General features: G+C 73.0%; 92 protein-coding genes, 1 pseudogene and 1 riboswitch (1 of these 94 only partly in view). Of the genes and pseudogenes, 59 read left to right on the top strand and 34 right to left on the bottom strand.

What is annotated here, in order from left to right; genetic code table 11:
* Positions 1–128: 128 nt before the first annotated feature.
* Together groES and groL are read left to right on the top strand one after the other, a co-directional pair.
* Positions 129–437 (top strand): co-chaperone GroES, encoded by a 309-nt coding sequence (gene groES / locus CRV15_RS10000; RefSeq protein WP_003957110.1) that lies wholly within the window; start codon positions 129–131, stop codon positions 435–437.
* Between the two features lie 116 nt (positions 438–553).
* Positions 554–2,176: a chaperonin GroEL gene (gene groL, locus CRV15_RS09995; RefSeq protein ID WP_003957111.1), complete on the top strand. Its 1,623-nt coding sequence runs from the start codon at positions 554–556 to the stop codon at positions 2,174–2,176.
* 158 nt (positions 2,177–2,334) lie between these two features.
* Here groL and CRV15_RS09990 read toward each other — a convergent pair whose 3' ends face one another.
* The 3 genes from CRV15_RS09990 to CRV15_RS09980 form a co-directional block, all read right to left on the bottom strand.
* Positions 2,335–3,447: a hydroxyacid dehydrogenase gene (locus CRV15_RS09990; RefSeq protein ID WP_003961529.1), complete on the bottom strand. Its 1,113-nt coding sequence runs from the start codon at positions 3,445–3,447 to the stop codon at positions 2,335–2,337.
* Positions 3,448–3,516: 69 nt separating this feature from the next.
* Positions 3,517–4,293, bottom strand: coding sequence for an SDR family NAD(P)-dependent oxidoreductase (locus CRV15_RS09985; RefSeq protein ID WP_003957113.1), 777 nt, complete (start codon positions 4,291–4,293; stop codon positions 3,517–3,519).
* 34 nt (positions 4,294–4,327) lie between these two features.
* Positions 4,328–4,990, bottom strand: a complete 663-nt coding sequence (locus CRV15_RS09980) for an MOSC domain-containing protein (protein WP_003957114.1) — start codon at positions 4,988–4,990, stop codon at positions 4,328–4,330.
* Between the two features lie 80 nt (positions 4,991–5,070).
* Here CRV15_RS09980 and CRV15_RS09975 point away from each other — a divergent pair, with 80 nt between their 5' ends.
* The gene (locus CRV15_RS09975; RefSeq protein ID WP_003961530.1) at positions 5,071–5,967 is read left to right on the top strand and encodes a LysR family transcriptional regulator; all 897 of its coding nucleotides are present in this window, start codon (positions 5,071–5,073) and stop codon (positions 5,965–5,967) included.
* Positions 5,968–6,260: 293 nt separating this feature from the next.
* Here CRV15_RS09975 and CRV15_RS09970 read toward each other — a convergent pair.
* Positions 6,261–6,572: pseudogene (locus CRV15_RS09970) on the bottom strand (WhiB family transcriptional regulator); the annotation flags it as partial.
* A gap of 426 nt (positions 6,573–6,998) precedes the next feature.
* On the opposite strand from CRV15_RS09970, the gene CRV15_RS09965 reads away from it, so the two are divergent.
* From CRV15_RS09965 to CRV15_RS09950, 4 genes are all read left to right on the top strand, one after another.
* On the top strand, positions 6,999–7,610 hold the full coding sequence (locus CRV15_RS09965; protein ID WP_003948568.1) for a response regulator transcription factor: 612 nt from the start codon (positions 6,999–7,001) through the stop codon (positions 7,608–7,610).
* 325 nt (positions 7,611–7,935) lie between these two features.
* Positions 7,936–8,511 (top strand): sigma-70 family RNA polymerase sigma factor, encoded by a 576-nt coding sequence (locus CRV15_RS09960; RefSeq protein ID WP_003957117.1) that lies wholly within the window; start codon positions 7,936–7,938, stop codon positions 8,509–8,511.
* A 163-nt stretch (positions 8,512–8,674) separates the two neighbouring features.
* Positions 8,675–10,177, top strand: coding sequence for an IMP dehydrogenase (guaB, locus tag CRV15_RS09955; protein ID WP_003957118.1), 1,503 nt, complete (start codon positions 8,675–8,677; stop codon positions 10,175–10,177).
* Between the two features lie 238 nt (positions 10,178–10,415).
* Positions 10,416–11,540 (top strand): GuaB3 family IMP dehydrogenase-related protein, encoded by a 1,125-nt coding sequence (locus CRV15_RS09950; protein ID WP_003961532.1) that lies wholly within the window; start codon positions 10,416–10,418, stop codon positions 11,538–11,540.
* A 94-nt stretch (positions 11,541–11,634) separates the two neighbouring features.
* On the opposite strand, the gene CRV15_RS09945 is transcribed toward CRV15_RS09950, so the two are convergent.
* A complete protein-coding gene (locus CRV15_RS09945; protein WP_003957120.1) occupies positions 11,635–12,876 on the bottom strand; it encodes a nucleotide sugar dehydrogenase in 1,242 nt (413 codons plus the stop codon).
* A gap of 318 nt (positions 12,877–13,194) precedes the next feature.
* Between CRV15_RS09945 and CRV15_RS09940 the strand changes: the two genes are divergently transcribed.
* The 6 genes from CRV15_RS09940 to CRV15_RS09915 all read left to right on the top strand — a co-directional run bounded on the left by CRV15_RS09940 (position 13,195) and on the right by CRV15_RS09915 (position 26,299).
* Positions 13,195–14,901, top strand: a complete 1,707-nt coding sequence (locus tag CRV15_RS09940) for a glycerol-3-phosphate dehydrogenase/oxidase (protein WP_003957121.1) — start codon at positions 13,195–13,197, stop codon at positions 14,899–14,901.
* Between the two features lie 292 nt (positions 14,902–15,193).
* Positions 15,194–17,536: a serine/threonine-protein kinase gene (locus CRV15_RS09935; RefSeq protein WP_009997329.1), complete on the top strand. Its 2,343-nt coding sequence runs from the start codon at positions 15,194–15,196 to the stop codon at positions 17,534–17,536.
* Positions 17,537–17,723: 187 nt separating this feature from the next.
* Positions 17,724–20,678, top strand: coding sequence for a protein kinase (locus CRV15_RS09930; protein ID WP_003961535.1), 2,955 nt, complete (start codon positions 17,724–17,726; stop codon positions 20,676–20,678).
* Between the two features lie 120 nt (positions 20,679–20,798).
* Entirely contained in the window at positions 20,799–22,517 is a 1,719-nt protein-coding gene (locus CRV15_RS09925; protein ID WP_009997330.1) for a serine/threonine-protein kinase, read from the top strand.
* A 146-nt stretch (positions 22,518–22,663) separates the two neighbouring features.
* Positions 22,664–24,280 carry a succinic semialdehyde dehydrogenase gene (locus CRV15_RS09920; RefSeq protein WP_003957126.1) on the top strand — a complete coding sequence of 539 codons (1,617 nt, stop codon included), beginning with the start codon at positions 22,664–22,666 and terminating at the stop codon, positions 24,278–24,280.
* Positions 24,281–24,394: 114 nt separating this feature from the next.
* On the top strand, positions 24,395–26,299 hold the full coding sequence (locus CRV15_RS09915) for a GMC family oxidoreductase (RefSeq protein WP_003961537.1): 1,905 nt from the start codon (positions 24,395–24,397) through the stop codon (positions 26,297–26,299).
* Positions 26,300–26,552: 253 nt separating this feature from the next.
* On the opposite strand, the gene CRV15_RS09910 is transcribed toward CRV15_RS09915, so the two are convergent.
* A complete protein-coding gene (locus tag CRV15_RS09910) occupies positions 26,553–27,782 on the bottom strand; it encodes an LAETG motif-containing sortase-dependent surface protein (RefSeq protein WP_009997332.1) in 1,230 nt (409 codons plus the stop codon).
* Between the two features lie 757 nt (positions 27,783–28,539).
* Positions 28,540–28,929: a chorismate mutase gene (locus tag CRV15_RS09905; RefSeq protein ID WP_009997333.1), complete on the bottom strand. Its 390-nt coding sequence runs from the start codon at positions 28,927–28,929 to the stop codon at positions 28,540–28,542.
* Positions 28,930–29,233: 304 nt separating this feature from the next.
* Between CRV15_RS09905 and guaA the strand changes: the two genes are divergently transcribed.
* Positions 29,234–30,820 (top strand): glutamine-hydrolyzing GMP synthase, encoded by a 1,587-nt coding sequence (gene guaA, locus CRV15_RS09900; protein WP_003957130.1) that lies wholly within the window; start codon positions 29,234–29,236, stop codon positions 30,818–30,820.
* A gap of 495 nt (positions 30,821–31,315) precedes the next feature.
* Positions 31,316–31,828, top strand: coding sequence for a DoxX family protein (locus CRV15_RS09895; RefSeq protein ID WP_003957131.1), 513 nt, complete (start codon positions 31,316–31,318; stop codon positions 31,826–31,828).
* Here CRV15_RS09895 and CRV15_RS09890 read toward each other — a convergent pair.
* Positions 31,735–32,070, bottom strand: coding sequence for a hypothetical protein (locus CRV15_RS09890; protein WP_003957132.1), 336 nt, complete (start codon positions 32,068–32,070; stop codon positions 31,735–31,737). The genes CRV15_RS09895 and CRV15_RS09890 overlap by 94 nt on opposite strands.
* A complete protein-coding gene (locus CRV15_RS09885; protein ID WP_003957133.1) occupies positions 32,060–33,373 on the bottom strand; it encodes a PspC domain-containing protein in 1,314 nt (437 codons plus the stop codon). Before CRV15_RS09885 ends, CRV15_RS09890 begins: the two co-directional genes overlap by 11 nt.
* Positions 33,374–33,519: 146 nt before the next feature.
* On the opposite strand from CRV15_RS09885, the gene CRV15_RS09880 reads away from it, so the two are divergent.
* From CRV15_RS09880 to pcrA, 5 genes are all read left to right on the top strand, one after another.
* Positions 33,520–34,812 carry a PspC domain-containing protein gene (locus CRV15_RS09880; protein WP_003957134.1) on the top strand — a complete coding sequence of 431 codons (1,293 nt, stop codon included), beginning with the start codon at positions 33,520–33,522 and terminating at the stop codon, positions 34,810–34,812.
* On the top strand, positions 34,809–35,510 hold the full coding sequence (locus CRV15_RS09875; protein WP_003957135.1) for a LuxR C-terminal-related transcriptional regulator: 702 nt from the start codon (positions 34,809–34,811) through the stop codon (positions 35,508–35,510). Before CRV15_RS09880 ends, CRV15_RS09875 begins: the two co-directional genes overlap by 4 nt.
* A gap of 324 nt (positions 35,511–35,834) precedes the next feature.
* The gene (locus CRV15_RS09870) at positions 35,835–36,083 is read left to right on the top strand and encodes a DUF397 domain-containing protein (protein WP_003957136.1); all 249 of its coding nucleotides are present in this window, start codon (positions 35,835–35,837) and stop codon (positions 36,081–36,083) included.
* Between the two features lie 108 nt (positions 36,084–36,191).
* Positions 36,192–36,545 carry a hypothetical protein gene (locus CRV15_RS09865; RefSeq protein ID WP_003957137.1) on the top strand — a complete coding sequence of 118 codons (354 nt, stop codon included), beginning with the start codon at positions 36,192–36,194 and terminating at the stop codon, positions 36,543–36,545.
* A gap of 148 nt (positions 36,546–36,693) precedes the next feature.
* Positions 36,694–39,171 carry a DNA helicase PcrA gene (gene pcrA, locus CRV15_RS09860; protein WP_003957138.1) on the top strand — a complete coding sequence of 826 codons (2,478 nt, stop codon included), beginning with the start codon at positions 36,694–36,696 and terminating at the stop codon, positions 39,169–39,171.
* 64 nt (positions 39,172–39,235) lie between these two features.
* Here pcrA and CRV15_RS09855 read toward each other — a convergent pair whose 3' ends face one another.
* Both CRV15_RS09855 and CRV15_RS09850 read right to left on the bottom strand, forming a co-directional pair.
* Entirely contained in the window at positions 39,236–40,789 is a 1,554-nt protein-coding gene (locus CRV15_RS09855; protein WP_009997342.1) for a M23 family metallopeptidase, read from the bottom strand.
* Positions 40,790–41,066: 277 nt separating this feature from the next.
* Entirely contained in the window at positions 41,067–41,951 is an 885-nt protein-coding gene (locus CRV15_RS09850) for an esterase/lipase family protein (protein ID WP_029183014.1), read from the bottom strand.
* A gap of 640 nt (positions 41,952–42,591) precedes the next feature.
* Here CRV15_RS09850 and icmB point away from each other — a divergent pair.
* Positions 42,592–43,005, top strand: coding sequence for a coenzyme B12-dependent isobutyryl CoA mutase small subunit (icmB, locus tag CRV15_RS09845; RefSeq protein WP_003957142.1), 414 nt, complete (start codon positions 42,592–42,594; stop codon positions 43,003–43,005).
* Between the two features lie 86 nt (positions 43,006–43,091).
* Here the strand turns inward: icmB and CRV15_RS09840 are convergent, their stop codons facing one another.
* Together CRV15_RS09840 and CRV15_RS09835 are read right to left on the bottom strand one after the other, a co-directional pair.
* Complete coding sequence (locus tag CRV15_RS09840; RefSeq protein ID WP_003961544.1) at positions 43,092–44,750, bottom strand: DUF5691 domain-containing protein; 1,659 nt, start codon at positions 44,748–44,750, stop codon at positions 43,092–43,094.
* Positions 44,751–44,900: 150 nt separating this feature from the next.
* A complete protein-coding gene (locus tag CRV15_RS09835) occupies positions 44,901–46,325 on the bottom strand; it encodes an SWIM zinc finger family protein (protein WP_003961545.1) in 1,425 nt (474 codons plus the stop codon).
* 127 nt (positions 46,326–46,452) lie between these two features.
* On the opposite strand from CRV15_RS09835, the gene CRV15_RS09830 reads away from it, so the two are divergent.
* From CRV15_RS09830 to sucD, 5 genes are all read left to right on the top strand, one after another.
* Positions 46,453–47,565 (top strand): ATP-binding protein, encoded by a 1,113-nt coding sequence (locus CRV15_RS09830; RefSeq protein ID WP_003961546.1) that lies wholly within the window; start codon positions 46,453–46,455, stop codon positions 47,563–47,565.
* Complete coding sequence (locus tag CRV15_RS09825; protein ID WP_003961547.1) at positions 47,562–50,009, top strand: DUF5682 family protein; 2,448 nt, start codon at positions 47,562–47,564, stop codon at positions 50,007–50,009. Before CRV15_RS09830 ends, CRV15_RS09825 begins: the two co-directional genes overlap by 4 nt.
* Before the next feature lie 1,047 nt (positions 50,010–51,056).
* Entirely contained in the window at positions 51,057–52,268 is a 1,212-nt protein-coding gene (locus CRV15_RS09820) for a VWA domain-containing protein (RefSeq protein WP_078564560.1), read from the top strand.
* Positions 52,269–52,586: 318 nt separating this feature from the next.
* Positions 52,587–53,762, top strand: coding sequence for an ADP-forming succinate--CoA ligase subunit beta (gene sucC, locus CRV15_RS09815; RefSeq protein ID WP_003961549.1), 1,176 nt, complete (start codon positions 52,587–52,589; stop codon positions 53,760–53,762).
* A 15-nt stretch (positions 53,763–53,777) separates the two neighbouring features.
* The gene (gene sucD, locus CRV15_RS09810; protein WP_003961550.1) at positions 53,778–54,662 is read left to right on the top strand and encodes a succinate--CoA ligase subunit alpha; all 885 of its coding nucleotides are present in this window, start codon (positions 53,778–53,780) and stop codon (positions 54,660–54,662) included.
* Positions 54,663–55,185: 523 nt separating this feature from the next.
* Here the strand turns inward: sucD and CRV15_RS09805 are convergent.
* Complete coding sequence (locus CRV15_RS09805; RefSeq protein ID WP_003961551.1) at positions 55,186–56,841, bottom strand: transcriptional regulator; 1,656 nt, start codon at positions 56,839–56,841, stop codon at positions 55,186–55,188.
* Between the two features lie 116 nt (positions 56,842–56,957).
* On the opposite strand from CRV15_RS09805, the gene CRV15_RS09800 reads away from it, so the two are divergent.
* Positions 56,958–58,985, top strand: coding sequence for a cell division protein PerM (locus tag CRV15_RS09800; protein WP_003961552.1), 2,028 nt, complete (start codon positions 56,958–56,960; stop codon positions 58,983–58,985).
* Positions 58,986–58,997: 12 nt separating this feature from the next.
* Here the strand turns inward: CRV15_RS09800 and CRV15_RS09795 are convergent, their stop codons facing one another.
* Positions 58,998–59,777 carry a hypothetical protein gene (locus CRV15_RS09795; protein ID WP_003961553.1) on the bottom strand — a complete coding sequence of 260 codons (780 nt, stop codon included), beginning with the start codon at positions 59,775–59,777 and terminating at the stop codon, positions 58,998–59,000.
* A 344-nt stretch (positions 59,778–60,121) separates the two neighbouring features.
* On the opposite strand from CRV15_RS09795, the gene purN reads away from it, so the two are divergent.
* Both purN and purH read left to right on the top strand, forming a co-directional pair.
* Positions 60,122–60,778 (top strand): phosphoribosylglycinamide formyltransferase, encoded by a 657-nt coding sequence (gene purN / locus CRV15_RS09790; RefSeq protein ID WP_003961554.1) that lies wholly within the window; start codon positions 60,122–60,124, stop codon positions 60,776–60,778.
* A complete protein-coding gene (purH, locus tag CRV15_RS09785) occupies positions 60,775–62,382 on the top strand; it encodes a bifunctional phosphoribosylaminoimidazolecarboxamide formyltransferase/IMP cyclohydrolase (protein ID WP_003961555.1) in 1,608 nt (535 codons plus the stop codon). Before purN ends, purH begins: the two co-directional genes overlap by 4 nt.
* A 452-nt stretch (positions 62,383–62,834) precedes the next feature.
* On the opposite strand, the gene CRV15_RS09780 is transcribed toward purH, so the two are convergent.
* Together CRV15_RS09780 and CRV15_RS09775 are read right to left on the bottom strand one after the other, a co-directional pair.
* Positions 62,835–64,244: a protein kinase domain-containing protein gene (locus tag CRV15_RS09780; RefSeq protein ID WP_003961556.1), complete on the bottom strand. Its 1,410-nt coding sequence runs from the start codon at positions 64,242–64,244 to the stop codon at positions 62,835–62,837.
* 496 nt (positions 64,245–64,740) lie between these two features.
* On the bottom strand, positions 64,741–65,370 hold the full coding sequence (locus CRV15_RS09775; protein WP_003961557.1) for a hypothetical protein: 630 nt from the start codon (positions 65,368–65,370) through the stop codon (positions 64,741–64,743).
* 312 nt (positions 65,371–65,682) lie between these two features.
* On the opposite strand from CRV15_RS09775, the gene CRV15_RS09770 reads away from it, so the two are divergent.
* The 4 genes from CRV15_RS09770 (at position 65,683) to CRV15_RS09755 (ending at position 70,094) form a co-directional block, all read left to right on the top strand.
* Positions 65,683–66,546: a bifunctional methylenetetrahydrofolate dehydrogenase/methenyltetrahydrofolate cyclohydrolase gene (locus CRV15_RS09770; RefSeq protein WP_003961558.1), complete on the top strand. Its 864-nt coding sequence runs from the start codon at positions 65,683–65,685 to the stop codon at positions 66,544–66,546.
* Positions 66,547–66,565: 19 nt separating this feature from the next.
* Positions 66,566–67,486, top strand: a complete 921-nt coding sequence (locus tag CRV15_RS09765) for a DUF3017 domain-containing protein (RefSeq protein ID WP_009997349.1) — start codon at positions 66,566–66,568, stop codon at positions 67,484–67,486.
* A gap of 302 nt (positions 67,487–67,788) precedes the next feature.
* Positions 67,789–68,850, top strand: coding sequence for a helix-turn-helix domain-containing protein (locus CRV15_RS09760; RefSeq protein ID WP_003961560.1), 1,062 nt, complete (start codon positions 67,789–67,791; stop codon positions 68,848–68,850).
* A 254-nt stretch (positions 68,851–69,104) separates the two neighbouring features.
* On the top strand, positions 69,105–70,094 hold the full coding sequence (locus CRV15_RS09755) for a malate dehydrogenase (protein ID WP_003958620.1): 990 nt from the start codon (positions 69,105–69,107) through the stop codon (positions 70,092–70,094).
* Positions 70,095–70,190: 96 nt separating this feature from the next.
* On the opposite strand, the gene CRV15_RS09750 is transcribed toward CRV15_RS09755, so the two are convergent.
* The 3 genes from CRV15_RS09750 to CRV15_RS37385 form a co-directional block, all read right to left on the bottom strand.
* Positions 70,191–70,928 carry an isocitrate lyase/PEP mutase family protein gene (locus tag CRV15_RS09750; RefSeq protein WP_003958619.1) on the bottom strand — a complete coding sequence of 246 codons (738 nt, stop codon included), beginning with the start codon at positions 70,926–70,928 and terminating at the stop codon, positions 70,191–70,193.
* A 22-nt stretch (positions 70,929–70,950) separates the two neighbouring features.
* Entirely contained in the window at positions 70,951–71,472 is a 522-nt protein-coding gene (locus tag CRV15_RS09745; protein ID WP_003958618.1) for a carboxymuconolactone decarboxylase family protein, read from the bottom strand.
* 81 nt (positions 71,473–71,553) lie between these two features.
* A complete protein-coding gene (locus CRV15_RS37385; protein WP_003961562.1) occupies positions 71,554–71,685 on the bottom strand; it encodes a hypothetical protein in 132 nt (43 codons plus the stop codon).
* Between the two features lie 331 nt (positions 71,686–72,016).
* Between CRV15_RS37385 and CRV15_RS09735 the strand changes: the two genes are divergently transcribed.
* Both CRV15_RS09735 and CRV15_RS09730 read left to right on the top strand, forming a co-directional pair.
* A complete protein-coding gene (locus CRV15_RS09735; protein WP_003958615.1) occupies positions 72,017–72,856 on the top strand; it encodes a helix-turn-helix domain-containing protein in 840 nt (279 codons plus the stop codon).
* The gene (locus CRV15_RS09730) at positions 72,856–73,053 is read left to right on the top strand and encodes a DUF397 domain-containing protein (RefSeq protein ID WP_003961564.1); all 198 of its coding nucleotides are present in this window, start codon (positions 72,856–72,858) and stop codon (positions 73,051–73,053) included. The genes CRV15_RS09735 and CRV15_RS09730 overlap by 1 nt, the downstream gene beginning before the upstream one ends.
* Positions 73,054–73,127: 74 nt before the next feature.
* Here CRV15_RS09730 and CRV15_RS09725 read toward each other — a convergent pair whose 3' ends face one another.
* Positions 73,128–73,553: a hypothetical protein gene (locus CRV15_RS09725; protein ID WP_003958613.1), complete on the bottom strand. Its 426-nt coding sequence runs from the start codon at positions 73,551–73,553 to the stop codon at positions 73,128–73,130.
* A 345-nt stretch (positions 73,554–73,898) separates the two neighbouring features.
* On the opposite strand from CRV15_RS09725, the gene CRV15_RS09715 reads away from it, so the two are divergent.
* From CRV15_RS09715 to CRV15_RS09695, 5 genes are all read left to right on the top strand, one after another.
* On the top strand, positions 73,899–74,711 hold the full coding sequence (locus tag CRV15_RS09715) for a helix-turn-helix domain-containing protein (RefSeq protein ID WP_003958611.1): 813 nt from the start codon (positions 73,899–73,901) through the stop codon (positions 74,709–74,711).
* Positions 74,708–74,896, top strand: coding sequence for a DUF397 domain-containing protein (locus tag CRV15_RS09710; RefSeq protein ID WP_003958610.1), 189 nt, complete (start codon positions 74,708–74,710; stop codon positions 74,894–74,896). Before CRV15_RS09715 ends, CRV15_RS09710 begins: the two co-directional genes overlap by 4 nt.
* Positions 74,897–75,109: 213 nt before the next feature.
* Positions 75,110–76,549, top strand: a complete 1,440-nt coding sequence (pdxR, locus tag CRV15_RS09705) for a MocR-like pyridoxine biosynthesis transcription factor PdxR (RefSeq protein WP_003958609.1) — start codon at positions 75,110–75,112, stop codon at positions 76,547–76,549.
* A 174-nt stretch (positions 76,550–76,723) separates the two neighbouring features.
* Positions 76,724–77,014 carry a hypothetical protein gene (locus CRV15_RS09700; RefSeq protein WP_003958607.1) on the top strand — a complete coding sequence of 97 codons (291 nt, stop codon included), beginning with the start codon at positions 76,724–76,726 and terminating at the stop codon, positions 77,012–77,014.
* A 49-nt stretch (positions 77,015–77,063) separates the two neighbouring features.
* Positions 77,064–78,245, top strand: coding sequence for a glutathionylspermidine synthase family protein (locus CRV15_RS09695; protein WP_003958605.1), 1,182 nt, complete (start codon positions 77,064–77,066; stop codon positions 78,243–78,245).
* 293 nt (positions 78,246–78,538) lie between these two features.
* Here the strand turns inward: CRV15_RS09695 and rocD are convergent, their stop codons facing one another.
* A complete protein-coding gene (gene rocD / locus CRV15_RS09690; protein ID WP_003958604.1) occupies positions 78,539–79,750 on the bottom strand; it encodes an ornithine--oxo-acid transaminase in 1,212 nt (403 codons plus the stop codon).
* Positions 79,751–79,945: 195 nt separating this feature from the next.
* A riboswitch (ZMP/ZTP riboswitch) is annotated at positions 79,946–80,038 on the top strand.
* A 36-nt stretch (positions 80,039–80,074) separates the two neighbouring features.
* Here rocD and CRV15_RS09685 point away from each other — a divergent pair.
* The 3 genes from CRV15_RS09685 to CRV15_RS09675 all read left to right on the top strand — a co-directional run bounded on the left by CRV15_RS09685 (position 80,075) and on the right by CRV15_RS09675 (position 83,412).
* Complete coding sequence (locus tag CRV15_RS09685; RefSeq protein WP_003958603.1) at positions 80,075–81,367, top strand: serine hydroxymethyltransferase; 1,293 nt, start codon at positions 80,075–80,077, stop codon at positions 81,365–81,367.
* Between the two features lie 181 nt (positions 81,368–81,548).
* Positions 81,549–82,592 (top strand): tryptophan--tRNA ligase, encoded by a 1,044-nt coding sequence (gene trpS / locus CRV15_RS09680; protein WP_003961567.1) that lies wholly within the window; start codon positions 81,549–81,551, stop codon positions 82,590–82,592.
* A 175-nt stretch (positions 82,593–82,767) separates the two neighbouring features.
* Positions 82,768–83,412 carry a 2'-5' RNA ligase family protein gene (locus CRV15_RS09675; RefSeq protein ID WP_003958601.1) on the top strand — a complete coding sequence of 215 codons (645 nt, stop codon included), beginning with the start codon at positions 82,768–82,770 and terminating at the stop codon, positions 83,410–83,412.
* A gap of 81 nt (positions 83,413–83,493) precedes the next feature.
* Here CRV15_RS09675 and dprE2 read toward each other — a convergent pair whose 3' ends face one another.
* Positions 83,494–84,249, bottom strand: a complete 756-nt coding sequence (gene dprE2, locus CRV15_RS09670; protein WP_003961569.1) for a decaprenylphospho-beta-D-erythro-pentofuranosid-2-ulose 2-reductase — start codon at positions 84,247–84,249, stop codon at positions 83,494–83,496.
* Between the two features lie 80 nt (positions 84,250–84,329).
* A complete protein-coding gene (gene dprE1, locus CRV15_RS09665) occupies positions 84,330–85,730 on the bottom strand; it encodes a decaprenylphosphoryl-beta-D-ribose oxidase (RefSeq protein WP_003961570.1) in 1,401 nt (466 codons plus the stop codon).
* Positions 85,731–86,015: 285 nt separating this feature from the next.
* Here dprE1 and CRV15_RS09660 point away from each other — a divergent pair, with 285 nt between their 5' ends.
* The 3 genes from CRV15_RS09660 (at position 86,016) to CRV15_RS09650 (ending at position 88,959) form a co-directional block, all read left to right on the top strand.
* Positions 86,016–86,780 (top strand): phosphatase PAP2 family protein, encoded by a 765-nt coding sequence (locus CRV15_RS09660; RefSeq protein ID WP_009997356.1) that lies wholly within the window; start codon positions 86,016–86,018, stop codon positions 86,778–86,780.
* Complete coding sequence (locus CRV15_RS09655) at positions 86,777–87,754, top strand: decaprenyl-phosphate phosphoribosyltransferase (RefSeq protein ID WP_003961572.1); 978 nt, start codon at positions 86,777–86,779, stop codon at positions 87,752–87,754. Before CRV15_RS09660 ends, CRV15_RS09655 begins: the two co-directional genes overlap by 4 nt.
* A gap of 218 nt (positions 87,755–87,972) precedes the next feature.
* Complete coding sequence (locus tag CRV15_RS09650; RefSeq protein WP_003961573.1) at positions 87,973–88,959, top strand: YihY/virulence factor BrkB family protein; 987 nt, start codon at positions 87,973–87,975, stop codon at positions 88,957–88,959.
* Here the strand turns inward: CRV15_RS09650 and CRV15_RS09645 are convergent.
* Positions 88,928–90,187, bottom strand: a complete 1,260-nt coding sequence (locus CRV15_RS09645) for a D-alanyl-D-alanine carboxypeptidase family protein (RefSeq protein WP_231406013.1) — start codon at positions 90,185–90,187, stop codon at positions 88,928–88,930. The two genes, CRV15_RS09650 and CRV15_RS09645, sit on opposite strands and share 32 nt — an antisense overlap.
* A 247-nt stretch (positions 90,188–90,434) precedes the next feature.
* Here CRV15_RS09645 and CRV15_RS09640 point away from each other — a divergent pair, with 247 nt between their 5' ends.
* Together CRV15_RS09640 and CRV15_RS09635 are read left to right on the top strand one after the other, a co-directional pair.
* Entirely contained in the window at positions 90,435–90,677 is a 243-nt protein-coding gene (locus CRV15_RS09640; RefSeq protein WP_009997358.1) for an SCO4848 family membrane protein, read from the top strand.
* Between the two features lie 11 nt (positions 90,678–90,688).
* Positions 90,689–92,194 carry a metallophosphoesterase gene (locus CRV15_RS09635; RefSeq protein WP_003961576.1) on the top strand — a complete coding sequence of 502 codons (1,506 nt, stop codon included), beginning with the start codon at positions 90,689–90,691 and terminating at the stop codon, positions 92,192–92,194.
* Between the two features lie 66 nt (positions 92,195–92,260).
* On the opposite strand, the gene CRV15_RS09630 is transcribed toward CRV15_RS09635, so the two are convergent.
* The 5 genes from CRV15_RS09630 to sdhC form a co-directional block, all read right to left on the bottom strand.
* On the bottom strand, positions 92,261–92,833 hold the full coding sequence (locus CRV15_RS09630; RefSeq protein ID WP_003958944.1) for a hypothetical protein: 573 nt from the start codon (positions 92,831–92,833) through the stop codon (positions 92,261–92,263).
* Positions 92,834–93,009: 176 nt separating this feature from the next.
* Positions 93,010–93,768: a succinate dehydrogenase iron-sulfur subunit gene (locus CRV15_RS09625; RefSeq protein ID WP_003958943.1), complete on the bottom strand. Its 759-nt coding sequence runs from the start codon at positions 93,766–93,768 to the stop codon at positions 93,010–93,012.
* Complete coding sequence (sdhA, locus tag CRV15_RS09620) at positions 93,768–95,522, bottom strand: succinate dehydrogenase flavoprotein subunit (protein ID WP_003958942.1); 1,755 nt, start codon at positions 95,520–95,522, stop codon at positions 93,768–93,770. The genes CRV15_RS09625 and sdhA overlap by 1 nt, the downstream gene beginning before the upstream one ends.
* A 25-nt stretch (positions 95,523–95,547) precedes the next feature.
* Positions 95,548–96,024, bottom strand: coding sequence for a succinate dehydrogenase hydrophobic membrane anchor subunit (locus CRV15_RS09615; RefSeq protein ID WP_003958941.1), 477 nt, complete (start codon positions 96,022–96,024; stop codon positions 95,548–95,550).
* An 8-nt stretch (positions 96,025–96,032) separates the two neighbouring features.
* Positions 96,033–96,413, bottom strand: a complete 381-nt coding sequence (gene sdhC, locus CRV15_RS09610; RefSeq protein WP_003958940.1) for a succinate dehydrogenase, cytochrome b556 subunit — start codon at positions 96,411–96,413, stop codon at positions 96,033–96,035.
* A 549-nt stretch (positions 96,414–96,962) separates the two neighbouring features.
* Between sdhC and CRV15_RS09600 the strand changes: the two genes are divergently transcribed.
* From CRV15_RS09600 to CRV15_RS09585, 4 genes are all read left to right on the top strand, one after another.
* A complete protein-coding gene (locus CRV15_RS09600) occupies positions 96,963–98,636 on the top strand; it encodes a beta-N-acetylhexosaminidase (protein WP_003961577.1) in 1,674 nt (557 codons plus the stop codon).
* 373 nt (positions 98,637–99,009) lie between these two features.
* On the top strand, positions 99,010–99,609 hold the full coding sequence (locus CRV15_RS09595) for a hypothetical protein (protein ID WP_009997364.1): 600 nt from the start codon (positions 99,010–99,012) through the stop codon (positions 99,607–99,609).
* Positions 99,610–100,117: 508 nt separating this feature from the next.
* A complete protein-coding gene (locus tag CRV15_RS09590) occupies positions 100,118–100,930 on the top strand; it encodes an RNA polymerase sigma factor (protein WP_009997365.1) in 813 nt (270 codons plus the stop codon).
* Entirely contained in the window at positions 100,930–102,468 is a 1,539-nt protein-coding gene (locus CRV15_RS09585) for a hypothetical protein (RefSeq protein ID WP_003961580.1), read from the top strand. The genes CRV15_RS09590 and CRV15_RS09585 overlap by 1 nt, the downstream gene beginning before the upstream one ends.
* Before the next feature lie 824 nt (positions 102,469–103,292).
* Here CRV15_RS09585 and CRV15_RS09580 read toward each other — a convergent pair.
* Positions 103,293–104,273, bottom strand: coding sequence for a L,D-transpeptidase family protein (locus CRV15_RS09580; protein WP_009997366.1), 981 nt, complete (start codon positions 104,271–104,273; stop codon positions 103,293–103,295).
* 195 nt (positions 104,274–104,468) lie between these two features.
* Here CRV15_RS09580 and CRV15_RS09575 point away from each other — a divergent pair, with 195 nt between their 5' ends.
* From CRV15_RS09575 to CRV15_RS09565, 3 genes are all read left to right on the top strand, one after another.
* Positions 104,469–106,049, top strand: a complete 1,581-nt coding sequence (locus CRV15_RS09575) for an acyl-CoA mutase large subunit family protein (protein WP_003961583.1) — start codon at positions 104,469–104,471, stop codon at positions 106,047–106,049.
* A gap of 89 nt (positions 106,050–106,138) precedes the next feature.
* Positions 106,139–106,798 carry a leucine efflux protein LeuE gene (gene leuE / locus CRV15_RS09570; protein WP_003958922.1) on the top strand — a complete coding sequence of 220 codons (660 nt, stop codon included), beginning with the start codon at positions 106,139–106,141 and terminating at the stop codon, positions 106,796–106,798.
* Between the two features lie 128 nt (positions 106,799–106,926).
* Positions 106,927–107,232 (top strand): DUF1876 domain-containing protein, encoded by a 306-nt coding sequence (locus tag CRV15_RS09565; protein WP_003958921.1) that lies wholly within the window; start codon positions 106,927–106,929, stop codon positions 107,230–107,232.
* A 741-nt stretch (positions 107,233–107,973) separates the two neighbouring features.
* Here the strand turns inward: CRV15_RS09565 and CRV15_RS09555 are convergent.
* Entirely contained in the window at positions 107,974–108,606 is a 633-nt protein-coding gene (locus CRV15_RS09555; protein WP_003958919.1) for a CBS domain-containing protein, read from the bottom strand.
* 351 nt (positions 108,607–108,957) lie between these two features.
* On the opposite strand from CRV15_RS09555, the gene CRV15_RS09550 reads away from it, so the two are divergent.
* Positions 108,958–109,623 (top strand): peptidoglycan-binding domain-containing protein, encoded by a 666-nt coding sequence (locus CRV15_RS09550; protein WP_003958918.1) that lies wholly within the window; start codon positions 108,958–108,960, stop codon positions 109,621–109,623.
* 72 nt (positions 109,624–109,695) lie between these two features.
* On the opposite strand, the gene CRV15_RS09545 is transcribed toward CRV15_RS09550, so the two are convergent.
* Positions 109,696–111,162, bottom strand: a complete 1,467-nt coding sequence (locus tag CRV15_RS09545) for a polysialyltransferase family glycosyltransferase (RefSeq protein WP_003961584.1) — start codon at positions 111,160–111,162, stop codon at positions 109,696–109,698.
* Positions 111,159–112,142 (bottom strand): glycosyltransferase family 2 protein, encoded by a 984-nt coding sequence (locus CRV15_RS09540; RefSeq protein WP_003958917.1) that lies wholly within the window; start codon positions 112,140–112,142, stop codon positions 111,159–111,161. The genes CRV15_RS09545 and CRV15_RS09540 overlap by 4 nt, the downstream gene beginning before the upstream one ends.
* 177 nt (positions 112,143–112,319) lie before the next feature.
* Between CRV15_RS09540 and CRV15_RS09535 the strand changes: the two genes are divergently transcribed.
* The 3 genes from CRV15_RS09535 to CRV15_RS09525 form a co-directional block, all read left to right on the top strand.
* Entirely contained in the window at positions 112,320–113,636 is a 1,317-nt protein-coding gene (locus tag CRV15_RS09535; protein WP_003961586.1) for a DUF6716 putative glycosyltransferase, read from the top strand.
* Between the two features lie 236 nt (positions 113,637–113,872).
* On the top strand, positions 113,873–115,213 hold the full coding sequence (locus CRV15_RS09530; protein WP_003961587.1) for an acylneuraminate cytidylyltransferase: 1,341 nt from the start codon (positions 113,873–113,875) through the stop codon (positions 115,211–115,213).
* Positions 115,214–115,289: 76 nt separating this feature from the next.
* Positions 115,290–115,343 carry the start of an N-acetylneuraminate synthase family protein gene (locus CRV15_RS09525; RefSeq protein ID WP_003961588.1) on the top strand. The gene runs 870 nt beyond the window's last position, so only the first 54 of its 924 coding nucleotides appear in the window; the start codon lies at positions 115,290–115,292; its stop codon lies off the right edge, out of view.

Genomic DNA, 115,343 nt, shown 5'->3' with positions numbered 1-115,343 from the left:
CTCTGGCACTCCCCACAGGAGAGTGCCAACACAGCGACGGGCAGGTCCGGCACCCGCGACGACGGATCGACCTGGTCGCCACCTCAGACAGTTAACCCCGTGAGATCTCCGAAGGGGGAGGTCGGATCGTGACGACCACCAGCTCCAAGGTTGCCATCAAGCCGCTCGAGGACCGCATCGTGGTCCAGCCGCTCGACGCCGAGCAGACCACGGCCTCCGGCCTGGTCATCCCGGACACCGCGAAGGAGAAGCCCCAGGAGGGCGTCGTCCTCGCCGTGGGCCCGGGCCGTTTCGAGAACGGCGAGCGCCTGCCGCTCGACGTCCAGGTCGGCGACGTCGTGCTCTACAGCAAGTACGGCGGCACCGAGGTGAAGTACAGCGGCGAGGAGTACCTCGTCCTCTCGGCCCGCGACGTGCTCGCGATCATCGAGAAGTAATTCACCCCAGTTTTTCGTACATCGCGCCCCTGGCCCCGCCGAATGACACCATCCGGGCGCCGGGGGCGCGATGTTTGTCTAGCGGTTCGTATCACGAAGAGGACTGAGACGCTCCCATGGCGAAGATCCTGAAGTTCGACGAGGACGCCCGTCGCGCCCTTGAGCGCGGCGTCAACAAGCTCGCCGACACCGTCAAGGTGACCATCGGCCCCAAGGGCCGCAATGTCGTCATCGACAAGAAGTTCGGTGCCCCCACCATCACCAACGACGGTGTGACGATCGCCCGCGAGGTGGAGATCGAGGACCCGTACGAGAACCTGGGCGCCCAGCTCGTGAAGGAGGTGGCGACCAAGACCAACGACATCGCGGGTGACGGCACCACCACCGCCACCGTGCTGGCCCAGGCGCTGGTCCGCGAGGGTCTGCGCAACGTCGCCGCGGGCGCCTCCCCGGCCTCCGTGAAGAAGGGCATCGACGCCGCGGTCAAGGCCGTCTCCGAGGAGCTTCTCGCGACCGCCCGTCCGATCGAGGACAAGTCCGACATCGCCGCCGTCGCCGCGCTCTCCGCGCAGGACACGCAGGTCGGCGAGCTGGTCGGCGAGGCCATGGACAAGGTCGGCAAGGACGGCGTCATCACCGTCGAGGAGTCCAACACCTTCGGTCTGGAGCTGGACTTCACCGAGGGCATGGCCTTCGACAAGGGCTACCTCTCCCCGTACATGGTCACCGACCAGGAGCGGATGGAGGCCGTCCTGGAGGACCCGTACATCCTCATCAACCAGGGCAAGATCTCCGCGATCCAGGACCTGCTGCCGCTGCTGGAGAAGGTCATCCAGGCGGGTGGCTCCAAGCCGCTGCTGATCATCGCCGAGGACGTCGAGGGCGAGGCCCTGTCCACCCTCGTCGTGAACAAGATCCGCGGCACGTTCAACGCCGTGGCCGTCAAGGCCCCCGGCTTCGGCGACCGCCGCAAGGCGATGCTCCAGGACATGGCCATCCTCACCGGTGCCACCGTCATCGCCGAGGAGGTCGGCCTCAAGCTCGACCAGGCCGGTCTGGACGTGCTGGGCACCGCCCGCCGCGTCACCATCACCAAGGACGACACCACCATCGTCGACGGTGGCGGCAGCTCCGAGGACGTCGCGGCCCGCGTCGCCCAGATCAAGGCCGAGATCGAGACCACCGACTCGGACTGGGACCGCGAGAAGCTCCAGGAGCGCCTGGCCAAGCTGGCCGGCGGTGTCTGCGTGATCCGTGTCGGCGCCGCCACCGAGGTGGAGCTGAAGGAGAAGAAGCACCGTCTGGAGGACGCCATCTCCGCGACCCGCGCCGCGGTCGAGGAGGGCATCGTCTCCGGTGGTGGCTCCGCGCTCGTCCACGCCGTGAAGGTGCTGGAGGGCAACCTCGGCAAGGAGGGCGACGAGGCCACCGGTGTCGCCGTCGTCCGCCGCGCCGCCGTCGAGCCGCTGCGCTGGATCGCCGAGAACGCCGGCCTGGAGGGCTACGTCATCGTCTCCAAGGTCGCCGAGCTGGAGAAGGGCCAGGGCTACAACGCCGCCTCCGGCGAGTACGGCGACCTGGTCAAGGCCGGTGTCATCGACCCGGTCAAGGTCACCCGTTCCGCCCTGGAGAACGCCGCCTCCATCGCCTCCCTGCTGCTCACGACCGAGACCCTGGTCGTCGAGAAGAAGGAAGAGGAGCCGGCGGACGCGGGCCACGGTCACGGCCACTCCCACTGAGGACCGGATGACCCACTGAGGACCGGACCGCCCAGGGGCCGCCGAGGCCCCGCCGGAGCGGATACCGGAGTCAGTGGCTCCGACCGGCCCGGTGCCCCCGTCGCGGGGGCACCGGGCCGGTCCCGTTTTTCCGGCCCCCGGCTCCGGGCGCGCCCGGCTCAGGCGCCGTACCGCAGCTCGTCGCGGCGCACCGGCGAGGCGAAGGGCAGCCCCCGCGCGAACCGCTCCAGCTCGTCCAGGGCCCGTTCCGCCAGCCGGTGCACCTCGCCCCCGAGAGAGCCCGCGACATGCGGGGTCAGCAGCACGTTCGGCAGGGTGTAGAGCAGGGAGTCCGGGGCCGGGGGCTCGGGGTCGGTCACATCGAGCACCGCGGACAGCCGCCCCGACACCAGCTCCGCCAGCAGCGCCCCCTCGTCGACGAGCGAGCCCCGGGCGGTATTGATCAACGTCGCCCCGTCCCGCATCAGCGCCAGCCGGGGACCGTCGATCAGATGGAAGGTCTCCGGCAGCTCCGGGGCGTGCACCGAGACGATGTCGCTGCTCCCGCACAGCTCGTCGAGACCGGTCCGGCGCACCCCCAGCGCCGCCGCCTCCGCGTCGCCGGTGCACGGGTCGTACAGCAGCACCCGCAGATCGAAGGGGCGCAGCAGTCCGATCACCCGCCGACCGACCCGGGAGGCGCCGACGATGCCCACCGTGCGGCGGTAGTTGCCCAGGTCGGCGGGGGCCTGCCGCCAGTCGGGGCGGGTGCGTGCCCGGGTGTAGCGCCGGGCCGACTCCAGGACGCGTTTGCCCGCGAGGAGGATGGCGGCGAGGGTGTACTCGGCCACCGGGAGGGCGTTCGCGGACGCGGCCGACGAGACGGCGATCCCGCGGTCCCAGCAGGCGGCGGTGACATGGTGGCGCACGGACCCGGCGGCGTGGACGACGGCCCGCAGCCGGGGGGCGGCGGCGAGCGCCGCGGAGCCGATCACCGGGGCTCCCCAGCAGGTCAGCAGGGCGTCAGCGGTGGACAGCGCGGCGGCGACGGCGGGGGTCGGCGCGGTCAGGTCATGGGCGGTCAGCCCCGGATCGGTCCGGACCAGGGCGGTCAGCCGGGCCCGCTGCTCCGCCGTGAACAGCCGCTCCGCGACTCCGGGGCCCATGGCGAGCAGCACCTCGGGCCGGTCGCCGTCGGGCCCGTGGGCGACCCGCTCCCCCCGCCCCGTGTGCCTCGTGTGCCCTGTGTGTGCCGCGTGCTCCACATGCCCGGCGTGCTCCGCGTGCTCCATGGAGGACGGCTGCCCGTGCGGCCGGTGCCGTACGCCTGTGGGCGGGCGCGGCGCGGCGTACCGCTTCCGCTACTGCTGCGGCCCGTACTTGCGTCCGGCCCGGGAGCTGATCCCGCCCAGCACTCCGCGCGGCGCCAGCTTCGCCAGTCCGGTCAGCGCCTTGTAGCGGGGGTCGGGGACGGAGACGGTCTTCCCCCGGGAGAGGTCGGTGAGCGCGGCGCCCACCAGCTTGTCGGCGTCCAGCCACAGCCATCCGGGGATGTTGTCGGTGCCCATCCCGGCGCGCTGGTGGAACTCCGTCCGGACGAAACCGGGGCAGAGCGCCATCAGCCGTACCCCGGAACCGGCCAGGTCCCTGGCGGCGCCCTGGGTGAAGGAGACGACCCATGCCTTGGAGGCGCCGTAGGTGCCCCGGGGGACGAAGGCGGCCACGGACGCCACATTGATCACGGCGCCCCGGTGGCGCTCCCGCATCGCCTCCGTGCCCGCGGCCGTGAGCCGCAGCACCGCCTCGCAGTGCACCTTCAGCATGGTCAGCTCATCGGCCATGGAGACTTCGAGGAAGCGGCCCTTGTTGCCGAAACCGGCGTTGTTGACCAGCAGGTCCACTCCGTCACGGCGGTCCCCGAGCCGCTTTTCGACCTGGTTGATCCCGTCCTCCGTGGAGAGGTCGGCGGTGAGCGCCTCCACTTCGACGCCGTGCCGGTCGTGCAGCTCGGTGGCCTGTGCCTGCAACCTCTTGGTGTCGCGTGCCACCAGCACCAGGTTGTGTCCGTCGGCGGCGAGCCGCCGTGCGAACGCGGCGCCGATGCCCGCGGTCGCTCCCGTGATCAATGCGGTCGTCATAGGGGAAACCGTAGTGCCCGTTGGCGATGGACGGTCAGGGGCGGCCGTACTTCGCGACATATTCACGCGCGATTCGCCGCAGATCCTCATGGAGCGCGTCGCCCGCCGCCAGGACCTCGGGGAGCAGTGTGCGCTCGGTGGTCGCGGCCCGGAAGCCCATGGCCGCCGTCACCGTGTGGTCCGGCCGGTGCACGATCTGCACCGGGTCGCCCGCCCGGACCTCGCCGGGCTCGATGACCCGCAGATACGCCCCGGACCTGGCCCGCTGGGTGAACCGCCGGACCCAGCCCGGCTCACCCATCCAGCCCTGGAACGTACGGCACGGCATGCGGCCGTCCGTGACCTCCAGGACCAGCCGGTCGCCGATCCGCCAGCGCTCGCCGATCAGGGCCTCGCTGACCTCCAGGCCCTCGGTGGTCAGATTCTCGCCGAAGATCCCGTTGTGCAGGGGGCGGCCCAGCTCGCGCTGCCACGCGTCGAGATCCTCCCGGGCGAACGCGTACACCGCCTGGTCCGAGCCGCCGTGGTGGCGCAGATCGCCGATCATGTCCCCGGCGAGACCGCTGCCGCCGACGCCGCTCGGTCCGGGGTCGGCCACCTGGACGGCGCCCTCGACGGGGCGTTTGTCGATGGCGGAGGGGCGGTCGCTGTACTCCACCGGCCGGGTGCTGCCCACATTCACGGTCAGAATTCTCATGACCCCACGCTAAACCCGACGATCTCAAATGCCCCAGCCATTAATTAATTCGACCCCCAAGCGTCACTTATACTCAAGGGGTGATCGAAGCCCGTCATCTCCGTGTGCTGCGTGCCGTGGCCACCACCGGTTCCTTCTCCGCCGCCGCCCGCGCCCTGGGCTGCACCCAGCCCGCCGTGAGCCAGCAGATGAAGGCCCTGGAGACCTCGGCGGGCACCCCGCTGCTGATCCGCACGGGCCGTGAGATGCGGCTGACCCAGGCCGGTGAGGTGCTGGTGCGCCACGCCTCCGGCATCCTCGCCGGGCTGACGGCGGCCGAGGAGGAGGTCGCGGCCATCGCCGGGCTGCGCGCGGGCCGGGTGCGGCTCGTCTCGTTCCCGAGCGGCAGCTCCACCCTGGTGCCCTCCGCGCTCGCCGCGCTGCGGGCCGCCCACCCGGGTACCCGGGTCTCCCTGGTGGAGGCGGAGCCGCCGCGCTCGGTGGAGATGCTGCGCGAGGGCGACTGCGATGTGGCGCTGGCCTTCCGTTACGCGGGCGCCGAGCGCGAGGCGGAGTGGGGGGACCTGGTGGTGCGGCCCCTGCTGTCCGACCGGCTCGTCGGGCTGGTCCCGGAGGGCCACCGGCTGGCCGGCGCGGACACCGTGACCATCGACGACCTCGCCGACGAGCCCTGGATCGCGGGCTGCCCGCGCTGCCGCCGACAGCTCGTGGAGGTGTGCGAGTCGGCCGGGTTCGCCCCCCGTATCGACTTCGCCACCGACGACTATCCGACGGTGATCGGGCTGGTGGGGGCGGGACTCGGGGTCGCGGTGCTGCCCGGTCTCGCGCTGGAGTCGGTACGTCCCAAGGGGGCGCGCGCCGTCGCGGTGGAGCCGCCCGTGGTGCGGGAGATCGTCGCCCTGACCCTGCCGGACCTCTCCCAGGTCCCGGCGGTCGCCGCCACCCTGGACCAGCTCGCCCTGGCCGCCTCCCGCTGAGCGCCGGTGCCCCGGCCCCGGGCGCGTGCCCGGGGGTGGGCAGGGCCCGGCGGGGGCCAGCGGGGCCCGGCGGGGTCAGCGGGGGTGGGTGGGGATGGGCAGGAACGTTTCTCCGGAGTCCGGCGCGGCGGTGAGGACGCTCAGCCCTGGGCGTGTCCCGCCGTTCCCGCGGTCCGCGCCGCGGCCCCGGCGGTACGGACCGGCTCCGCCGCGCCCGCGGCCCCGGCCCGGTCCGCCGCCGTCCCGCCGGACGCGCCGCCGGAGTGCCCGTTCGGCGCGCCGTCGGACGTCCTGTTCGGCGCTCCGTTCGTCGCCGGGACCAGCCGGTGCCTGGCGCGGCCCATCAGCTCCTCGCGCTCGTCCTCGGTCAGCCCGCCCCACACGCCGTACGGCTCCCGCACCGCCAGCGCGTGCGCCGCGCACTCCGCGCGTACCGGGCACCTCATGCACACCTCTTTCGCCGAGTTCTCCCGGGCGCTGCGCGCCGCGCCCCGCTCGCCCTCGGGGTGGAAGAAGAGCGAACTGTCCACACCGCGGCAGGCCGCGAGGAGCTGCCAGTCCCACAGATCGGCGTTGGGTCCGGGAAGGCGGGAGAAATCTGCCATGGCGCTTGCCCCTTGAAACCGTTGAAACCGTGCTGAGCGGATCGGTCAGGTCGCGCGCGGGCGGGGATACGGGCCGTACCCGGCACCCGCACACTGCCCCACGACCGTACATCTAATGTGTAAGTAGATGTAAATATGATTCATTGCGAATCTAGCCATAGACACCACCCAAAGTGAAGAAAAGCCGCTAAATGGGGCATGCCTGAGGTGTGAAGAACCGTTCCCCCCTGGTAGCGGGCCTCCTCGCGCGGAGTGCCGAAGAGTGCGGGCCGACCCGTAACTCTTTCGAGTGACCGTCGTTGGTAGTGCGGAGGCGGTTGAAGCGACAGCGCTCGGTCACATGTCCGGAGCGTTCAACCGCACAGGTGAAGACACGTACCCAGCCTGGAGGCACAACGTGACGCGCATCAGCTGCGGAGGACGGCCATGACATCCGTCCTCGTCTGTGACGACTCCCCGCTCGCCCGAGAAGCACTCCGCCGCGCGGTCGCGACCGTGCCCGGTGTCGAGCGTGTGACGACCGCGGCCAACGGCGAGGAAGTCCTCCGCCGCTGGGGCGCCGACCGCTCGGATCTGATCCTCATGGACGTGCGCATGCCCGGACTGGGCGGCGTCGAGACCGTGCGGCGGCTGCTCTCGGCCGACCCCGGCGCCCGGATCATCATGCTCACCGTCGCCGAGGACCTCGACGGGGTGGCGCTGGCCGTCGCCGCCGGGGCCCGGGGCTATCTGCACAAGGACGCCTCCCGCGCCGAGCTGCGCGCGACGGTCACCCAGGCGCTCGCCGACCCCACCTGGCGGCTCGCCCCCCGGCGGCTGCGCTCGGCCGAGATGGGAGCCGCGCCCACGCTCACCGCGCGGGAGATCCAGGTGCTCGAAGGAATGAGCCACGGCCGCTCCAACGCCGAGATCGGCCGGGAGCTCTTCCTCTCCGAGGACACGGTCAAGACCCACGCCCGGCGGCTCTTCAAGAAGCTGGGGGCCTCGGACCGGGCCCACGCCGTGGCGCTCGGATTCCGCTGGGGTCTGGTCCGCTAGACACCCCCCAGGGCGAAGCCCCCGGAGACCGGCCCCTCAGGGCGGAACCCCCGGCGGACGACCGGCCCGGGGGGTGCGGGCACAGCGCCCCCCGGACCCCGCCCGCCCGTACGGTGGGCGGGGAGCGGCGAGGAGCTGACGACCGTACGCGTCCGTTTCCGGCGTGATGCCGCATCCTTGAGATGTGGAGTTCCTCGGGGACGAGTCCGGCGAGCGGAAGGGGAGGGCGCAGGCCATGAGTTCCGGCGCACCTGCTCATAACGCTTCGGTGCACAACATGGGACACGGTGCCACGGATCAGCGGCCACCAAGGCACCATGGACCGATGCGTGACGACAACACCACGGTGATCGGTGCACTCGTTCACCGTGCCGTCGAGGGAGACGAGCAAGCCACGCACGACCTCCTCGCGCATGTCCACCCGCTCGCGCTGCGCTACTGCCGCACCCGGCTCAACCGGCTGCCCGGTGACGCGCGCCACTTCGTGGAGGATCTGGCCCAGGAGGTCTGTGTCGCCGTCCTGATGGCCCTGCCCCGCTACCGGGACACCGGCAGGCCCTTCGAGGCGTTCGTCTTCGCGATCGCCACGCACAAGGTCGCCGATCTCCAGCGGGCCGCCATGCGCCACCCCGGATCGACGGCCGTCCCCTCCGACGAGATGCCCGAGCGGCCCGACGACTCCCTCGGCCCGGAGGAGCGCGCCCTGCTCAGCGACGACGCCGAGTGGGCCCGCAAGCTGCTGGCCAATCTGCCGGAGAACCAGCGCGAGCTGCTGGTGCTGCGGGTCGCGGTCGGGCTGACGGCGGAGGAGACCGGACAGATGCTGGGCATGTCCCCGGGCGCGGTCCGGGTCGCCCAGCACCGCGCCCTGAGCAGGCTGCGCGCGCTCGCCGAGCAGTAGCCCCGTCCGGCCCCGGCGGCCGGCGGGGCGCCCCGCGCACCGACCCGGCGGTATGTGTATCAACCCACAAACCGGCCGGGCGATCTTGTTTGTGGAATGAGTCGGGGCCTCAGGCCGTTAGCATGGACATCCGCACCGATCAAGGCCATTTGGGGAAGGTGTCATGACCAACGTCGACGGAGTGCCCGAGAAATTCGCGACACTCGGGCTGACCTACGACGATGTGCTGCTGCTGCCGGGCGCCTCGGAGATGGCTCCCGACCAGATCGACACCTCCTCGTACCTGTCGAGGAACGTCAAGGTGAACATCCCGCTGCTCTCCGCGGCGATGGACAAGGTCACCGAGTCCCGCATGGCCATCGCCATGGCCCGGCAGGGCGGCGCGGGGGTGCTGCACCGCAATCTCTCCATCGCCGACCAGGCCAACCAGGTCGACCTGGTCAAGCGCTCCGAGTCCGGCATGGTCACGGACCCGATCACGGTGCACCCCGAGGCGACCCTTGGCGAGGCCGACGAGCTGTGCGCGAAGTTCCGCATCAGCGGCGTCCCGGTCACCGACCGCTCCGGCAGGCTGCTGGGCATCGTCACCAACCGTGACATGGCCTTCGAGTCCGACCGCAGCCGTCAGGTGCGCGAGGTCATGACCCCGATGCCGCTGGTCACCGGCAAGGTCGGGATCTCCGGTGTGGACGCCATGGAGCTGCTCCGCCGCCACAAGATCGAGAAGCTGCCGCTGGTCGACGAGGCCGGTGTGCTCAAGGGCCTGATCACGGTCAAGGACTTCGTCAAGGCCGAGCAGTACCCCAACGCCGCCAAGGACAAGAACGGCCGGCTGGTCGTCGGCGCGGCCGTGGGTGTCGCCGGTGACGCCTTCGAGCGGGCCCAGGCGCTGATCGAGGCCGGTGTCGACTTCATCGTCGTGGACACCGCCCACGGCCACTCCCGGCTGGTCGGCGACATGGTCGCCAAGATCAAGTCGAACTCCTCCGGCGTCGATGTCATCGGCGGCAACATCGCCACCCGCGACGGCGCCCAGGCGCTGATCGACTCCGGTGTCGACGGCATCAAGGTGGGCGTGGGCCCCGGCTCGATCTGCACCACCCGGGTGGTCGCCGGTATCGGAGTGCCGCAGGTCACCGCGATCTACGAGGCGTCCCTCGCGGCCAAGGCGGCCGGTGTCCCGGTCATCGGCGACGGCGGGCTCCAGTACTCCGGCGACATCGCCAAGGCCCTGGTCGCCGGTGCCGACACGGTGATGCTCGGCTCGCTGCTCGCGGGCTGCGAGGAGTCCCCGGGCGAGCTGCTGTTCATCAACGGCAAGCAGTTCAAGTCGTACCGGGGCATGGGCTCGCTGGGCGCCATGCAGTCCCGCGGCGACCAGCGCTCGTTCTCCAAGGACCGCTACTTCCAGGAGGGCGTCGCCTCCGACGAGAAGCTGGTGCCCGAGGGCATTGAGGGCCAGGTGCCCTACCGCGGTCCGCTGTCGGCCGTGGTGCACCAGCTCGTGGGCGGTCTGCGGCAGTCGATGTTCTACGTCGGCGGACGCACCGTGCCCGAGCTCCAGGACCGGGGCCGCTTCGTCCGGATCACCTCGGCGGGGCTCAAGGAGAGCCACCCGCACGACATCCAGATGACCGTCGAGGCGCCCAACTACAGCCGGAAGTGACGGCGGCCTACAGCAGGAAGTGACGGCGGCGGCACACCGCCACCGGCGGCAGCCGCCCCATCGCGCGCACGGGGGCGGCCCGGGATTCCACCGGGCCGCCCCCGCCGTGTGCCTGCCCCCGGCTCCGCCGGACCCGGCCCCCGCGGGCGGGCGGAGGTGCCGTATGGGTGGAAAGAGCCCCTGTCGTACGCGTCGGGGATACTGGTAGACGCCAACGTAGAGGGAAAGGCCACACAAGGTGACTGAGATCGAGATCGGGCGCGGCAAGCGCGGTCGCAGGGCGTACGCGTTCGATGACATCGCCGTCGTTCCCAGCAGGCGTACCCGGGACCCGAAGGAGGTCTCGATCGCCTGGCAGATCGACGCCTACCGCTTCGACCTTCCCTTCCTCGCTGCCCCGATGGACTCCGTGGTCTCCCCGCAGACCGCGATCCGCATCGGTGAGCTGGGCGGCCTCGGGGTGCTCAACCTGGAGGGCCTGTGGACGCGGTACGAGGACCCGCAGCCGCTGCTCGACGAGATCGCCGAGCTGCCCGTCGAGACCGCGACCCGCCGTCTCCAGGAGATCTACGCGGCTCCGATCAAGGAGGAGCTGATCGGGCAGCGGATCAAGGAGGTGCGCGACTCGGGTGTGATCACCGCCGCCGCGCTCTCCCCGCAGCGGACCGCGCAGTTCTCCAAGGCCGTGGTCGACGCCGGGGTGGACATCTTCGTCATCCGCGGCACCACCGTCTCCGCGGAGCACGTCTCCGGCGCCGCCGAGCCGCTGAACCTGAAGCAGTTCATCTACGAGCTGGACGTCCCGGTCATCGTCGGCGGCTGCGCCACCTACACGGCCGCGCTGCACCTGATGCGCACGGGCGCGGCGGGTGTCCTCGTCGGCTTCGGCGGCGGCGCCGCCCACACCACGCGCAATGTGCTCGGCATCCAGGTGCCGATGGCCACCGCGGTGGCGGACGTGGCCGCCGCCCGCCGGGACTACATGGACGAGTCCGGCGGCCGCTATGTCCACGTGATCGCCGACGGCGGAGTGGGCTGGTCCGGCGATCTGCCCAAGGCCGTCGCCTGCGGCGCCGACGCCGTGATGGTGGGCTCCCCGCTGGCCCGCGCCACCGACGCGCCCGGCCGGGGACGGCACTGGGGCATGGAGGCCGTCCACGAGGACGTGCCGCGCGGCAAGCTGGTCGACCTCGGCATCGTGGGCACCACCGAGGAGGTCCTGACGGGCCCCTCGCACACCCCGGACGGCTCGATGAACTTCTTCGGGGCGCTGCGCCGCGCGATGGCCACCACCGGCTACAGCGAGCTGAAGGAGTTCCAGCGGGTCGAGGTGACCGTCGCGGACTCGCAGCACCGCCGCTGAGCCTCCGCCGCCGTACCCGTCGAGGGGCCCGGTCACCGTCGTCCGACGGTGACCGGGCCCCTCGCGCCGTTCCCGGGGCCCTCGGGGCAGTGGCTCAGAGGCGGTGGGCGGCGCCCGAGGGGACCACGCCCCGGGTGTCCAGCAGCAGCTGGGCCTTCACGGCGAGTCCTTGCAGGTCATAGGTGCGGTGCGGCTGGAGCAGCACGGTGAGGTCGGCCTCGGCCGCCGTCTCGTAGACGAAGTCCGCGCGGGGTACGGGCTGCTCGTGCACCCGCCAGTGCGGGACGTGCGGGTCGTGGTAGCTGACCGCCGCGCCCAGCTCCATCAGCCGACGGGCGACGGTGGTGGCCGGGGAGCCCGCGAGATCCGGCAGATCGGGCTTGTAGGTGACGCCCAGGAGCAGCACCCGCGCGCCGCGCGCCGACTTTCCGTGTTCGTTCAGGAGGGTGGCGCAGCGCTGGATGACGTACTGCGGCATCCGGTCGTTGATCTCCTGGGCGAGGCCGACCATCCGCAGCGGGTGGCCGGGGGTGCGCCCGCTGTAGGGGAGGGTGCCCGGGTCCAGCGGGACGGTGTGGCCGCCGACGCCGGGCCCGGGGCGGAAGGACTGGAAGCCGTACGGCTTGGTCTCGGCGCAGCGGATCACGTCCCAGAGGTCGATCCCGAGGTCGTGGCAGAGCACCGCCATCTCGTTGACGAGGGCGATGTTCACATGGCGGAAGTTGGTCTCCAGGACCTTGACGGTCTCGGCCTCGCGCAGGCCCCGGGCGCGGACGACCTTCTCGGTGAGCCGTCCGTAGAACGCGGCTGCCGCCTCGGTGCAGGCCGGGGTGAGTCCGCCGATGACCTTGGGGGTGCGGGCGTAGTCGTGGCTGCGGCGGCCCGGGTCGACCCGGCCGGGCGAGTACGCGAGATGGAAGTCCCGTCCGGCCCTGAGCCCCGAGCCCTCCTCCAGGATGGGGCGCAGCACCGCCTCGGTCGTCCCGGGCTGGACGGCGGACTCCACCACGACGGTGGTGTACGGGCGCATCCGGGCGGCGAGCGCGCGGGTGGCCTCGGTGAGCGGGCCGAGGTCGAGCGCCCGGTCCGGGCCGAGCGGGGTGGGGGCGCAGAGGGCGGCGGTGCGGACGCGGCCGAGGGCCGCCGGGTCGGTGACCGTGCGGAAGCCCCCGGACACCATCCGGCGGATGTCGGCGGGGGTGCGCCCGGCGGCGGGTTCGCTGAGCTGCCGGGGGTCGGGGTCGTAGCCGATGGTCGAGATCCCGGCGGCCACGGCGGCCTGGGCGAGGGGCAGGCCGTGGTGTCCGAGTCCGATGACGACGAGGTCTGCGGGCATGGGTGGGGGTCGTCCTTCCCTGAGCCGCCTATAGCCGGAGGGGAGCTTTCACGCAAGCCCTGTGGGCGAAACGGGCGCAGCGCAATGTCACACTAGGCGTAAATATGACCGATATGCCGCATTATCGGAGCGTGGCGGGCCGAGTGTTGTCCACAGGCGGTGGCTGAAGTCGTTGACTGCGGACAGAATCGATGTTGTGAGCCCGATCGCGAGTTCCCTGTCGCGAAGTCTGTTCGGGCGGACCGGGTCCGTGCCGTGCCGGCCATGCCGTGCGGGGCACCGGGCAGGGGTACACGGGGGCGACGGGAGGCAAGTGCGGTGAAGACAGCGACACTGGGGCCGAAGGAGCGGGTGCGGGCGCTCACCACCATGGCCGAGCGCGAGCTGGACGTGCTGGTCGTCGGGGCCGGAGTGGTCGGCGCGGGCACCGCGCTGGACGCGGTGACCCGGGGCCTGGCCACCGGCCTCGTCGAGGCCAGGGACTGGGCCTCGGGCACCTCCAGCCGCTCCAGCAAGCTCATCCACGGCGGTCTGCGCTATCTGGAGATGCTGGACTTCGCCCTGGTGCGCGAGGCCCTGAAGGAGCGCGGCCTCCTGCTGGAGCGGCTCGCGCCGCACCTGGTCAAGCCGGTGCCGTTCCTCTATCCCCTCCAGCACCAGGGCTGGGAGCGGCTGTACGCGGGATCGGGTGTCGCGCTGTACGACGCCATGTCGGTCTCCTCGGGCCACGGCCGGGGGCTGCCCGTCCACCGGCACCTCTCCCGGCGGCAGGCGCTCAGGGTCGCGCCCTGCCTCAAACGGGAGGCCCTCGTCGGGGCGCTCCAGTACTACGACGCCCAGATGGACGACGCCCGCTATGTGGCCACCCTGGTCAGGACCGCCGCGAGCTATGGCGCCCAGGTCGCCAGCCGGGCCCGGGTCATCGGCTTCCTCCGCGAGGGCGAGCGGGTCGTCGGCGCCCGGGTGCAGGACGTCGAGACCGGTGGGGAGTACGAGATCCGCGCCAAGCAGATCGTGAACGCGACCGGGGTGTGGACCGACGACACCCAGGCGCTGATCGGTGAGCGCGGCCAGTTCCATGTCCGTGCCTCCAAGGGCATCCATCTGGTGGTGCCCAAGGACCGCATCCACTCCACCACCGGGCTGATCCTGCGCACCGAGAAGTCCGTGCTGTTCGTCATCCCCTGGGGGCGGCACTGGATCGTCGGCACCACGGACACCGACTGGGACCTGGACAAGGCGCACCCCGCCGCCTCCAGCGCCGACATCGACTATCTGTTGGAGCACGTCAACTCGGTCCTGGCCGTCCCCCTGACCCGGGACGACGTCCAGGGGGTCTACGCCGGGCTGCGCCCGCTGCTCGCCGGGGAGTCGGACGCCACGAGCAAGCTCTCCCGCGAGCACACCGTCGCCCACCCGGTGCCGGGCCTCGTGGTGGTCGCGGGCGGCAAGTACACCACCTACCGGGTGATGGCCAAGGACGCCGTCGACGAGGCCGTGCACGGCCTCGACCAGCGGGTCGCCCCCTGTGTCACCGAGAATGTGCCGCTCGCCGGGGCCGAGGGCTACGCCGCGCTGTGGAACGCCCGGGCGCGGATCGCCGAGCGCACCGGCATCCATGTGGCCCGTGTCGAACATCTGCTCAACCGGTTCGGCTCACTGATCGACGAGCTGATCGCGCTCATCAAGGCCGACGCCTCCCTCGGCGAGCCGCTGACCGGCGCCGACGACTATCTGCGGGCCGAGGTCGTCTACGCCGCTTCGCACGAGGGCGCCCGCCATCTCGACGATGTGCTCACCCGGCGCACCCGGATCTCGATCGAGACCTTCGACCGGGGCACCCGCTGCGCCCGGGAGTGCGCCGAGTTGATGGCCCCGGTGCTGGGGTGGGGGCCGGAGCAGATCGACAAGGAGGTCGCCCACTACGAGAAGCGGGTGGAGGCCGAGCGCGAGTCGCAGCGCCAGCCCGACGATCTGACGGCGGACGCGGCCCGGTTGGGGGCGCCCGACATCGTCCCGCTCTGACGCCCCCGCGTACCGGCCCCCGGCAGGGTCAGGGCCGCGTCCACGCCCGGTCCGGACCGGGCGGGCGCCGGGCCCGGCGGGCCGTGTTCCAGGGGTCGGTACGGTCCGGCCCGGGCCCGGTGCGCCTGGCATGGTGTACCCCTCAACCTTCCGGTGCGCACCGGTGGTCCGCGGACCCGGAAGAAACACCCGTCCCGGAGTGAGGGACAATGATGGCTCTGCCAAGGCGTGTTACCGCATCGCGCGGGAGCGGCAGGCGCGGGCGAAGATCCAGGGATCGCAGAGGGGACGCATGTCGGAGGCGGAGCAGTCGCGAAAGCCCCAGCAGGACAAGTCCACCGCTCCAGGGCCGGAGCGGACCGGCGAGACGTCCGGAGGGGCCCGGGGGGACTCGGGACCGGGGACGCCCGGCGGACGGACCGCGGCCGGCGGTGCTGACGCCGGTACAGACGCGGGCGTGCGGCCCGGGGTTGAGCCGGAGGACCCGGACAGCACGGCGGCGGCGCCCCACCCCGTCGGCCGCCCGGCCGCGGGAGCCCTGCTGCCCCGGCAGGCGGACGGCAGGGAGCCCGCGGGCGCACGGTCCGGGGAGCGGGGCGCCACCGGCGGACGCCAGGCGTCCGCCACCGGGTCCGGCGCGGCCACCGGGCGGAGCGCACCCGGGTCCGGGACCCCGGCGCGCGGCACCGGGGAGGCCCGGGGCGCCAGGGGCGGCGACACCGGCGGCGGCCAGGTCTCCGAAGGGCGGCTGCTCGCCGGGCGCTACCGCCTCGGCGCGGTCCTCGGGCGCGGCGGCATGGGCACCGTCTGGCGGGCCGAGGACGAGACCCTGGGACGGACCGTCGCCGTCAAGGAACTGCGCTTCCCCAACAGCATCGACGAGGAGGAGAAGCGCCGCCTCATCACCCGCACCCTCCGCGAGGCCAAGGCGATCGCCCGGATTCGCAACAACAACGCGGTGACGGTCTTCGACGTCGTCGACGAGGACGACCGCCCCTGGATCGTGATGGAGCTGGTCGAGGGCCGGTCCCTCGCCGAAGTCATCCGGGAGGACGGCACCCTGACGCCCCGCAGGGCCGCCGAGGTCGGACTCGCCATCCTCGACGTGCTGCGCGCGGCACACCGCCAGGGCATCCTGCACCGCGATGTGAAGCCCTCCAACGTGCTCATCGCCGACGAGGGCCGGGTGGTGCTCACCGACTTCGGCATCGCCCAGGTCGAGGGCGACCCGTCCATCACCTCCACCGGCATGCTCGTCGGCGCCCCCTCGTACATCTCGCCGGAGCGGGCCCGGGGCCACCGGCCCGGCCCCGCCGCCGACCTCTGGTCGCTCGGCGGGCTGCTGTACGCGAGCGTGGAGGGCTGCCCGCCCTACGACAAGGGGTCGGCGATCGCGACCCTGACCGCCGTGATGACCGAGCCCCTGGACCCGCCGGGGAACGCGGGCCCGCTGGAGGAGGTCATCTACGGCCTGCTCGCGAAGGACCCGGCCCTGCGTCTGGACGACGCGGGCGCCCGTGCCCTGCTCACCAAGGCGCTGTCCGCGCCGGACACGCCCGTGCGCCCCGAGCCGCCGGTGGACGCCACCCGGGCGATGGCGCTGCCGCCGATCCCGCCGCCGCCCGCCGCGCCCCTGACGCGACCGGTGCCGCCCCGGCGGCCGGCGCCGCCGCGCCCCGTCGGTCCCGTGGGAGCCGGTCCGGTGTCCCGCGCGCCGGGACAGCCCGCTCCGATGCCCCCGGTGCCGCCCGTGCAGCGGGCCGCCCCGGTGCGTGCCCCGCTCACCGATGTGGTGCCCCGGCGCACGATGGTGATCATCGCGGTCGTGGTGGCGCTCGCCGTCGCGGCCACCGTGCTCTATCTGACGATCGGCCCCGAGGACAAGGGCGCGGGCGACGGGGGCAAGAAGGAGACGGCCGACTCCGCCGGGGTCACCGCCTCGTCGGGTTCGGACGCCACCCCCGACGGCGGGCCGGGCAGCCCGGCCGCGTCCGGTGGCGAGGGCACGGGCGACACCCCCGGTGGGACCGGCGAAGGGCAGGGCGGCACAGGGACCGGGAAAGACACCGAGAACACCGAGAACACCGAGAAGGACGAGAAGGACGGAACGGACGGGAAGGAAGAGGAGGAGGCGGCGGAGAAGGACGCCGGGGATGAGGCCGGGAAGCCGGGCGGGGTCCCCGAGGGGTTCCAGCAGGTCTCGAACGACCGGTTCCGTTTCCAGCTCGCGATGCCCGAGGGCTTCCGTATGACCAAGGTCGCCGGGCAGGGCTCCGGCGGCGTCTACAGCGAGAACGGCGGCTTCCCCCGGGTCCAGGTCGACTTCACCGCCACCCCCGGCGACGATGCCGCCGCCGCGTGGAACGCCGCCGTGCCGGGCGTCCGCGGCTCCAGCAGCCAATACCGTCATATCGGGGTGAAGGAGGTCGAGTTCAACGGCTATCCGACGGTCGCCGACTGGGAGTTCGAGCGCACCCAGGGCGGTGAGCGCGTCCGGGTGCTCAACCGGGGCTTCAAGGTCGACGGCGGGCGCGGCTACGCGATCATGATCAGTTGCCCGGCGGCCGACTGGAACAAGCCGGAGTGCGAGAAGATCCGCACCACGGCGTTCACCACGTTCAAGCCCAAAGGCTGAACCGATACACGTATCGTGAGAGCCGGTGGGAGCTGTCGGCAACAGACGTACGAACGGCCGGAATTGACGCATCGGACGGCTTCCCGCTCTGCTGGTGCCGGACGGGGGCCGTACCGCGCCCGCCGGTGGACGGACGGTTCATGGACGGACGGTCGGTGGACGGGCGGCCGGGGCGAGGGGAGGCGACGTGCACGACTACGCGGGAAGGGTGCTCGCCGACCGCTACCGTCTGCCCCCGCCCCCGGCCGACGCGTACGAACTGGTCGAGACCCGGGCGTTCGACACCTACAGCGGCCAGGAGGTCCTGGTCCGCCAAGTGCCCCTGCCGGAGGTCGTCGAGGCCGAGTTCCTCGACGGAACCGGTCCCGCCGGTCCCGTCGCGAGGGCCCAGGGGCGGACGGTCCGCAGCCCCACCGATCCGGCCGTGCTGCGGGCCGTCGAGGCCGCCCGGGCCGCGGCGGCCGTCCCGGACCACCCCCGTCTGGACCAGGTCTTCGACGTCTTCGCGGAGGCCGGTTCGCTGTGGATAGTCAGCGAGCGCGTCGCCGCCCGCCCGCTCGCCGCCCTGCTGGCCGAGCGACCGCTCACCCCCTACCGGGCCGCCGAGGTGGCCGCCGATGTGCTCACCGCCCTGCGGGTGGTGCACGCCCATGGCTGGACCCATCGCAACATCACCGCCCGTACGGTCCTGGTCTGCGAGGACGGCCGGACCGTGCTCACCGGGCTGGCCGAGGGCGCGGCCGAGGAGGCCCTGTGCGGCTACGCGCCCGTACCGCTGGAGACCCCCGAGGGGCTGGACGGGGAGCTGTTCCACGACGACGGGGACGGCGGGCAGCCGTACGCACCCGGGTTGGGCGGGGACGATGACGACGAGGGATACGCCGAGTACGCCGAAGGTCCCGCGTACCCCGAGGACTCCGTGTACGGCGAGGACTCCGTGTACGGCGAAGCCGGATACGAGGCATACGACGCGTACGACGGGCACGCGGAGTACGCCGAGTACGCGGAGGCTTCCGGCGACGGCGGCAGTTCTGACGACGAGACCGACGGCACCGACGAGACCGGTGGCACCGCTCGTGCCGGGGGTGGCCGCACGCCGGTGCGCCCCTACGGGGACCGGGGGAGCGGCCCCGGGGCGCCGGACACTCGGGCGGCCCGGTCGGGGGCGATAGCCGCGTACCGCGCCGGTGCCCGTGCCGGGGCCCGCGCCGGTGCGGAGGAACGTACCGGCGGTCCCGTGCAGACCGGCGGGGACCCCGACTGGTGGGCGCGGCGGCCCGGCGAGCCCACACCGCCCCCCGCGCCCCGGGCGGACGGCCGGGACGGCACGGTCGGCGGCGCCGGTGACACCGGCGATATCAGGGGCGTCGGTGCCGTCGGTGCGGGCGGCACGCTCGGCGGTGTCGTCTTCGACGACGACACGGACGCCACGGGCGTTCCCGCGCAGGGGTGGGGCGGCTTCGGCGGCTCCGGTTCCGCGCGGCTGGCCGGGAGCTGGTGGGACGCCCCGTCCCCCGGCCCGGAGGACTCCCGTCCGCCGTTCCCCGGACAGCGGCCCGCCGGGCCGGAGGGGACCGGCTTCCGCCCGCCTGCCGCCCCCGGCGGCGGCCCCCTGCCGCTGCCCGCCGGTTTCGGGCCTGCGGACGGACCACCGCCCCCGGTCCCCGCCTGGGGCAGCGACCCCCACCCGAACCGTGACAGCGACCCCTACGGCGTCCGGCGCGGGCCGTCCGCGAACGCCCCGCTCCCCGGCGGCGACCGTTCGCGGGACGCCTCCGGGTCCCTGCCCGGCGATGCCTCCGAGGGCACGGAGGGCACCGAGTACACGGAGGACACGGGCGGGGTGGCGGCATCCCCGTACCGGGGCCCCGCGACCCCGCTGGCCGCCGAGCGCGCCCGGCAGGCCCGGATCGCCGTCGTCGGCGCCGTCACCGAGCGCTGGGCCCCCGAACAGGCCGGTCCCGCCCCTGAGCACGGGCGGCTCGACACCCCCGTCGGCCCCGCAACCGACCTGTGGGCCCTGGGCGCGCTGCTCTACCGCTCCGTCCAGGGCCACGCCCCCTACCCGGAGGAGAACGGGGCCGAACTGGTGGAGCTGGTCCGCTCCGAGCCCCCCGCCTTCGCCGAGGAGTGCGGACCGCTCCGCCCCGTGGTCGAGTCCCTGCTCCGCCAGGACCCCGCCGAACGCCCCGACGTCGAGGAGCTGAGCGGCTGGCTGCGGTCGCTGGTGCGCTCGGCACCCGAGCCGGAGGCCGGGGCGGCCGTCGTCCCCGTGCCGCCGCCCGCCGCCGAAGGGGGCAGCCGGCTCCCCGTCGTGCGCCGCCGGGGCGAGCTGGTGCGCAAGCGGCGTTCCGGCTCCGCCGAAGTGGTCCACGGCCGCCACCGCCACAAGAAGGCCAAGGAGCGTGCGCCCCGGGCCCTCGGCCGCACCCTGCTGCTGCTCGTCCTCACCCTGATGGCGGGGGCCGTCGCGTACGCCGTCCTCGTCCTGCCGAAGGCCGGTCAGGAGAGCGTGCCCGAGCCCCGGGGCGCGGGCGACACCCGTCCCACCGGCGCGGACCGCACCGCCGCCGCGCCCGCCGGCGAGCCGGAGAACGACCCCCCGCCGTCCCGGGAGACGCGGCCGTCCGCCGCTCCGTCCCGCACCTCCGGCTCCGAGCAGCAGACCGCCGCGCCGGCCGGGGACCTCCCCGCCGGGTTCGCCCTGCGGGAGGACCCCGAGGGGTTCCGGGTCGCCGTGGACTCCTCCTGGCAGCGCCGCCCCATCAACGACAGCGGTCAGATCCGCTACAGCAACGGCGACTTCACCCTGATCGTCGTCCCCGGCCGGGACAGCGCCCAGGAGGGCGGCGGCGATCCGCTGGTGTACCAGCGGGACACCCAGCGCGAACTCCAGCCCTACCGGGAGTCCTCCTGGGCGGAGGCGAGCGGGCTGCGCCGGATTCAGGTGGGCCGCCGTGTCATGGCCGAGGGCCAGTTCTCCTGGCAGGACGCGACCGACCGGCAGATCTTCGTCCGCAATCTGGTGCTGGTGCTCGACGGCCGCTACCACGTCGTCCAGGTGATCGGCCCCGATGAGCGGCGCGACGAGGTGACGGAGGCGTACCGGGCCGCCGCCGACACCTATCGGACGACCGGCTGATCCCCTGTCATCGGCCGTCCACCGGCAACTCGTCGGCCCCGTACGGCCGTGGCGGTGTGGGGGACGGAGATCCCGTTCCGTAACCTGGGGGCACCGAGGGGACTGGGGCGGGATAGGTACGTGGAGAACTCACAGCGCACGGGGACCGGTCAACTGCTCGCCGGGCGGTACCGGCTGGGCGAGAGCATCGGCCGGGGCGGCATGGGCCGCGTGTGGCGGGCCGAGGACGAGATGCTGAACAGGGCCGTCGCCATCAAGGAACTGACGGCCGGTATGTACGCCTCCGAAGCGGACCGGAGAATCCTGCACGTCCGGACCCGGAACGAGGCCCGGGCGGCGGCGCGGATCAGCCACCCCTGTGTGGTCACCGTCCACGATGTGCTCGTCCACGACGACCGGCCCTGGATCGTCATGCAGTTCGTCGACGGCCGTTCGCTCGCCGACGCCGCCAAGGAGTCCGGGCGCGTCCCGGTGGCCGACGCCGCCCGGATAGGGCTCCAGGTGCTGCGCGGACTGAACGCCGCGCACCGGGCCGGGGTGCTCCACCGGGACGTCAAACCCGCGAACATCCTGCTCGCCGAGGACGGCGGGACCCTGATAACCGACTTCGGGATCGCCGCCATCGAGGGCGACGCGACCATCACCCGTACCGGTGAGATCGTGGGCTCCATCGACTATCTGGCCCCGGAGCGGGTAAAGGGCGGCGATCCGGGACCGGCGTCCGACCTCTGGTCGCTCGGCGCCACGCTCTACACGGCGATGGAGGGCGTATCGCCGTTCCGGCGGCAGTCCCCGGTGACGACCATGCAGGCCGTGGTGACCGAGGAGCCGAAGCCGCCGGAGCACTCGGGGCCGCTCACGCCCGTGATCATGGCGCTGCTGAGCAAGGACCCGGCGGCGCGGCCCTCGGCGGCACAGGCCGAGGAGATGTTCCGGGCGGTCACGGAGGGCAGGTCGCCGGATCTCTCCGTGCTTCCGGACACCGTGACGCTGGTGCCCGGCGGGGCACCGGTGTCCCGGGACACCACCCGTTCCGTGACCCTGGTGGGCGGGGGGACCCCGGTGGCTCCGCCCGCCGCCGTGCCCCCGCCGCGCCGGAGCGGAGGACTCGGCCGGGTGATCGCGGCGGTCGCCGTGGTCCTGGCGACGCTTGTCGGCCTCGGCGTCGGCTATGTGTATCTACAGGACGGGGACGGCGGCTCCGGCCAGGGCGCCGGCGGCCCGGGCGCGGGGGAGCGGACCCAGGGCACAGCACCCTCGGACGGGGGCGCCGACGGCACCGGGGACAAGGCCGGAGGCAAGGGCCGGAACCAGGGGCAGGGCGAGGCGGACGGCGGCGACGGGCCGGGCGACCGGGCGAGCGGCGGCACGGGCGGCGTCCCAGCGGGCTGGCGCCGGGTCCAGGACCCGGCGGGCTTCAGTCTCCTCGTACCGCAGGGGTGGACCCGGCGGATGGTCGGCCAGCAGATCGACTACTCCCCGGCCGACCGCAGCCACCGGCTGCGGATCGGCATCGACCGCTCGCCCGACTTCGAGACCCCGTACGAGCATCTGCTGGACCTGGAGAAGCTGCTGTCGAAGAGCCTCCCCGACTACCGGCGGCTGTCGCTCGGCCCCACGGTCTACCGGGACCAGCCCAAGTCGGCGCGGTGGGAGTTCGCGTGGACGGAGAAGAAGCCGTTCCCCGGGCCGCGCCGGGCCATCGACCAGATGTACTACGACGACGAGGGCGTCGAGTACGCCTTCTACCTGGACGGCCCGGCGGACCGGTGGAGCACCGTCCGCGCACAGTTCCAGACCATGACGCAGAGCTGGCGCCCGCCGGGCCCGTCGGACTGACACCGCCAGGCCGGACCGGTCCCGCCGCCCCGCCGGCTGGCCCCGGACCCGCTGGAACGGCCGGTCCGCGCCGGTCCCCGCCGGCCCGGCCGAAAGCCATTACCGGCGGGTACCCAAAGTTTCGGACGCCGCATACGCTCGGCTCCATGACGGACGTGAAGGCCCCCGCTGGCCCCCTGGGCACCAACCCCGCAGCCACCGCCCCGGCCGGTGCGCGCACCGCCGCCGACGTGGTCACTCCGGAGGTGGTGGCCCAGCTCACCCGGGACGTCGTCGGCTCCGGCAGAACCGCCAACCACACGCCCCTCACCGAGGAGAAGCTGGCGGACCTGCCCGAGTCGACCCCGGAGGACGTCGCCGACGCCTACGAGCACGCCCGCGCCGCCCAGCCCGTCTGGGCCGCCGTCCCCGTCCGCACCCGCGCCGCCGTACTGCTGCGCTTCCACGATCTGCTGCTGGAGCGTCAGGCCGAGGTGCTGGACCTCATCCAGTTGGAGACCGGGAAGGCCCGCCTGCACGCCCATGAGGAGGTGCAGTCCGTCGCCCTGGCGGCCCGGCACTACGGCCGCAGGGCCCCCGCCTATCTGCGCCCCCGCCGCCACGCGGGCGTCGTCCCCGGGCTCACCAGGGCCACCGAGCTGCGCCATCCGCGCGGCGTCATAGGGCAGATAGCCCCCTGGAACTATCCGCTGGAGCTGTCCGTGGCGGACGCGCTGCCCGCGTTCGCCGCAGGCAACGCCGTCGTCATGAAGCCCGACACCGAGACCGCGCTGACCGCGCTGTGGGCCCGCGACCTGCTGATCGAGGCCGGGCTCCCGGCCGGGGTCTTCCAGGTCGTCCTGGGCGAGGGGCCGGTGGTGGGCCCCGAGGTCGTCCGGCACGCCGACTATGTCTCGTTCACCGGCTCCACCCGCACCGGCCGCGAGGTCGCGAAGGGCGCTGCGGCCCGTCTGGTCGGGGTCTCGCTCGAACTGGGCGGCAAGAACCCCATGCTGGTCCTGCACGACGCCGACATCGAACGGGCCGCCGCCGGAGCCGTCCGTTCCTGCTTCGCCTCCGCCGGGCAGCTCTGCATATCCACCGAGCGGCTCTACGTCCATGAGTCGATCGCCGACCGCTTCGTCGCCCGGTTCGCCGAGCGGGTGCGGGCGATGCGCCTCGGCGGCTCCCTCGCGTACGGGGCGGAGATGGGCTCCCTCGCCGGGCGGCGCCAGCTGGAGACCGTCATCCGCCATGTGGACGAGGCCGTGGCCAAGGGAGCCACCGTCGTCGCGGGCGGGGTGGCCCGCCCCGACATCGGCCCGCTCTTCTACGAACCGACCATCCTGGAAGGCGTCGAGCCGCCGATGGCCGTCTGCACCGAGGAGACCTTCGGGCCGGTGGTCTCGGTCTACCGCTTCACCGACGAGGACGACGCGGTCGAACGCGCCAACGCCACCGCGTACGGGCTGAACGCCGCTGTCTGGTCGCGCGACGGCAGGAGGGCCCGGTCCGTCGCGGCCCGGCTGCGCGCCGGAACCGTCAACATCAACGAGGCGTACGCCGCCGCGTACGGCAGTGTCGGCGCCCCGATGGGCGGGATGAAGGACTCCGGTCTCGGGCGGCGGCACGGCTCCGAGGGCATCCTCAAGTACACGGAGGCACAGACGGTCGCCCAGCAGCGGCTGATTCCGCTCGCGCCCTCGTTCGGTATGGACGACGAGGCGTACGCGGCGCTGATGAGCCGCTCCCTGAAGGTGATGAAGGTGCTGGGGCTGCGCTGACCCGCCGTCCGCTGCGCCGCTCGTCCGTTCCGTTTCCGGTCCGTTCCGTTTCCGTTCCGCTGTTGTCGTTGGACTCGTGTTGCCGTTCCCGTGCGTCCTGTGCTGAGGAGAGCGATGTCCGAGATTCCCCCTGCTGACCTGTCCGAGGCCGAGCCCGGAGCGGGGGGCGGACCCGGCCCCGGCCACGACCACGCGTACGACTACGGCTACGACTATGACGTGATCGTCATCGGGTCGGGCTTCGGCGGCGCGGTCTCGGCGCTGCGGCTCACCGAGAAGGGGTACCGCGTCGGGGTGCTGGAGGCGGGGCGCCGTTTCACCCGTGAGAGTCTGCCGCGCAACTCCTGGGATCTGCGGAACTTCCTCTGGGCGCCGGCGCTCGGGCTCTTCGGCATCCAGCGCATCCACTTCCTCGGCACGGTGATGGTGCTGGCGGGCGCGGGGGTGGGCGGCGGTTCGCTCAACTACGCCAACACCCTGTACGTACCGCCCCCGGCGTTCTTCCGTGACCCCCAGTGGCGGGACATCACCGACTGGCAGACGGAGCTGAAGCCGTACTACGAGCAGGCGCGGCGGATGCTCGGCGTACGGCTCAACCCGACGATGACGCCCTCCGACGTCCATCTCAGGGCGACGGCCGAGGCCATGGGGATCGGGGACACCTTTCACCTGGCGCCGGTGGGCGTCTTCTTCGGCGACGGGGAGGACGCCGACGGCTCCACCGTGGCCGCCCCCGGGGCCCAGGTCCCCGACCCCTACTTCGGCGGCGCGGGGCCCAGCCGCCGGGCGTGTGTCGAGTGCGGCGAGTGCATGACGGGCTGCCGCCACGGCGCCAAGAACACACTCAACGAGAACTACCTCCATCTCGCCCAGCGCGCGGGCGCGGTCGTCCACCCCATGACCACCGCCGTCACCCTCACCGAGAACTCCCGGGGCGGCTTCGCCATCGGCACCCTGCCCAGCGACGGGCGGCGCAGGGGCCGGGGGCGGACCTTCACGGCCGCCCGGGTCGTGGTCGCCGCCGGGACCTATGGGACGCAGACGCTGCTGCACCGGATGAAGGACACCGGGCTGCTGCCCCGTGTCTCCGGGCGGCTGGGCGAGCTGACCCGTACCAACTCCGAGGCGCTGGTGGGCGCGCAGACCGACGACCGGCGCTATCGCAGACGGCACGGGGCGCCCCGGGTGGACTTCACCCGGGGGGTCGCCATCACCTCCTCGATCCATCCGGACGAGAACACCCATATCGAGCCGGTGCGCTACGGCAGGGGCTCCAACGCGATGGGCGGGCTGACCGTGCTCCAGGTGCCCTATCGGCCCGGGGCGCGGGTCACGGGCTGGCTCGTCCAGGTGGCCCGGCATCCGGTCCGCGCACTGCGGTCGTTCTCCGTGCACCGCTGGTCGGAGCGGACCATCATCGGGCTGGTGATGCAGTCCCTGGACAACTCCCTGACGACCTACCGCAAACCGGACGGGGTGGGGAAGGGGCTGCTGGCGGCCCGGCAGGGGCACGGCGCGCCCAACCCGGGCCAGATCCCGGAGGCCACCCGCGCGGCCTCGCTGCTGGCCGAGGAGATCAACGGTTTCGCCGGGTCCAACCTCGGGGAGCTGATGGGGACCCCGCTCACCGCGCACTTCCTGGGCGGGTGCCCGATCGGCGCCACGGCGGCGACCGGGGTGATCGACCCGTACCACCGGCTCCACGGATATCCGGGCATCTCGGTGGTGGACGGGGCGGCGGTCAGCGCCAACCTGGGCGTCAACCCCTCGTTGACGATCACCGCACAGGCGGAACGGGCGATGGCGCTCTGGCCCAACAAGGGGGAGCGGGACACCCGGCCGCCGCAGGGAGCCCCCTATGAGCGTGTCGCCCCGGTGGAACCGAGGTCCCCGGCGGTGCCGGAGGAGGCGTTCGGGGCGCTGAAGCTGCCGTTCCTGGGGATGCCGGTGGTACCGCCGAGGGCCACTGGGGACGGACGGAGGGGGACGGGGGAGTCGGTGGCGGCGCCCACGGAGTGAGACCTCACCCGCCGGGCCGTCCCCCGCTGGGCCGCCGTCGCCCCCGCCGGGCCGTCGCCCCCGCCGGGCCGTCGGCCTCCCTCAGGCCGCCGGACCCGGCGGGGAGGCCGGGGCGGACCGGTCGCCGCACCCCCGTCGCGGCGACCGGTCCGCGTCCGATGGCAGCCGTCGGGCTGCTGCTCCCCCCCCGGAGGGCTCAGGTGGTGCGGCGGTCTTCCGGCCCCAGGCGGTCCGGGGCTCAGGCAGCCCGGCCTCAGGCGGTCCGGCTGGTCCGGCGGCGCCTCGCGGCGAGGAAGGTCCCGGCGCCCGCGACGACGGCGAGCGCGCCGATGCCCGCGATGACCGGCAGCGTCCGGTCCGACCCGGTCGCGGCGAGGTTCCCGCCCAGCGGGGTCTCGTCCCGGCCGCCCTGCGGGTCGGGCCTGCCGTCACCCGCTCCCGCACCGCCCTGGCCCTGACCGCCGCCGGGCTGCTCAGCACCGCCGCCGGTCGTGGCTCCGTCGCCCGAGCCGCCCGAGCCGGAGCCGCCCGACGTCGGGCCACCCGGCCCGGAACCGCCCGTACCGGAGCCGCCGTTGCCGCCCGGCTCCTTGTCCGGGGCGACCACGGTGAAGGCGTAACGCCCTTCGCGGGCGGACTCGCAGTGCAGCTTGCCGTCGATCTTCTCGGAGAAACCGGCGCCGCTGAACGCCGAGCCCGTGCCGGGCTTCTTCGTCGCGTCCACCCGCAGCCGCAGCTTCGCCTCGGCGGACTGGCCCGGCTTCAGCGCCCCGGCCGCGCCGAAGGTGCTGCGGTCGACGTCGACGTTCCGCCAGGTGCCCTGGTCCAGCCACTGGTGGTCGATGACCATGTCGCGTCCGACGGGCTGTTCCGGTCCCCACGCCTCGGTGTAGACGCGGATGCCGGTGCGTTCCCGGTCGGCCTTGTTGGTCAGCCGGAAGGTGTACTCGACCCAGCCCGAACCGGCCTCGACCTTCCGTGGCAGCCCCCGCAGTTCGGTCTGGAGGAGCGGGCTGTCCTCGATGCGCGTCGCACAGGACTCACCGGTTTCGTCGTCGCCGTGGGGACTGCCGGCGCCGATGGTGCCCGGAGGGATCGGCGGCAGCGGACCGGTGCCGGGCCGCTCCTTGGTGTCCTGCGGCTTTCTGTCCGGCTGGGCGGGCGTGCTGCTCGGAACAGGGCCCGAAGGGGTCCTGCCCGCCGCGTCCTTGTCCTTTTCCTCGGGGCCGTCCTTGGGACCGCCGTCCTTGGTGCTGTCCTGGGGGTTTGTGACGCCTGCGGGACCTTTGGGGTCTCTGGGACCCCTGGTGTCACCGGCGTCCTTCGGCGGGCCCGGCTCCCCGGTGACGGGGGTGCTCTCCGCCGTGGACGGCGCGGGGGACGTCCCCGGGGGTGTCGCCGATGCGGCGGGTGCGACCCAGAGGGCCGCAGGGCTGATGACGGCGGTCGCTGCGGCGATCACCAGTGTGCGGCGTATACGCATGAGCCCTCTGCGGGTTGGGGGGCCACTGTGGCGCGGCCCCGGGCGGCGGGCCCTGCCCTCTCCGGGAGGAGTCGGCGGAGTCCGAATACGCATCGTTGACCCGTGCGCCACCGCAAAGGTTGCCCACCGCGCGGTGATGACCGGTGACGGGGCGCGGCGGGACGCTCCGCCGGGGCGGTGCGGTCCCGCGTTCCGGGGGGCGGGAAAAACGGAAGATTCAGGGCATTCAGGAGATTCAGGAGGTGCGGAATGCGGGAGGTTGTGGTGTTTCCGGCGCGGCAAGGGCCCCGTGGGCATCGGTCCACGGGGCCCTTGAGGCGGTACCGACGTCAGGGCCGCGTCGGTACCGCGTCGCGGCGCCGGGGGGTCGCGCCGCGCGGGAAAGGTCGTTCTCCTGAGTCCCACCGGTCCCTGGGCGCCGTCCGCCATGACATGGCTGTCTGCGGGGACGCCCGGGGTGCCGGAGCACGGTCGGCCCCGGGCGTCCCCGGGGCCGACCGCTGGGAGTGACCGGGCTGCTGTCCCCTGCCGACCGGTCACACGCGCTGGGGCGAGGTCCCACGACGCACGAGGTGCGTCACACGCTCCAGCGGAGCCGCGCGTGATCTCCATTCCGAAGTCCGCCTCTGGCTGACACGGACACCGGGACCAACGAAGGGGCGTCGGCTGCGGTCACGCTCCGTACGGGTGAGTTGCGGGCCCGGAGCACCTGCGATACGGATGCGGGGGACACGCGTACGCCCGTACGGAATGTGCGTCAGACGCGTCCCCGGCACAGCTCCAGCACGGTCATCGCCAGCGCGGTCCCGGGCCTGCCGAGCGCGTCGCGGAAGTGCTCCAGCACCTCCATCTCCCGGGCGAGGTTCACCCGGCGTCCGCCGGAGGAGATCCGCGCCTCCTGGATCACGGCCGACACGGCCATCCGCTCCTGGACGAGGCCGATGATCCGGTCGTCGAGCGCGTCGATGCGGTCGCGGGCGTCCGCGATCAGGGCGGCGGCCTCCTCGGTACGGGCCCCGGTCCGCTCGGCGGCGGTCCCGGTGCCGGTCCGGGCGGTGACGGGGGTGTTCGTGCCGGTCCGGGCAGTGGCGGTGGTCCGGGCGGTGGCGGTGGTGCGGGCGGTCGTGGTCGTGGTCGGGCTGGTCATCGGGTGCTCCTGCGGTTGTGGGGCGGGGCCCCGGAGCGACACGGCCCGCGAACGCCGAAACGCCCCGGGCCTTGTCGGCCCGGGGCGCCTGGATGGTCGCTTGTCAGTGGCTCAAGCAGCACGACCATGGCAGCCGGACGGGCCGGATGCCATAGGTAAAGACGAAGGTCTGCTGCTCGCGCATGGCCCCAGTATGGCCGGGCCGACGGTCCCGGACCAAAGTCCCGCCCGGATGATGAGACAGGGGACACATTCCGGCCCCGGTAGAATCGGAAGAACCGAACCCCCCGCCGGAAGGCCGCCAGTGTCCTCAGCGTCTCCCGCTGCCGCGCCCGATGTCGTACTCGTTGTCGACTTCGGCGCGCAGTACGCCCAGCTCATCGCCCGTCGCGTCCGTGAGGCCCGGGTCTACAGCGAGATCGTCCCGTCCACCATGCCGGTGGCCGAGATGCTCGCCAAGAACCCCAAGGCGATCATCCTCTCCGGCGGTCCCTCCTCCGTCTACGCCGAGAACGCGCCCCGCCTCGACCGTGCCCTCTTCGAGGCCGGTGTCCCCGTCTTCGGCATGTGCTACGGCTTCCAGCTGATGGCGACGACACTCGGCGGCACCGTCGACAACACCGGTGCGCGCGAGTACGGCCGTACCGGGCTGCATGTCTCCAAGACCGGCTCGACGCTGTTCGAGGGCACCCCGGCCGAGCAGCCGGTGTGGATGTCCCACGGCGACGCCTGCTCCGCCGCGCCCGAGGGCTTCACCGTCACCGCCTCCACGGACCTGGTCCCGGTCGCGGCCTTCGAGAACGACGAGAAGAAGCTCTACGGCGTGCAGCACCACCCCGAGGTGATGCACTCCACCTACGGCCAGCAGGTCCTGGAGCACTTCCTCTACCGGGGCGCGGGCATCGAGCCGACCTGGACCACGGGGAACGTCATCGAGGAGCAGGTCACCGCCATCCGTGCCCAGGTCGGCACCAAGCGGGCGATCTGCGGGCTCTCCGGCGGTGTCGACTCCGCCGTGGCCGCCGCCCTGGTCCAGAAGGCCATCGGCTCCCAGCTCACCTGCGTCTACGTCGACCACGGCCTGATGCGCAAGGGCGAGACCGAGCAGGTCGAGAAGGACTTCGTCGCCGCCACGGGCGTCCAGCTCAAGGTCGTCGACGCCGAGGAGCGCTTCCTCGCCGCCCTCGCCGGGGTCAGCGACCCGGAGGAGAAGCGGAAGATCATCGGGCGCGAGTTCATCCGCGTCTTCGAGCAGGCCCAGGCCGAGATCGTGGCCGAGGGCAGCGCCGACGGCGAGGAGGTCGCGTTCCTCGTCCAGGGCACGCTCTACCCCGACGTCGTGGAGTCCGGCGGCGGCACCGGCACCGCCAACATCAAGTCCCACCACAATGTGGGCGGCCTCCCCGAGGACCTTGAGTTCCAGCTTGTGGAGCCGCTGCGGCAGCTCTTCAAGGACGAGGTCCGCATGGTCGGCCAGGAGCTGGGCCTGCCGGACGAGATCGTCCAGCGCCAGCCCTTCCCGGGCCCCGGCCTCGGTATCCGGATCGTCGGCGAGGTCACCCGCGACCGGCTCGACCTGCTGCGCGAGGCCGATGCCATCGCCCGCGAGGAGCTGACGGCGGCCGGGCTCGACCGCGAGATCTGGCAGTGCCCCGTGGTGCTGCTCGCCGACGTCCGCAGCGTCGGCGTCCAGGGCGACGGCCGTACCTACGGCCACCCCGTCGTGCTCCGTCCGGTCTCCTCCGAGGACGCGATGACCGCCGACTGGACCCGGATGCCGTACGACGTCCTCGCCCGGATCTCCACCCGCATCACCAACGAGGTCAGCGACGTCAACCGCGTCGTCCTCGACGTGACCAGCAAGCCGCCGGGGACCATCGAGTGGGAGTGACCTCCCTCCGCCCCTGAGGCCCGTACCCGATGCCGCCGCTCGCCCCCGAGCGGCGGCATCGGCGTTTCCGGTGTATCCGCCGTTCTGTCCTGTCCGGCTGTCCGGCTGTCCGGCTGTCTGGCACATCTGGCACATCTGGTGCATCCGGCGTTTCCGGAGGCGGCGGAAGGCGTACGGGGCGCTGCCGGAGATCCACGCGGCGCGCGGCCATTCCGGGCGCCCGGGGCGTTCGCGGCGCGTGGGTACTCGCCGCGCGGCGGGTGCCCATGGCGCGGCGGGTACCCATGGCGCGGCGGGTGCTCATGGCGCCGGAGCGGACGGCGCGGGGGCGGACGGCACACGGCACCGACACCGCGCACCCCCGGCTCGAACAGCACGAGTCCGGTGAATGAGCTATATCACCCTCCCGTACGTATGGTCGGTTGAGAATCGAACCATCACGGCACACAGCCGCAGCGGCCAGAAGCGGGGACAGCGATGACGCAGACATTCCGGATGACGACGGGGCAGGGAGCCCCCGGCGGCGGCGCGACGGGAAACAGTGGCTGGAAGGAGCGGGCGAGCCGCTACGCCCTGCTGCCGCTCCGGCTTTTCCTGGGCATCACCTTCCTCTACGCCGGTATCGACAAGCTCACGGACAGCGCCTTCCTCAAGGAGAGCGGCATCGGCTCGCTCGGCGACCAGATGCGGGGCGTCCGCGACCAGGCCGCCGTCCCCGAACTGGTCGACATGGCCCTCAACAGCCCCGTGGGCTTCGGGTACGCCATCGCCCTCGGTGAACTGGCCGTCGGCATCGGTGTCCTCCTCGGGCTGCTGACCCGTCTCGCGGCGCTCGGTGGCGCGCTGATCTCGGCGAGTCTGTGGCTGACCGTGAGCTGGAGCGCCGAGCCCTACTACCTCGGCAACGACCTGCCCTATCTGATGCTGTGGGTGCCGCTGATCCTCGCCGGGGCCTCCGTGCTCTCCGTCGACGCGCTGATCGCCGCCCGCCGCCGGCGCACGCTGTAGGCCGCGGACGCGGCCGACCCGGCGAGACACAGACCTGAGGAGACCACCGGGACGGCCACCCACCACGGGGTGTGCCACGCCCCCGCCGCGTCCCCGCCGAACAGCAGGGCCAGCAGCAGTGCCATCACCCCGATGATCAGCCTGCCCGGCTGGAACGGGTGCAGCGCCCAGGGGTGCCGGTCCCGCTCCATCACGGCCGCGGGCCGACGCCCGGACTCCCGGCTCCGTATGTCATGGTTCACGGACCACCTCCACCTGTCCTATGTCCACCCGGAGACGCAGCTCCAGGGTGCCCGACGGCGCCGCCCCCTCAGGGGCGGGGAACGCGGCCCGCCTGCTCTGGTCGGGGGAGATGTCGATGTCGTTCTTCGGGTCGCCCGGCAGCTTGATCGCTCCGAGCCCCGCCTCGGCCCGCACCGTGACCGAAGCGGACTTCGGTATGAGGACCTTGAGCTGCCCGGCCCCCACCTCCACGCTGGTCGAGACCGTGTCCCCGGCCGGGACGCCGACCTTCCGGAGGTCGAGCGTCCCCACGCCCGAGCCCAGCGCGTACCGTTCGTGGACCGCGCCCGCGGAGGACGGTTTCCACTGGGCGCGGGCCCACTCGGTGCCGATGTCCTTGGGCAGCGCCGACGCACCCGCCAGCAGCAACGCCGTGATCACCGTCATCAGCAGGGTGCCGAAGCCGGTCCGCCCCAGGAACGCGCTGATCGTCATGCCGAGGCCGAACACCCCCAGCGCACAGACCAGACCGGTCTGAAGACTGGTGCCCAGCGGATTGCCGTCCCAGCTCAGCCGGGTGCCGAGAAAGCCCGCGACCATCGCGAGCAGGAAGACCGTGCCCGCCAGGCCCCGTGGCTCCCGGGAGCGCCCGCGCGGCAGCCGGAAGCCACGGGGGGACTTCTCCCCGCCCGGCGATTCGGCGGGACCCCAGAGATAGGAGGGCCCGGCCTCCTTGGAGATCGGGTCCCGCCACCAGGAGGGGCCCTCCGGAGCGGGCGGGGCCGTCGTCTCCGGCGGCGCCTCCGCGACCGCGTGCGCGGCCGCGGGGGGGAGGTGCTGGCTGTCCGCGGCGACCATCCGCTGCCGGGACCAGACGGCCGCGCCACCGGTGGCCAGCGCCAGCAGCGTCGCGAACGTCACCAGCCCCGCGTTGCCCAGCATGGTCAGGAAGAGACCGAAGCCGATCACGGCGAGGAAGACGGCCGTGAGGGCCGCGCCCTCGACCCGGCCCGACAGCAGCCTGCGGGCCTCGTTCTCCTCCTCCTCGTCCATCGGGACCAGCAGCCAGGCGAAGCCGTAGAACATCAGCCCCACACCCCCGGTGAGGGCGAGCACCGCGAGGACGATCCGGAAGACGACCGGGTCTATGTCGTAGTGCCTCCCCAGCCCGCCGCAGACACCGGCCAGCACCTTCTGGCGCGGGGTGCGGCGCAGCGGGCGCGCCTCGACGGTGAGCCCCGCGGGCTGCCCGCCCGGGGACTCGTCGGGTGATCCGCCCGGTCCTGACCGGTGCGGAGTGGTCGGCTGGTTCATGTACTCCATGGTGACGGCCCCCGCGCCGGTACGGCACCGGGGCCGACCCTGGCCCGACCCTGATATCTGTCCGGCTCTCCCCGCTGTTCCTCCTCAGGGTCGGGCCAGGGTCACCCCTGATACCGCGGGTCCGTCCGGCGTGTGACGATCGATGCATGCCCGTCGCCTCCTCCCGTCCCCCCGCCGCTCCGCGTGCTCCCGTGCCGGAGGACGTCCCGCTGCGCAAGCTCTACCGCAGCGCCGAGGGCCGGCTGCTGGGCGGGGTGGCGCGCGGGCTCGCCGGGCATCTGGGGCTGCCGGTCATCTGGGTCCGGCTCGCCTTCCTCGGTCTCTTCCTCATCCAGGGCGTCGGCGCGCTGTTGTACGCGGTGTTCTGGATCGTCGTCCCGCTCGGGGTCGGGGGCCGTACGGCGGAGCCGCGTTCGGTCTTCGAGATCACCGGCGACGGCAGACGCAAGCTGCGCAAGCCCGACCGGGGGCAGCTCTTCGCGATGCTCGTGCTGGTCTTTGGCGCCGCGATCTTCATCGGCAGCATCGAGACGACAAGCAGCCGCTATGTCTGGCCCACGCTGCTGATCGGCGCGGGTGTCGTGCTGGTGTGGCGGCAGGCGGACAACGCCCGCCGTGCCCGCTGGGCCGAGGCCGAGGGCCGTGGGCGGCGGCTGTTCCAGATGGTCCGGGGGCTGGCCGGGGTCGCCCTGGTGGGCATGGGTCTCGCGGGTTTCATGGTGGTGCGCGGCTCCGCCGCCCAGCTCGGCAATGTGCTGACCGCCGCGATAGCCGTCGTCGCCGGGATAGGGCTGCTCGCCGGGCCCTGGCTGGTGCGGATGACCCAGGATCTCAGCGAGGAGCGGACCATGCGCATCCGCGCCCAGGAGCGGGCCGAGGTCGCCGCCCATGTCCATGACTCGGTGCTGCACACCCTGACGCTGATCCAGCGCCGGGCCGACGACCCGGGCGAGGTCCGCCGTCTCGCCCGGGCCCAGGAGCGCGAGCTGCGGAACTGGCTGTACCGCCCGGAAGGGACGGGCAAGGAGGAGTCCGACGAGCCCGACACCCTCGCGGACGCGGTGAAGAAGGCCGCCGCCGAGGTCGAGGACAAGCACGGCGTCCCGCTGGAGGTCGTGGTCGTCGGCGACTGCCCGCTGGACGAGAAGTTGGCCGCGCAGATGCAGGCGGCGCGCGAGGCGATGGTCAACGCGGCCAAGTACGGTGGCGAGGGCGGTGCCGTCCAGGTCTTCGCCGAGGTCGACGGTCGTATGGTCTATGTGTCCGTACGGGACCGCGGCCCGGGCTTCGACCTGGACTCGGTCCCGGGCGACAGAATGGGCGTCCGGGAGTCGATCATCGGCCGGATGCAGCGCAACGGTGGATCGGCCCGGCTCCGCCCGGCACCCGGCGGGGGGACGGAAGTGGAGCTGGAGATGGAGAGGGCGGCGGAGACATGACGGAGACCGCGGACACCGGCAGGGGCGGCGGAGTGGAGCGACGGGTCCGGGTGGTGCTGGTCGACGACCACCGGATGTTCCGTACGGGTGTCCAGGCAGAGATCGGCCGGACCGAGCAGACCGGGGTGGAGGTGGTCGGCGAGGCGGCCGACGTCGACCAGGCGGTCACCGTGATCACCTCGACCCGGCCCGAGGTCGTGCTGCTCGACGTCCATCTGCCGGGCGGCGGCGGGGTGGAGGTGTTGCGGCGCTGTGCCACGCTGATGGCCTCGGCCGATTCCCCGGTCCGTTTTCTGGCGCTGTCGGTGTCCGACGCGGCCGAGGACGTCATCGGGGTGATCCGCGGCGGGGCCCGGGGCTATGTCACCAAGACGATCACGGGCACCGATCTGGTGGACTCGATCTTCCGGGTCCAGGAGGGGGACGCGGTCTTCTCGCCCCGGCTCGCCGGGTTCGTGCTCGACGCCTTCGCCTCGACGGACGCCCCGCCGGTGGACGAGGATCTGGACCGGCTCACCCAGCGCGAGCGCGAGGTGCTGCGGCTGATCGCCCGGGGGTACGCCTACAAGGAGATCGCCAAACAGCTCTTCATCTCGGTGAAGACGGTCGAGTCGCATGTCTCCGCCGTGCTGCGCAAGCTCCAGCTCTCCAACCGGCACGAGCTGACCCGCTGGGCCACGGCCCGACGACTGGTGTGACATCTGAGGCGTCGGCCGGTCCGACCCCCGGTGTGGCGGCTGGGGTGAGGCTGGTGTGACGTGGAAGCGGCCAACTCCGTCGCCAGGACCGTGACGGAGCCCTCCTCCGACCCCGGAATCCGTGATTCATGTTGTCGCAGGTCGCACGGGAGACGGGTGGGACGTGAGCCGACGTTACCCGCCGTACCCACGCTGACCGGCGGATCAATTCCCGGACAGGGGAAACGGATCTTGCCTCTGGCACCTTCGATGGTGACCCACTGCCATGACAGTATCGCCCTGAGCAGTCGGCCCAGTTGATCACGAGGTTGGCGGAGGAGAGCCGTGAGCGGCGCGAGGGTGGGATTCCAGTCCGGCGAGAGCGATCCCGCGGATGTCATACCCGCGGAAGTCGGCTACATCTGGCATAAGTCCAGTCACAGTGCCAGTGGTGCGGGGCAGTGCGTCGAGGTCGCCGCCCTTCCGCGCGCCGTCCATGTCCGTGACTCCAAGAGCAGCGCGGGCCCGGAGCTCGGGGTGACCCCGGACGCCTGGGCCCGCTTCGTCGTCTATGCGGCCCGTCAGGCGGATTGAGTTCTTTCGGATGCACCCCGGGGCAGCGGCCGGGGGGAGGGTGTGCCCGGTGCGGTGAGGCCGACCTGACCTGAGGGCGGCGAGCGGGCGAGAGTTAGGCTCCGCCCCATGGACGTACTCATCAATGTCTTCGTCGCCCTGCACATCATCGGCATCGCGTCCCTGCTGGGCGGGTTCCTCACCCAGATGAAGGCGATGGGCGCCGGGACCGCGCGCTTCACCCCGGCCATGCTGCACGGCGCGCTGACGATGCTGATCACCGGTGTCGCCCTGGTCGGCCTCAACCAGGCGGACGACCAGACCGTGAACAACATCAAGATCGGCATCAAGCTGGCGGTGCTGGTCGTCGTCCTCGGCCTCGTCTACGTCAAGCGGGACGAGGAGCGGGTGGAGAAGGGGCTCTTCGGCGCGGTCGGCGCGCTGACGACCGCGAACATCTTCATCGCGACCGTTTGGACCTGAGCGGTCACGATCACCCGGAGCCCGGAGCCCGGAGCCCGGAGCCCGGAGCCCGGAGCCCGGAGCCCGGGGCGGTTCGCCGTTGCGGTGCCGGGCGCATTCCGTAAGGGGGCGGCGCGTTGTCAGTGGCTGCGCCTAGACTCGGAGAGCGATGAGCAGCCTCTTTGACGATCACTTCCTGGCGAGCCTCCAGTCCACCCCGGAGGACCCCCCGCCGCCCGAGGACCACGAGGACTCGGAGGCACACGCCCCTGAGGAGATCCCGGACGATCTCTTCCAGGGCGCCTTCGACATGCCCCCGGCCAGAGACGCGTACCACCGTGACGGCGCCCCGCGCACGGTGATCGACCCCGCGTCCCTCCTCGAAGGGCTCAACGAACAGCAGCGCGCGGCCGTGGTCCACGCCGGTTCCCCGCTGCTCATCGTCGCCGGAGCGGGCTCGGGCAAGACCCGGGTCCTGACCCATCGGATCGCCCATCTGCTGGCGACCCGCGGTGTCCACCCCGGCCAGATCCTGGCGATCACCTTCACCAACAAGGCCGCCGGTGAGATGAAGGAGCGCGTGGAGCAGCTCGTCGGCCCGCGCGCCCAGGCGATGTGGGTGTTGACGTTCCACAGCGCCTGTGTGCGGATTCTGCGCCGCGAGTCCAAGAAGCTGGGCTTCACCTCGTCGTTCTCGATCTACGACGCCGCCGACTCCAAGCGGCTGATGGCGCTGGTCTGCCGCGATCTCGATCTGGACCCGAAGAAGTTCCCGCCGAAGTCGTTCAGCGCGAAGATCTCGAACCTGAAGAACGAGCTGATCGACGAGGAGAGCTTCGCCGACAGCGCCGCGGACGGGTTCGAGAAGACGCTCGCCCAGGCGTACCGGATGTACCAGGCGCGGCTGCGCGAGGCCAACGCCCTGGACTTCGACGACATCATCATGACGACCGTCCATATGCTCCAGGCGTTCCCGGATGTCGCCGAGCACTACCGGCGGCGTTTCCGTCATGTCCTCGTCGACGAGTACCAGGACACCAACCACGCCCAGTACACCCTCGTGCGCGAGCTGGTCGGACCGGGGTACGAGGATCTGCCGCCCGCCGAGCTGTGTGTCGTCGGTGACGCCGACCAGTCGATCTATGCCTTCCGGGGCGCGACGATCCGCAACATCCTCCAGTTCGAGGAGGACTACCCGGAGGCGACGACCGTCATGCTGGAGCAGAACTACCGCTCCAGCCAGACGATCCTCTCCGCCGCCAACGCCGTCATCGAGCGCAACGAGAGCCGCCGTCCCAAGAATCTGTGGACCAACGCGGGCGACGGCGCGCAGATCATCGGCTATGTCGCCGACACCGAGCACGACGAGGCGCAGTTCGTCGCGGACGAGATCGACCGGCTGACGGACGCGAGCGAGGTGAAGGCGGGCGATGTCGCCGTCTTCTACCGCACCAACGCCCAGTCCCGGGTCTTCGAGGAGATCTTCATCCGGGTGGGCCTGCCGTACAAGGTCGTCGGCGGTGTGCGCTTCTACGAGCGCAGGGAGGTCCGGGACGTCCTCGCCTATCTGCGGGTCCTCGCCAACCCGGAGGACAGCGTTCCGCTGCGGCGGATTCTCAATGTCCCCAAGCGGGGCATCGGGGAGCGCGCGGAGGCGATGATCGACGCGCTCTCCCTGCGCGAGAAGATCACCTTCCCGCAGGCGCTGATCCGGGTGGACGAGGCGTACGGCATGGCCGCGCGCTCGGCCAACGCCGTCAAGCGCTTCAACGTGCTGATGGGGGAGTTGCGCACGATCGTCGACTCCGGTGCCGGTCCCGCCGTGGTGCTGGAGGCCGTGCTGGAGCGGACGGGCTATCTCGCGGAACTCCAGGCGTCGACGGACCCCCAGGACGAGACTCGTATCGAGAACCTTCAGGAGCTGGCGGCGGTCGCGCTGGAGTTCGAGCAGGCCCGCGCCGAGGGCGAGGGCGAGGGCGGCGCCGGGACGCTGGCGGAGTTCCTGGAGCAGGTCGCCCTCGTCGCCGACTCGGACCAGATCCCCGACGAGGACGAGGACGGCTCCGGTGTCATCACACTGATGACCCTGCACACGGCCAAGGGGCTGGAGTTCCCCGTGGTGTTCCTGAGCGGTATGGAGGACGGCGTCTTCCCGCATATGCGGGCCCTCTCCCAGAAGAAGGAACTGGAGGAGGAGCGGCGGCTGGCGTATGTGGGCATCACCCGGGCCCGCGAGCGGCTCTATCTGACCCGTTCGACCATGCGGAGCGCCTGGGGACAGCCCGCGTACAACCCTCCGTCGCGCTTCCTGGAGGAGATCCCCGTCCGCCATCTGGAGTGGCGGCGTACGGGACCGTCGGCCGCGCCCGCCGGGCCGGTGGCCGGATTCGGGTCCCGGTTGCCCTCGGCTCCGTCCTCCCGCTCCCGGGCGGGCGGCGCCGCGGGGTTCGCCACCGGACGGGGCGGCGCGGGCAAGCCCGTGATCTCCCTGTCGACCGGGGACCGGGTCACGCACGACCAGTTCGGTCTGGGCACCGTGGTGGAGGTCACCGGCGCCGGGACGGACGGCGCGGTGGCGACGGTCGACTTCGGGGACCCCAAGCCCAAGCGGCTGCTGCTGAAGTACGCGCCGGTGGAGAAGCTCTGAGACCGGCCCGACACGGAGTCGCCCGCCGATCGACGGAACGGCGGGCGACGGGTGGAACGGTTGGTTAGCGGGGGTCGAGGCCCTTGCTCTGGAGCCAGGCCAGCGGGTCGATCGTCGAGCCGCCGCCGGGGCGGACCTCGAAGTGGAGATGGGGTCCGGTGGAGTTGCCGGAGTTGCCCGCGTAGCCGATGACATCCCCGGCCTTCACCGCGCCGGACCGGATCTTGGCGCTGCTCAGATGGCAGTACCAGGTCTCGGTCCCGTCGGGCGCCGTCAGGATGATCATGTTGCCGTAGGCGGTGTTGTACTGGGTGCGGATGGTGCCGTCGGTGGCGGCGAAGACATTGGTGCCATAGGGGACCGGGAAGTCGATGCCGGTGTGCAGCGCCATCCAGTTGACGCCGGACTCACCGTAGTAGGTGCTCAGCCCCCGGCTCTCCACGGGAACGGCGAACTTGGGGCGGAGCGCCTCGCGCCGCTTCGCCTCCTCCTCGCGCTTCTTCCGGTCGGCCTCCTGGCGGGCCTTCAGATCGATGCGTTCCTGGGTGCGGGAGGCGCGGTCGCCGAAGTCGCGGGCCCCGGCGCTGAGCGCCGCGAGCTGCGTGTCCATCCTGCTGTTGGCGGCGGCGGTCTTGGCGGCGGTGACCGCCGGGTCGACGGGCGTCACCTTCGCCGCGGTCTTCGGGGAGTCGTCCCCGCCGGTGAGACTGCCGACGGACGCGGCGGCGATGCCCGCGACGCCCATCACGCACACGGACGGGACGGCGACCGTCAGCAGGGCCGACCGTTTGGCGGGCGTACGGCGGCGGCCGCGGCCGCCGTTGCCTCCGGAGCGGCGGACGGGGCGCGCCCCGTCGGCGGCGGGACCCGGGACGGCGGCCGGTTCGGGGGTGTACGCGTGGGTGTCGTCGTCCGTGACGACCGGGAGGCTCGCGGTGTCGCCGATGCGCCCGCCGCCGGCCTGGGGACCGTCCGGACCGTCGAGGTCGGTGAGGTCGTCGGGGTCGGTGAGCCCCGTGTCGTGGACGGCTCTGTAACCGGGGTCGTGGTCCGGCTCGTACCCGGCCCCGTACTCGGTGTCGAGGTCGGCTTCGAGGTCGGCCCCAGGGGTCGCGGCGTACTCCGCGAACTCCTGCTCGGTGCCGTACTCCGTGAACTCCTGCTCGGGGGCGTACTGATGCGGTACGGAGGTCTCCGCGCCGGTGGCCGGGTCGGCGGCGCCGTCCGAGTTCCAGGCGGTGGCGTCGTACGCGCCGGTGTCGAAGGAGGCGGCTGCCCACTGCCCGGTGGTGTCGTAGGCGAAGGCGGTCGCCACCGCCTCGAAGGGGGCGGCTTCCTGGGCCTGGTTCCATGCCGCCGCGTCCCACTGGCCGGTGCCGTCGTAGCCCGCGGCGGGGTACTGCCCGGCCTGCTCGGGCGCGGCGTAGCCGTCGTACGCGTAACCGGCGCCCTGGTGGGCCCCGGTGTCCCAGGTGGTGGAGTCGTACTGACCGCTGTGCCCGGCCCCGTAACCGGCCGTGCCGTCCGGCAACGCACCGAAGAGCGGATCGATGCCAAAGCTGCCGGTGGTGTAGTCGTCGTGGCCGACGTGCCCGGCGTGGGCGTGCTGGTCGTTCACCAACTTCTCTCTCGCCTCGGCAGCAAGGATCTGGATTCTGGGTTCCGCGGAACGGTTGGAGATCCCAGAGGGGAACCAGTGGCCGCGACTGTACCCGGCGGTATGCGACGGCGACAATCTTCCCGGGGTTTTGGCGAATCAGGAAAGGGGCATTCGAGCGTCTTTCGGGGGAGCGCGCGCTCAGCTTTGGCGCTATGTTCGAAAGTCGTTCGATAATGGTTGCGGCCGTTGGGGTTGCCCGCCGGGCGGTGTCCTGCGGGCCCGGGGCGGCGGTCGCTCAGGCGATCGAGATGGAGTCCGGTACTCCGGTCGGGTGAGTGGTCTCCAGGGCCTGCCGAATGGCCGCCGTGACGGCGGGATGGACCGGGAGCGCCAGATGTCCGACGCCTGTGACCTGCACATTCTCTGTGTTCAGATCGGGATGCTCGATCCGTGCGGTCTCGACGGGGACCATCAGCCGGTCCAGGTCGCTCCAGAAGCCCACGAACCTGGTGCGGCAGCCGGGGGCCGGGCCGCGCAGCTCCTCGATGACCTCCGAGTCGGGCCGCATCTGCCGGACGACGGGGTGGGCGCTGGCCAGTGGGGCCACTGTGGTGCCGGAATGCGGAGTGCCGAGAGTGACCAGTGTGCGTACCCGCTGGTCACCGTGAAGGCACTGTATGTAATAGCGGGCGATCAGGCCGCCGAGGCTGTGGCCGACGATATCGACTTCTTTGTGTCCGGTGCGGGCGCAGATTCCTTCGATCCGGTGGCCCAGCGCCACGGCGGCCGTCCGTATGTCACAGGTGAGCAGGGAGTGGTTGAGGCATTCGAGATGGCGCCAGCCGTGCCGGGAGAGTGAACGGCGCAGCAGGACGAAGACCGAGCGGTTGTCCGCGAAGCCGTGCAGCAGCACGACGGGAGGGTGGTCCGGGGCGCCGCGCCCCGGGAGGGGGGTGGCCCGGCCCTCGTCCGCCCGGCCGCCGGGCTGTCCGGTCGGCCGTCCGTCCGCCGGTCCGTTCGGGGGCTCGTCCGCCGCGCCGTCGCGGGGGCGGGGGGCGCGCTCGGGCCGCTCGGCCGCCAGGCCGGTGGGGTAGAGCAGCACATGCCCCGCGAGGATCGCCAGCTCCAGGGCACCGGCCCGGAGCGAGGCGGGGGCCCGCAGATCGCGCAGGCTCTCCAGCCCTCGGGCCGCCCAGGGGTTGAGGGGGCCGAGCCCGGCCGGGCCCAGGCCGAGGGGGCTCCGGCCGAGGGGCCCCAGACTCAGCGTGCCGAGCCCGAAAGCGCTGAGCCCGAAAGTGCCGAGGTGGAAGGCGCCGAGATGGAAAGCTCCCAGGTGGAAGGCGCCCAGGTCGAAGGTGCTGACGTCGAGAACGCCTGAGTCGCCTGAGTCGTCGTCGGGGGTCGGGCGGTCCGGGTCGGCCGGGGGCCCGCCGTGAGCGCTCGCTCTGCGGTGGCAGCGGGGCAGAACCTTCATGGGCCGACCTCCGTATGACACACGGAGGACGACGATGGCCCCCATGTCTCCTTGTGGGGCCCCTTCGGCGCACCGCCGATCCCCGTCCGCCGCGTGGACGTGGGCCCGTGCGGCGGCGGGACCGGCTCTTCGCGCCGCACGCCTGCACGGCACGACGGACCCGTCCCAAGCGGCTCCCGTGCGCCGCCGCCGCGTGGCCCGTGGGCCTTTCGTACGCGGATGCGACGCCGTCGAACATGTCCCATGTGTGATTTCCCCCTCCGGGCTCCCTGCGAAACAGGCCCGTGCGGGATGCTGGAGATAACGTTCGTTCACTTGCGGTTGAGCCGGGTGTGTGGAGGCAGCGATGGGTGTGACGGGGCCGATTCGGGTGGTCGTGGCCAAACCGGGGCTCGACGGGCACGACCGGGGGGCGAAGGTGATCGCCCGGGCGTTGCGGGACGCCGGGATGGAGGTCATCTACACCGGCCTGCACCAGACGCCGGAGCAGATCGTCACCACGGCCATCCAGGAGGACGCGGACGCGATCGGGCTGTCCATCCTCTCGGGCGCCCACAACACGCTGTTCGCGAAGGTGATCGAGCTGCTGAAGGAGCGCGACGCGGAGGACATCAAGGTCTTCGGCGGGGGCATCATCCCGGAGGAAGACATTCCGCCGCTGAAGGAGCTGGGCGTGGCCGAGATCTTCACCCCGGGGGCGACCACGGCGTCGATCGTGGCCTGGGTGAACGCCAACATCCGCCAGCCGGCCGGGGCCTGAAGCCCCCGGCCGGACGCCCTGCCCCTGCTTGCCCCCGGCGGGACGCCCTGCCCGGGGCCGGGAGCGGGCGGCGGACCGGCCGGTGCTCAGGGCGCGGAGCCGGTCAGCTCACGGTGCATCGCCTCCCGCAGCCGCAGGGTGGAGACCAGCCGCTGGAACGCCTCCGCCCAGTACCCGCCCGCTCCCGCCGGTGCTCCCTCGGCCCCGATGGGGTGATCGGCGGTCAGCGGTTCCAGCCGGTCCGCCGCCGATGGGTGCAGACAGCGCTCGGCGAGGCCCATCACCCCGCTGAAGCTCCAGGGGTAACTGCCCCCCGCGCGGGCCGTCCCCAGCGCGTCGACGACGGCGCGGCCCAGCGGCTCGGGCCAGGGCACCGAACAGACCCCGAGCAACTGGAACGCCTCCGACAGCCCGTGCGCGGCGATGAACTCCGCGACCCAGCGGCCCCGCTCGTCCGCCGGAAGGGTCTCCAGGAGCCTGGCCCGCTCGGCGAGCGATGCGGTGCCGGGGCCGCTCTCCGGCGGTATGCCCGGCGGCCCCAGCAGCGCGCGGGACCAGGCGGCGTCTGCCTGGCGCACCGCGGCCCGGCACCACGCCGCGTGCAGTTCCTCGCGCCAGCCGTCCGCCACCGGAAGCCCGACGATCTCCTCCGGGGCGCGCCCCGCGAACCGGCGGGTCCAGGTGGCCAGCGGAGCCGCCTCCACCAACTGGCCCAGCCACCAGGACCGTTTCCCCCGCCCCGTGGGTGGCGTGGGTGTCACGCCGTCGCGCTGCATGTCCGCGTCGCACTCGTGGGGCGCCTCGACGGCGATCCCCGCCCCGGCGCCCCCGTGGTCCGGCCCGACGCACGAGGCGGCCCGCCGCGCCATCCGCCCGGCGAGCGCGGACTGCGGCAGCGCGGAGAGCAGTTCGGCGGCGGCCGTGCGGACATTGCGGCTGCGGTCGGCCAGCGTCCGCTCCAGGAACGGTTCGTCCTCGGGCGACAGCCCCGTGCGCAGCGTGTCGAGGAACATCAGCCGGTCCTCGGCCCGCTCCGTCGGCCAGGTCCCCGTCAGCAGCTCCAGCCCCCGGGCCGGGTCCTCGGCCCGTACGGCGGCCAGCAGCGCGACCCGCTCGGTGAACAGGCCCTCCTCCCACAGGGCGCGGACCTCGTCCATGGCGGACAGCTCGGGGAGCACAGCGCCCCCGCCCGCCGTGCCGCGCAGCGCGAACCGCCAGTCGGGGTTGAACCGGGCCAGCCACAGCCCCCGCGCCCCGGCGAACGCCAGCGTCCGGGGCCGCAGGTCCGTGCGTGCCCTGGCCGCGTCCAGCAGCGCGGGCAGCAGCGCGGACGGGGCCCGGAACCCCTGCTCACCGGCGGTGCTCAGCCACTGCGGCAGCAGCTCCGTCAGATCCGGGGCCACTCCCCGGCGACCCCCCGACGAGGGGGCCGCGCGATCGGCGAGCAACTGCTCCAGCCGGTGCCGCGCCGGCTCGGGCAGCGCGGGCCGGTCGTCGCGCGGCGCGGGCTCCGGCCGCGCCGCCGCGACCGCAGGCAGCAGTCCCGCCCTGCGGCGCACCGTGTGCACGGCCGCCGCGTCCAGCAGCGCGACGGCGGGGTCCCCGGCGGCGGGGGACGCCGCCAGAACCTCCGGCGGCGGGGTCCGCCGGTCGGTGCCGAGCAGCGCCGTGGTGACGAGCGCCTCCCACGGCGCGGGATCGATGGCGGCGTGGGCGCCGAGGGTGTCGGTCACGGTGTCCTCCATGGGGCCGGGGCCGGGGGTCGGTTCGGTCGGGTTCTCCGGGGCGGGGCCGCCGCGCTCGGCTTCGGTGCGGGATGGCGCCGGGCCGGTGTGGCCTGTCGGCCTCGCGCGGCCGTGTGCGCCGGACGGGCGGGGCCCATGGACGGGGGGGCTTCATCGGAGCGGTATCAGGCCCGTGCCGTCGGGGGGCCAGGCCGCGAGTGGGTCCAGGCCCTGGTGGCCGCACTCGCCGAACACGGTCACCGGATGCCCGCCGGACACCGCCATGAGCCGCCACAGCCCGGAACGGGTGCGCGCCGCCGGGGTGATGGGCAGCGCCTCCCCGCCGTCCGCGTCCGCGAGCTGCCAGCCGTCGCCGTGCGGAACCGGGACCACGTCCGTCAGCGTCACCGGCCAGGCGTCCAGCCAGGGGTCCTCCCGCAGCGCCCGCCCGTACGCGTCGAGCGCCGCGCCCACCGGTCCACCCGGCGGCGGTGTCCCCGCGGGCAGGGGCGCCCCCGCCGGTCCGCCCCACTCGGCCCGCAGCTGACCGGATCCCGGGAACGGCGTCAGCTCCGCCTCGATCTCCGTCCCCGGGACCAGGGCCGGTTCGGGGGCGCGGCCCGCCGCCCCGAACGACAGCAGCAGTGCCGTACGGCCCGACTCCCGTCCATGGACCCATGTCCGGCGTGCCGTGAGTCTGCCGTCGGGTGTGTCGTAGCGGGCGAGGACCAGCCAGTGGTCGCGGACCGGGCTTCCCTCTGCCGCCACGGGGAGGCCGACCCGGGTGCGGACCGTCGCCGCCAGCGGATCGGGCAGCCGGTCGATGCCCAGCCAGGCCGCGTCCAGCAGATGCGTCAGCGCGCACTCCTCCAGCAGCCGCACCGGCCAGCCCGGGCCCGTGCCCGGGAGCGCGCCCAGCTCCCGCACCCGCGCCGCGAGGCCGGGGGCCTGCGCGTCGACCATGCGGGCCGCGGTCTCCTCCCAGAGCCCGTACCCCGAGCGCTCGGCCGCCGCCATCCCCCCGCGCATCAGATCCGCGAGCCGCTGCTCCAACTCGCCGACGCCCGCCGAGACCCGCTCGGCCCGGCGCTCCGCCCGGCGTCTGGCCGCCTCCCGCGCGGCGTCACCGCCCCGGGCCCCGCGGCCCCCGGCCGCGCCCGGCTCCCCGGTGGCCGCTCCGCCCCCGCCGCCCGCCGCGTCCGCCGCCGTCCGTGCCGCCCGCAGCGCGCGGTCGGCCAGCCACTCCCCGGCCCACTCGGGCGGCGCGGCGGCCGCCACGCCCCGCTCACCCGCCGACCAGAGCAGCAGCAGCCCCAGCGCGTGCTTGCAGGGGAACTTCCGGCTCGGACAACTGCATCGGTACGCGGGCCCCGAGAGGTCCACGACCGTTTGGTACGGGCGGCTGCCGCTGCCCTTGCACAGACCCCACACCCCCGTCCCCTCCACTCCCGTCCCCGACCAGGGTCCCGGCACACCGAGCCGGCTCCCCGCCTTCTGCGACGCGGCGTCAGGAGCCAGTGCCAGCACCTGGTCCGCCGCCCAGCGCACCCCCTGCTCCGGGGGGTTCGGGGGCTGTCCCCCGTTCGATCCCAGCATGTGTACGACGGTAGAAGGACCCACTGACAATCCGCTCTGAGCTGGGGAAATGACGGATTGTCAGTGGGGTGGTGCAGGGTGGATCGCACGTCGGATCGAATGAGTCGAACGATCTGGAGGGGGATCCATGACCCTGCCCGAAAACGCCGCGGACACTGCTTCCGAAGCCCTGCGGCCCCATGCCGAGGACGCCTTCGCGCACGAGCTGAAGGCGCTCGCCGCCGCCGATGACCGGCCGCGTCCCGTCGGCTGGCGCCTCTCGCCCTGGGCGGTCGCCACCTATCTGCTCGGCGGCACCCTCGCCGACTCCACCGTGATCTCCCCGAAGTACGTGGGCCCGCGCCGGATCGTCGAGGTCGCCGTCACCACCCTCGCCACCGACCGGGCGCTGCTCCTCCTCGGAGTCCCCGGCACCGCGAAGACCTGGGTGTCCGAGCATCTCGCCGCGGCGGTCAGCGGTGATTCCACCCTGCTGGTGCAGGGCACGGCGGGCACCCCCGAGGAAGCCATCCGGTACGGCTGGAACTACGCGCAGCTGCTCGCCCACGGCCCCAGCCGGGACGCGCTCGTGCCCAGCCCCGTCATGCGCGCCATGGCCGAGGGCATGACCGCGCGGGTCGAGGAGCTGACCCGTATCCCGGCGGACGTCCAGGACACCCTGATCACCATCCTGTCCGAGAAGACCCTGCCCATTCCGGAGCTGGGCCAGGAGACGCAGGCCGTCCGCGGCTTCAATCTGATCGCCACCGCCAACGACCGCGACCGGGGGGTCAACGACCTCTCCAGCGCCCTGCGCCGCCGGTTCAACACCGTGGTGCTGCCGCTGCCCGCGACCGCGGACGCCGAGGTCGACATCGTCTCCCGGCGCGTCGCCCAGCTCGGCCGCTCGCTGGACCTGCCCGAGGCGCCGGAAGGGCTCGACGAGATCCGGCGGGTCGTCACCGTCTTCCGCGAGCTGCGCTCGGGGGTGTCCGCCGACGGGCGCACCAAGCTCAAGTCGCCCTCCGGGACGCTCTCGACGGCCGAAGCGATCTCCGTCGTCACCGGCGGGCTCGCGCTGGCCGCGCACTTCGGGGACGGGGTGCTGCGCCCCGGCGACATCGCCGCCGGAATCCTCGGCGCCGTGGTCCGGGACCCGGCGGCCGACCGGGTCGTCTGGCAGGAGTACCTGGAGACGGTCGTCCGTGAGCGGGACGGCTGGAAGGACTTCTACCGCGCCTGCCGCGAGGTGAGCGCATGAGCGGCGGGCCACTGCTGCTCGGCGTCCGCCACCACGGCCCCGGCTCCGCCCGTGCGACCCGGGCCGCGCTGGAGGCCGCGGAGCCCGCGGCGGTCCTGATCGAGGGGCCGCCCGAGGGGGACGCGCTGCTGCCGCTGGCGGCGGACGAGGGGATGCGCCCGCCGGTGGCCCTGCTCGCCCATGTGGTGGACGACCCCCGCCGGGCGGCGTTCTGGCCGCTGGCCGAGTTCTCCCCGGAGTGGGTGGCGATCCGCTGGGCGCTGGCCCGGGGGGTGCCGGTGCGCTTCATCGACCTCCCGGCCGCGCACTCGCTGGCGCTGACCGCGGCCGACGGGGACGGAGCGGCCGACCCGTCGGCGGGCCCGGGGACGGAGCGGGCCGGGCCCCCGGGAGACACAGGCCCGGCGGACACAGACCCCATGGACAGGGACCAGGGCGCGGGCCCGGCGGACGCGGCCGATGTCCGGGTCGACCCGCTGGCGGTCCTCGCCGGTGCCGCCGGGTACGAGGACCCGGAGCGCTGGTGGGAGGACGTCGTCGAGCACCGCACCGGCCACGGCGGCGACCCCCTCGCCCCCTTCGCCGCCCTCGGGGAGGCCATGACGGCCCTGCGCGCGGAGTACGGCCACGGGGGCCATGAGCGGGACCTGGTGCGGGAGGCCCATATGCGGCTCAAGGTGCGGGCCGCGCGCAAGGAGTTCGGGGACGCGGTCGCCGTGGTCTGCGGGGCCTGGCATGTGCCCGCGCTCCAGGAGCGGACCACCGTCACCGCCGACCGGGCGCTCCTCAAGGGGCTGCCGAAGACCAGGACCGAGACCACCTGGGTGCCCTGGACGCATCGGCGGCTCGCCCGGCACAGCGGCTACGGCGCCGGTATCGACTCCCCGGGGTGGTACGCGCATCTGTTCCACTCGCCCGACCGGGTCGTCGAACGGTGGCTGACCAGGGCCGCCGGGCTGCTGCGGGAAGCCGATCTGATGGTGTCGTCGGCGCATGTCATCGAGGCCGTACGGCTCGCGGAGACCCTGGCCGTCATGCGGGGGCGCCCGCTCGCCGGGCTGCACGAGACCACCGACGCCATCCGGGCCGTGATGTGCGACGGCTCCGACGTGCCGCTCGCCCTCGTCCACGACCGGCTGATCGTCGGCGACGTCCTCGGCGAGGTCCCCGACAGCGCGCCCGCCGTGCCGCTGCAACGGGACATCGGCCGCGCCCAGCGCTCGCTGCGGCTCAAGCCCGAGGCGGCGGAGCGCGAGATCGAGCTGGACCTGCGCAAGGAGATCGACGCCGGCCGCAGCCGACTGCTGCACCGGCTGAGGCTGCTCTCCATCGGCTGGGGCGAGCCCTTCCGGGGGCGGGGGAGCACCGGCACCTTCCGGGAGAGCTGGCGGCTGCGCTGGGAGCCCGAGCTGCATGTGCGGGTCGCGGAGGCCGGGGTCTGGGGCACCACCGTCCTGACCGCCGCCGTCGCCCGGGCCGGGAGCAGGGCGGCCGCCGCGACCGATCTGGCCGAGGTCACCGCGCTCGCCGAGGAGTGCCTGCTCGCCGAGGTCACCGACGCGCTGCCCGCCGTGATGCGGGCCCTCGCCGAGCGGGCCGCGCTCGACACGGACGTCGGCCGGCTCGCCGAGGCGCTGCCCGCGCTCGCCCGCTCCCTGCGGTACGGCGATGTCCGGGACACGGACACGACGGCCCTCGCCGAGGTCGCGACCGGACTCGCCGAGCGGATCTGCGTCGGTCTGCCACCGGCCTGTACCGGGCTGGACGCGGACGGGGCGGCCCGGATGCGCGACCACCTGGACGCGGTCCACACCGCCGTCGGACTGCTGCCGCCGGCGGACGGCCTGGAGGACCGCTGGGCCGCCGTGCTGCGCCGCCTCGCCGACCGGGACACCGTGCCCGGGGTCATCCGGGGCCGGGCGGCCCGGCTCCTCCTGGACGGCGGGCGACTGGACGAGGACGGCGCGGCCCGGCTGATGGGCCTCGCGCTGTCGGCGGCCGTGCCGCCCGACCGGGCGGCGGCCTGGATCGAGGGCTTCATCGGCGGAGCCTCGGGCGGCGGCATGCTGCTCGTCCACGACGAGCGGCTGCTCGCCCTGGTCGACACCTGGCTGACGGGTGTCCCCGCGGAGGCGTTCACGGATGTGCTCCCGCTGCTGCGCCGCACCTTCTCCGCGTACGAGCCGGGAGTCAGGCGCACCCTGGGCGAGCTGATCCGACGGGGCCCGGCACCGGCGTCCGGCTCCCGCCCCTCACCCACCGCCGTTCCGGGCTTCGGCACGGGCCTCGACCACCGGCGGGCCGACGCCGTGCTGCCGGTCCTCCGGCTGCTGCTGGGCACGGCGGCCCCGTCCACGGGGACGGCACCGGGGCCTGCTGGGAGCGAGCCCCGCGGCGGGACGGTCCGCCCGGCGGAGCGGGACCGCGCGGGAGCCGGGACATGAAGGGGACGGCCCCGCGTGTCGCCCCTGGGGCACCGGCCATGGGGGCGTTCGGAGGCCGGGTTCGGCGGACCGGGTGTGCGGCGGGCGCCGGTGGCTGTGCCCGGGGCGGGGTGGTCCGCCGGTGTCGCCTGGGCGGGCCTGGCATACGGGCGCGGTGTCCACCGGGCGCGGTCCGGGACGCACGGGATGCGGGGCGCCGGGCGGGAAGCGGTGGTGCGGAGGCGGGGACATGAAGGGGGGACGGTGGGGTGGCCGACGGGCCCGGGTGCCGCCCCCGGGGCACCGCTCGCCGGGGCGTCCGGAGATCAGGCGCGGCGGCCTGGGTGTGCGGTGGGACGGCGGCGGCTGTGCCCGGGGCGGGGTGGTTTGCCGGTGGGGCCCGGGCGATGCGGCGGCGGGGTACCGGGACGGACCGGCACCCCTCCGCGTCGCGCTGGCCGCTGGAGTACTGACGGACCGGCGCGCATTCGGCTCGCGGTGTCCGCTGGAGCACTACGGAAGGCCCGGGGAGCCGGGGGTCCGGGTGCCGGGCCCACCGAGGAGGGCCAGGGGGGCGGGGCGGTCCGCCGGGCGGGGAGCGGTGGTGCGGAGGCGGGGACATGAAGGGGCGGGCCGACGGGCCCGGGTGGCGCAGCGGGGGCGGGTGTACGGGGACGGGCCAGTACGCCGACCAGGGCGGGGTGGAAATACCGCTGGGGTGTTCGCGGCGGAGGCCCGGTGGCGGGGCGCCGGTGGCTGTGCCCGGGGTCGGGGCGCTGAGGCTGCGGGGGACCGGGGCGGGCAGGGCGTACGGGTGCGGCGGACGGGGAGCGTGGGGAAACCGTCCGGGTCGCGGCGTCCGCCGCGAGCGGTCCGGGACGCCCGGGGAGTCGGGACTCAGGGGCCGCGCCCACGGGAGGCACGGGTCGGGAGGCGGCGGCGGTAGGGGAGGCGATGGAGGCGGGCGTGCCCGCTGGGGTGGGAGATGCGGCGGGGCGTCGACGGGGGCCGGGATGAGATGGAGGCGGGGATATGAGGGGAGCGGCACAGATGGGGACCGTGGGGCGGATGGTGGCAGGTGCGGCGGAGGTGCCGGGGGCTGCGCCGGGCGGCTCGCTCGGCGCCGGGGAGACGGAGGGCGCACGGGCTGAGGAGCGGGTGCGGCGGTGGCGGCTGGTGCTCGGGGGAGGGGGTGCCGATGGGACCGGGTACGGGCTGGGCGGGGCGGACGCGGGCATGGACGCGGCTCTCGCCGCGCTCTACGGGGCGCCGGACGGCAGAGAGTCCCGGCCCCGGGGCGCGGGGCTCGGTTCCTCGGCGCCCTCCGTGGCCCGCTGGCTCGGCGACATCCGCAGCTACTTCCCCGGCTCCGTGGTCCAGGTGATGCAGCGCGACGCCATCGACCGGCTGGGGCTGTCCGCCCTGCTGCTGGAGCCGGAGCTGCTGGAGGCGGTCGAGGCCGATGTCCATCTCGTCGGCACCCTGCTCTCGCTCAACCGGGCCCTGCCGGAGACGAGCAGGGAGACGGCCAGGGCCGTGGTGCGGAAGGTCGTCGAGGATCTGGAGAAGCGGCTCGCCACCCGCACCCGGTCCACGCTCACCGGGGCGCTCGACCGGTCCGCGCGGACCGGCCGACCGCGCCACCGCGACATCGACTGGGACCGCACGGTACGCGCCAATCTCAGGAACTACCTCCCCGAGTACCGCACGGTCGTCCCCGAACGGCTGATCGGCTATGCCCGGGCCGACCGGTCGGTCAAGAAGGACGTCGTGCTCTGCATCGACCAGTCGGGCTCCATGGCGGCGTCCGTCGTCTACGCCTCGGTCTTCGGCGCGGTCCTGGCCTCGATGCGCTCCCTCGACACCCGGCTCGTCGTCTTCGACACCGCGGTCGTGGACCTCACCGATCAGCTCGACGACCCGGTCGACGTGCTCTTCGGCACCCAGCTCGGCGGTGGCACCGACATCAACCGCGCCCTGGCGTACTGCCAGTCGAAGATCACCCGCCCCGCGGACACCATTGTCGTCCTGATCAGTGATCTCTACGAGGGCGGCATCCGGGACGAGATGCTGAAGCGGGTGGCCGCGATGAAGGCGGCGGGGACACAGTTCGTGACCCTGCTGGCACTCTCCGACGAAGGGGCCCCGGCCTACGACCGGGACCACGCCGCCGCGCTGGCCGCGCTGGGCGCCCCCGCCTTCGCCTGCACGCCCGACCTCTTCCCGGAGGTCATGGCCGCCGCGATCGAGAAGCGCCCGCTGCCGATACCGGAGTCCTGACCGCGGTGCCCGCCGCGGGCCCTGGGCGGAGCAGATCCTTCCGGTCGGTGCCGATGCGGTCCGGGGCGGTCCGGCGCGTCTCAGCCGTACCTGCGGATCGCTGGTGTGCCGGGGCTCCGGGATCTGTGACTGTTATCACCGCCGATGTGTGATCTGCGATTTAGGGAGCCATGGGCGGCGGGGATACTCTGCGAGGCGGACATGCCGCGTGCCCGGACACCGTGTGCGCCTCCCTTGTGACACCGCAGTCACGTTGCCCTTCGCGGCACGCCCACGCAGACAACGAACCGCGATCACTCAGAAAAGGGACGGACGCGCGTGGACCTGTTCGAGTACCAGGCGAGGGACCTCTTCGCCAAGCACGGTGTACCGGTGCTGGCCGGTGAAGTCATCGACACGCCTGAGGCGGCGCGCGAGGTGACGGAGCGTCTGGGCGGCCGGTCGGTCGTCAAGGCGCAGGTGAAGGTCGGCGGCCGCGGCAAGGCCGGCGGTGTGAAGCTGGCCTCCAGCCCCGAGGACGCGGTCGAGAAGGCCGGTCAGATCCTGGGCATGGACATCAAGGGCCACACGGTCCACAAGGTGATGCTGGCGGAGACCGCCCCCGAGATCGCCGAGGAGTACTACGTCTCGTACCTCCTCGACCGCACCAACCGCACCTTCCTGGCCATGGCCTCCGTCGAGGGCGGCATGGACATCGAGGAGGTCGCGGCCACCAAGCCCGAGGCCCTGGCGAAGATCCCCGTCGACGCCAACGAGGGCGTCACCCCGGAGAAGGCCGCCGAGATCGTCGCCGCGGCGAAGTTCCCGGCCGAGGTCGCGGACCAGGTCGCCGAGATCCTGGTGACCCTCTGGAAGACCTTCGTGGCCGAGGACGCGCTGCTCGTCGAGGTCAACCCGCTGGCCAAGGTCGCCGACGGCCGGGTCATCGCCCTGGACGGCAAGGTCTCCCTGGACGCCAACGCCGACTTCCGTCAGCCGGGCCACGAGGCCCTGGAGGACAAGGCCGCGGCCAACCCGCTGGAGGCCGCCGCCAAGGCCAAGAACCTCAACTACGTCAAGCTCGACGGCGAGGTCGGCATCATCGGCAACGGCGCCGGTCTGGTCATGTCGACCCTGGACGTCGTCGCCTACGCCGGTGAGAACCACGGTGGCGTCAAGCCCGCCAACTTCCTCGACATCGGCGGCGGCGCCTCCGCCGAGGTCATGGCGAACGGCCTGGAGATCATCCTCGGCGACCCGGACGTGAAGTCCGTCTTCGTCAACGTCTTCGGTGGCATCACCGCCTGTGACGAGGTGGCCAACGGCATCGTCCAGGCTCTGGAGCTGCTGAAGTCCAAGGGCGAGGAAGTCACCAAGCCGCTGGTCGTCCGTCTCGACGGCAACAACGCGGAGCTGGGTCGCAAGATCCTCTCCGACGCCAACCACCCGCTGGTGCAGCGTGTGGACACCATGGACGGCGCGGCCGACAAGGCCGCCGAGCTCGCGGCGAAGTAAGGGATTCACACCACCATGGCTATCTTCCTGACCAAGGACAGCAAGGTCATCGTCCAGGGCATGACCGGTGCCACCGGCATGAAGCACACCAAGCTGATGCTGGGTGACGGCACCAACATCGTCGGTGGCGTGAACCCGCGCAAGGCCGGTACGACGGTGGACTTCGACGGCACCGAGGTACCCGTGTTCGGCACGGTCGCCGAGGCGATGGAGAAGACCGGCGCCGACGTCTCCGTCCTCTTCGTGCCCCCGGCCTTCGCCAAGGCCGCCGTCGTCGAGGCGATCGACGCCGAGATCCCGCTCGCCGTCGTGATCACCGAGGGCATCGCGGTCCACGACTCCGCCGCGTTCTGGGCCCACGCCGTCAGCAAGGGCAACAAGACCCGGATCATCGGCCCGAACTGCCCCGGTCTGATCACCCCGGGCCAGTCCAACGCCGGCATCATCCCGGGCGACATCACCAAGCCCGGCAAGATCGGTCTGGTGTCGAAGTCCGGCACGCTGACCTACCAGATGATGTACGAGCTGCGGGACATCGGCTTCACCTCCTGCGTCGGCATCGGTGGCGACCCGGTCGTCGGCACCACGCACATCGACGCCCTGGCGGCGTTCGAGGCCGACCCGGAGACCGAGCTGATCGTGATGATCGGTGAGATCGGCGGCGACGCCGAGGAGCGTGCGGCCGACTTCATCAAGGCCAACGTCACCAAGCCGGTCGTCGGCTACGTCGCGGGCTTCACCGCCCCCGAGGGCAAGACGATGGGCCACGCCGGTGCGATCGTGTCGGGCTCCTCCGGCACCGCGCAGGCGAAGAAGGAGGCCCTGGAGGCCGCGGGCGTCCAGGTCGGCAAGACCCCGACCGAGACGGCGAAGCTGGCGCGCGCCATCCTCGCAGGCTGATCCCGCCCTCGCAGGCCGACCCGCCCGCCCCCGCCCGCCGGGGGAGTCGCGGAGCACGGCGGATGGCCCGCACCCCGGAAGGGGCGCGGGCCATCCGCGTGTCCGGGCCCGTGCGTCCGGGCCCGCGTGTCCGGGCGGTGTGGCCGGGCCGTCCGGGTCCGGGGACGTGCCCATGCGTCCCCGCCTGTACGTCCGGGGCGTCCCGAATGGCCGGGGTGTCCGGGGCCGCTCGCCTGCGCGCCCCCGTTCCCGCGCCACCTGTGCGCCCCGTGCCCGGCCGGCCGTGCGGCGCCGAGGGCATGCGGCGGGGTCCAGGAGTCCGGGGCCCCTCGCCTGCGGGTCCCGGGGCCGAGCGGCGCGGGGTGCCCCGGCCCGGCGGGCCGTTCGCGGGTCCGGCCCGTGCGCCGCAGCCCCCGTCGTTGCCCCGGCATCCGGCATCCGGCATCCGGCATCCGGCATCCGGCATCCGGCATCCGGCACCCGGCACCCGGTGTGGCCGGGTGCCGGGCGGGCGGGGCGGCGTTCAGCGGGCTTCGGGAACCAGTCGGCCGGGGCCGCCGGACACGTCGTCGCGCGGCCGTTGCGGCAGCCGCCCGCTGTCCGGGCCGGCCGCCTGTGGTCCCGCCAGGGCCGGCACGCCGCCGACCGGCCGCCCCGTCGGGACCCCCGGGTCGTACTGCTGGGGGGCGGTCATCAGAGTGAATCCGGTCGCGCTGACGATCAGCGCGGTGACCGTCAGCGCGGTGCGGGTCCAGAGCCAGACATGGCGTTCGCTGCCCTCCCGCACCGACGCCGCCGTCGCGGGCTCCGGCGCGGGGAAGGCGTCGGCCAGTTCGGTCAGCCGCTGGTGCAGGGCCTCGGGCGAGGCCAGCCCCGGGAGCTGTTCGGCGATCGCCTCGCGGGCGTGGAGCACCCGGTTGGCCGCCGCCGGAGTGCTCGCCTCCGTCTCGGCGGCGGTCTCGGGCAGATCGAGGCCGAGGCCGTCGTACAGGAGGACGGTGCGCCGGTAGGCGGGCGGCAGCGACAGCAGGGCTTCGAGCAGGGCGCTCGGCTCGCTCTCCAGCGAGGGGGTGTCGGGGTGCCGATGGGCGGGCCGCAGCCGCTGCCAGGGCGACATGGCGAACTCGTACGCGGCGGCGCGCACCCAGCCCGCCGGGTCCCGGTCCCGGGCGACCTCCGGCCAGTGCTGCCAGGCGAGCCGGAAGGCCCGTTCCACACACTCGTGGGAGAGCCGCTGACGGCCGGTGAGCAGATACGCCTGACGGATGAGGGACGAGACCGTGCGGTCGTAGAGCGCGTCGAACGCGTCCGCCGGGGCCGGGCCCTCCGGAACCGCCCCCGCCGGATCTGTCCCTTCCGGAACCGCCCCCGGCGCAACGGGTCTCTCCGGAACGAGTCTCTCCGGGACGGGTGCGGACCCCTCCTGAGCGGACCGGAAACCGCCGTCGGCCGAGAGAATGGGCCACTGCCACCGGGGCGTGCGCGCGGGGCCGGTCCCGTCGCCGGAAGCGTGCGGCTCCGAATCCTGCCCCGGGCCGCCGGGGGGCGAACCGTTCGGCGCACCCGGGTGCGCCATCGCCCGAACCGCCGGAACGGTCCGTTCCGGCGGTGGTACGGAGCCAGGGGCGGCCGTGTCGGCCCGGACCGGAGCCCCGGCCCCCGGCTCGGGCTCCGCAGGCGCGGCGGCAGCGGGCCCCGTGTCCGTCCCGGTATCCGTCGCTGTGCCCGTTCCCGTTCCCGTATCCGTATTCGTATCCGTTCCCCTGTCCAGGACCGTGACCGTCTCCGCCGCGGTCTGCGCCGATACGGGGACGGGCCCCGGCCCGGTCTCGTGCTCGTGTCCGCGCCCGGGAACGGACGCCGGGGCCCCGGCCGCGACGGACTGCTCCGCCGGGGTGACGTCCGGGGTGACGTCCAGGGCGGCATCCGGGACGGCATCCGGGGTGATGTCCGGGGCGGCCTCGGGCGGAGCCGCTGCCAGCAGCTTCGCGTACGCCGCCCGCCGCCGCCCCCGTGGATCGCTCCGGCCGCTCTCCCAGGCGCGGACCGTCGCCCTGGTGACACCGAGCGCCGCCGCTACCTCCTGCTCGCTCATCGACCGCGCCTCGCGCAGCTTGCGCCGTTCCTTGGCGGAGGGCAGCGGGGTGTCCGAAGCGGAGTGGTTCGGGCTCTGGGTCATGAGGAACTCCCCGAAGCGCTGCACCCGGCGTCAAAGTACATAAGCGTATTTTGAGCGACACAACGTGCATTCGCCCGTTACATGGAGAGAGCGCGTGTCGTTGGCAGCATGGCCGCGTGACCCAGACGACCGACCACAGCCCCCCGCCCTTCCCGCGCACCCCCGTGCCCGTGCAGGGAAGCCGGAGACCCGCGCTGACGGCCTGTCTGGTGCGCGGCGCCACGGCGGCGGGGCTCGGCATGGGCGCGCTGACCGTTCTGGTCATGACGGTGTGGATCAGCGCGCCCTATCCGGACGACGGCCCCGAGGGGGCCCTGCACGCCGCCGCCGCGCTCTGGCTGCTGTCCCACGGCACCGGACTGGTGCGCGCGGACACCCTCTCGGGGCAGCCCGCACCGATCGGCGTCGTCCCGCTGCTCCTGGTGGCGCTGCCGCTCTGCCTGATCCACCGGGCGGCCCGGGACGGGCTCGCCCCCGATACGCACGGCCGCAGACCCCGGCCCTCGCCGCTGGGGGCGTTCTGCGCGGTGAGCCTGGGGTATCTGCTGGTCGCGGCGGTGATCACGGTGTACGCGGCCGGAGGCTCCCCGGCCCCCGACCCGCTGAGCACGCTCGCCCATCTGCCCCTGGTGACGGTGGCCGCCGCCGCGGCCGGGGTGTGGACGGCCCGGGGCCGCCCCGGCGGACCGCTGCCCCGGTGGCTGCCGGAAGCCGTCCGGGTGTGGCTCGCGCGGACCCGGGTCACGGTCGCGCTGCGCTCGGCCGCCGCGGCCGTACTCGTCCTCGTCGGCGGCGGGGCGCTGCTGGTCGCCGCGGGTCTGGTGGGGCACGCGGACGCCGCCCAAGACACCTTCCTGCATCTCTCCGGTGGCTGGTCCGGCCGGCTCGCGGTGCTGCTGCTCGCCCTGGCGCTGGTGCCGAACGCGGCGGTGTGGGGGGCCTCGTACGGGCTGGGACCGGGGTTCGCCCTCGGTACGGAGGCGACCGCCACGCCCCTCGTCGTGACGGGCGACCCTGCCCTGCCGCCCTTCCCACTGGTGGCCGCGGTGCCGTCGGAGGGGCCGGGGACACCGCTGAACTGGGCGGCCCTGGCGGTTCCCGTGCTGGCCGCCCTTGTGGTCGCGGCCTTCACGGCGGCCCGGGCCGCGCCCCGGTTCCAGGACCGGGAACTGGCGTGGAGCGTCTGGGACACGGCCGCGGCGGCGCTGCTCGCGGCGGTCGGGTGCGGGGTGCTGACCGCGGTGCTGTCGGCCGCGGCCGGGGGGCCGCTCGGCACGGAGCGGCTGGCGGAGTTCGGGCCCGTGTGGTGGCTGACGGGTCCGGCGGCGTTCTGCTGGATCGCGGTCGTCGCGGTGCCGCTGGCGGTGGCGGTACGGATCTGGCGGGTGCTGCTCGCGCGGCTCACGGGAGCGGGGATGGGCATGGGGTTCAAGGGGCTCCGCGGATCGCGCGCCCGTGCCTCAGCGGAGACCCCGATGTCTCGTGCCTCAGCGGAGACTCCGATGTCCCGTACGCCCGCCAGGACTCCGATGTCCCGTGCGTCGGCCCAGTCCCCGGGCTCCGGTCCGCCTGCCGAGACCCCGGTGTCCCGTGCGTCCGCCGAGACTCCGCGATCCCTCCGTCCTCCTCGACCCCCTTCAACCCCTGAGTCCCTTCAACCCACCGACGTATCCCCTGAGGCCCCTGACACCTCCGAAGCCCCTGCCTCCCCTGCCTCTCCTGAATCCTCTGGAACACCCGAGCCCTCTGGACCTCCCGCACCCCCCGAGTCACCGGACACCCAAAAACCGCAGAAGGCCCCAACCCCCCCAAAGGCGCAGAAGGCGTCGAACAACGCCCACCCTCCAGCGGCCCCCGCTGCCGCCCCCGCCCCGATGTCCCGCCCTGCCGAGCCGCCGCCCGTGTACGACGGCCTCCCGGCGCGCCCCGTCGCGGACGGGGACCCCCCACCCCCGTGGGCCGTGCCCGCCAGCCCCTGGCCCACGTCACCCACGCCTTGGGGCACCCCGCCCCCCGGGGACCGCCCCGCGGCGCCGCCCCCGGACCGCGCGGCGGAACCCCCCGGGCCCGGTGAAACGGAACCCCCCGGGCCCGGTGAAACGGAAACCCCCGGGCCCGATGAACCGGGACCCGGGGGCGAGTGAGGGAGAAGGCGGCTACTTGCTGACGCCGAAGACGTCCCGCAAGGGCTCCGGCAGCTTCTGATTGCAGGCGATCTGCCCCTCCTTCGTCAGGGCGTCCCGCTCACAGGTGTAGAAGTCCCGGTAGACGATCTGCGCGGTGTAGGCCACCGCCACGATCGCCAGCGCGATGCCGCCCATCACCAGGCCGGTCACGGCGGCTGTCCGCTGCGCCCGCTTCCCGTTCTGCGCCGGGCCGCCCGCCGCACCCGCTCCTGCGGCCGGGGACGGGGACGGGGCGATCGCGTCCGCCCCCGGGCGCCGCTCCTTCGACCGCAGCGAGCTGACGCCCCAGTAGACCGACAGCGCGCCCAGCAGCAGGGCGATCTCCATGAAGTCGAAGATCGCGAAGAAGAAGGCCCACATACCGGCGAGCAGGGCGTAGCGCGCCCGCCGCTGGGCGGGGTCGGTCGGGTCCCAGCGCAGCCCCGGGGAGCCGCCCGGACCCTGCTGGCCGCCGCCCGGCCGGCCGCCGAAGCCGCCGCCCGAGGAGCGCCCCGGCTGCCGGCTGCTCCACTGGCTGCCCCAGCCGCCCCGCTGGCCGCCCTGGTCCCCGGAGTCACCTCCGGAAGAGCCGGAGGAGCCCGAAGAACCGGAAGAGCCGGAGGAGCCGGATTCGTCGTCGTTCGCGGGCCGCCGCGGCTGCCACGGCTGCTCGGGCCTGCCCTCCGGCGGCGGGGCGAAGGGGTTGTTGTCGTCGGTGGACTGGCGCTCCCGCGGCAACAGGAGGTCCGTACGGCGGCGTCGGTCCCGCATGTGGTGAACGTCTTCCCCTCAGACCCGCTGGCGCTCGGGTCTTGTGTCGTGGTACCCGCCTCCGGGACGGGTGGTGTCCCCTGACGCTACCTCCCGTGAACGCCCCCGTCCCGTGGGGGCCGTCCCGTGTGCCGGTATCGTTGCTGACGGTCGGCCTCTTCGTAGAGTTCCCCGTATAGGGGAGGACGAGTCATTCGTACGACCGTACAAAATCGCAAGCTCCGTCCTCGGCACCGGATCTGCGCAGGGCCCGGTGGTCCCCCAGGGGGCGCGGACGCCCCTGCGACAGACCGCCCGCCCGCGACTGACCGGTGATCCGTGTGCCCCCGTGCGCGCGCGTCCGTATGCGAGAGAAAGAGACCCCCGTGGCCTCCCCGCCCCCTTCCGCCCGCCCCCTCCGCCTGGTCGTCCTGGTCTCCGGCTCGGGCACCAACCTCCAGGCCCTCCTCGACGCGACCGCCGCCGGTGCCGAGGCCCTCGGGGCCGAGGTCGTCGCCGTGGGAGCCGACCGCGACGGCATCGCCGGTCTGGAGCGGGCCGAGCGCGCCGGGCTGCCGACGTTCGTGTGCCGGGTGAAGGACTACGCGGACCGTGACGCCTGGGACCGGGCGCTGGCCGGGGCCACCGCCGAGCACCGGCCCGACCTCGTGGTCTCGGCGGGCTTCATGAAGATCGTGGGCAAGGAGTTCCTCGCCCGCTTCGGCGGCCGTTACATCAACACCCACCCCGCCCTGCTGCCCAGTTTCCCCGGCGCCCACGGGGTGCGTGACGCGCTCGCGTACGGGGTGCGGGTCACGGGGTGCACCGTCCACTTCGTCGACGAAGGCGTCGACACCGGGCCGGTGATCGCGCAGCGCGCGGTCGAGGTCCGGGACGAGGACGACGAAGCCGCTCTGCATGAGCGGATCAAGGAAGTCGAGCGCGTGCTGCTCGTGGAGGTCGTCGGGCGCCTGGCCCGGCACGGCCACCGCATTGAGGGACGAAAGGTAGTTTTCCTGTGACTGTTGACGCCCAAGGTTCCGCTGCGACGAACGCCGGGGCGGACCGCCGTCCGGTACGGCGGGCGCTGGTCAGCGTGTACGACAAGACGGGTCTCGAAGACCTGGCGCGCGGGCTGCACGAGGCGGGCGTGGAGCTGGTCTCCACCGGCTCGACCGCCGGGCGGATCGCCGCCGCCGGTGTCCCGGTCACCAAGGTCGAGGAGCTGACCGGGTTCCCCGAGTGCCTGGACGGCCGGGTCAAGACGCTGCACCCCCGCGTGCACGCCGGGATTCTCGCCGATCTGCGGCTCGAATCCCACCGCGAGCAGCTCGCGGAGCTGGGTGTCGAGCCCTTCGACCTGGTGGTCGTGAACCTCTACCCCTTCCGGGCGACGGTCGAGTCCGGCGCCTCCCCGGACGAGTGCGTCGAACAGATCGACATCGGCGGACCGTCGATGGTCCGCGCCGCCGCCAAGAACCACCCCTCCGTCGCCGTGGTCACCAGCCCGGCGCGGTACGGGGACGTGCTCAGCGCGGTGGCCGCGGGCGGCTTCGACCTGGCCGCGCGGAAGCGGCTCGCGGCGGAGGCGTTCCAGCACACCGCCGCGTACGACCTGGCCGTCGCCTCCTGGTTCGCCCGCGCCTACGCCCCCGACGAGTCGGCGGCCGAGGGCGGCTTCCCGGACTTCATCGGGGTCGCCTACGAGCGCGCCCAGGTGCTCCGGTACGGCGAGAACCCGCACCAGGGCGCCGCTCTGTTCACGTATGTGGACGGTGCGGGCGGGCTGGCCGGGGCGGAGCAGCTCCACGGCAAGGAGATGTCCTACAACAACTACACGGACACCGACGCCGCCCGCCGGGCCGCCTACGACCACGCCGGGCCCGCCGTCGCGATCATCAAGCACGCCAACCCGTGCGGCATCGCGACCGGCGCGGACGTGGCCGAGGCGCACCGCAAGGCGCACGCCTGCGACCCGCTGTCCGCGTTCGGCGGCGTGATCGCGGTCAACCGGCCGGTCTCCGTGGCGATGGCCGAGCAGGTCGCGGAGGTCTTCACCGAGGTGATCATCGCCCCGGGGTACGAGGACGGCGCGGTCGAGGTGCTGGCCCGGAAGAAGAACATCCGGGTGCTGCGCTGCGCGGGGGCGCCCGCCGCGCCCGTCGAGGCCCGGCCGATCGACGGCGGCACGCTGGTGCAGGTCGCCGACCGGCTCCAGGCGGCGGGCGACGACCCGGCGAACTGGACGCTGGCGACCGGTGAGCCGCTGGACGAGGCCGGTCTCGCCGATCTCGCCTTCGCCTGGCGGGCCTGCCGCGCGGTCAAGTCGAACGCGATCCTGCTGGCCAAGGACGGGGCCTCGGTCGGCGTCGGCATGGGGCAGGTCAACCGTGTCGACTCGGCCAAGCTGGCCGTCGAGCGGGCGGGCGAGGAGCGCGCGCGGGGTTCCTACGCGGCGTCGGACGCGTTCTTCCCGTTCCCGGACGGGCTGGAGATCCTGACGGCCGCCGGGGTCAGGGCCGTGGTCCAGCCGGGTGGTTCGGTCCGTGACGAGCAGGTGGTCGAGGCGGCGAAGGCGGCGGGCGTGACGATGTACTTCACGGGTACGCGCCACTTCTTCCACTGAGCCCGTCGGACGACGGCTGAGAGGCTGAGGGCCCGAGGGCCGGAGAGTCTGAAGGGCGGTGCCGGGGCCGGTGGAGACATGGCCCCGGCACCGCCTTCGGCCGGTGTGCGGACGGCGGCTCCCCTGTGGTCGCCGTGCGCGCCGGTGTCCTGCTGTGACATAGGACGCCGTGACGGGTGGCGCTGTGACATAGGGCGGCGCGATAGCGGCGCGATACCTGACGCTGTGACGAACAGAGTGGCGAACGGGGCGTCAAGCGGGCGTCAGAGGCTGCCAGGAGGACGCCGGAAACGGACGTCGGACACGGAACGTCGGACGGAGCCATCCGGACCGGCGTCAGACGGCGGACAGGCACGGACGGGCGTCGGACCGGATGGTGGACAGACGGCGGACAGACGGCGGACGGCCGTCCGGGCAGGCCATCGGGCGGGGTCGGCGGCGCTGCGCGCCCGTCAGCAGCTCGGCAGCCACTTCACGGACCGGATCATGACCTTCCCGTTCAGGTTCCGCCGTTCCAGCGGCTGAAGGCAGCCGACCGGCTCCTTGAAGTCCTTGTGCTGGTAGAAGCGGGCGTCGGGCCGCTCGCCCTCGTACCCGTTGTTGAGCACCGAGCGCGGCGCCGTCTCCCGGCCCCAGGCACAGGTGTTGATCTCCTGGTGCCAGTCGCGTCCGTCCTCGTACCACGCGCACATCTCGCCCTGGCCGTTGTGCTCGCTGAAGAAGCAGAGTTCCCCCGTGGCGCAGCGGTCGTACCCCGCGGCCTTCGCGATCGGCGCGTCCTGGAGCATCAGCCCCGTCAGCATCCCGGTGATCACGACCCCGGCCACGGCGCTCCATCCCAGGGTGGACCCGAGCCGGGCTCCGGAGCGGAGCCGGGGCCGCAGCCGGGTTCTTCGCGGCAGCCGGGGGGAGCGTTCGGTGCCCGCGGCCGTCTCGACCCGCCGCAGCAGGGCGGAGGTGTCGAGCCGCCCGCGTGCCTCGGGGGCCCGGGCCAGACAGTCCCCGACGATGCCCCGCCAGCTCTCCGGCAGTTCGGGCGACAGCTCCAGGCCGCCCTCGCCGCGCGCGTACTGGACGGTTGCCTCGCGGCGGGTCCCGGGGGTGTCGCCGGGCAGCGGCAGCGCGCCGGTGAGCACCCGGTGGGCGAGGACCCCGAAGGCCCAGATGTCGGCGGCGGGCCGCAGCGGCTGCACCCGTTCACCGGTACCGGACCAGAGCAGTTCGGGGGCGGTGCACTCGGTGGTCGTCAGCGCGGGGGCGTAGCCGAAGGCCCGGGTGGTGCCCGCCGGGGTGCGCCGTCCCTCGGTCGCGAGATGGAAGTCGCCGAGCCGTACGGTCCCGTCGGGCAGCAGCAGCACATTGCCGGGTTTGAGGCCGCCGTGCACCCAGCCCGCGTGGTGGAGCTGGCGCAGTCCGGCGCAGATCTGGGCGAGCAGGGCGGGGCCTTCGGCCGGGCGCGGGGTGAGCCGCAGCAGATCGGCCAGTGAGCGTTCGGCCCGTTCCATGACGAGGGCGGTGGCGCCGTGCAGCAGGAGTTCGCGGGGGTCGTCGACCGTGCGGATCTCGTAGGTGCGGATCAGCCGGGGTTCGCCGGTCCGGCGCAGTAGCGAGGTCTCGCGCTCGGTGATTCTGCGCAGATGCTGGAGCTGGCCGGAGGTACGGGTGCCGGGCGGGAGGAACTTGAGCGCGGCCGACAGGGGGACGGTCCAGTGGCCCCACTGGCCCGTGCCGGGCTCCGGGGTCCGGTGGGCCGCGTAGACGGTGGCGAACGCGCTGGTGGCGATCGGCTCTCCGACCTCCCACGGGCCCACGCGATAGCCGGGGCGCACCGGCAGGGCCAGGGAGTCGAAGTGGAGGCTCATCGGGCGGGCGCCGGGACGGACGGCGGTACGGTGGTGAGGGCGGCCCGGTGGCCACGGCCACGGCCCTGTGGACAGGTGCTGAGTCGTTTCGCCGAGGGACCACGACTGCGGCGGCCGGTCGGTGCGGCCACCACGACGCTGTACTGCACGGCTGACCCCTCCCCTGGTTGCTTCCGCTCGACGGGATGTCGTCGCCAGGGTAGGAACCCCCGATAAACGTCCGCACAACGTGCTTTGTGACAACGCGTTGACCAGTGGGGCCGTCGGCCCAGGGGATTCGGGGCCTCGCGGCGGGCGTCCCGGTGCCTCGGGGAGGGACGGCCCGAGTGTTCGCATCCGCATCGAGTGCGAATCGCCGGGGGATTTCAGCGGATTCCGGAAGATCGAGTTCAGCGCCGTTCAGTGCCGTTCAACGCCGAGCAGCGCAGGTGAACGCAGGTGAACGCAGATGAACGGCGGTCGGGGCCGGTGAACGGTGCCCGGCCCCGTCGTCGTCTCAGTGCCGGGGCCGGTTGAACCAGGCCGAACCATTCGAATTGCCGGTGAAAACGGCGATCAGAATGGCGGGCACCAGGTGCAGCAGCCCCATGATGGTGAAGGGGTAGAGGGCGAGAACGGCGGTCAGGATGCCGAAGATCATGATCGTGATCCGCATGCCGTTGCCGCCCGAGTTGAACCGGGTGGCCAGGAAGACCGCGACGATCAGCCAGAGGATCGCGAAGACACCGAAGGCGTAGAAGACCCCTTCGGCGAAGCCGAGTTCCTCGGCGAGGTTCGCCGTTTCGTCGTCGGCGGCGGTGCTCTTCTTCGCCTCGGCCACCATGGCGCCGAGTCCGAACATCACGACGGCGCCGAGTATCTGGAGGGCGACGATGACCCACATCAGCACCTGGGCCGCCTTGACGGTGCCCGGCTTGGTGAGCGGCGCCATCGGGGCGAAACCACCGGGTCCGCCGATCCCGCCGGCTCCGTACGGCTGGAGCGGGGGCGCCTGCGGATAACCGTGGCCCGGCTGCGGATAGCCCGGCCCCGGGTACGGATGGCCCGCGCCCGGCTGCCCGGGCTGCTGTCCCGGCGCTCCTCCTTGCTGCGGGGCGTAGGGGTTGTTCGGGTCGCCGAAGCTCATGGCGGATATTCCTCTGTCGGGGACGCGGTGTGAAGTCTGCCGGTGCGGGAATCGGGCGGGCCCGGTTCTGGTAGTGGGCGGATACGGGTGGTGCTGAGCGGTTCAGAACGGTCGCTCCGCTGTTTCCACAGTTCTTCACCGTCATCGTGGATTTTTGATCAACATTTTGTCCAGCCGGTTTTGGGAGGGAAGAGGGGATGTTGTGCAAGTGCAACATCGCCTTCCGGTGCGGCGGCCGGGAGGGTTCCGCGCGGCGGCCGGGCTCCTGGACGGGATTGGAACCGGGGCGGGTGCATCGGCCAGGATGGGGGTATGACCGCCCACATTCTCGATGGCAAGGCCACCGCAGCAGCGATCAAGTCCGATCTGACCGCCCGCGTGGCGGCCCTCAAGGCGAAGGGGGTGACCCCGGGTCTCGGCACCCTGCTCGTCGGTGACGACCCGGGCAGCCGCTGGTACGTGAACGGCAAGCACCGCGACTGCGCCCAGGTCGGCATCGCGTCGATCCAGCGGGAGCTGCCCGCCACCGCCACGCAGGAGGAGATCGAGGCGGTCGTCCGGGAGCTGAACGAGAACCCGGAGTGCACCGGGTACATCGTGCAGCTCCCGCTCCCCGACGGCATCGACGCCCATCGGGTGCTGGAGCTGATGGACCCGGTGAAGGACGCGGACGGGCTGCACCCGATGAGCCTGGGCCGGCTGGTGCTCGGCGTCGAGGGCCCGCTGCCGTGCACCCCGTACGGCATCGTGCGGCTCCTGCGCCACCACGGTGTGGAGATCAAGGGCGCGCACGTGGTCGTGGTCGGCCGTGGGATCACCATCGGACGTCCGATGCCGCTGGTGCTCACCCGCAGGTCGGAGAACGCGACGGTGACGCAGTGCCACACCGGGACGCGTGACCTCGCCTCGCATCTGCGGCAGGCGGACATCATCGTCGCGGCGGCGGGCGTACCGCACCTGATCAAGCCCGAGGACGTCAAGCCGGGCGCGGTGGTGCTGGACGTGGGTGTCAGCCGGGACGAGAACGGCAAGATCGTGGGGGATGTCCACCCCGGTGTGGCCGAGGTGGCGGGCTGGGTGGCCCCGAACCCCGGCGGCGTCGGTCCGATGACCCGGGCGCAGCTCCTGGTCAATGTGGTCGAGGCGGCGGAGCGCGCGGTCGCCGAGGCGCGCTGACGGGAGAGAGGCTGCCCTGATGGGCGTACGGATGAACGAGGACCGCGAGGCCGCCGAGGCGGAGCGCGCGGGCGCGGCGGGCGCCGGGTCCGGTGGCGCGCCGGAGCCGGAGCGTGCTGCGGCGCCGCGGTCCGGTGACGGTCGGCCCGCAGAGGGGCCGTCGGAGACCGGTGCGGACGAGGGTGCCGGTGCCGGTGTCGACGCGGACGCGGGTCCGGACGCGGGCTCCGCTCCTTCCGGCACCGGCGCGGCGGCTCGCACGGACGGGGGCGCCGACGCGGGCGCGGATTCCGGTCCGGCGGGCGGGTCCCCCGAGGGCACGGGTACGGGCTCCGGCCCGGCCGGGGGCTCCGGTGGCGGGTCCGGCAAGGACAAGGACACAGGTACGGGCACGGGCGCTGACTCCGCTCCGGCCGCCTCGGACGGTGGCTCCGGTGCCGATACCGGCACGGCCGACGACGGGGACCGGGCCGCTGCTGCCGCCCCTGCCGCCGCCGACGCGGACGGTACGGATGGGCCGGAGCGTCCGGCGGGGTCGGCGGGCTCCCGGCGTCCCCCGGCGCTGACGACGGACACCGCCCGGCCCGAGGGCGGTGGCCGGGCCGCGCCCGGTGACGCGCCCGCGCCCGCCCGGCAGTGGCCCCTGCTCGTGGTGATCGGCCTCACCGGCCTCGGTCTGATGATCGTCGGCCTGGACCTCTTCACGGAGGCGTTCCGCGTCGGCACGATCCTCATCGGCGTCGCCCTGATCGTGGGAGCCGTGCTGCGGCGCGTGCTGCCGTCGGTCGGCATGCTCGCCGTGCGGTCGCGCTTCACCGACATGATCACGTACGGCGTGCTGGGGGTCGCGATCACCCTGCTCGCGCTGGTGGCCCAGCCGAACCCCTGGCTGGAGCTGCCGTTCCTGGAGGAGTCGGTGCGCTACCTCGTCGGCCGCTGAGCCGACCGCCGTCCCGCAGCGACCGGACCGTTCCGTCCACCGGATCGTTCCGTCCACCGGACCCGTTCCTTCCGCCGGAAGGGGCGGGTCCGTCGCATGGACCCGCCCCCGTCGATCCGTCCCCTCTATCGGGCAGGCGCCGTCGGCCGGGCGTCGGAATCCGTTACTCCGTCGGCATCCGAGGACAGTGGGAACGCGCACCTCCCGAATGGGACACTGAGGCGGCGGCCCGGGGTGGGCCAGGGCGCACGGACGCGGGGGCGGAGAGCCGCGGCCGGGGGACAGAGGGGGGTACAGCCACCATGGCTCGTTGGAAGGCGCTTCCGGAAGATCTCGATCCGGAAGTCCGGGACTTCGTCGAGCAGCTTCGGCGGCTCGTCGACCGCAGCGGTCTGGGCATCGCCGCCGTCTCGGACCGCACGGGGTACAGCAAGACCTCGTGGGAGCGCTATCTCAACGGGCGGATTCTGGCGCCGAAGGGCGCGATCGTCGCGCTCGCCGAGGCGACCGGGAACGACCCGTTCCACCTCACCACCCTGTGGGAGCTGGCTGAGCGGGCCTGGAGCCGCGCCGAGGCCCGGCACGACCGCACGATGGAACAGATACGGATATCCCAGGCCCGCGCGGCGCTGGGGGTGCCCGAGCCCAGCGCGCAGGACCCGGCGTCCCCCGGCGGTCCGGGCCGGGGCGGACGCCGGGCCGCCGGGGGACGCAAGAGCGGTGGCGGCCACAGAAACAGCGGACACCGGACCGGCGGGCGCGGGAACGGCGGCGGACGCAAGGGCGGCAGGCTCCTCGCGGGAGCGGTCGGCGTGGGCGCGCTGGCCGTCGTCGCCGCGCTGATCGTCCTGCTCGGCGGGGGCGACGACAAGAACGCCGAGCCCGCGTCCGCGACGAAGCCGCTGACGGGCTCCTCCGCCGGGTCCGCCGCCGCACCGGACAAGGACGAGATCAAGAACACCGCCAAGGACAACGCGGACGCGGGCGCGGCCCCGGGGACGGCGGCCGACGACGCCTCCGCGTCCGCCGACACCAAGTGCACCGGCGACTCCTGCACCGGGTCGAACCCGGAGGCCATGGGCTGCGGCGGCACCCTCGCCACCACGGTCTCCTCCGCGAAGGTGGGCGGGGCCACGATGGAGGTCCGCTACAGCAAGGCGTGCCGTGCCGCGTGGGCCCGGATCACCGAGGCGACCCCGGGCGACACCCTGGACGTCAGCACCGGCGGCGCGGGACTCCAGAAGGGTGTCGTCGACGCGGGCGGCAACGCGTTCACGGCGATGACCTCGGTGCCCGAGGGCGCGACGGCGACCGCCTGCGCGACGGTGAAGGCGACCGGCGGGAAGACCTGCACGGACGAGTGATGAGCCGGGGCGGGGCCACCCGGCGCCGGGCGTGATCCGCGCCACAAGGGTCCGGGGGCGACGGGCGGACGGGGTCGGATAGCCTGACCGCTGGATGTCTCTTCACATCAAGATTGGTTGGTTCGCGTCACCGCGTGTTCACGGGATCTGTCCCGGGGCGCGGGAGCCGTGGAGTGGTCGCTCGACGTGATGCGGAGGGGCGTTCGGACCCTGGGGCAGGGACCCCCAACGCCAGCTGTCTTACGGAGATCGCCATGACCCGCACTCCCGTCAACGTCACCGTGACCGGCGCGGCCGGCCAGATCGGTTACGCGCTGCTGTTCCGTATCGCCTCCGGCCATCTGCTCGGCCCGGACGTTCCGGTCAAGCTGCGCCTTCTGGAGATCACCCCGGCTCTCGGCGCCGCCCAGGGCACCGCCATGGAGCTGGACGACTGCGCCTTCCCGCTGCTGCGCGGCATCGACATCACCGACGACCCGAACGTGGCCTTCGACGGTGCGAACGTCGCCCTGCTGGTCGGCGCCCGCCCCCGCACCAAGGGCATGGAGCGCGGTGACCTGCTGGAGGCCAACGGCGGCATCTTCAAGCCGCAGGGCAAGGCCATCAACGACCACGCGGCGGACGACATCAAGGTGCTCGTCGTCGGCAACCCGGCCAACACCAACGCGCTGATCGCGCAGGCCGCCGCCCCGGACGTACCGGCGGAGCGCTTCACCGCGATGACCCGTCTCGACCACAACCGCGCCCTCTCGCAGCTCGCCGCGAAGACCGGTACGACCGTGGCCGACATCAAGCGGCTGACGATCTGGGGCAACCACTCGGCCACTCAGTACCCGGACATCTTCCACGCGGAGATCGCGGGCAAGAACGCCGCCGAGGTCGTGAACGACCAGGCGTGGCTGGCCGACACGTTCATCCCGACCGTCGCCAAGCGCGGTGCGGCGATCATCGAGGCGCGGGGCGCGTCCTCCGCCGCGTCCGCCGCCAACGCCGCGATCGACCACGTCCACACGTGGGTCAACGGCACCGCCGAGGGCGACTGGACCTCGATGGGTATCCCGTCGGACGGCTCCTACGGCGTCCCGGAGGGCCTGATCTCCTCCTTCCCGGTCACCGTGAAGGACGGCCGCTACGAGATCGTCCAGGGCCTGGAGATCAACGAGTTCTCCCGGACCCGGATCGACGCCTCCGTGCAGGAGCTGGCGGAGGAGCGCGACGCGGTGCGCGCGCTCGGCCTGATCTGATCCGGCCCGTTCTGTTCCGTTCCGCCCCCGTCGCCCTTTCCCGGGCGGCGGGGGCGGTTCGCGTTCCTGGAACGGTGGTGGAACGGGACCCTGCGGTCACTCGGGGACGGTTCCCTCCCGCAGCCGCTCCGCCATCGAGGCCACCGCGCCGGCCGTCCACCGCTGGAGACGCGGCCCGAAGGTGATCCGGGTGGCGCCCAGCCGCCCCAGCTCCGCCGGGGTGTCCCGGGGCGCGAGCGGAAGGGCGTTGACCGGTCCTTCGACCTCCGCGCGGAACCGGGGCAGATGGGCGGGCGGCATGAGGATCGGATAGACGCAGTCGGCTCCGGCCGCGACATAGAGCCGGGCGCGCGTGATGGCCTCGGCCGGGTCGGCGGTCCGGCCCAGGAAGGAGTCCACCCGGGCGTTGACGAAGAGCGCGGCGCCCGCTTCCGCGCGGACCTCCGCCAGCCAGTCGGCGTGCGCGCGGGGGTCGCGCAGGGCGTGGTCCGGACCGGTGGAGTCCTCCAGATTGCAGCCGACGGCCCCCGCCTCCAGCAGCCGCGCCACCAGTTCCTTGGGCGGCAGCCCGTACCCGGACTCGACATCGGCGGAGACGGGGATGTCCACCGCCCGCGCGATCCGGGCCACCGCTGCGAACATCTCGTCGGCCGGAGTCTGGCCGTCCGTGTAGCCGAGCGAGGCCGCCACCCCGGCGCTGGGGGTCGCCAGCGCCGGGAAGCCCGCGTCGGCGAAGGCGCGGGCGCTCGCCGCGTCCCAGGGGCCGGGCAGGACGAGGGGGTCGGCGGCGGACCGGCCGTGGTGGAGCGCGCGGAAAGTCTCGACGGCGGTCATGTGGTGTGTGGGCTCCATGGGGTCAGTGTGCGTGCTGGTACTGGCCGGGGGTGTAGTGACCGGGCGTCAGCCGGAAGGTCACCCCGAAGCGGTTCCACGCGTTGATCACGATGATGGCCCCGACCAGCCGGGCCAGCTCCGTCTCGTCGAAGGCCGCGCGGGCTCTCGCATATACCTCGTCCGGGACGAAGCCGTCGGTCAGCACGGTGACCGCCTCGGTCAGTTCGAGCGCGGCGATCTCCTTGGCGGTGTAGAAGTGCCGTGACTCCTGCCACGCGGAGAGCTGGACGATCCGCTCGACGGACTCCCCGGCGGCCAGGGCGTCCTTGCTGTGCATGTCGAGGCAGAAGGCGCAGCGGTTGAGCTGCGAGGCCCGGATCTTGACCAGCTCCAGCAGCACGGGGTCGACGCCCTCCCGCGCGACCCGGTCCAGCCGGACCATCGCCTTGTAGAGATCCGGCGCCGGCTCGGTCCAGTCGAGCCGGGGCGGCTCCTCGGGGTTCCTGGTGGCGGCGGTGTCCGTGGTGTTCGGTTCAGTGCTCATGCCGTCGAACCTAGGGCGGAAGTGACACGGAGGTGTGGTCCATTCCGCCGCCAGGATCTTGGGCCACTCGGATGGGGCCCGCTAGGTGGGCAGACGGAGCGTATCCAGCTCCCGCGCGACCCCGGAGGCGATGACCCCCAGGGTGAGGGCCCACAGGGAGAAGGTCATCAGGGCGCTCGTTATGGAGTGCCGTTTGGACTTTCGGGGTCGCACGGAAAGCCTTTCGATTCCGGTGGGGGCGGCTCGTCCTGAGGGGGGCTCGGCCTGAGCGGGCAATTGATCATGGGGCACTCGCAGGGGCCGAAGTCGAAGGGGTTGAACTCCAGTTCCATGCGATAGGGCTGACGCATTGCCAACCTCCGGTTGGGGAGTTGAACGTGGGGGTGGGAATTCGTTGGTGCCAACATGCTTTTGCCGGAAGGGGAGTTGACGCTTCCGCAGGGAACGCGTGTGCCACTGCGCTGTGTAGCGATTCCGCTACCGACGGGCCTCAGGATGGCCTAGGGTCGGAATTCCCTTCAACGTTCGCTGGGTGGAGAGCACGTTGGTAAACCGAAAGAAGTTGAACCCCGACGGAAGTCCGCAGGAACGGTTCGGAGTGCGTGTCCGCAGGTTGCGCGAGGCACGCAAGTGGACGCAGGACGAGCTGGCCGCCCGGATGGGCTACTCAGGCAGGCACATCTCGGCGATCGAAACTGCCAATAAGCCGCCGACTCTTCCAGTCGCGCGCGCCTTGGACATCGCCTTCGGTCTCGAAGGCACACTCGACACGTTCGAACGCCAGTGGAACGAGATCGAGAACGGGGCGCTGGTAGAAGGCTTTCCGGAGTACGTCGGGAAGGAGGCCACTGCGGCGGAAATCCGGCTGTTCGATGTGGGCCTGGTTCCTGGTCCGCTCCAGACGAGTGAGTACGCGGCAGCCGTTGAGGCGGGCAACGTCAAGCGGGGAAGTATTACGGCCGAGCAGGCCACTGAGCGAGTCGACTACTTGATACGGCGCCAGGCCGCGCTCGTGCGCCCTCTACCGCCCATGATGATCGCGGTGCTGGACGAGAGCTGTATTCGTCATTGCATCGGCGGGCTTGAGGTCATGGAGCGGCAGTTGGCGCGATTGATCGAGTTCGCCGAGCAGCCCAACACCTCGCTTCACATCGCTCCGTTCGTCATGGGGGAGCTGCGGCCGTTCAACCGATCAGTGAACTTGCTGACGCTGGCGGACCGCTCCGTGGTCGCGTATGTCGAGTCCCAGGCTCGGGGCTACCTGGATCGTGAGATCACTTCTGTGGCGCCGCTGATGAGGGCCTACCATCAGCTACAGACGGAAGCGCTGTCGCAGGCGGAGTCTGTGGCCGTGATCAACCAGGTACGAAAGGGCACCTCGTGATGACCGAACCCCTTAACTGGATCAAGTCCTCGTACAGCGGTAACGGCGGTACTTGTGTCGAGTGGGCTCCCTCGTACGCCTCCGCTGCGGGTGTCGTCCCTGTCAGGGACAGCAAGTGCGCCGACGGCCCCGTTCTGATGGTGTCCTCCGAGGCGTTCGCGGGTCTGGTGACCATGGCTCGTGAGGCAGCTCTGTAACGAGCGCACAGCACAGCCCCGCCCCCTCGGCAACGGAGGGCGCGGGGCTGTCTGTTGGCGTCACGCCCCCTCGGTCAGCCCGGAGGCTGAGGACAGGCGTACTCCAGGCGGAAGAAGTTCGGGCAGGCTACAAGCTGAACCGAGTAGAACGAAGATCCGCCATTCATCCACCACCCGCCCACGGCGTCGCGTTGGATCTTGATGGACTCCTGGGCGCCGTCGACATGAGACCTGATCGCTGCCTCCGACTTCTGATAGTCCGAGTCGAAGCTCTGGGCGTACGCCCTGATCTGTTCCTCGAACCAGGCGAGGGCAGCAGCAGCTTCGGTGAATGTCCCCTTGATCATCTTGGGCGACTTGAGGAGCCAGTTCGCAGGCTCGATAGGGGCGACGCTCAATGTGCTGAACTGTGCGTTCGTCGGACGGCGCAATGAGTCCGTGCCGTAATCGGAGCCGCTCCCGATCCAGGTGTAGGCGTGATGGTGGACTGGACCTTTCAATGATTTTTCCTCCGGCCCGGGAAGGGCGGCCCCCGTGCCGGGGGTCGCCCTCCGTTCACTGGTGTGCGGAGACTAGCGGGTCACTGGCGCCCGCACCCGTCGCCGTCGCCGCAGCCTCCGGCCCCGCCGTCGTCCTGGAGATCGCTGTCGTCGTCCTCGTCACCGAAACGAGTGTTGAACAATCTTTCGATGCCGCCCATGACCTGGCCCTTTCTCCATGAGGTGAGTGGTGCTCCAGAGCCCGCCTCTCCGGGCGCCCCGTTCACCCCACCGTGACTTGCGTAGTGCTCTGATCACCAGGGGTAATATCTTCGGTTCCCGAAACCGAATAAACGGGGGGAGCCGATGGCCAGGCCGCCGAAGGAGTTGACGCCGGAAAAGAGCGTGGAAGACCTGTTGGGCGCGAGGATTCGAAAGCTCAGGCTGGCTTTGGGGTGGTCCGTTGAGGAGCTTGCCGAGAAGGTGTTCGTCGGCCCCGGTCGGATCACCCAGATCGAGACCGCCAACGACCCCCCTGGGCGGCGTCTGACGGAGCAGCTTGACGTCGTCCTGAGGGCGAATGGCTCGCTGACCGAGCTGTGGCCACTGATCAAGGCCGAGGCTTTCAAGGACTACGCGAAGCGATTCCTCAGGGCTCAGGCGACGGCCCGCGCCATCCATGAGTTTTCGCTCGCCGTTCCCGGGCTGCTCCAAGTCGAGCCGTATGCCAGGGCCCTGATGGGGATCGACTACCCCGAGAGGTCCGCAGACCTTGAGGACGCCGTCGTCAGGCGCATCGAGCGGCAGACCATCTTTGGGCGCCCCAACCCTCCCTGGCTATGGGTGGTGCTCTACGAGACAGCACTCGTGCAGGGGCACGGCAGCCCTGAGACGATGGCCGCACAGATCGATCATCTGCTGGTGATGGTCGGGCACCCCAACATCAACATCCAGATCCTGCCGCTGAACAAGCCTGCGATCCCGGGCTCCATCAGTCTGCTGACGGCCCCGGAAGGGGAGCGTTCTGCCTATGCCGAGGGGTTCAACACGGGTGCGTACTACCAAGAGCCCGACGACGTCGATAGGTTCCAGAGGATCTACGATCAGCTCCAGGCCGGCGCGTTGGACACCGAGGCGTCGGCTCAGGTCATGAGGGACGCGCGAAGGAAGCACCGATGACACAGTCCGACTGGCACATCAGCTCCTACAGTGGAAGCAATGACAACTGTGTCGAAGTCAAGGTCTCAGGCCAGGGCCTTCCCGGTGTCGTCCGTGTCCGCGACAGCAAGGACCGCGACCGGCCGGAGATACAGGCTCAGGCCGGTGCCTGGTCCGCTTTCGTCGCGCAAGTCGACTCGCTCTGAATCAACCGCTTGTGGTGGGTGGTCCCGCTTCTCCGGGGGCGCTCCGTGTCGCGGAGTCCGACCGACGCCGTCGCGGCTCAGTGCGCGACGGCCTTTAAGGCGGTCTGGGAGCCGGTGATCCCGCACGGGGCGTACACCGTCTGATCGTGGTCCGGTCAGCTCCGCCATGGGCCCCGCCCGCCGTCGCGTGACCCGGCGGTATCGTCCCTCCCCATGACGGAACCCCGGGCGGCAGCCACTTCGCGCGGCGCCGGGATCGGGGCCGATCTGCATCTGGAGGTGCGCGGGCCCCGGTTGCGGGCCGGGCTGGTGGAGGCGTTGCGGGAGGCCGTGCGGAGTGGGCGGCTGGCGCCGGGGACGCGGTTGCCGTCGTCGCGGGTGCTCGCCGTCGATCTCGGGGTGGCGCGGAACACCGTCGCCGAGGCGTACGCCGAACTCGTCGCGGAGGGAAGGCTCGTCGCGCGTCAGGGGTCGGGGACCCGGGTCGCGCCGCAGTCCGCGCCCGTCGGGCGGGGGGTGCGGCGGGGCGGGCCCGCCGCGCGGGTGCGGGCGGAGCGCGGTGGGCCGAGGCACGATCTGCGGGCGGGGACGCCCGATCTGTCCTCGTTTCCCCGGGCGGAGTGGCTGCGGGCCGCTCGCCGGGCGCTCACGGCCGCGCCGGACGAGGCGTTCGGCTACGGGGACCCCCGGGGCAGGCCCGAGCTGCGGGCCGCGCTCGCCGAGTATCTGGCCCGGACCCGGGGCGTCGTCACGCACCCGGACCGGATTCTGGTCTGCTCCGGCTTCCTGCACGGACTGACGCTGATGGCGAAGGTGCTGCGGGGACGCCGGACACGCTCGGTCGCCGTGGAGTCGCACGGGCTCGACCTGCACTGGGACACCCTGGACGACCACGGTCTGCGCACCCGCCCGCTCGGGCACGACGACCTCGGCACCCGGGTCGACGGCGCCCTGACGGACGGCGCGGGCGCGGTGCTGCTCACCCCCGCGCACCAGTTCCCGCTGGGGCTGCCCCTGCACCCCGACCGCCGGGTCGCCGTCGTCGACTGGGCGCGGCGCACGGGCGGGCTGCTCCTGGAGGACGACTACGACGGCGAGTTCCGCTACGACCGCCGTCCGGTCGGGGCGCTCCAGGGGCTCGACCCCGAACGGGTCGTCTACCTCGGCACGGCGAGCAAGTCCCTCGCCCCGGGGCTGCGGCTGGGCTGGATGGTGCTGCCGGAGCACCTGGTGGACGAGGTGCTGCGGGCCAAGACCACCCGCAGGCGCACGGACTGGGCACTCGGCGCCCCCGACCAGCTCACGCTCGCGGAGTTCCTCGCGTCGGGCGCGTACGACCGCCATGTCCGGGCGGTGCGGCTGCGCTACCGCAGCCGCCGGGACCAGCTCGTCGCGGCGCTGGCCGAACACGCGCCGGACATCCGGGTCAGCGGGATCGCGGCGGGGCTGCACGCCGTGCTGGAACTCCCCCGGGGCACCGAGCCGTCCGTGATCCGGGCGGCGGCCTGGCAGGGGCTCGCGCTGGAGGGGCTGTCCCGCTTCCGGCACCCGGACGCGCCGGACGGCGGGGACGCGCTGGTGGTCGGGTACGGGCGCCCGAGCGACAGCGCCTGGCCGGGCGCGCTGGCGGCGCTCTGCCGGGCGCTGCCCTGACCGCTCCCGGCCCCGCCCATCCCCGGAATCAGAGGCTCCGAGAGGGGTGAATCCCCGCAAAGGGGATGACGGCGGACCGACGGGGAAACGGGCCCCGTACGCCCCACTAGTCTGACGGCCGAACAAGGCATCGATCAACGCATCGATCTTCAGACGGACGGGGGCGGGTGGCTGATGGCACGGCGCAGACTGAGGTCCAGCACGGTGGTGCTCGGCGGTATGGGGGTGCTCGCGCTGACGATCACCTCCTGCGGCTCGGACAAGGAACCCGACCGGCGCTGCGCCGACCCGGTCACCCTGGCCCAGCTCCCCAGCTACGACTGCGACGCCCCCACCGGGACCGGCCGCTACTACTACGGCGGCGACGTCACCGGCGGCACCGTGACGGACGGCAGCTTCGAGAAGGAGAAGGCCGTCGAACGCGGCGGGTTCGGCTGCTCCGGCTCGGGCTCCGGCGGCGGCTGAGCGGTCGGCGCCGTGACACCGGAGACGATGTGACACCGGAGACGACCCGATGAGACGACACACCATCGAGCCCCGGCCGGGCTGGCAGGAGACCGTCGAGGAACAGGGGTGCGTCTACCCCCTCACCCGCCACCCCGACGGCTCGCTGCGGCCCTACTGGGACGAGAGCGCCTACTACACGTTCTCCCTGCCCGAGATCGAGGCGCTGGAGGAGGTCGTCGAGGAGCTGCACGCCATGTGCCTGGCCGCCGCCGCGCACATCGTGGACCGCGACCGCCTCGCCGAGCTGGGGATCACCGATCCCCGGCTCGCCGCGCTGGTCTCCGAGTCCTGGCGGCGGCGGGCCGAGCTGCCCTCGCTCTACGGCCGCTTCGACCTGCGCTACGACGGCACCGGACCGGCCAAACTGCTGGAGTACAACGCCGACACCCCGACCTCGCTGGTCGAGGCGGCGAGCCCGCAGTGGTTCTGGATGGAGGAACGGTTCCCCGGCGCCGACCAGTGGAACTCCCTCCATGAACGGCTCGTCGACGCCTGGCGCCGACAGGCCCCGCTGCTGCCGCCGGGCCCGGTCCACTTCGCCCACACCGACGCGGACGAGCTGGGCGAGGACCTGATGACCGTCGCCTATCTGCGGGAGACCGCCCAGCAGGCCGGACTCGACACCGAGGCGCTGTCGGTGGAACGGATCGGCTGGGACCGGCTCTCCGGGCGCTTCGTCGACGACCGGCTCCGCTTCATCCGCACCTGCTTCAAGCTCTACCCCTGGGAGTGGCTGGCCACGGACCGCTTCGGCCCGCGGGTCCTGGATACCCTCGACAACGGCGGCGGCACCGGGACGACCTGCTGGATCGAGCCCGCCTGGAAGATGCTGCTGTCCAACAAGGCGCTGCTGGCCATCCTCTGGGAGCTGTACCCCGGGCACCCGAATCTGCTCGCCGCCCATCTCGACGGGCCGCGCGGACTCGCGGCCGAGGGCGGCTACGCCGCCAAACCGCTGCTCGGCCGCGAGGGCGCGGGGGTCACCCTGCACCCGCCGGGCGCGCCGCCCGTCCGGCGGGACGAGCCCTGCGTCTACCAGGAGCTGGCCCCGCTGCCCGACTTCGACGGGAACCGGACGGTGCTCGGGGCGTGGGTGGTCGAGGACGAGGCCGCCGGGCTCGGCATCCGGGAGTCCGCCGGGCCGGTCACGGACACCTATGCGCGATTCGTCCCGCATGTGATCCTCTGACCGGCCCCCGGCCCCCGGCCCCCGGCTCACCCGTTGACCGGTCCAGGGCTCATTCCCTGACCGGTCGGCGCTCGCCCCGCCCGGGCTGGTTCGCGGCTCTCGTCCATGGTCCGGTCCACGGCTCACCCCCCGGCCGGTCGGCGGCTCGTCCTCCGGTCGGGGGCCGTGGCTCGTCCCCCGTGCGGTCGGCGGCTCGCCCCCCGGCCGGTCCGCAGGCCGACCGGACTCGCTGAGCGGCCCACGGCCTGACCGGCCCACGGTCCGACCGGGTCCGCCGGGGGCCGCTCGGCCCGTCAGCCCGTCAGCACCGCCCGGAGCTGCGCCAGCCCCCAGTCGAGATCCTTCTCGCTGATCACCAGCGGCGGAGCCAGCCGGATGGTGGCGCCGTGGGTGTCCTTCACCAGGACACCCCGCTCCATCAGCCGCTCCGAGACCTCCCGCCCGGTGCCGAGCCCGGGGGCGATGTCGACCCCGGCCCACAGCCCCCGCCCCCGGACCGCCGTGACGGCGCCGTCCCGGGCGAGCCGCCCCAGCTCCGCGTGCAGCCGCCCGCCCAGCTCGGCCGCGCGCCGCTGGTACTCGCCGGTGCCCAGCATCGCGATCACCTCCAGGGCGACCGCGCAGGCCAACGGGTTGCCCCCGAAGGTCGAGCCGTGTTCGCCGGGGCGGAAGACCCCGAGCACCGCCCGGGAGGAGACCACGGCGGACACCGGCACCACCCCGCCGCCGAGCGCCTTGCCGAGGACATACACGTCCGGGATCACGTCCTCGTGCTCACAGGCGAAGGTCCGCCCGGTGCGGCCCAGACCCGACTGGATCTCGTCCGCGATGAACAGCACGTTCCGTTCCTCGGTCAGCCGCCGGACCCCGGCCAGATACCCGGGCGGCGGAACGAGCACCCCCGCCTCCCCCTGGATCGGCTCCAGCAGCACCGCCACGGTGTTCTCCGCCGTGACCGCCGCGTCCATCGCCGTCAGGTCCCCGTACGGGACGATCTCGAAGCCGGGGGTGTACGGGCCGTAGTCCGCGCGGGCCTCCGGGTCGGTGGAGAAGCTGATGACCGTGGTGGTCCGGCCGTGGAAGTTGTTGGCCGCGACGACGATCTTCGCCATGTTCTCCGGGACGCCCTTGACCCGGTAGCCCCACTTGCGCGCGGTCTTGACGGCCGTCTCCACCGCCTCCGCGCCGGTGTTCATCGGCAGCACCATCTCCATCCCGCACAGCTCCGCCAGCCGGGTGCAGAAGTCGGCGAACCGGTCGTGGTGGAAGGCGCGCGAGGTGAGCGTCACCCGTTCGAGCTGGGCTCTGGCCGCGTCCAGCAGCCTGCGGTTGCCGTGCCCGAAGTTCAGCGCCGAGTAACCGGCGAGCATGTCGAGGAAGCGGCGCCCCTCGACATCCGTCATCCAGGCGCCCTCCGCCGACGCGACGACGACGGGCAGCGGATGGTAGTTGTGCGCGCTGTGGGACTCGGCCGCGGCGATGCCGCTCGCCGTCGCGGACGACACGGACTCTGCTACGGGCTCCGGTGCAGACACGGGCTCTCCTCATCTCGTCGAGACAGGGTGTCCGGCGCGGGGCGGGGTCACCGCCCCGTGGTGCTGCCGCAGGGACGGGGTGCCGACCCTGTGGTTCTATCGTCGCTCGCCCGCCCGGCGCGGAAACCTCGCGGCACGGCGAGCTGCGACAAGCCCTAAGGTGGGAGTACGCAGGGCGACTGGCGTACGCGGAATGGACCGCGGGGGAGCCGTGCGCGCGGGAACGAGAACGAGGCGCCGACCGCCTGGGCGCCCCGGGCAGCCCTGTCGTCATCAGGAACCCGGAGAAACGCCATGACCTCCCCCTCCGCGGAGCAGCAGCCCTTCCGCCCCGAACACCCCGCGCTCACCGCCGCCGACCCGGAGCTGGCCGCGCTGATCCGGGCCGAGGAACAGCTCCAGGCCGAGACCCTGCGGCTGATCCCCAGCGAGAACTACGTCTCCCGCGCCGTCCTGGAGGCGTCCGGCACCGTCCTCCAGAACAAGTACAGCGAGGGCTACCCCGGCCGCCGCTACTACGAGGGCCAGCAGAACATCGACCAGGTCGAACGGCTCGCCGCCGAGCGCGCCCGCGCCGTCTTCGGCGTCGACCACGCCAATGTCCAGCCCTACTCCGGCTCCCCGGCCAACCTCGCGGTCTACCTCGCCTTCGCCGAGCCCGGCGACACCGTGATGGGCATGGCCCTGCCCATGGGCGGGCATCTGACCCACGGCTGGGGCGTCTCGGCCACCGGCACCTGGTTCCGGGGCGTGCAGTACGGCGTCCACCGGGACACCGGGCTGATCGACCTCGACCAGGTCCGTGAGCTGGCCCTCAAGGAACGGCCCACGATCCTCTTCTGTGGTGGCACGGCGCTGCCCCGCACGATCGACTTCGCCGCCTTCGCGGAGATCGCCCGCGAGTCCGGCGCGGTCCTCGTCGCCGACATCGCCCATATCGCCGGACTGATCGCGGGCGGCGCCCACCCCTCACCGGTGCCGTACGCCGACGTGATCTCCACGACCACGCACAAGACGCTGCGCGGCCCGCGCGGGGCGATGCTGATGTGCCGCGAGGAGCACGCCAAGGCCATCGACAAGGCGGTCTTCCCCGGGCTCCAGGGAGGTCCGCACAACCAGACCACCGCCGCCATCGCGGTCGCCCTCCACGAGGCCGCCCAGCCCGCCTTCCGCGACTACGCGCACGCCGTCGTCGCCAACGCCCGCGCCCTCGCCGATGCCCTGCTCGCCCGGGGCTTCGACCTGGTCTCCGGCGGTACGGACAACCACCTCGTCCTGATCGACCTCACCTCCAGGGACGTCCCCGGCAAGACCGCCGCCAAGGCCCTGGACCGGGCGGGCGTCGTCGTCAACTACAACACCGTCCCCTACGACACCCGCAAGCCCTTCGACCCGTCCGGCATCCGGATCGGCACCCCGTCGCTCACCTCGCGCGGACTGGGCACCGGGCAGATGGCCACCGTCGCCGACTGGATCGACCGGGGTGTGACGGCGGCCCGGACGGGCGACGAGGACGCCCTCGCCGTCATCCGCGCCGAGGTCGCCGAGGTGATGGCCGCCCACCCGGCCCCCGGCCTCGCGATCTGACCGGCCCGGCCGGTCCGGTCGATCTGACCGGTCAGATCCATCCGGTCCATCCGGTCCATCCGGTCCATCCGGCCGTTCCGGTCCGCAGGGCCCGCCGCCCCGGCCGCCGCGCCCCCGTCCCCGCACCGGGGCGGGGGGCGGCCCGGGGCAGCGAACCGGGAGCCGTTCCCCACCTGAGACAATGAAGGACATGGCCCAAGATCACCCGCTCGCCACCGGTGCACGCCCCCGGGCTCTCTCCGGTATCCAGCCCACCGCCGGCTCGTTCCACCTGGGGAACTACCTCGGAGCGATCCGCCAGTACGTGGCACTCCAGGAGACCCACGACGCGTTCTACATGGTCGTCGACCTGCACGCGATCACGGTCCCGCAGGACCCCGCGGAGCTGCGCGCCAACACCCGGCTCGCGGCGGCCCAGCTCCTCGCCGCCGGTCTGGACCCCGACCGCTGCACCCTCTTCATCCAGAGCCACGTCCCCGAGCACGCGCAGCTCGGATGGGTCATGAACTGCCTCACCGGCTTCGGCGAGGCGTCCCGGATGACGCAGTTCAAGGACAAGTCGGCCAAGCAGGGTGCCGACCGGGCCACCGTCGGGCTCTTCACCTACCCGGTGCTCCAGGTCGCGGACATCCTCCTCTACCAGGCCGACGCGGTCCCGGTGGGCGAGGACCAGCGCCAGCACATCGAGCTGACCCGTGATCTCGCCGAGCGTTTCAACACCCGCTTCGGCGACACCTTCAGCGTGCCCGCGCCGCACATCGTCAAGGAGGTCGCGAAGATCTACGACCTCCAGGACCCGGCGGTCAAGATGAGCAAGTCGGCGTCCACGCCCAAGGGCCTGATCAACCTGCTCGACGAGCCGAAGGCGACCGCGAAGAAGGTCAAGAGCGCCGTCACCGACACCGACACGGTGATCCGCTTCGACCCGGTCGAGAAGCCCGGCGTCAGCAATCTGCTCACCATCTACTCCACCCTCACCGGCCGGACCGTCGCCGAGCTGGAGAAGGAGTACGAGGGCAAGATGTACGGGGCGCTCAAGACCGACCTGGCCGAGGTGATGGTGGAGTTCGTCACCCCGTTCCGCACCCGGACGCAGGAGTTCCTGGACGACCCCGCCGCCCTGGACGCGATCCTCGCCCAGGGCGCGCACAAGGCCCGTGCCGTGGCCGCGAAGACGCTGGCGGCCGCGTACGACCGGATCGGCTTCCTGCCCGCGAAGGGCTGAGCCCCGCCGGGCCGGGGAGCGGGGGAGGACCGGTCGGGACCTCCCCCCTGTGTCCAACGCCTCTGGCCACATGTGCCGTACAGCCGCCACACTGGCGGCTGTACGACCACCACCCGATGGTGACCACCCCTCCATGGGCCCGTCCACGCCCATCGGACGACTGAAGGAGAACGACGTGGGGACCGTAACGCTCGGCGTTTCGATCGCGGTCCCGGAGCCCTATGGCTGCCTGCTCCAGGAGCGGCGCGCGGGCTTCGGAGATCCCGCCGCCCACGGGATTCCCACCCATGTCACCCTGCTGCCGCCGACCGAGGCCGACCCCGCGCTGCTGCCCGCCGTCGAGGCGCATCTGACCGGGGTGGCGGCGCGCACGCGGGCGTTCCCCATGCGACTGGCGGGCACCGGCACCTTCCGGCCCGTCTCACCGGTCGTCTTCGTCAACGTGGTGGAGGGCGGGGCCGCCTGCTCCCGGCTCCAGAAGCGGATCCGGGGCGCCTCAGGGCCGCTGGCGCGGGAGCTTCCGTTCTCGTACCACCCGCATGTCACCGTCGCGCACGCCATCGCCGACGAGGCCATGGACCGGGCGTACACGGAGCTGTCCGGCTTCGAGGCCGGGTGGACGTGCGCCTCGTTCGCGCTGTACGAGCAGGGCGCGGACGGCGTCTGGCGCAAGCTGCGGGAGTACGCGTTCGGCGGGGGCGTCGGCTCCGTACCGGCGCAGGGCTCGCCCCTGGACGACGCGGTCGGCGCCATCGGGGTGATCGCTCCGGGCGCTCCGGCCGCCCCGGTGGAGACGGCCGTCACGCCCTCGACCTCCTGAGCCCCGCGACTTTCTGGGGCCCTTCGACTTCCTGAGCCCTTGGCCTTCTGAGCCCGGGGCCCGGTCCGTTCCTGGCCCGGGTCAGATGTCCAGCCTGCGGAAGAGCGCGCGCGGCACATGGCGCAGCGCCGCCATCACCACCCGCAGCGCCCCCGGCACCCACACCACCTCCGAGCGGCGGCGCAGCCCCCGTTCCACCGCGAGGGCCACCTCCTCCGGGGTGGTGGCGAGCGGCGCCTCGGGCAGCCCCGCCGTCATCCGGGTCCGCACAAAACCGGGACGTACCACCATCACATGGACCCCGGTCCCGTACAGCGCGTCCCCCAGCCCCTGGGCGAAGGCGTCCAGCCCCGCCTTGCTGGAGCCGTAGATGAAGTTGGTGCGGCGGGCCCGTTCGCCCGCCACCGAGGAGAGCACCACCAGGGAGCCGTGGCCCTGGTTCTGGAGCGCGCCCGCGCAGACGAGCCCGGCCGAGACGGCGCCGGTGTAGTTGGTCTGCGCGACCCGGACGGCGGCGGGCGGGTCGCCCTCGTCGTTGGCCTGGTCGCCCAGGACACCGAAGGCGAGCAGCACCATGTCGAGGTCGCCCTCCGTGAAGACCTTCCCCAGCACCTCCTCGTGGCGCTCCGGGTCGAGCGCGTCGAAGTCGACCGTCCGGACGTCCGCGCCCAGCGCGCGCAGCCCCGCCGCCGCGCCGTCCAGATCGGGCGAGGGCCGTCCGGCGAGCCAGACCGTACGGGTGCGGCGGGCGATCAGCCGCCGGGCGACGGCCAGGCCGATCTCGGAGGTACCGCCGAGAACGAGCAGGGACTGCGGGGTGCCGAAGGCGTCCTTCATGGCTGCTGCTCCTTGAGCGCGCTGCGGATCGGAGAGGTCGTCGGAGGGGTCCTCGGAGGGGGGCCTCACAAGGCGGGGCGTCAGAGGGCGAGGCGGCGGGAGAGGTCCGAGGTGAAGACACGGTGGGGGTCCAGCGCCGCCCGCAGCGCCCGGAAGTCGTCCAGCCGGGGGTACATCGCGGCGAGGAGTTCCGGCCGCAGCCGGGAGTCCTTCGCCAGATAGACGCGCCCGCCCGCCGCCGCGACCTCCTCGTCCAGTTCGTCCAGGAACGCCCCCAGGCCGGGCAGTCCGGCGGGGATGTCCAGCGCCAGTGTCCAGCCGGGCAGCGGGAAGGAGAGCCACCCCGGGTCGCCCTCGCCGAACCGTTTGAGGACGGCGAGGAACGAGGGGCAGCGGTGCTCCGCGATCCGCTCCACGATCCGGCGCAGGGTCTCCTCCCGGCCGTGGGCGACCACGAACTGGTACTGGACGAAGCCGTCGCGCCCGTAGAGGCGGTTCCAGTGCGGCACGGCGTCCAGCGGATGGAAGAACGAGGTCAGGGGCTGGAGCCTGCCGGTGCGGGAGCGGGGCGCGGCCCGGTACCAGAGCGCGTTGAAGAGCCCCACCGCGGCGGGGGTCAGCAGCCCCCGGGGGACGAACGGCGGCGGCGCGGGCAGCCGCCCCGGCCGGAACGCCAGCGGGCGGCGGCGGGCGCGCGCGTCCAGCGCGTCCAGGGGCGCGTGCTCCCCCCGGCTGAGGACCGCGCGCCCCAGTGAGCGGCCCCGGGCGAGCAGATCGATCCAGGCGACCGAGTAGCGGTAGCGGTGGTCGGTGGCGACGAGCCTGCTCATCAGCTCGTCCAGGTCGGGGGCGCGTTCGGTGTCGACCGTCATGAACGAGGTCTCCACCCGGTGCAGCCGGATCACCGCCGAGAGGATCACCCCGGTGAGCCCCATGCCGCCGGTGGTCGCGTCGAACAGCCCGGTGCCGGGGACGAGGGTGTGGACCCCGCCGTCGGCGGTGAGCAGGTCGAGGCTGCGGACATGGCGTGAGAAGGCGCCGCTGACATGGTGGTTCTTGCCGTGGATATCGGCCGCGAGGGCGCCGCCGACGGTGATGTGCCGGGTGCCGGGGGTCACGGGGACGAACCAGCCGAGCGGGAGCAGCACCTCCATGAGGCGGTGGAGGCTCACCCCGGCGTCGCAGTCGACCGTTCCGGCGGCGGTGTCGAGGGAGCGGACGCGGTGCAGCCCGGTCATGTCGAGGACCGTTCCGCCCGCGTTCTGCGCGGCGTCGCCGTAGGCCCGGCCGAGCCCCCGGGCGATGCCGCCGCGCGCGCCCCAGGCGCGTACGGCGTCGGCGGCCTCCTCGGGGGAGCGGGGACGGACCACCGAGGCCGTGGTGGGGGCGGTACGGCCCCAGCCGGAGACGGTGACGAAGGGGTCGCCGGGGTCCGCCGGGGGGAGATCGACGGGGCCGGGACGGGGGTCGGCAACAGACATAGATGTGACCGTATCGCCGCTTATGCCCACATTTTTGGAGTGCCCAGCGGACTCGCCGAAATGGGTGATTAAACGAGTGTCTTCAAAGAATGGCGTGAAATGTCGGCTGCGGGCCCAGAAGAGTCGGGCCGGGCTCTTCCGGCGTCGACGAGGACCGGCCGGGGGCCGGAGCGGAAGAGCGAAGAGGGACACAGCCGACGGCGACGGACCGACGACGGACCGACGAAGGACCGACGAAGGACCGACGCGGACGGCGGCGGATCGACGCGGACGAAGGGGCGGTTGATGCGGTACGAGGAGTGGGCGGCGGCCGACCGGGAACTCCTGGCGCTGACGGTACGCGGCGGGGCCGGTCTGCCGGGGGTCACGGCGGCGGCCCGGGGGCTGTCCCGGGCGGGCGAGCACGGTGGCCTCTGGCTCGCCGCCGGTCTCGCGGGCGCGGCGGCGGACCGCGCCCGGCGCCCGGCCTGGCTGCGGGCCACGGCCGTGGTGGGGCTGGCCCATGTGGCGAGCGTGGGGGTGAAGTACCTGGTCAGACGGGAGAGACCGAGCGGGGTTGAACCCGCCCCGGCGCGGAGTGGGCAGCGGGCCCGCACCGGGGCGGGAGCCGGGACGGGAAGCGGGCAGGAGGCCGGGCAGCGGAGTGGGACGGGGGGCGGGCAGGAGTTCTGGCAGAGCAGCGGAACGGGAAGCGGGCAGGAGGCGGCCCTGGCGCGGAGTGGGCAGCGGGCCGGGCCGGGGGCCGGGGCCGGCGGGACCTGGCCTGCCGCAGAGGTCTTCGGCCCGTACTCCTTCCCCAGCGCGCACGCCACCTCCGCGTCCGCCGCCGCCGTGGCCTTCGGCGCCCTGCTGCCCGCGCCCCTCGGCGCCGCCGCCCTGACCTCGCTCGCCGCCGCGATGTGCCTGTCCCGGCTGGTCGTCGGCGTCCACTACCCGACCGACATCGCCGCCGGGGCCGCGCTCGGAGCCCTCGCCGCCCACTGGGGGACCCGCCGCCCGCCCGGCCGGCGGAGCGGGGTCGGGGCCGGGGCCGGAAGGGGCCCGGCGTGAGCGAGCGCGGCACCGTTCTCCTCGATCTCCCCGACCGCCCCGGACGGCGGCGCTCCGGGCCCTTCGCGCGGCCCCGGGCGAGGACCCTGGCCACCGGACTGCTCCGCACCGCCCGCCCCCGCCAATGGGTCAAGAACCTCCTGGTCGCGGCGGCCCCCGCAGCCGCCGGCGAACTGGACTCCCTCCACAACACCACCCACCTGGCCCTCGTCTTCGTCCTCTTCACCGCCGCCGCCTGCGCCGTCTACCTCGTCAACGACGCCCGTGACGCCGAGGCGGACCGCGCCCACCCGGTGAAGCGCCGCCGCCCGGTCGCCGCGGGAGAGGTGCCCGCCCCGCTCGCCTACACCGTCGGCGCGCTGCTCGCCGTCCTCGCCGTCGCGGGCGCGGCGGCCCTGTGCAACGCCCTGACCGGCGCCCTGCTCACCGCGTACCTCTCGATGCAGTTCGCGTACTGCCTCTGGCTCAAACATGTCCTGGTCGTCGACATGGCCGTGGTCACCACCGGGTTTCTGATGCGGGCGACGACCGGCGGGGTCGCGCTCGGTATCCCGCTCTCCCGCTGGTTCCTCATCACCACCGGGTTCGGCGCGCTCTTCATGGTGGCGGCGAAACGGTACTCCGAGGCCGTGCAGCTCGCGGGCGACAAGGGCGCGACCCGGGCCCTGCTCACCGAGTACACCACCGGCTATCTGCGGTTCGTCTGGCAGCTCGCCGCCGGGGTCGCCGTCCTCGGCTACTGCCTCTGGGCCCTGGAGTCCGACGGCGGACCGGGCTCCGGGGGCGGGGCCTCGCTGCTGCCCTGGCGGCAGCTCTCCATGATCGCGTTCATCCTCGCCGTGCTCCGCTACGCCGTCTTCGCCGACCGGGGGACGGCGGGCGAACCCGAGGAGGTGGTGCTGCGGGACCGGGCGCTCGCCGTGATCGGGCTGGTGTGGGCGGCGATGTACGCGTGCGCCGTCGCGGGTCTGTGACGCCCGGGTCCGCGGTGCCCGGGTCCGCGATGCCCGGGTCTGTGACGCCCGGGTCTGCGGTGCTTGGGTATGTGGTGCTCGGGTTTGTGGCGCCCGCGTCCGGGGCGGTCGCGTCCGGGATGCTCGCGTCCGGTGTGTCCCGGGCGGTCGCGGCGCTGTGCGGAACCTCCGCTTCCGGCGGTCGGTGAACCACGGCCACGGCTGGGTAGGCGTACCGCATGGACTGGATGGAGAAGGTGCCGGGACTGGCCCGGCTGACGCGGACCCACGCCTGGCGCAGCTATCTGACGCTGGAGCGCGCGCACTGGGCGCGACTGGCCGCCGCCATCACCTTCCTGAGCTTTCTCGCCCTCTTCCCGCTGCTCACCGTGGCGGCCGCGGTGGCCGCCGCCCTCATCGGCGCGGACCGCGCCGGCCGGTTGGAGGCGCGGATCAGCGAGCAGGTGCCCGGGATCTCCGACCAGCTCGACTTCGGCTCACTGGTGGCCAACGCGGGTACCGTCGGCCTGGTCGCGGGCGCCTTCCTGCTCGTCACCGGGATCGGCTGGATCGGCTCGATGCGGGACTGCCTGCGGGCCGTGTGGGGCCTCGACGACGAGGACCGGGGGAACTTCCTGCTCCGCAAGGCCAAGGACACGGGCGTACTCCTCGGCCTCGGCGCCACCGCGCTGGTCTCGCTCGCCGCGTCCGCGCTCGGCACCTCGGCCGTCGGCTGGGGCGCGGAGCGGCTGGGCGTCGAACGCGGCGGGGCCGGGGGCGTCCTCCTCGCGGTCGCGGCCATCGCCATCGCCGTCGTCGCCGACTTCCTGATGCTGCTCTATCTGCTCACCCTGCTGCCCGGGGTGCGGCCGGGCCGCCGTCCGCTGCTGGTGGCCGCACTGCTCGGCGCGATCGGGTTCGAGCTGCTGAAACTGCTGCTCAGCGGCTATATGCAGCAGGTCGCGGCCAAGAGCCTCTACGGGGCCTTCGGGGTGCCGGTCGCCCTGCTGCTGTGGATCAACTTCACGGCGAAGCTGCTGCTGTACTGCGCCGCGTGGACGGCGACACCCGGCAACGGCAGCGACCCCGTTCCCGACCCCGCTCCCGACTCCGACTCCGGCCCCGTCCCCGGCCCCGTTCCCGACTCCGGCTCCGTTGTCGGCGACGGGGGTGCCGCCCCGGGCCCGGACGGGCTCAGCTCCGGCGGGAGGGCCAGCGGCGGTTGACCACGAACACCCCGGCCGCGAGCGCGATCAGTACCCCGCCCGCGACCGCGAGGGCGGTACCCACGCCCCCGGAGGGCTCCTGGGCGCGGGTCGCCGAGGCGGCGGCAGCGGCGGCGGGGCCGGGCGTCGCGGACGCGGTCCCGCTCGGCCCGTTGGACGGGCCCGCCGCCATCGTGTCGTCGAGGGCGGCCGACTTCGGCGGCACCAGCTCGCCCACCGGGGTGACCTTGCCCGCCGCCGCGAAGCCCCAGTCGAGCAGCCGCTCGGTCTCCTTGTAGACGGCGTTGTTCTCCTCGGACTCCGGGTTCATCACCGTCACCAGCAGGACCCGCCCACCGCGCTCGGCGACACCGGTGAAGGTCGCGCCCGCGTGCGTGGTGCTCCCGTTCTTGACGCCCGCGAGCCCCTTGTACGGGTCGAGGCCGAAGTCCCCCGTCAGCAGCCGGTTGGTGGTCACGATCTGCCCCTTGCCGGGGAAGTCCGCCGTCATCGTCGCGCTGTACTCGCGGAAGTCCTTCTTCTGGAGACCGCTGCGGGCGATCAGGGTGAGGTCGTACGCGGAGGAGACCTGCCCCGCGGCGTCGTAGCCGTCGGGGGAGACGACCTGGGTGTCCAGTGCCTGAAGCTCCTCGGCGTGCGCCTGCATGTCCTGGACGGTCTTGTCGATGCCGCCGTTCAGCGCGGACAGCACATGGACGGCGTCGTTGCCCGAGCGCAGGAAGACCCCCAGCCACAGATCGTGGATGGAGTACGTCATGTCCTCCTCCACCCCGACCACACTGCTGTTCAGGCCCACGTCCGCCAGTTCGTCGGCGGACACCTTGTGGGTCGTGGCCTTCGGCAGCTTGGGCAGCAGGGTGTCCGCGAAGAGCATCTTCAGGGTGGAGGCCGGGGCGAGCCGCCAGTGCGGGTTGTGCGCGGCCAGCACCTCGCCGCTCTCGGCGTCGGCCACGACCCAGGAGCGGGCGGTCAGATCCTTGGGCAGGACGGGGGCGCCGGTGCCCAGGCTGACCTGAGTGCCCGCCACGCCCAGCCGGGCCCCGCCGACCGTGGACATGACCGCCGGGGGGTCGGGGTGCTTCCGGGCCGTTGTGGCGCTGTTCTTCCCCTGCGGCTTGTCGTCGTGGGTGTCCGCGAAGGCGGGGGCGCCCCCCAGGGCGGGAAGGAGCGAGGCGGCGGCGACCACCAGCGCGGCCTTCCGCGCGGTGGTCCGCACGGTCGTCCTCACGCGGTTCCTCGTGCTCTTCTTCAGGGTGCTCTTCACGACAGACACGCAGGTGAAAGTACAGGGAAAGAAAGAAAATATGTTTATCGGGTTCGGGACTCGCCGGGGGGACCGCTGAGTCAGCCCACCGGCGTGGGCACCACCGGTGACCCTACCCGCGCGGGTGCGGCGGGCGTCCCCGTCCGGACGGTCCGTCCGGGTGACCCCACCCGGACGGAAGGCGGCCACGGCCGATCGCGATACTGGACGTATGAAGCTCAGCCGCCCCGTCTCCTGGTTCCTGCTCGCTTTCGGGGTGTGGAGCTGGTTCATCTGGGTCACCTTCGTCAAGAACCTGTGGGAGGACGGCAGCGGACTCGCGTTCGACGACGCCGGTGATCCGACGGCCTACTTCTGGGTTCACCTGCTGCTCGCTGTCACATCCCTGATCCTGGGGACGGCCGTGGGAGCCATCGGGTTGCGTGGGGTTCGCGCTCTGCGGCGTGAAGAATAGGGGAGCTTTCTGTGCTGGCCGTCGTCGTACTGGTAGTGATCGCGGTGGTAGCCCTGTTGGCGGGGGTCCACTGGTATGTCTGGCGGCGGGTCGTACGGGACACCACGCGTGGCCCCGGTACGGCACGCCGGGTCGGCACGGTGGCGCTCGTCATCCTGCCCGTGCTCTCCGTGGGCGCGCTGGTCGCGAGACGCGCGGGAGTGCCGTTCTGGCTGGAACGCATACTTGCCTGGCCGGGCTATCTCTGGCTGGCCGTGCTGCTCTACCTGGTCCTGGCGCTGTTGGTGGGCGAGGCGGTACGGGCGATCTGGCTGAGGTGGGACCGGACGGCGAAGAGAACGGCGCGTTCCGGGCGCCCGGAGACCACCGCGACGGCGGCCCCGGTGACGAGCACCACCACGAGCACCATCACCGGTACCACCACGAGCACCACCACGAGCAGCGCCACGGGCGCGGACGCGGGCACGGCGCCGGTGGCAGCCCGGCCCGAGCCCGTGCCCGTCCCCGGCGCCGAGGAGCCGCGGGAGACCGCCGCCCGCCAGGACACCGACGCGGGCACCGCCTCGGCTTCCGGCACCTCCTCCGGCACCGCGAAGCCCGAGCCCGCGCCTGAGTCCGAGCCCGCGTCCGAGCCCGTCACGGAGATCGCCCCGGCACCCGGACCGGCCGCCGCCGAGCCCGCCCGGGCCGTGTCCCGCCGCCTGTTCGTCTCCCGGACGGTCGCCGCGGGCGCCGCTGCCGCCGCCCTCGGCACCGTCGGACACGGCGCCCACGGCGTCCTGCGCGGCCCCCGGCTGAAGCGTGTCACCGTCCCGCTCGCCAAGCTCCCCCGCTCCGCGCACGGTCTGCGGATCGCCGTCGTCAGCGACATCCACATCGGCCCCATCCTGGGGCGCGCCCACACCCAGCGGATCGTCGACACCATCAACGCGGCCCAGCCCGACCTCGTCGCCGTCGTCGGCGACATGGTCGACGGCACCGTCGCCGACCTCGGCCCGGCGGCCGAACCCCTCGCCCAGCTCCGCGCCCGCCACGGCTCCTTCTTCGTGACCGGCAACCACGAGTACTTCTCCGGCGCCGAACAGTGGGTGGAGCACGTCCGTGAACTGGGCCTCAAACCGCTGGAGAACGAGCGCGTCGAGATAGCGGGCGGCTTCGACCTCGCCGGGGTGAACGACGTCGAGGGCGAGTCCACCGGCCAGGGCCCGGACTTCGCGCGGGCGCTCGGCGACCGGGACCGCTCCCGGGCCGCCGTCCTCCTCGCCCATCAGCCCGTCGTGATCCACGACGCCGTCGAGCACGGCGTCGACCTCCAGCTCTCCGGCCACACCCACGGCGGCCAGCTCTGGCCAGGGAACTACCTCGCCGAGCTGGCCAACCCCACCGTGGCGGGCCTGGAGCGCTACGGGGACACCCAGCTCTACGTCAGCCGGGGCGCCGGGGCCTGGGGCCCGCCCGTCCGCGTCGGCGCCGAGTCGGACATCACCATCGTCCAGCTCGCCTCCCGCCAGGCATAGGGCGGACGGACGACGGCAGGGCCGGTCGCAGGCGTCGCCGAACGGGTCGAAGGCGCCGGTGAACGTTCAGACGCTGAGCGTACGGGCGTACCCGACCTGCGCCATGACCTGCTGGAAGACCTCCGGACCGTGCGCCGGGATCATCGTCGTGTGGTGCTTGCCCCCGCTCGCCACACTGACCTGGATATAGCCGCTGGTCTCCTTCTCCTTCATCAGCAGGAAGAAGAGCCCCACCAGACAGGCGAGGGAGAAGACCACCGCGAGAACGATGGCGTAGGTCGGGATCTTCTCACTGGTCCGGGAGAGATCCACCGCGTTCCAGACCGCGCCCTTGAGCGGCATGGTCCCCGCGGGGGTGATGATCTGATCGCCCACCACGGTGATGTCCCCGATCGTCACCGCCGGGCTCATCGGCGCCAGCGGCGCGGGCCCGTACCCGGCGACGGCCCCCGGCACCGGCGTCCCCGCGGGCTGCGTCGGCGTGTACCCGGGCTGCGTCGGCGCGTACCCGGGGTGCGCGGGAGGACCGGCGTGCGGATCTCCGTACCCCGGGCCCTGCTGCGGATACCCGTAGGGCTGTGGCGGCCCCCACTGGTACTCCGGCTCGCCCTCCGCCTGATAAGGATTCGGCTCGTTCATCCCCGTGTCCCCGCTTCCCGTGCCCGTGCTCCGGCCACCGGGCACGATCCTGCCAGGTCCGCCGTGCCCCGGTGAAGAGTCCTTGTGCTCAGGCGCCCCGGGCGCACAGGGCGGGGCCCCGATCCCGGAACGGAATCGGGGCCCCGGTGCCTCATGGCCGCGGTGCGCGCCCGCCGTCAGTAACGGCGGGTGATCAGCGCGCGCTTGACCTCCTGGATGGCCTTCGTGACCTCGATACCGCGCGGGCAGGCGTCCGTGCAGTTGAAGGTCGTACGGCAGCGCCAGACGCCGTCCTTGTCGTTCAGGATCTCCAGCCGCTGCTCACCGGCCTCGTCACGCGAGTCGAAGATGAAGCGGTGGGCGTTGACGATGGCCGCCGGGCCGAAGTACTGGCCGTCGTTCCAGAAGACCGGGCAGGACGTGGTGCAGGCCGCGCACAGGATGCACTTCGTGGTGTCGTCGAAGCGCTCGCGGTCCTCAGCGGTCTGGAGCCGCTCGCGGGTGGGCTCGTTCCCCTCGGTGACGAGGAACGGCATCACATCGCGGTACGCCTGGAAGAACGGCTCCATGTCCACGACGAGGTCCTTGAGGACCGTCAGGCCCTTGATGGCCTCGACCGTGATGGGCTTCTCCGGGTTGAGATCCTTGATCAGCGTCTTGCAGGCGAGCCTGTTCTTGCCGTTGATCCGCATCGCGTCGGAGCCGCAGATGCCATGGGCGCAGGAGCGGCGGAAGGTCAGCGTGCCGTCCTGGTCCCACTTGATCTTGTGGAGGCCGTCGAGGACCCGCTCCTTCGGGTCGATCTCCAGCTCGAAGTCCTCCCAGACCGCGTGCTCGGAGATCTCCGGGTTGAAGCGCCGGATCCGGAAGGTGACGGTGATGTACGGGGAGGCCGCGGCCTCGGCCTCGACCTTGTCCATGACAGGGGTAGCCATCAGTACTTACGCTCCATCGGCTGGTAGCGGGTCTGGACGACCGGCTTGTAGTCGAGACGGACGGTCTCGGAGCCGTCGTCGCCGACCTCGCGGTACGCCATGGTGTGGCGCATGAAGTTGACGTCGTCGCGGTTCGGGTAGTCCTCGCGGTAGTGACCGCCGCGGGACTCCTTGCGGGCCAGCGCGGAGACGGCCATGACCTCGGCCAGCTCCAGCAGGTTGCCCAGCTCGATGGCCTCCAGCAGGTCCGTGTTGAACCGCTTGCCCTTGTCCTGGATCGCCACGTTCCGGTAGCGCTCGCGCAGCTCCGCGATCTTCTCGACCGCGGTCTTGATCGTCTGCTCGGTGCGGAAGACCATGACATTGGCGTCCATGGTCTCCTGGAGCTCGCGGCGGATGTCCGCCACGCGCTCGCCGCCCTCGGACTCCCGCAGGTCCTCCACCGTCTTCACGACGAGCGAGGCGGGGTCCTCCGGCAGCTCGACCCACTCGGCCGTGGCGGAGTACTCCGCGGCGGCGATGCCCGCGCGGCGGCCGAAGACATTGATGTCCAGCAGCGAGTTGGTGCCCAGCCGGTTGGCGCCGTGCACGGAGACACAGGCGACCTCACCGGCGGCGTACAGACCCGGCACGACGGTGGTGTTGTCGGACAGCACCTCACCCTCGACATTGGTCGGGATGCCGCCCATGGCGTAGTGCGCGGTCGGCTGGATCGGAATCGGGTCCGTGTAGGGCTCGATGCCGAGGTAGGTCCGCGCGAACTCGGTGATGTCCGGGAGCTTGGCGTCGAGCTGCTCCGGCGGCAGGTGGGTCAGGTCCAGGTAGACGTGGTCGCCCTCGGGACCGCAGCCGCGGCCCTCGCGGATCTCCGTGTAGATGGAGCGGGAGACGACGTCGCGCGAGGCGAGGTCCTTCATGACGGGCGCGTACTTCTCCATGAAGCGCTCGCCGTCCTTGTTGCGCAGGATGCCGCCCTCACCGCGGGCGCCCTCCGTGAGCAGGATGCCCATGCGCCAGATGCCCGTCGGGTGGAACTGGAAGAACTCCATGTCCTCCAGCGGCAGGCCGCGCCGGTAGCAGGCCGCCTGGCCGTCACCGGTGAGGGTGTGCGCGTTGGAGGTCACCTTGAAGAACTTGCCGGTGCCGCCGGAGGCGTAGATCACGGCCTTCGCCTGGAAGACATGGATCTCGCCGGTGGCCAGCTCGTACGCGACCACACCGGCCGAGTGCTTGACGCCGTCGACCTCGGTGATGAGCTGGTCCAGGACGTAGAACTCGTTGAAGAACTCCACGCCCTCCTTGACGCAGTTCTGATACAGCGTCTGGAGGATCATATGACCGGTGCGGTCGGCGGCGTAGCAGGAGCGGCGGACCGGGGCCTCGCCGTGGTTGCGCGAGTGCCCGCCGAAGCGGCGCTGGTCGATGGTGCCGTTCGGGGTCCGGTTGAACGGCAGGCCCATCTTCTCCAGGTCGAGGACGGCGTCGATGGCCTCCTTCGCCAGGATCTCGGCGGCGTCCTGGTCGACCAGGTAGTCACCGCCCTTGACCGTGTCGAAGGTGTGCCACTCCCAGTTGTCCTCCTCCACATTGGCGAGCGCGGCGGCCATGCCGCCCTGCGCGGCGCCCGTGTGGGAGCGGGTGGGGTAGAGCTTCGTCAGCACGGCGGTGCGGCTGCGCTTCGTCGCCTCGATGGCGGCGCGCATGCCTGCGCCACCGGCGCCGACGATGACGGTGTCGTACTTGTGGATCTTCATGAGTGGAGTTACCTCAGCCCCGTGCCTAGCGGATGTTCGGGTCGAAGGTGAAGATCACCAGCGTGCCCAGAAGGATGGTGAACACCGTGGCGGTGTACAGCAGGCCCTTGAGCCACAGACGCGTGTTCGGCCGCTCGGCGTAGTCGTTGATGACCGTGCGCAGACCATTGGCGCCGTGCAGCATGGCGAGCCACAGCATCAGCAGATCCCAGACCTGCCAGAACGGCGAGGCCCAGCGGCCCGCGACAAACGCGAAGCCGATCTTGGACACACCGCCGTCCAGCACCAGCTGGATGATCAGGTGGCCGATGACCAGGACGACCAGGACCACGCCGGACAGGCGCATGAAGAGCCACGCGGCCATCTCGAAGTTGCCGCGGGTGGAGCGCGGGGTCCTGCCCGTGCGCTTGCGCGGGGCCTCGATGACCGGAGCCGGGTTGTCGACGTCGTAGACGGGCGCACTCTCGACGGAGCCGATGGCGGAAGAGGTGTCAGCAGACATGTCCGGACTCAGCTCCCGAAGACTTCGCGTGCGGCGTGGCCGAGGACGGGGTAGAGAGCGCCCGCCATCAGCACGATCCAGATGCCCATGACGGTCCACAGCATCTGCTTCTGGTATCGGGGGCCCTTGGACCAGAAGTCCACGGCGATGACGCGGAGACCGTTGAGCGCGTGGAAGAGGACGGCGGCGACGAGGCCGTACTCCAGCAGCGCGACGATCGGCGTCTTGTAGACGGCTACGACCTTGTCGTAGTCCTCGGGGGAGACACGGACGAGAGCGGTGTCCAGCACATGCACGAACAGGAAGAAGAAGATGAGGACGCCGGTGACTCGATGAGCCACCCAGGACCACATTCCTTCCCGGCCGCGGTACAGCGTTCCAGCCGGCACGGAAGAACCCTCCGGGAGCGGGGACTGGGGCCTGCCGGCTTCGGTGGTCGGTCTGGCCCGGCCGGGTACGGTCCACCGGCCCCGGCCATCGTAGCGACGACTTGTCGGTTCGTTCGCGCCGGGTCCTCAGGTGTGATCAAACAGGCAATCAAAGAGCCACGGACGGGCTATCGGCGCTGGTGCCGGGTGGTGCGAGGGCCCCGGGGAGACCCCTTCCGCACCGGCATCGACGATCAAGACGGGACAGGATCTGGGGAATCATCCGAGATATGTGCGAATACGCATCAAGCAGGGTTTATTTATGAAGATGGTTACGAGTAGCGCGTAAGGGTGAGTAAATCCGCCAAATGGGGTGAACTGCTGCGGTGACTCGCCGCACGGTCGGAGGGGTGCGGCCACAGGCTTCGGCGGCGATGGCGCCGCCCGTTCCGGAGGTGTTCAATCTCCCCAGGCCGCGACGGGCGGGCGGGGATTCCGCTCAGCGCGCCGTCCACGGCCTGGCTCGGTACTTCGGCGGATGTGTACGGAAATCTGGCAGGAGGTGGCGGAGTGATACGCCATGGTGGGCGAATCCGGTCGGCCGCGGGCACGGCGGTGGCCCTGACGGCCGTCCTCTCCCTGACGCTGAGCGGCTGCGGCGACGGCGCAGCGGACGGGTCGGGGGAGTCCTCGGGGACCGGTGGTGTCGACCGGGCCTCCGTGGGATCGGCAGAACGTTCGGCAACCCCGGGGCCGGCGAGCCCTTCACCCTCTCGGGTGTATCCGCTCTCGAAGCCTCCCGCGACCATCCCCGCCGTGCGGAGCCATACGGCGGCCCGGGGCCCCGGCTGGCGGCCCGCCCCCGGCGCGGGCGTGGCGCTCGCCCCCGGCTCCGAGGAGCTGGCCGACGAGGCGAGGCTGCTCGCCCGGGAGCTGAAGCTCGACTACCGGGGGACCGCCGCCGCCCGCGGGGGCGATGTGGAACTCGTCCTCGATCCGGACGCCGCCACCGGGCCCGCTCCCGCGGCCCCCGCCGGAGCGGTCGGCCCCGAGTCCTACACCCTCACCACCGCGGACAACCGGGTCCGCGTCGTGGCCCCCGCCGAGGCCGGGGTCTTCTACGGCACCCGCACCCTCAAGCAGGCCGTCCGCTCCGGCGGGGCGATGCCCGAGGGCGTCGTGCGCGACGGCCCCGACCGGCCGCAGCGCGGACTGATGGTCGACACCGCGCGGAAGTTCTTCGACGGGGCCTGGATCGAGGCCCGGCTGCGCGAGGCGGCCGACCTCAAGATCAACCAGTTCGGACTGCACTTCTCCGACGACCAGGGCTTCCGGATCGAGTCCGACACCCACCCCGGGATCGTCTCCCGGCAGCATCTGACCAAGGCCGAGGTCCGGCGGATCGTCGCCCTCGCCGACTCGCTCCACATCACCGTGATCCCCGAGATCGACTCGCCGGGCCACCTCGGCGCGGTCCTCGCGAAGTACCCCGGCCTCCAGCTCAAGGACGTGACGGGCCGGGCGGTGCCGGGCGCGGTCGACATCGGGAACCCGGCGGCCGGGGAGCTGGTGGACGAACTGCTGCGGGAGTACGCGGAGCTGTTCCCCGGCGCGTACTGGCATCTCGGCGGGGACGAGTACCAGGCGCTGACCCGGCGGGACCCGGAGGCGTCCTTCCCGGCCCTCGCGGCCCGCGCGCGCGAGGAGTACGGGCCGGACGGCCGGATCAAGGACCTCGCCACCGCGTGGGTCAACGAGCGGGCGAAGGCGCTGCGCCCCGGGGGGCGCACCCTCAAGGCGTGGAACGACGGCTACTTCCGGGGCGGCGAGACCGCTGTCGACCAGGACATCCAGGTCGAGTACTGGACGGGCAAGGAGATCGGCGCCCGCCCTCCGGTGGAGTATCTGGCCGAGGGGCGTCCGGTGGTCAATCTCAACGACGAGTACCTCTATTACGTGCTCGGCGAGCCCAACGACTTCGACTACCCCACCGGACGGCGCATCTACGAGCAGTGGACCCCGCTGGTGCTGCGGGGCACCGAGCCGGTCCCGGCCCGGTACTCGCGGCAGATCCTGGGCGGACGGTTCGCCGTCTGGTGCGACTTCTCCCGGGCGCAGACCCCCGAGCAGATCGCCCGGGGCATCGCGCTGCCGCTGCGGGCGACGGCGCAGAAGCTCTGGGACCCGCGCACACCGTCCCGGAGCTGGCAGGAGTTCCGGACGCTGGCCCAGCGGCTGGGCTGAGCGCCGGGACGAGGCCCGGCCGGTGCCGGGCGGGGGCCGGGCGGGCCGGGGCGCGGGATGGCGGCGCGGGCCCGCTCGGGGGTGTGCGGGCCCGCGCCGCCGCTGCCCGCCGCCCCGGGCGAAGGCGGCGTCCCGGCGGTGCGCGTACACGCGCCCGCCAACACCGTTCTGTCCGCCCCGGCTTACGGGTGCGCCGAATCTAACAGATGAAGGTTTCATATGCCCCCGGTCCATGCCGACCTGGGGGATATCCCCGTAGGGTGCGCCGGTGATGGACACAACCGCTCAGCTCCGGACAACCCATGGCGGCGGGGGTGTGGACGGGGTACTTTGCGCCAAGCGGCCCGAAACCGTGCCGCGAGGGGAGGCGTCAGTGACGTCGAAGTGCCTGAGGGAACTGATCGCGGAGGCGGACGAGCGGAGTCTCGCCGCCAGCGGGCTCGCCTGTCTGGAACGGTGTCTGCCGCTGTCCGCCGCGGACGTGGACGCGCTGCGCCCGCTCTGGGCCGGGCTGGCCCGGGGGGCGGCGGCCTGGCCCGTCTCGCTGGCCTCGGCGTCCGAGGCGCTGGCGGTGGCCGCCGTCCGGGAGCCGGCGGCCCTGGACCCGGCCGCTTCGCTCGTCCGCCAGATGCTGGACGCGGCCCCCTCCGTCTGGGAGACCGAACCGCTCCGGGAGTGGGCCGACGACTGCTCGGTGGCCGCGCTCGAACTCCACCACCGCTTCGACGCGGGCCCCGGGCGCGGGGAGCCCGCCGCCGCCGATGTGGTGGAGGTCCTCAAGGGCTGCCGCGAGGGCGCGCCCGCCGGGGCGGGCCCGCTGGTCGCGGGGGAGTTGCGGCGCCAGGTCCGGGTGTTGGAGATCCTGGCCGCGGGCGAGGGCGGCGCCGGGCTCCGCCAGGTGCTGGGGGTCTCCACCGAGGGGCGGCGGGTACTGCGCGCGGTGGTCTCCCGGCAGGCCCGCGTACGCGGCTGAGGACGGAACCCGCCGTACCGGAACGATCGGGCCCGGAAACGGGCGGCAACCGGATCGACCCGGCCCGGAAACGGGTACCACTCCATCACCCGGGTGATATCCGCTCGCATCCGGGGGCGGACGGGGGAGTTCGGTGCATAGGGTGCGCGCGTGGCCGGGGGTGTTCGTACGGCGCCGTGGACGCGGTGCCGCTGGTGCGGTGCCGTGGGTGCCGCATGCCCCGGGGCGGGTGCCGGCGGGAGGGCGGCCGGAGGATCGGATGAGGGACGACGGCCGTGGCCGCCACCCCCCACAGGAGAGACCCCGGCCGTCGTCCGACGGGTGCGCTGTGCGTCCCCGTACTCCACTCAGCGCCGGGCAAGCGATTTCTGTCACACCCACCGGCCCGCCATATTGTTGCAAGTTGTACAAGTCATGGACGCGGCTGTTGGAACGCCGTAGCGTGCAGGTTCGCGTCCCGGTGGCGCGGGCAGTGGTGACCAGCTGCGATTCGGAACAGGTTGAGGTAGTGCTGGGGGACGACGCGGAGCTGACGGCCGCGGTGCTCGCGGCGCAGCACGGGGACGAGAGCGCCTTCCGTACTGTGTACCGCGCGGTGCATCCGCGTCTGCTCGGCTATGTGAGGACGCTGGTCGGCGAACCGGACGCGGAGGACGTGACCTCCGAGGCATGGCTCCAGATCGCCCGTGACCTGGACGGCTTCAGCGGGGACGCGGACCGGTTCCGCGGCTGGACCGCGCGGATAGCCCGGAACCGGGCGCTCGATCACATACGGATGCGGGGCCGCCGTCCGGCGGTCGGCGGCGACGAGACCGAACTGACCGGGAGGCCCGCCCCGTCGGACACTGCCGACGAGGCGATGGAGGCCCTGGCCACCGGCAGCACCATGGCGCTCATCGCCCGGCTGCCGCAGGACCAGGCCGAGGCCGTGGTGCTGCGGGTCGTGGTCGGCCTCGACGCCAAGAGCGCCGCCCGCACCCTGGGGAAGCGGCCCGGGGCCGTCCGGACCGCCGCCCACCGAGGGCTGAAGAAGCTGGCCGAGCTGCTGGACGCGGAGCCCCCGGGGGCTCGGGGCGGCGGGGAGCCGCCGGTGGGCCACGGGGCGCGGGACCGGCCCGAGTACGCGGATCCGGCCGGAAGAGCGTACGGTGCGGACGGCGTCGGCGGGAGCGACGGGCGACGCTCCGCACGGGTACCGGACGCCCCCCACGACTGCGGTGCGGACCTGAACGGCATGCCTCCGCAGCGCGTGTCACGGCCCGGCGCCGGCGCACCCGCCGGTGTGACGCGTACAGGGCTGCGGACGCAGAAGGACATGTGATGGCCGACGACGGGCACGACTGGCTGGATGAGGACACGGCCGAACGGCTGTTGCGCGGCGAGGCGTTCGACGGCCCCGGTGGTTCCGGCGGCCCGGTCGGCACCGGCCGCGCCGGGGCGCACCGGTTGAACGAGGCGCTGTCCGGGGTCCGCCGGGCGCGGGACGCCATTCCCGCGGGGGACGGCGGGGAGCTGCCGGGCGAGGAGGCCGCGCTCACCGCCTTCCGGGCGGCCCGCGCCGAGGGCGCGGGGGGCACCGCGCCGGCCGCGCGCGCGGCCGGGGAGACGGGGACGAGTCTCGGTGTCGTCCGGCTGGACCGGGCGGGGCGCCCGGCGCGCCGACGGAGGCTGGCCCGGCCCGCGCGCTCCGGTGTGATCGCGCTGGTCGCCGGTTTCGCCTTCAGCGGGGTCGCGGTGGCGACGGGCACGGGGCTGCTGCCCTCGCCGTTCAAGGAGACCCAGGCGGGTGCCACGGTCCGCGGGGCCGGGGTACCGGAACCGCTCGGCACCCAGGTGCCGAAGGGGCCCGGAACCGCCGACCCCGGTCAGCGTTCCCCCCGGGGACCCTCGTTCGCCGACGACGAGGCGTCCGACGGGCCGGGAGCGGAGGCCGGGGCGGACGGCGGCACGGGCGGTGCCCCGGAGGACGGCACGGGCGCGCCCCGGCACGGGGGCGGACCCGAGGAGGCCCGGGGCCTGGGCGAGGGCCGGTACGGCGACGGGCACCACAGCGGGGAGCGGCACCCCCGGCTGCGCGAGGCGTGCCGGGACCACCGGGACGGGAGCCTGAAGGGGAAGCGGTCCGAGCGGCTGAGCCGGATCGCGGGCGGGCCCGATCGGGTCGACGACTTCTGCGACACGGTGCTGCGCGACCGCGAACCCGAACCCGAGCGTGAACGGGAACCCGAGCGTGAACGGGAGCGTGAACGGGAGGACGAGGGCAAACGCGGCAACGCGGGCAAGGGCGGGGACCGGCGGCCGGGGAACCAGGGCGGGAACGGCCAGGGCCAGAGCCATCAGGGCGGCCAGGGAAACCGGGGGAATCAGGGGAGCCAGAACGGTCAGGGGCAGGGCTGGGGCGCGGGCCGTCCGGACCGCGGACCCGGCGGGTCCGGTTCGGCGGGCGGGTCGTCCCGCCCCGAACAGCCACGCCCGGACCGGCCGCAGAAAGGCCGCCCCGGCCAGGGCTCATCGGGCAACCCCGGACAGCAGGGGCAGGGGCAGGGGCAGTCCGGCAAGGCCCGGGGCCATGGCGTCGACGGCCAGGACGGCGCGGCGGACCGGGACCCGTCGCACCGCGTCCCCGGCAGTGGCGCACCGGGCGTGGCGGCCGACGGGAACCGGGTGGAGCCGACCGGTGCCGCCACCACGGCGAGCGGCGGCGGCACCGCCGACGCGGCGCACGAGCGGCAGCAGCCGGGCGCCGCGCCCCCGCGGCCTGCCCGGGTCCCCCGGCCCGACCCCGGGCCCGTCGCCGACGCGGCGAGCGCCGAGGGCGCCGGGGGTGTCGCACGGGCCGGGAGCGGCACCGGCGGCTGAGGGCGTCCGGTCGGTCCGGGGACAGGAGTGCCGCGCCGCATGAGCGGATGCCGCCGGGCGCCGCGTCCCTGCGGCCTGCCCGGGGCCCCGGCAGGCCCCCCCGGGACCGTCGTTGACGCGGCGAGCGCCGGGGAGGGTGGTCGTGGGTGGTCTTGGGCGCGGTGGCGGGTGCCGGGGCATTGGACGGGCCGGGCGCAGTGGTGGTGTGGCGCTGCCGGTGGTGCCATACGGGCCGGGGCGGTGGGTGGCCGTCCGGTCGGTCCGGGCCCGGTGGCGGGTGCTGGGGCATCGTTCGGGCCGGGGACCGTCGTTGACGCGGTGGGTGCCGGGGAGGGTGGTCTTGGGCGCGGTGGCGGGTGCCGGGGCATCGGACGGGCCGGGCGCAGTGGTGGTGCACCGCTGCCGGGTGGTGCCGCTCCCGGGTCGGGCGCGGCGGCGGCTGAGGGCGTCCGGACGGGCCGGGCACGGCACCGGCGCGGAGGTGCCGGGGCATCGGATCGTCCCGGCGCAGCGGCGGTGGCCCGGTGAGCGCCGGGGGTGCCGGGCGGGTCGGGGACAGCGGCGGGTGAGGACGCGGAGGTTGGTGCCCCCGCTGCCGCCCCCGCCTCAGCACCCCGTTGACCAGCTCATTTCCGGTTCGTTCCGACAGGTGTGACGTTTCTCGGGCGGCAGACGCAGTAGTAGGTGAGCCGACTGGTCATCGGCGGCGCCAGAAGCCGGGGTTCCCCCCGTACCTACGGCTTGGCGCATCGGCGCGGGCGGGACTCGTTCCCCCGGTCCCGCCCGCGCCACTTCTTCCGTCCCGCTGTCCGCGCGCCGCGCGTTCACCAGTGGACGACGACCTTGTCGCCGGTGCGGACCTCAGCGAACAGCGCGGCGACCGCCGACCTGTTCCGGACGTTGACACAGCCGTGCGAGGCCCCGTTGTACCCCTGGGCGGCGAAATCGGCCGAATAGTGCACCGCTTGGCCGCCGCTGAAGAACATCGCGTACGGCATCGGGGTGTCGTACAGCGTCGAGACATGGTGCCGCGACTTCCAGAAGACGCTGAAGACGCCCTCGCGGGTGGGGGTGTACTCCGCGCCGAACCGCACATCCATGGTGGAGCGGACCGTTCCGTCGACCACCCAGGAGAGGGAGCGCGTGGTCTTGCTGATGCACAGCACCCGGCCGTTGAGACAGCGGGGATCGAGCCGGGGGCGCGGCTTGTGTGCCGCCTTGACCGGGTCCTTCCTCGTGCCGGACAGCTCCTCGGCGGTCGGCGCCGTCGTCATGCCGCGCAGCTTGCGCCAGGTGGTGGTGTCCGTCAGACCGGTGACGGACAGACCGCGCTTGCCCTGGAAGCCCCGGACGGCGTCGGCGGTGAGCCGCCCGTAGAACCCGGTCGGCGCGGAGCCGAACCAGCCGATCTGCGCCAGCCGGGCCTGGAGTTCACGGACCCGGGGGCCCTGCGCGCCCCGGCTCATCACAACGGTGGCCTGCCCGGCGGCGGGAATCGTGTCCGTGCTCCGCGCCGGGCGCTCCGGCGCCCTTTGCGTCCGTGCCTTCTGCGCCTGCTGTTCCTTCGGCGTTGTCCGCGTCCGCTGTGCGTCCGCCGCCCTCCGCTCGGGCCGTACGGCCGGGGAGTGCGCGGTGTCCGTCGACTTCCGCGGCCCCGGCACCCGCTCCGCCGTCGGGGCGCCGCCCCCGGTGTCCCCGTCGCCGTGCGCGGAGGCCGGCCGGTCGGCCGCCTCGGCCGTGCAGCCGGTGACCGCCGTCAGCACCGCGAGCGCGGCCACCGACCGCCGCACCCCGGCCCCGGACATCCCCGCGCTCCGTGCGTTCCGTGCGTTCCGGACCGTGCGCGTGCTCCGTGTCATACCGTCGCCCCCTGATTCCGTCCGCTGCCCCGGGCGGGCCGACCGCCCCGCCCCGCGACGGGGCCGCCCCGCCCTGCCCGGTCGCGCATTCCCGCGCATTATGGGGAAGAAATCCCGGAGCGGAAACAGGGGAGGCCGAAAATGACACGCCGATCCGAGTCGGGGCAGCCCATCGAACCGGTATACGACCAGAATGCGCTGACGGACTGGGACCCCGCCGGGAAACTGGGCGCACCCGGTGCGTACCCGTTCACCCGCGGCGTGTACCCCACCATGTACACGGGGCGCCCCTGGACCATGCGCCAGTACGCGGGATTCGGCACCGCCGCCGAGTCCAACGCCCGCTATCGGCGGCTGATCGAGCACGGCACCACCGGGCTCTCCGTCGCCTTCGACCTGCCGACCCAGATGGGCCACGACTCCGACGCGCCCCTCGCCCACGGGGAGGTCGGGCGCGTGGGCGTCGCGATCGACTCGATCGAGGACATGCGGGTGCTCTTCGACGGAATTCCGCTGGACCGGGTCTCCACCTCGATGACGATCAACGCCCCGGCGGCGCCGCTGCTCCTGCTCCACCAGCTCGTCGCCGAGGAACAGGGCGCGGCGCCCGCCCGGCTCACCGGGACCGTCCAGAACGACATCCTCAAGGAATACATCGCGCGCGGTACCTATATCTTTCCGCCGCGCCCTTCCCTGCGGCTGGTCGCGGACATCTTCCGTTACTGCCGTACCGAACTCCCCCAGTGGAACACCATCTCGATCTCCGGCTATCACATGGCGGAGGCCGGGGCGACCCCGGCGCAGGAGATCGCGTTCACCCTGGCCAATGGTGTGGAGTACGTACGGACCGCGCTGGCCGCCGGAATGCGGGTGGATGAATTCGCGCCGAGGTTGTCCTTCTTTTTCGTCGCCCGTACCACCCTGCTCGAAGAAATCGCGAAATTCCGGGCGGCCCGCCGTATCTGGGCCCGGCTGATGCGCGAGGAGTTCGGGGCCCGCGAGCCCAGGTCGCTGATGCTGCGCTTCCACACCCAGACGGCGGGGGTGCAGCTCACCGCCCAGCAGCCCGAGGTCAATCTGGTGCGCGTGGCCCTCCAGGGGCTCGGCGCCGTCCTCGGCGGGACGCAGTCGCTGCACACGAACGCGTTCGACGAGGCCATCGCGCTCCCCACCGAGCGCGCCGCCCGGCTCGCGCTGCGGACGCAGCAGGTGCTCGCGTACGAGACGGATGTGACCGCCACCGTCGACCCCTTCGCCGGTTCGTACGCGATGGAGTCGCTGACCGACGGTATCGAGGGCGCGGTGCTGGCCCTGATGGAACGGATCGAGGAGCGGGGCGGCGCGGTGCGCGCCATCGAGGAGGGCTTCCAGAAGGGCGAGATCGAGCGGAGCGCCTACCGGATCGCCCGGGAGACCGAGTCCGGCGAACGGGTCGTCGTGGGCGTCAACCGTTTCACCGTGGACGAGGAGGAGCCGTACGAGCCGCTCCGCGTCGACCCCGGGATCGAGGCCCGGCAGACGGAGCGGCTGGCCGCGCTGCGCGCCGGACGGGACGGCGCGGCCGTCGCCGGGGCGCTCGGGGAACTGCGCGCGGCGGCGCGGGGCACGGCGAACGTCCTGCCCCCGATGAAGGAGGCGCTGCGGGCGCGCGCCACGGTCGGCGAGGTGTGCGGGGCGCTGCGCGAGGAGTGGGGCGAGTATGTGCCCGACGAACGGCTCTGAGCGGTCGCCCGCCCGGTCCACGGCCATGGATCTGCCCAGGGACTTCTGCCCCTACGGCGTGGTCGCACTCCTGTGCGAGACTCCCTCCCATGCTCGGCGTCACGGATCTTCCCACCTATCTCGCGGGCCTCGTGCTGATCATTCTGCTGCCGGGGCCGAACTCGCTCTACGTCCTCTCGGTCGCCGCCCGCCGGGGTGTGCGGCAGGGGTACACCGCAGCCGCCGGGGTGTTCCTCGGCGACACGGTGCTGATGGTGCTGGCCGCCGCGGGCGCCGCCTCGCTGCTCCAGACCAACGCGCTGCTGTTCGGCGCTGTGAAACTCCTGGGCGCGGGCTATCTGACCTGGATGGCGATCGGCATGCTGCGGGCCGCCTGGGCGATGTGGCGCACCCGGCGCGAGCAGGGGTCCGATACCGGGTCCGCCGCCGGGGCGGAGTCCGGGCCGGGCGAGCGCCCGTTCCGCAGGGCGCTCGTGATCAGCCTGCTCAACCCCAAGGCGATCCTGTTCCTGCTCGCCTTCTTCGTCCAGTTCGTCGATCCGGCGTACCCCTATCCCGCGCTCTCCTTCCTGCTGCTCGGCGGCTGTCTGCAACTGGGGAGCTTCCTCTATCTGAGCGGGCTGATATTCACCGGCACCCGGCTGGCCGACGCCTTCCGCCGCCGCCGGGCGCTGTCGGCGGGGGCGACCTCGGCGGCGGGCGCGCTCTTCCTCGGTTTCGCGGTGAAGCTCTCGCTCAGCAGCGCGTGACCGGCTCGGTGGCCGCTCTCCCGGCCGCCGCTGCGGGCGGCGGGCCGTCGAGAGATGCTGGAGGGAGCCGGGAGCCGTGCCCCGGCGGCGGTGTGCCGTGCGGGCGCGGGTGAGGAGGTGCGGCGGCCATGGCGACACGGATAAGGGAATGGACGGTCGGGCTCCAGCTCGTCGAGGAGGACGGCACGACCACGGCACGGGCGGTGCTCGACACGGGCACGGCGACCCTGACCGGCCGGGGCGCCGCCCACTGCAACCCCCAGGACGTCGACATTCCGCAGATCGGCGAGGAGCTGGCGGCGGGGCGCGCGATGCGGGACCTGTCCGGGCGGCTGATGCGGGCCGCCGATCACGATCTGGAGGCGGTGGGCGCGGGCCCGGCGCCGCGCCCGGTGCAGACGCCGCTGTTCGGGTGGCCGCCGGAGTCCTGCTGACGCCTGCGGCGGTGTTGGCGCCGGGGCCCTGCTGACTCCTGTGGCTGTGTTGGCGCCGGGGCCGTGCTGACGTCCGGGGTTGTGCGTGGTGCCGGAGCCGTGTCGATGCCTGCCGCCGTGTTGGCGCCGGGGCCCTGCCCGACTCCTGTAGCCGTGCTGGCACCGGGCCCTGCTGTCGTCTGCTGCCGTGCTGACGCCTGTGGACGTGCTGGCACCGGAGCCGTGCTGACGCCGGGTTGTGTGCGGCGCCGGAGCCCTGCTGACGCCTGCCATCGCGCTGACGTCCGGGGCCCTGCCGACTCCTGTGGCCGTGCCGATGCCTGCCGCCGTGCTGACGCCGGAGTCCTGCTGGCGCCTGCCGCTGTGTTGGCGCCGGAGCCGTGCTGGCGCCGGGTTGTGCGTGGCGCCGGAGCCGTGCCGATGCCTGCCACCCTGCTGACGCCGGGGCCCTGCCGACTCCTGTGGCCGTGCTGATGCCTGCCGCCGCGCTGACGTCCGGGGTTGTGCGTGGTGCCGGAGCCGTGCCGATGCCTGCCGCCGTGCTGACGCCGGAGTCCTGCTGGCGCCTGCCGCCGTGCTGACGCCGGAGCCCTACTGACGCCTGCCACCGCGCTGACGCCGGGGCCCTGCCGACTCCTGTGGCCGTGCCGACGCCGGGGGCCGTGCGGCGCCGGAATCGCGCCGCCGCCCGGTCCTCCCGGGGCGTCCCGCTCGCTCGCCCGCGGCCGGTCGGCCGGTGGCTCAGGCGTCGCCGCGAACGCCCTCCGGGGCGCCCTCCTGAGGGTCGTCCTCCGGATACACCAGCCGGTCCACCACCTCGACCACACCCTCGACGCTCTCGCAGAGCCGGACGAAGACGGGGCGCACGCCCCGGCGCTCCACCGTGCCGCTGAGGGTCACCCGGCCGTCGGTGACGTCCACCGTCAGCGCGGAGGGTGGGAGTCCCAGGGTCTGGGTGAGGACGTCCTCCAGGATCTCCTCCTGGATCGCCCGGTCCCGGCGGAGGAAGAGCCGGAGCAGATCGCTGCGGCTCACCACCCCCGTCAGCCGCCCCTCGCCGTCGACCACCGGAAGCCGCTTGATCCGCTTCTCCTCCATCACCCGTGCCGCCCGCACCACGCTCCACTCCGGCTCGGCGACGATCGCGGGGCTCGTCATCAGCCCCTCGGCGGTCCCGGCGGTCGTCCGGGAGGTCTGCCGCCGCAGCAGATCCGCCTCGGACACCACCCCGACGGGACGCTCGTCCTCGTCGACCACCGGGACGGCGGTGATGCCGTACTCGTCCAGCAGTCGCGCGATCTCCTTGAACGCGGTCCCGCGCTGGACGCTCACGGCGACGGGGGTCATCAGATCGGCGACCCTGCGGTGCCTCATGGCTCGCCAGTCCCTTCCTCGGCTGCTGGTCGATGCGCGCCGGTCGAACGGTGTGCGCGGCGCGAACGGTGTGTACGCCGCGAACCGTGCGAACCGCGCGTACGGTGCCCACAGTGCCAAGCCTGCTCCGCGCAGAGGGGCCGTGCACAGGGACCTCGGTCCTTTTCCCGGCCCGTCCGGCCCGGACATCCCTCCGACTGTCGTTCGATGTCCAGACATTCTCGGGCGATAGCGGGCCATTCACCCCGATGGATCGGGCCATTTCCCTCCCTCTCGCCCCACTGTCATCCCTGCCGGGGGAAAGGCTCCTCCTTGTCCGCCGACCGCTGACATCCGAGAGGAACCGAACCCATGAACACACGCAGGAGCACCGCCACGGCCCTCAGCGCCCTCGCGCTGGTCACCGGCCTGGTCACCGGCCTGGGGACCGGGATGGCGGCGGCCGGGGACCAGGAGCCGGCCACCGTGTCCGTACCGCTGCGGCCCCTGACCGCCGACGACTCGGGGAAGCGCGAGAAGGACCGGGGCGAGGCGGACCTGCTCCAGCCGCGCCGGGCCGAGACGCGCCGGGCCGTGAGAGGGGCCACCGGGGCGGACGACCGGGGCCGCGCGGCGGCCACGGACGACACGGGGAGCACGGACGACACGGGGAGCACGGAGGCGGCGGACTCCACGGACTCCGCCGCCTCCACGGACTCCGCGGAGGCGGCGACGGCCGACGACCGAACGGCTGCCAGGGCACGGGCCGGGGCACAGGCCCGGTGCTCGGTCACCGGCTCCCACCCCAACCGGACGGCCGGATACAGCTCGACGAGCACCCAGATCGTGCGCGAGGGGGCCCGGGGGAACGTCGTCCGGGAGATCCAGTGCCTCCTCGACTACTGGGGGATCTTCCCGCACGCCATCGACGGTGTCTTCGGACCGTTGACCAAGGACGCCGTGGTCGAGGCCCAGCGCCGCTGCCAGATCGCCCAGGACGGGATCGTCGGGCCGAACACCTGGTACTGCATCCGCTAGGAGGGAACCGGCGGCGGGCGGGCGGGCCGGGAACGCGATGGTTCCGGCCCGCCCCGGCCGTTCCGGAGCCCGTCAGCGCAGCGCCGCCCGCTTGAGGCGGCGCGCCCGGCGGACGACCTCCCGGACCGCCGCGTTCCGGGGCACCGGCACCCCGCCGGGCAGCCCGAGCGCGGTGAGCCGCCGCCGTTTGAAGTAGCGCGCGGTGCGCCCGTCCCCGGCCCGTTCGGCGAGGAACCGCTCGGCGCGCTCCCGCAGATCGGGCCGGAGCCGCGCCTGCATGGCGAAACCCACCGCCGCGACCAGTCCCGGCAGGTCCCCGTACGGAGGCTCGGCGCCGGTCCCGCCGTCCTCGGTCAGCTCCGGGACCACCGCGTCCACGATCGTCAGCGGAATCCGGTTGCTGTTCTCGTACGGGGTCAGCCGGTCGAGCAGCGGCCCGGTGCCCACACGGGCCACGGGCAGGCCGAAGAACGCGGACGCGGTCAGCAGCGCCGTGGAGAAACAGCCCACCACCAGCGCGGGCCGCAGCCGCAGGAACACCACCTCGGCGAGGACCGGCCGGTCCAGGACGGCCAGCTCCGCGCCCAGCGCCGCCGCCTCCCGCTCCAGGGCGCGGGTCCAGGCGGCCGGGGCGGTCGGATGGGGCTTGAAGACCAGCTTCCGGTGGCCCCGGGCGACGGCTCCCCGGACCATCCGCAGATGCAGCCCTTCCTCCTCCTCGGGGGTGAGGATGCCGAGGGCCGCCAGATACTGGCCCAGCAGCAGCGCGCCCCCGGCTCCGCCCCCGGCCCCGGGCCCTCCGGCCGGGCCGGTCGCGGACTCCGGCCCCGGCACCGTCTCCGCTGTCTCCGCTGTCTCCGCTGTCTCTGCCGTCTCCGTGCGCTCCGCCGTCCCGTCCGGCTCGGCGTCCGCCAACTCCCCGAAGACCCTCACCAGGGCGTCCGACGGCACCACCTCGGCCGCCGCCCCGAACTCCTCCAGGAGCAGCGGCCCGAGCCCCGGGACGAGATCCGGGTGCAGCACCCGGCGCACCCGTTCGCCCACCAGGGGGTCGATCCTGTTCCGGGTGGGCCCGTAACTCATCAGCCCGTCCGCGTACACGTCCAGCGGGGCGTCCGGGAAGAGGTGGGCGATCGTCAGCGCCGGGGTGACCTGGAGGGACTCCACGGCCAGCTCCACCCGGTCGTCCCCGAGGCCCCACAGCAGCCGCAGATACCGGTGCCACAGCGGCCGGTCGTCCACGCGCGGGCTCCAGCCGCCCGGGTGGAACGGGGCGACGGCCTCGTTCCAGGAGAGCACCCCGTCGAACCGGTCCCGCAGTCGCTCGAAGCCCGGCATGTCCGTCGGCGCGGGCGAGGTCTCCGGCGTCGTCGCGTTGTTGGCGACCAGCAGCAGTCGGCGGTCCGCCGGGCCGAAGGCCCCGCTGTCGATCGCCGCCGCGAGCGTGGCGATCCCGTACAGGGAGGAGGCGTAGCAGATCTGGGTGGTCCGCACGCTCCGCGGGGCGGATGCGCTCTGTGTGGTGGGTGTGGTGGTCATGCCGCGGCCTCCCCGCCGGTCAGCGGATGGCGGCGGCGCAGCCTGCGCAGCCGTGTGGCCCGCTCGGAGTCCATCGCGCCGAGGACGTCGTCCAGCACGTCCTGTGGCATCCGGCGCAGCGCCGCCCCGCTGAGCGTCCGCAGCTTCCGGGCCACCTCGGGCTCGAACTTCCCGATCGACCCCATATGGTGGGCGATCACCGCGCAATAGGTCCGCACCGCTTTGGGAAGCAGCAGAGCGGAATCCCGATCAGCCGCTGTCTCCGCCAATATCTGATCGAAGGCGCGAAGGAAATCGAGTTGCCGGACATCGCCTATCTGTGTCAGTGAGGAAGGGATTCCCCGCCGGTAGAAGATACCGAGACGGCTGATGACAGCAAAGGAATCCGCGTCCCGGTGCAGCCGCCAGATCCAGGGTCGGTCCTCCGCCGTGCGAAGCCCGTCGGTGAAGTGCAGCAGACCTCTCTCCAACAGTCTGCGGTGATACATTCCGGCCCACGCGTAGGGGTAGTCGACGGCGGTCGGGCGGTCGGCGGGCAGAATCGCCTCCCGCGGGTCGAGCACCACCCCGCGGCGGCCGACCGGCACCCGGCGCACCGTGCGCCCCCGGCCCGTGCACTGGACGTGGTCGGTGCGCACGAAGTCACAGCCGAGCTCCTCCAACGCGCTCAGCAGATGGGCGAAATGGCCTGGTGCCAGCCAGTCGTCCCCGTCGAGGAAGGTCAGGTGCTCGCCGCGCGCCGCCGCCAGTCCGGTATTGCGCGCGGTCGCCAGACCGCCGTTCTCCCGGTGCCGGATCAGCCGGGCGCCCGGGATCTCGCGCTCCGCCTTCTCCAGGATCTCCGGCGTCTCGTCCGTCGAACAGTCGTCGACCAAGAGGAATTCAAAGTCGTCCCGGGCGTTGAGCCGAAGACTTCGCAGGGTGTCGGGCGCATATGTCCGTACGTTGTAGAACGGCACGATGACGGAGAGCTTGACCACCCGGGTGACCCTAGGGGCGGCCTCCGGCATAGGCGCTTTCCGATGGGAGGACAGCAGGTGAACGAAGGGCAACGATCATGTTCCCGCCTGGTCGGGTCCCCTTCGTAGGCGTGCTGTTAACCCTTTGTTGCGGTCAAGTTGGGCCGCGAAGCGGAATCGATTTCTAGCGTCTTCGACGTGCCATCACCCATCAGCGGCGCCCCTCGTGTCGCCGTACTCGCCGATTCCGACACCCGGTGGAAATGGGGTGCGCTGACCGCGCGCCGCCTCGTCCCCGGCCCGGCCCGGCCGACCGGATACCTGCTGCGCGGCCGGGCCACGCCCACGCCCCGCCAACTCGCCGAGGTCGGCGCCGAGGCGAGCGCGCTGCACGAGGTGACCGGTACGGAGTTTCTGCGCACCGTCGCGGACGGCGGCTGCGACGTGGTCGTCCTCGCGCTGGTCGGCGGCGGTGTCCAGGCCATGCTGCACGGGCTCGCCGCCCTGCCCCCGGCCCGCCGCCCCGTCGTGGTCACCGGCTATGTCGGCGTCGTCTACGAGAAGCTGGCCGACGGGCTGCTGCTGCGCCACGGCGCGGATCTCGTGCTCGCCAACTCCCGGCAGGACGCCCGGCGCTTCCGGGAGGTGTACGAAGGGGTCGGAGCCGATCCCTCCGCCGTGGTCGAGGCCGCGCTGCCGTTCCTCGGCGGCGCGCCCTACCGGCCCGAGGAGGGGCGCGACACGCTGGTCTTCGCCGCCCAGCCCTCCGTCCCCGCGAGCCGCGCCGAACGCGCCTATGTACTGCGCCGGCTGATCGGGCACGCCCGGCTCCACCCGGGCCGTGAGGTGCTGCTCAAGCTCCGCTCGCGCCCCGGTGAGCACACCACTCACCTGGAGGAGTTCCCGTACCAGCGGCTCGCCGGGCAGGCCACCGGCCCGCTGCCGCCCAACCTCCGGCTGGTCCACGGGCACATGGGGGAGGTCCTGGACCGTACGGATCTGCTGGTCACCGTCTCGTCCACGGCGGCGCTCGAATCCCTGCACCGGTCCATTCCCACCGCCGTCCTCACCGACCTCGGGGTGCGCGAGCCCCACGGGAACCACCACTTCATCGGCTCCGGGCTGCTGACCTCGTTCGACGCGCTCGACAGCGGCCACCGCCCGGTACCCGATCCGCACTGGCTCGGGGAGCAGGGCGTGGCGACCGGGGGCGGGTACGAGACCGCTTTCGACGCGGCCCGGGGGCGGCTCGCGGCCCTGCTGGACGGGGGGCCGCTGCCGCCGATCAGGCCCTACTACACCCCCGCCACCGCGCCCGGCTATCTGCCCGGCATCCTCGCCCGGCACCGGCTCGCCCCCGACGGCACCCCGCTCGCGGGCGCGGAGCCGGGCCCCGGGGCGGCGGGAGGGGTGCGGCGGCTGGTGCGCGACGCCGTACGGGGGGCTGCCCGGGGCGCGTACCGGCAGGGCGTGCAGCGCGTCGCGCCCGCGATCCGGCGGATGGGCGAGCTGTGAGCCCGTCCCCGGGCCTGCCGCCCCCGGCCCCGGTCCCGGTCCTGGCCATGCCCCCGGCCGCGCCTCCGCTCCCGGGCCTGTCGCCCCCGGCCCCGCTGAAGACCGCACCGCACCCGCGCGCGGCCCGTCCACCCGCACCCCACACACCCGCACGGGCACAGGCACCTCACGCACCCGTACAGGCACCCGCACCTCACGCACCCGCGCACGCACCGATCAGCTCAGGAGACCAGCGGATGACCGTCCTCGCCGTGATCCCCGCCCGTGGCGGGTCCAAGGGCGTCCCGGGCAAGAACCTCGCCCCCGTGGGCGGTGTCCCGCTCGTGGTCCGGGCCGTCCGGGAGGCCCTGGCCGCCCCGCTGGTGACCGATGTCGCGGTCTCCACCGACGACCCGGGGATCGCCGCCGCCGCCCGGGCGGCGGGCGCGTGGGTCGTCGACCGGCCCGCCGGGCTTTCGGGGGACACGGCGAGCAGCGAGGCGGCGGTGCTGCACGCCCTTGACGCCTTCGGGGCGGCGCACGGGGCGCGGGTGCGGGCCGTCCTGCTGGTGCAGTGCACCAGCCCCTTCCTCACCCGGGAGGACATCCAGGGCGTGGCCGCCGCGGTGGTCCGGGACGGCGCCGACAGCGCGGTGACCGTGGCCCCCTTCCACGGCTTCGTCTGGCGCGAGGGCGCCGACCCCGGCCCGGACACCGACCCCGGCCCGGGGAAGGACACCGGCCCCGGCCCCGGCTTGGGCACCGCCTCCTCCGGCGTGGGCGTCAACCACGACGCGGCCGTGCGCCCCCGCCGCCAGGACCGGCCCCGGGACCACCTGGAGACCGGCGCCGCGTACGCCATGGACGCCGAGGGCTTCCGCGCCGCCCGGCACCGCTTCTTCGGCCGGACGGCGCTGGTCCGCACCGACCCCGCCCGGGTCCTGGAGATCGACGACCCGCACGACCTGGCCCGCGCCCGCGCCCTCGCCCCGCTGCTCGACACGGCGGCCCGGGGCACCGCTCTGCCCACCCGTGCGGACATCGACGCCGTCGTCCTCGACTTCGACGGCACCCAGACCGACGACCGCGCCTGGATCGACGCCGAGGGCCGGGAGACCGTCGCCGTCCACCGGGGCGACGGACTCGGCGTCGCCCGGCTGCGCGAGGCGGGCCTCGACCTGCTGATCCTCTCCACGGAGCGGAACCCGGTGGTCGCGGCCCGCGCCCTCAAACTGCGGATACCGGTCCTCCAGGGCATCGACCGCAAGGACCTCGCGCTCAGCCGCTGGTGCGAGGAACGGGGCATCGACCTCCGGCGGGTGCTCTACGCGGGCAACGACGTCAACGACCTGCCCTGCTTCTCCCTCGCGGGCTGGCCGGTCGCCGTCGCCGACGCGCATGGGCCGGTCCGGGCGGCGGCGCGCGCGGTCACGGCGGCCCCCGGCGGACACGGCGCCGTACGGGAGATCGCGAGCTGGCTCCTGGGCCCCGCCCTCACTCCCACCCCCGACTCCCCTCCCGACTCCGCTCCCTGCTCTCCTCCCTGCTCCGCGGACGGCCCCGCCGAACTCCTGTCGGCCGCCCCGCCCACCCGCTGACCCGTCCCCCCACCACACCTCCCCCTCGGCCGCGCCCCCTGACGGCCACCCCCTCACCGACGTAAGGAACCACCCCATGAGCACGTCCCGTCTGCGCACCCTCGGCACCAGGACCGCCGGGCCGGGCCGC

This window comes from Streptomyces clavuligerus (assembly GCF_005519465.1).
GTDB lineage: Bacteria > Actinomycetota > Actinomycetes > Streptomycetales > Streptomycetaceae > Streptomyces > Streptomyces clavuligerus.
The sequence above is the reverse complement of the archived record's forward strand: the minus strand, read 5'-3'. Positions and strand labels throughout refer to the sequence as shown.

Coding starts and splice junctions, on each gene's coding strand:
- groL (WP_003957111.1), top strand. CDS start 554: ATGGCGAAGATCCTGAAGTTCGACGAGGACGCCCGTCGCGCCCTTGAG.
- CRV15_RS09990 (WP_003961529.1), bottom strand. CDS start 3,447: ATGGAGCACGCGGAGCACGCCGGGCATGTGGAGCACGCGGCACACACA.
- CRV15_RS09985 (WP_003957113.1), bottom strand. CDS start 4,293: ATGACGACCGCATTGATCACGGGAGCGACCGCGGGCATCGGCGCCGCG.
- CRV15_RS09980 (WP_003957114.1), bottom strand. CDS start 4,990: ATGAGAATTCTGACCGTGAATGTGGGCAGCACCCGGCCGGTGGAGTAC.
- CRV15_RS09965 (WP_003948568.1), top strand. CDS start 6,999: ATGACATCCGTCCTCGTCTGTGACGACTCCCCGCTCGCCCGAGAAGCA.
- CRV15_RS09960 (WP_003957117.1), top strand. CDS start 7,936: ATGCGTGACGACAACACCACGGTGATCGGTGCACTCGTTCACCGTGCC.
- guaB (WP_003957118.1), top strand. CDS start 8,675: ATGACCAACGTCGACGGAGTGCCCGAGAAATTCGCGACACTCGGGCTG.
- CRV15_RS09945 (WP_003957120.1), bottom strand. CDS start 12,876: ATGCCCGCAGACCTCGTCGTCATCGGACTCGGACACCACGGCCTGCCC.
- CRV15_RS09935 (WP_009997329.1), top strand. CDS start 15,194: ATGTCGGAGGCGGAGCAGTCGCGAAAGCCCCAGCAGGACAAGTCCACC.
- CRV15_RS09920 (WP_003957126.1), top strand. CDS start 22,664: ATGACGGACGTGAAGGCCCCCGCTGGCCCCCTGGGCACCAACCCCGCA.
- CRV15_RS09915 (WP_003961537.1), top strand. CDS start 24,395: ATGTCCGAGATTCCCCCTGCTGACCTGTCCGAGGCCGAGCCCGGAGCG.
- CRV15_RS09910 (WP_009997332.1), bottom strand. CDS start 27,782: ATGCGTATACGCCGCACACTGGTGATCGCCGCAGCGACCGCCGTCATC.
- CRV15_RS09905 (WP_009997333.1), bottom strand. CDS start 28,929: ATGACCAGCCCGACCACGACCACGACCGCCCGCACCACCGCCACCGCC.
- CRV15_RS09895 (WP_003957131.1), top strand. CDS start 31,316: ATGACGACGGGGCAGGGAGCCCCCGGCGGCGGCGCGACGGGAAACAGT.
- CRV15_RS09885 (WP_003957133.1), bottom strand. CDS start 33,373: ATGGAGTACATGAACCAGCCGACCACTCCGCACCGGTCAGGACCGGGC.
- CRV15_RS09880 (WP_003957134.1), top strand. CDS start 33,520: ATGCCCGTCGCCTCCTCCCGTCCCCCCGCCGCTCCGCGTGCTCCCGTG.
- CRV15_RS09875 (WP_003957135.1), top strand. CDS start 34,809: ATGACGGAGACCGCGGACACCGGCAGGGGCGGCGGAGTGGAGCGACGG.
- CRV15_RS09865 (WP_003957137.1), top strand. CDS start 36,192: ATGGACGTACTCATCAATGTCTTCGTCGCCCTGCACATCATCGGCATC.
- pcrA (WP_003957138.1), top strand. CDS start 36,694: ATGAGCAGCCTCTTTGACGATCACTTCCTGGCGAGCCTCCAGTCCACC.
- icmB (WP_003957142.1), top strand. CDS start 42,592: ATGGGTGTGACGGGGCCGATTCGGGTGGTCGTGGCCAAACCGGGGCTC.
- CRV15_RS09840 (WP_003961544.1), bottom strand. CDS start 44,750: ATGGAGGACACCGTGACCGACACCCTCGGCGCCCACGCCGCCATCGAT.
- CRV15_RS09835 (WP_003961545.1), bottom strand. CDS start 46,325: ATGCTGGGATCGAACGGGGGACAGCCCCCGAACCCCCCGGAGCAGGGG.
- CRV15_RS09830 (WP_003961546.1), top strand. CDS start 46,453: ATGACCCTGCCCGAAAACGCCGCGGACACTGCTTCCGAAGCCCTGCGG.
- CRV15_RS09825 (WP_003961547.1), top strand. CDS start 47,562: ATGAGCGGCGGGCCACTGCTGCTCGGCGTCCGCCACCACGGCCCCGGC.
- CRV15_RS09820 (WP_078564560.1), top strand. CDS start 51,057: ATGGTGGCAGGTGCGGCGGAGGTGCCGGGGGCTGCGCCGGGCGGCTCG.
- sucD (WP_003961550.1), top strand. CDS start 53,778: ATGGCTATCTTCCTGACCAAGGACAGCAAGGTCATCGTCCAGGGCATG.
- CRV15_RS09805 (WP_003961551.1), bottom strand. CDS start 56,841: ATGACCCAGAGCCCGAACCACTCCGCTTCGGACACCCCGCTGCCCTCC.
- CRV15_RS09795 (WP_003961553.1), bottom strand. CDS start 59,777: ATGCGGGACCGACGCCGCCGTACGGACCTCCTGTTGCCGCGGGAGCGC.
- purN (WP_003961554.1), top strand. CDS start 60,122: ATGCGAGAGAAAGAGACCCCCGTGGCCTCCCCGCCCCCTTCCGCCCGC.
- CRV15_RS09780 (WP_003961556.1), bottom strand. CDS start 64,244: ATGAGCCTCCACTTCGACTCCCTGGCCCTGCCGGTGCGCCCCGGCTAT.
- CRV15_RS09775 (WP_003961557.1), bottom strand. CDS start 65,370: ATGAGCTTCGGCGACCCGAACAACCCCTACGCCCCGCAGCAAGGAGGA.
- CRV15_RS09770 (WP_003961558.1), top strand. CDS start 65,683: ATGACCGCCCACATTCTCGATGGCAAGGCCACCGCAGCAGCGATCAAG.
- CRV15_RS09765 (WP_009997349.1), top strand. CDS start 66,566: ATGGGCGTACGGATGAACGAGGACCGCGAGGCCGCCGAGGCGGAGCGC.
- CRV15_RS09760 (WP_003961560.1), top strand. CDS start 67,789: ATGGCTCGTTGGAAGGCGCTTCCGGAAGATCTCGATCCGGAAGTCCGG.
- CRV15_RS09755 (WP_003958620.1), top strand. CDS start 69,105: ATGACCCGCACTCCCGTCAACGTCACCGTGACCGGCGCGGCCGGCCAG.
- CRV15_RS09750 (WP_003958619.1), bottom strand. CDS start 70,928: ATGACCGCCGTCGAGACTTTCCGCGCGCTCCACCACGGCCGGTCCGCC.
- CRV15_RS09745 (WP_003958618.1), bottom strand. CDS start 71,472: ATGAGCACTGAACCGAACACCACGGACACCGCCGCCACCAGGAACCCC.
- CRV15_RS09730 (WP_003961564.1), top strand. CDS start 72,856: ATGACCGAACCCCTTAACTGGATCAAGTCCTCGTACAGCGGTAACGGC.
- CRV15_RS09715 (WP_003958611.1), top strand. CDS start 73,899: ATGGCCAGGCCGCCGAAGGAGTTGACGCCGGAAAAGAGCGTGGAAGAC.
- CRV15_RS09710 (WP_003958610.1), top strand. CDS start 74,708: ATGACACAGTCCGACTGGCACATCAGCTCCTACAGTGGAAGCAATGAC.
- pdxR (WP_003958609.1), top strand. CDS start 75,110: ATGACGGAACCCCGGGCGGCAGCCACTTCGCGCGGCGCCGGGATCGGG.
- CRV15_RS09700 (WP_003958607.1), top strand. CDS start 76,724: ATGGCACGGCGCAGACTGAGGTCCAGCACGGTGGTGCTCGGCGGTATG.
- CRV15_RS09695 (WP_003958605.1), top strand. CDS start 77,064: ATGAGACGACACACCATCGAGCCCCGGCCGGGCTGGCAGGAGACCGTC.
- CRV15_RS09685 (WP_003958603.1), top strand. CDS start 80,075: ATGACCTCCCCCTCCGCGGAGCAGCAGCCCTTCCGCCCCGAACACCCC.
- trpS (WP_003961567.1), top strand. CDS start 81,549: ATGAAGGACATGGCCCAAGATCACCCGCTCGCCACCGGTGCACGCCCC.
- dprE2 (WP_003961569.1), bottom strand. CDS start 84,249: ATGAAGGACGCCTTCGGCACCCCGCAGTCCCTGCTCGTTCTCGGCGGT.
- dprE1 (WP_003961570.1), bottom strand. CDS start 85,730: ATGTCTGTTGCCGACCCCCGTCCCGGCCCCGTCGATCTCCCCCCGGCG.
- CRV15_RS09660 (WP_009997356.1), top strand. CDS start 86,016: ATGCGGTACGAGGAGTGGGCGGCGGCCGACCGGGAACTCCTGGCGCTG.
- CRV15_RS09650 (WP_003961573.1), top strand. CDS start 87,973: ATGGACTGGATGGAGAAGGTGCCGGGACTGGCCCGGCTGACGCGGACC.
- CRV15_RS09640 (WP_009997358.1), top strand. CDS start 90,435: ATGAAGCTCAGCCGCCCCGTCTCCTGGTTCCTGCTCGCTTTCGGGGTG.
- CRV15_RS09630 (WP_003958944.1), bottom strand. CDS start 92,833: ATGAACGAGCCGAATCCTTATCAGGCGGAGGGCGAGCCGGAGTACCAG.
- CRV15_RS09625 (WP_003958943.1), bottom strand. CDS start 93,768: ATGGCTACCCCTGTCATGGACAAGGTCGAGGCCGAGGCCGCGGCCTCC.
- sdhA (WP_003958942.1), bottom strand. CDS start 95,522: ATGAAGATCCACAAGTACGACACCGTCATCGTCGGCGCCGGTGGCGCA.
- CRV15_RS09615 (WP_003958941.1), bottom strand. CDS start 96,024: ATGTCTGCTGACACCTCTTCCGCCATCGGCTCCGTCGAGAGTGCGCCC.
- CRV15_RS09585 (WP_003961580.1), top strand. CDS start 100,930: ATGGCCGACGACGGGCACGACTGGCTGGATGAGGACACGGCCGAACGG.
- CRV15_RS09580 (WP_009997366.1), bottom strand. CDS start 104,273: ATGTCCGGGGCCGGGGTGCGGCGGTCGGTGGCCGCGCTCGCGGTGCTG.
- CRV15_RS09575 (WP_003961583.1), top strand. CDS start 104,469: ATGACACGCCGATCCGAGTCGGGGCAGCCCATCGAACCGGTATACGAC.
- leuE (WP_003958922.1), top strand. CDS start 106,139: ATGCTCGGCGTCACGGATCTTCCCACCTATCTCGCGGGCCTCGTGCTG.
- CRV15_RS09565 (WP_003958921.1), top strand. CDS start 106,927: ATGGCGACACGGATAAGGGAATGGACGGTCGGGCTCCAGCTCGTCGAG.
- CRV15_RS09555 (WP_003958919.1), bottom strand. CDS start 108,606: ATGAGGCACCGCAGGGTCGCCGATCTGATGACCCCCGTCGCCGTGAGC.
- CRV15_RS09550 (WP_003958918.1), top strand. CDS start 108,958: ATGAACACACGCAGGAGCACCGCCACGGCCCTCAGCGCCCTCGCGCTG.
- CRV15_RS09545 (WP_003961584.1), bottom strand. CDS start 111,162: ATGACCACCACACCCACCACACAGAGCGCATCCGCCCCGCGGAGCGTG.
- CRV15_RS09530 (WP_003961587.1), top strand. CDS start 113,873: ATGACCGTCCTCGCCGTGATCCCCGCCCGTGGCGGGTCCAAGGGCGTC.